Source organism: Lysinibacillus sp. FSL K6-0232 (genome assembly GCF_038008325.1).
GTDB lineage: Bacteria > Bacillota > Bacilli > Bacillales_A > Planococcaceae > Lysinibacillus.
The window spans coordinates 762,226-877,568 of record NZ_JBBOYW010000001.1; the positions used below are offsets into that span (position 1 = coordinate 762,226).

At 37.4% G+C, this 115,343-nt stretch carries 102 protein-coding genes, 4 pseudogenes and 1 other annotated feature (2 of these 107 only partly in view); of the genes and pseudogenes, 81 read left to right on the plus strand and 25 right to left on the minus strand.

What is annotated here, in order from left to right:
• The 11 genes from uvrB to MHB42_RS03565 form a co-directional block, all read left to right on the plus strand.
• On the plus strand, window positions 1-1,332 hold the 3' portion of the coding sequence (gene uvrB, locus MHB42_RS03515) for an excinuclease ABC subunit UvrB (RefSeq protein ID WP_340804409.1). It extends 648 nt beyond the left edge of the window; only the last 1,332 of its 1,980 coding nucleotides appear in the window; its start codon lies off the left edge, out of view; it ends in the stop codon at window positions 1,330-1,332.
• A 7-nt stretch (window positions 1,333-1,339) separates the two neighbouring features.
• Entirely contained in the window at window positions 1,340-4,204 is a 2,865-nt protein-coding gene (uvrA, locus tag MHB42_RS03520; RefSeq protein WP_340804411.1) for an excinuclease ABC subunit UvrA, read from the plus strand.
• A 131-nt stretch (window positions 4,205-4,335) separates the two neighbouring features.
• Window positions 4,336-5,526: a DUF4097 family beta strand repeat-containing protein gene (locus tag MHB42_RS03525; protein ID WP_340804412.1), complete on the plus strand. Its 1,191-nt coding sequence runs from the start codon at window positions 4,336-4,338 to the stop codon at window positions 5,524-5,526.
• 204 nt (window positions 5,527-5,730) lie between these two features.
• On the plus strand, window positions 5,731-6,417 hold the full coding sequence (gene ftsE / locus MHB42_RS03530) for a cell division ATP-binding protein FtsE (RefSeq protein ID WP_340804413.1): 687 nt from the start codon (window positions 5,731-5,733) through the stop codon (window positions 6,415-6,417).
• On the plus strand, window positions 6,407-7,291 hold the full coding sequence (gene ftsX / locus MHB42_RS03535) for a permease-like cell division protein FtsX (RefSeq protein ID WP_340804414.1): 885 nt from the start codon (window positions 6,407-6,409) through the stop codon (window positions 7,289-7,291). Before ftsE ends, ftsX begins: the two co-directional genes overlap by 11 nt.
• 65 nt (window positions 7,292-7,356) lie before the next feature.
• Complete coding sequence (locus MHB42_RS03540) at window positions 7,357-8,685, plus strand: murein hydrolase activator EnvC family protein (RefSeq protein WP_340804415.1); 1,329 nt, start codon at window positions 7,357-7,359, stop codon at window positions 8,683-8,685.
• Window positions 8,686-8,829: 144 nt separating this feature from the next.
• Window positions 8,830-9,450, plus strand: coding sequence for a hypothetical protein (locus MHB42_RS03545; protein ID WP_340804416.1), 621 nt, complete (start codon window positions 8,830-8,832; stop codon window positions 9,448-9,450).
• Window positions 9,447-10,034 (plus strand): peroxiredoxin family protein, encoded by a 588-nt coding sequence (locus MHB42_RS03550; RefSeq protein ID WP_340804417.1) that lies wholly within the window; start codon window positions 9,447-9,449, stop codon window positions 10,032-10,034. Before MHB42_RS03545 ends, MHB42_RS03550 begins: the two co-directional genes overlap by 4 nt.
• 212 nt (window positions 10,035-10,246) lie before the next feature.
• Complete coding sequence (locus tag MHB42_RS03555) at window positions 10,247-11,689, plus strand: S41 family peptidase (protein WP_340804418.1); 1,443 nt, start codon at window positions 10,247-10,249, stop codon at window positions 11,687-11,689.
• 98 nt (window positions 11,690-11,787) lie between these two features.
• Complete coding sequence (locus MHB42_RS03560) at window positions 11,788-12,969, plus strand: PDZ domain-containing protein (RefSeq protein ID WP_340804420.1); 1,182 nt, start codon at window positions 11,788-11,790, stop codon at window positions 12,967-12,969.
• Window positions 12,969-13,190 carry a CsbA family protein gene (locus MHB42_RS03565; protein ID WP_340804421.1) on the plus strand — a complete coding sequence of 74 codons (222 nt, stop codon included), beginning with the start codon at window positions 12,969-12,971 and terminating at the stop codon, window positions 13,188-13,190. Before MHB42_RS03560 ends, MHB42_RS03565 begins: the two co-directional genes overlap by 1 nt.
• Before the next feature lie 37 nt (window positions 13,191-13,227).
• Here MHB42_RS03565 and MHB42_RS03570 read toward each other — a convergent pair whose 3' ends face one another.
• Window positions 13,228-13,554, minus strand: coding sequence for an AzlD domain-containing protein (locus MHB42_RS03570; RefSeq protein ID WP_340804422.1), 327 nt, complete (start codon window positions 13,552-13,554; stop codon window positions 13,228-13,230).
• On the minus strand, window positions 13,551-14,282 hold the full coding sequence (locus MHB42_RS03575; protein ID WP_340804423.1) for an AzlC family ABC transporter permease: 732 nt from the start codon (window positions 14,280-14,282) through the stop codon (window positions 13,551-13,553). The genes MHB42_RS03570 and MHB42_RS03575 overlap by 4 nt, the downstream gene beginning before the upstream one ends.
• 124 nt (window positions 14,283-14,406) lie before the next feature.
• On the opposite strand from MHB42_RS03575, the gene MHB42_RS03580 reads away from it, so the two are divergent.
• From MHB42_RS03580 to MHB42_RS03615, 8 genes and pseudogenes are all read left to right on the plus strand, one after another.
• Complete coding sequence (locus MHB42_RS03580; protein ID WP_340804424.1) at window positions 14,407-14,958, plus strand: helix-turn-helix domain-containing protein; 552 nt, start codon at window positions 14,407-14,409, stop codon at window positions 14,956-14,958.
• A gap of 11 nt (window positions 14,959-14,969) precedes the next feature.
• On the plus strand, window positions 14,970-15,608 hold the full coding sequence (locus MHB42_RS03585) for a TVP38/TMEM64 family protein (protein WP_340804426.1): 639 nt from the start codon (window positions 14,970-14,972) through the stop codon (window positions 15,606-15,608).
• A gap of 161 nt (window positions 15,609-15,769) precedes the next feature.
• Window positions 15,770-19,279, plus strand: a complete 3,510-nt coding sequence (gene addB, locus MHB42_RS03590) for a helicase-exonuclease AddAB subunit AddB (RefSeq protein WP_340804428.1) — start codon at window positions 15,770-15,772, stop codon at window positions 19,277-19,279.
• Window position 19,280: 1 nt separating this feature from the next.
• Window positions 19,281-20,642, plus strand: a pseudogene (locus MHB42_RS03595) (UvrD-helicase domain-containing protein); the annotation flags it as partial.
• 594 nt (window positions 20,643-21,236) lie between these two features.
• Window positions 21,237-22,981: pseudogene (gene ltrA / locus MHB42_RS03600) on the plus strand (group II intron reverse transcriptase/maturase).
• A gap of 111 nt (window positions 22,982-23,092) precedes the next feature.
• Window positions 23,093-25,450 (plus strand): annotated as a pseudogene (gene addA, locus MHB42_RS03605) (helicase-exonuclease AddAB subunit AddA); the annotation flags it as partial.
• 85 nt (window positions 25,451-25,535) lie between these two features.
• A complete protein-coding gene (locus MHB42_RS03610) occupies window positions 25,536-26,702 on the plus strand; it encodes a DUF418 domain-containing protein (protein ID WP_340804430.1) in 1,167 nt (388 codons plus the stop codon).
• A gap of 125 nt (window positions 26,703-26,827) precedes the next feature.
• Window positions 26,828-27,730 carry a fumarylacetoacetate hydrolase family protein gene (locus tag MHB42_RS03615; RefSeq protein WP_340804432.1) on the plus strand — a complete coding sequence of 301 codons (903 nt, stop codon included), beginning with the start codon at window positions 26,828-26,830 and terminating at the stop codon, window positions 27,728-27,730.
• A gap of 92 nt (window positions 27,731-27,822) precedes the next feature.
• Here the strand turns inward: MHB42_RS03615 and MHB42_RS03620 are convergent.
• A protein-coding gene (locus tag MHB42_RS03620) for an IS630 family transposase (RefSeq protein ID WP_340808510.1) occupies window positions 27,823-28,886 on the minus strand; the annotation gives its coding sequence in 2 pieces (ribosomal slippage) (window positions 27,823-28,362 and window positions 28,365-28,886; 1,062 coding nt in all).
• Between the two features lie 247 nt (window positions 28,887-29,133).
• Between MHB42_RS03620 and MHB42_RS03625 the strand changes: the two genes are divergently transcribed.
• Both MHB42_RS03625 and MHB42_RS03630 read left to right on the plus strand, forming a co-directional pair.
• Entirely contained in the window at window positions 29,134-29,499 is a 366-nt protein-coding gene (locus tag MHB42_RS03625; RefSeq protein ID WP_340804433.1) for a YisL family protein, read from the plus strand.
• A gap of 187 nt (window positions 29,500-29,686) precedes the next feature.
• Window positions 29,687-31,156 (plus strand): alpha-amylase family glycosyl hydrolase, encoded by a 1,470-nt coding sequence (locus tag MHB42_RS03630; RefSeq protein WP_340804435.1) that lies wholly within the window; start codon window positions 29,687-29,689, stop codon window positions 31,154-31,156.
• 45 nt (window positions 31,157-31,201) lie between these two features.
• On the opposite strand, the gene MHB42_RS03635 is transcribed toward MHB42_RS03630, so the two are convergent.
• Together MHB42_RS03635 and MHB42_RS03640 are read right to left on the minus strand one after the other, a co-directional pair.
• Window positions 31,202-32,059: a DegV family protein gene (locus MHB42_RS03635; RefSeq protein WP_340804436.1), complete on the minus strand. Its 858-nt coding sequence runs from the start codon at window positions 32,057-32,059 to the stop codon at window positions 31,202-31,204.
• Between the two features lie 49 nt (window positions 32,060-32,108).
• Window positions 32,109-32,918 carry a Cof-type HAD-IIB family hydrolase gene (locus tag MHB42_RS03640; protein ID WP_340804437.1) on the minus strand — a complete coding sequence of 270 codons (810 nt, stop codon included), beginning with the start codon at window positions 32,916-32,918 and terminating at the stop codon, window positions 32,109-32,111.
• 121 nt (window positions 32,919-33,039) lie between these two features.
• Between MHB42_RS03640 and MHB42_RS03645 the strand changes: the two genes are divergently transcribed.
• Both MHB42_RS03645 and MHB42_RS03650 read left to right on the plus strand, forming a co-directional pair.
• Window positions 33,040-33,804 carry a prolyl oligopeptidase family serine peptidase gene (locus MHB42_RS03645; RefSeq protein WP_340804438.1) on the plus strand — a complete coding sequence of 255 codons (765 nt, stop codon included), beginning with the start codon at window positions 33,040-33,042 and terminating at the stop codon, window positions 33,802-33,804.
• A gap of 53 nt (window positions 33,805-33,857) precedes the next feature.
• Window positions 33,858-34,166, plus strand: coding sequence for a metal-sulfur cluster assembly factor (locus MHB42_RS03650; RefSeq protein WP_340808522.1), 309 nt, complete (start codon window positions 33,858-33,860; stop codon window positions 34,164-34,166).
• A gap of 53 nt (window positions 34,167-34,219) precedes the next feature.
• Here the strand turns inward: MHB42_RS03650 and MHB42_RS03655 are convergent, their stop codons facing one another.
• A complete protein-coding gene (locus MHB42_RS03655) occupies window positions 34,220-34,915 on the minus strand; it encodes a Crp/Fnr family transcriptional regulator (RefSeq protein ID WP_340804440.1) in 696 nt (231 codons plus the stop codon).
• 259 nt (window positions 34,916-35,174) lie between these two features.
• On the opposite strand from MHB42_RS03655, the gene MHB42_RS03660 reads away from it, so the two are divergent.
• Window positions 35,175-37,301, plus strand: coding sequence for an ATP-dependent Clp protease ATP-binding subunit (locus MHB42_RS03660; protein ID WP_340804441.1), 2,127 nt, complete (start codon window positions 35,175-35,177; stop codon window positions 37,299-37,301).
• Between the two features lie 49 nt (window positions 37,302-37,350).
• On the opposite strand, the gene MHB42_RS03665 is transcribed toward MHB42_RS03660, so the two are convergent.
• Complete coding sequence (locus MHB42_RS03665; RefSeq protein ID WP_340804442.1) at window positions 37,351-37,545, minus strand: YjzD family protein; 195 nt, start codon at window positions 37,543-37,545, stop codon at window positions 37,351-37,353.
• 330 nt (window positions 37,546-37,875) lie between these two features.
• On the opposite strand from MHB42_RS03665, the gene MHB42_RS03670 reads away from it, so the two are divergent.
• The 3 genes from MHB42_RS03670 (at window position 37,876) to MHB42_RS03680 (ending at window position 40,417) form a co-directional block, all read left to right on the plus strand.
• Window positions 37,876-38,814 carry a beta-ketoacyl-ACP synthase III gene (locus tag MHB42_RS03670; RefSeq protein WP_340804443.1) on the plus strand — a complete coding sequence of 313 codons (939 nt, stop codon included), beginning with the start codon at window positions 37,876-37,878 and terminating at the stop codon, window positions 38,812-38,814.
• Window positions 38,815-38,844: 30 nt separating this feature from the next.
• A complete protein-coding gene (gene fabF, locus MHB42_RS03675; RefSeq protein ID WP_340804444.1) occupies window positions 38,845-40,086 on the plus strand; it encodes a beta-ketoacyl-ACP synthase II in 1,242 nt (413 codons plus the stop codon).
• 109 nt (window positions 40,087-40,195) lie between these two features.
• Window positions 40,196-40,417, plus strand: coding sequence for a hypothetical protein (locus MHB42_RS03680; RefSeq protein ID WP_340804445.1), 222 nt, complete (start codon window positions 40,196-40,198; stop codon window positions 40,415-40,417).
• Between the two features lies 1 nt (window position 40,418).
• On the opposite strand, the gene trpS is transcribed toward MHB42_RS03680, so the two are convergent.
• The gene (trpS, locus tag MHB42_RS03685) at window positions 40,419-41,408 is read right to left on the minus strand and encodes a tryptophan--tRNA ligase (RefSeq protein ID WP_340804446.1); all 990 of its coding nucleotides are present in this window, start codon (window positions 41,406-41,408) and stop codon (window positions 40,419-40,421) included.
• A gap of 63 nt (window positions 41,409-41,471) precedes the next feature.
• Window positions 41,472-41,688 (minus strand) — a binding site (T-box leader).
• 474 nt (window positions 41,689-42,162) lie between these two features.
• Here trpS and spxA point away from each other — a divergent pair.
• Both spxA and mecA read left to right on the plus strand, forming a co-directional pair.
• Entirely contained in the window at window positions 42,163-42,558 is a 396-nt protein-coding gene (gene spxA, locus MHB42_RS03690; RefSeq protein ID WP_340808523.1) for a transcriptional regulator SpxA, read from the plus strand.
• 437 nt (window positions 42,559-42,995) lie between these two features.
• The gene (gene mecA, locus MHB42_RS03695) at window positions 42,996-43,664 is read left to right on the plus strand and encodes an adaptor protein MecA (protein WP_053993675.1); all 669 of its coding nucleotides are present in this window, start codon (window positions 42,996-42,998) and stop codon (window positions 43,662-43,664) included.
• A gap of 102 nt (window positions 43,665-43,766) precedes the next feature.
• On the opposite strand, the gene MHB42_RS03700 is transcribed toward mecA, so the two are convergent.
• A protein-coding gene (locus MHB42_RS03700) for an IS3 family transposase (protein WP_402896426.1) occupies window positions 43,767-45,100 on the minus strand; the annotation gives its coding sequence in 2 pieces (ribosomal slippage) (window positions 43,767-44,713 and window positions 44,713-45,100; 1,335 coding nt in all).
• Between the two features lie 283 nt (window positions 45,101-45,383).
• Here MHB42_RS03700 and MHB42_RS03705 point away from each other — a divergent pair.
• Window positions 45,384-46,505: a competence protein CoiA gene (locus MHB42_RS03705; protein WP_340804450.1), complete on the plus strand. Its 1,122-nt coding sequence runs from the start codon at window positions 45,384-45,386 to the stop codon at window positions 46,503-46,505.
• Between the two features lie 51 nt (window positions 46,506-46,556).
• The gene (gene pepF, locus MHB42_RS03710; protein ID WP_340804452.1) at window positions 46,557-48,374 is read left to right on the plus strand and encodes an oligoendopeptidase F; all 1,818 of its coding nucleotides are present in this window, start codon (window positions 46,557-46,559) and stop codon (window positions 48,372-48,374) included.
• Window positions 48,375-48,787: 413 nt separating this feature from the next.
• Here the strand turns inward: pepF and MHB42_RS03715 are convergent, their stop codons facing one another.
• The 4 genes from MHB42_RS03715 to MHB42_RS03730 form a co-directional block, all read right to left on the minus strand.
• Window positions 48,788-49,597, minus strand: coding sequence for a DsbA family protein (locus MHB42_RS03715; RefSeq protein WP_340804453.1), 810 nt, complete (start codon window positions 49,595-49,597; stop codon window positions 48,788-48,790).
• Window positions 49,590-49,997 (minus strand): globin domain-containing protein, encoded by a 408-nt coding sequence (locus MHB42_RS03720; RefSeq protein ID WP_340804454.1) that lies wholly within the window; start codon window positions 49,995-49,997, stop codon window positions 49,590-49,592. Before MHB42_RS03720 ends, MHB42_RS03715 begins: the two co-directional genes overlap by 8 nt.
• Window positions 49,998-50,206: 209 nt before the next feature.
• Complete coding sequence (locus MHB42_RS03725; protein ID WP_340804455.1) at window positions 50,207-51,001, minus strand: lytic transglycosylase domain-containing protein; 795 nt, start codon at window positions 50,999-51,001, stop codon at window positions 50,207-50,209.
• A gap of 38 nt (window positions 51,002-51,039) precedes the next feature.
• Complete coding sequence (locus tag MHB42_RS03730; protein WP_340804456.1) at window positions 51,040-51,630, minus strand: CYTH domain-containing protein; 591 nt, start codon at window positions 51,628-51,630, stop codon at window positions 51,040-51,042.
• Window positions 51,631-51,757: 127 nt separating this feature from the next.
• Here MHB42_RS03730 and MHB42_RS03735 point away from each other — a divergent pair, with 127 nt between their 5' ends.
• The 6 genes from MHB42_RS03735 (at window position 51,758) to MHB42_RS03760 (ending at window position 56,793) form a co-directional block, all read left to right on the plus strand.
• Window positions 51,758-52,141: a UPF0738 family protein gene (locus MHB42_RS03735; RefSeq protein WP_340804457.1), complete on the plus strand. Its 384-nt coding sequence runs from the start codon at window positions 51,758-51,760 to the stop codon at window positions 52,139-52,141.
• 53 nt (window positions 52,142-52,194) lie between these two features.
• Window positions 52,195-52,866, plus strand: a complete 672-nt coding sequence (locus MHB42_RS03740; RefSeq protein WP_340804458.1) for a GTP pyrophosphokinase — start codon at window positions 52,195-52,197, stop codon at window positions 52,864-52,866.
• On the plus strand, window positions 52,863-53,657 hold the full coding sequence (locus MHB42_RS03745) for an NAD kinase (protein WP_340804460.1): 795 nt from the start codon (window positions 52,863-52,865) through the stop codon (window positions 53,655-53,657). Before MHB42_RS03740 ends, MHB42_RS03745 begins: the two co-directional genes overlap by 4 nt.
• Window positions 53,632-54,570, plus strand: a complete 939-nt coding sequence (locus MHB42_RS03750) for an RluA family pseudouridine synthase (protein WP_340804461.1) — start codon at window positions 53,632-53,634, stop codon at window positions 54,568-54,570. Before MHB42_RS03745 ends, MHB42_RS03750 begins: the two co-directional genes overlap by 26 nt.
• 397 nt (window positions 54,571-54,967) lie before the next feature.
• Complete coding sequence (gene mgtE, locus MHB42_RS03755; RefSeq protein WP_340804463.1) at window positions 54,968-56,344, plus strand: magnesium transporter; 1,377 nt, start codon at window positions 54,968-54,970, stop codon at window positions 56,342-56,344.
• A 53-nt stretch (window positions 56,345-56,397) separates the two neighbouring features.
• Window positions 56,398-56,793, plus strand: coding sequence for a hypothetical protein (locus MHB42_RS03760; RefSeq protein ID WP_340804464.1), 396 nt, complete (start codon window positions 56,398-56,400; stop codon window positions 56,791-56,793).
• A gap of 62 nt (window positions 56,794-56,855) precedes the next feature.
• Here the strand turns inward: MHB42_RS03760 and MHB42_RS03765 are convergent, their stop codons facing one another.
• Entirely contained in the window at window positions 56,856-57,380 is a 525-nt protein-coding gene (locus MHB42_RS03765) for a CotY/CotZ family spore coat protein (protein WP_053993687.1), read from the minus strand.
• Between the two features lie 134 nt (window positions 57,381-57,514).
• Between MHB42_RS03765 and MHB42_RS03770 the strand changes: the two genes are divergently transcribed.
• From MHB42_RS03770 to MHB42_RS03795, 6 genes are all read left to right on the plus strand, one after another.
• On the plus strand, window positions 57,515-57,919 hold the full coding sequence (locus tag MHB42_RS03770; protein WP_340804465.1) for a YhcN/YlaJ family sporulation lipoprotein: 405 nt from the start codon (window positions 57,515-57,517) through the stop codon (window positions 57,917-57,919).
• Window positions 57,920-58,375, plus strand: a complete 456-nt coding sequence (spoVAC, locus tag MHB42_RS03775; protein ID WP_340804466.1) for a stage V sporulation protein AC — start codon at window positions 57,920-57,922, stop codon at window positions 58,373-58,375. It abuts the gene before it with no gap.
• Window positions 58,369-59,364 (plus strand): stage V sporulation protein AD, encoded by a 996-nt coding sequence (locus tag MHB42_RS03780; RefSeq protein WP_340804467.1) that lies wholly within the window; start codon window positions 58,369-58,371, stop codon window positions 59,362-59,364. Before spoVAC ends, MHB42_RS03780 begins: the two co-directional genes overlap by 7 nt.
• A 16-nt stretch (window positions 59,365-59,380) precedes the next feature.
• Complete coding sequence (spoVAE, locus tag MHB42_RS03785) at window positions 59,381-59,740, plus strand: stage V sporulation protein AE (RefSeq protein ID WP_340808524.1); 360 nt, start codon at window positions 59,381-59,383, stop codon at window positions 59,738-59,740.
• Between the two features lie 65 nt (window positions 59,741-59,805).
• The gene (locus MHB42_RS03790; RefSeq protein ID WP_340804468.1) at window positions 59,806-59,967 is read left to right on the plus strand and encodes a YjcZ family sporulation protein; all 162 of its coding nucleotides are present in this window, start codon (window positions 59,806-59,808) and stop codon (window positions 59,965-59,967) included.
• Between the two features lie 111 nt (window positions 59,968-60,078).
• Window positions 60,079-60,327 (plus strand): stage VI sporulation protein F, encoded by a 249-nt coding sequence (locus MHB42_RS03795; RefSeq protein WP_340804469.1) that lies wholly within the window; start codon window positions 60,079-60,081, stop codon window positions 60,325-60,327.
• Window positions 60,328-60,425: 98 nt separating this feature from the next.
• On the opposite strand, the gene MHB42_RS03800 is transcribed toward MHB42_RS03795, so the two are convergent.
• From MHB42_RS03800 to MHB42_RS03810, 3 genes are all read right to left on the minus strand, one after another.
• On the minus strand, window positions 60,426-60,854 hold the full coding sequence (locus MHB42_RS03800) for a GNAT family N-acetyltransferase (protein ID WP_340804470.1): 429 nt from the start codon (window positions 60,852-60,854) through the stop codon (window positions 60,426-60,428).
• Window positions 60,855-60,858: 4 nt separating this feature from the next.
• Window positions 60,859-61,374 carry a YjcG family protein gene (locus MHB42_RS03805; protein WP_340804472.1) on the minus strand — a complete coding sequence of 172 codons (516 nt, stop codon included), beginning with the start codon at window positions 61,372-61,374 and terminating at the stop codon, window positions 60,859-60,861.
• Window positions 61,375-61,457: 83 nt separating this feature from the next.
• Window positions 61,458-62,177, minus strand: a complete 720-nt coding sequence (locus MHB42_RS03810; RefSeq protein WP_340804474.1) for an alpha/beta hydrolase — start codon at window positions 62,175-62,177, stop codon at window positions 61,458-61,460.
• Window positions 62,178-62,288: 111 nt separating this feature from the next.
• On the opposite strand from MHB42_RS03810, the gene MHB42_RS03815 reads away from it, so the two are divergent.
• Together MHB42_RS03815 and MHB42_RS03820 are read left to right on the plus strand one after the other, a co-directional pair.
• Window positions 62,289-62,870: a phosphatidylglycerophosphatase A family protein gene (locus MHB42_RS03815; RefSeq protein ID WP_340804475.1), complete on the plus strand. Its 582-nt coding sequence runs from the start codon at window positions 62,289-62,291 to the stop codon at window positions 62,868-62,870.
• A gap of 258 nt (window positions 62,871-63,128) precedes the next feature.
• Window positions 63,129-63,746 (plus strand): thermonuclease family protein, encoded by a 618-nt coding sequence (locus MHB42_RS03820; protein WP_340804477.1) that lies wholly within the window; start codon window positions 63,129-63,131, stop codon window positions 63,744-63,746.
• Window positions 63,747-63,792: 46 nt separating this feature from the next.
• Here the strand turns inward: MHB42_RS03820 and MHB42_RS03825 are convergent, their stop codons facing one another.
• Complete coding sequence (locus tag MHB42_RS03825; protein ID WP_340804478.1) at window positions 63,793-64,668, minus strand: glycine betaine ABC transporter substrate-binding protein; 876 nt, start codon at window positions 64,666-64,668, stop codon at window positions 63,793-63,795.
• 164 nt (window positions 64,669-64,832) lie between these two features.
• On the opposite strand from MHB42_RS03825, the gene MHB42_RS03830 reads away from it, so the two are divergent.
• From MHB42_RS03830 to MHB42_RS03850, 5 genes are all read left to right on the plus strand, one after another.
• The gene (locus tag MHB42_RS03830; protein WP_340804479.1) at window positions 64,833-65,405 is read left to right on the plus strand and encodes a manganese efflux pump; all 573 of its coding nucleotides are present in this window, start codon (window positions 64,833-64,835) and stop codon (window positions 65,403-65,405) included.
• A gap of 256 nt (window positions 65,406-65,661) precedes the next feature.
• On the plus strand, window positions 65,662-66,189 hold the full coding sequence (locus MHB42_RS03835; protein ID WP_340804480.1) for a YceI family protein: 528 nt from the start codon (window positions 65,662-65,664) through the stop codon (window positions 66,187-66,189).
• A 338-nt stretch (window positions 66,190-66,527) separates the two neighbouring features.
• Window positions 66,528-67,469, plus strand: coding sequence for an NAD-dependent epimerase/dehydratase family protein (locus MHB42_RS03840; RefSeq protein WP_340804481.1), 942 nt, complete (start codon window positions 66,528-66,530; stop codon window positions 67,467-67,469).
• 100 nt (window positions 67,470-67,569) lie between these two features.
• Window positions 67,570-68,847 (plus strand): AAA family ATPase, encoded by a 1,278-nt coding sequence (locus tag MHB42_RS03845; RefSeq protein ID WP_340804483.1) that lies wholly within the window; start codon window positions 67,570-67,572, stop codon window positions 68,845-68,847.
• Complete coding sequence (locus MHB42_RS03850) at window positions 68,844-69,419, plus strand: RloB family protein (protein WP_340804484.1); 576 nt, start codon at window positions 68,844-68,846, stop codon at window positions 69,417-69,419. The genes MHB42_RS03845 and MHB42_RS03850 overlap by 4 nt, the downstream gene beginning before the upstream one ends.
• Before the next feature lie 281 nt (window positions 69,420-69,700).
• Here MHB42_RS03850 and yhfH read toward each other — a convergent pair whose 3' ends face one another.
• Entirely contained in the window at window positions 69,701-69,826 is a 126-nt protein-coding gene (gene yhfH, locus MHB42_RS03855; protein ID WP_340804485.1) for a protein YhfH, read from the minus strand.
• 329 nt (window positions 69,827-70,155) lie between these two features.
• Here yhfH and MHB42_RS03860 point away from each other — a divergent pair, with 329 nt between their 5' ends.
• Window positions 70,156-72,237 carry a catalase gene (locus tag MHB42_RS03860; protein WP_340808525.1) on the plus strand — a complete coding sequence of 694 codons (2,082 nt, stop codon included), beginning with the start codon at window positions 70,156-70,158 and terminating at the stop codon, window positions 72,235-72,237.
• 127 nt (window positions 72,238-72,364) lie between these two features.
• Here the strand turns inward: MHB42_RS03860 and MHB42_RS03865 are convergent, their stop codons facing one another.
• A complete protein-coding gene (locus MHB42_RS03865) occupies window positions 72,365-72,520 on the minus strand; it encodes a hypothetical protein (RefSeq protein WP_340804486.1) in 156 nt (51 codons plus the stop codon).
• Window positions 72,521-72,680: 160 nt separating this feature from the next.
• On the opposite strand from MHB42_RS03865, the gene MHB42_RS03870 reads away from it, so the two are divergent.
• The 7 genes from MHB42_RS03870 to MHB42_RS03900 all read left to right on the plus strand — a co-directional run bounded on the left by MHB42_RS03870 (window position 72,681) and on the right by MHB42_RS03900 (window position 84,433).
• Window positions 72,681-74,069 (plus strand): aldehyde dehydrogenase, encoded by a 1,389-nt coding sequence (locus MHB42_RS03870; RefSeq protein ID WP_340804487.1) that lies wholly within the window; start codon window positions 72,681-72,683, stop codon window positions 74,067-74,069.
• A gap of 274 nt (window positions 74,070-74,343) precedes the next feature.
• The gene (locus tag MHB42_RS03875; RefSeq protein WP_340804488.1) at window positions 74,344-75,810 is read left to right on the plus strand and encodes a UDP-N-acetylmuramoyl-L-alanyl-D-glutamate--2,6-diaminopimelate ligase; all 1,467 of its coding nucleotides are present in this window, start codon (window positions 74,344-74,346) and stop codon (window positions 75,808-75,810) included.
• Window positions 75,811-75,945: 135 nt separating this feature from the next.
• A complete protein-coding gene (locus MHB42_RS03880; protein ID WP_340804489.1) occupies window positions 75,946-77,523 on the plus strand; it encodes a peptide chain release factor 3 in 1,578 nt (525 codons plus the stop codon).
• A 225-nt stretch (window positions 77,524-77,748) separates the two neighbouring features.
• Complete coding sequence (locus MHB42_RS03885; RefSeq protein ID WP_340804490.1) at window positions 77,749-80,799, plus strand: efflux RND transporter permease subunit; 3,051 nt, start codon at window positions 77,749-77,751, stop codon at window positions 80,797-80,799.
• A gap of 22 nt (window positions 80,800-80,821) precedes the next feature.
• On the plus strand, window positions 80,822-81,907 hold the full coding sequence (locus tag MHB42_RS03890) for an SDR family oxidoreductase (protein WP_340804492.1): 1,086 nt from the start codon (window positions 80,822-80,824) through the stop codon (window positions 81,905-81,907).
• Between the two features lie 300 nt (window positions 81,908-82,207).
• The gene (locus tag MHB42_RS03895) at window positions 82,208-82,966 is read left to right on the plus strand and encodes a TerC family protein (protein ID WP_340804493.1); all 759 of its coding nucleotides are present in this window, start codon (window positions 82,208-82,210) and stop codon (window positions 82,964-82,966) included.
• Window positions 82,967-83,077: 111 nt separating this feature from the next.
• On the plus strand, window positions 83,078-84,433 hold the full coding sequence (locus tag MHB42_RS03900) for a TrkH family potassium uptake protein (protein ID WP_340804494.1): 1,356 nt from the start codon (window positions 83,078-83,080) through the stop codon (window positions 84,431-84,433).
• Between the two features lie 664 nt (window positions 84,434-85,097).
• On the opposite strand, the gene MHB42_RS03905 is transcribed toward MHB42_RS03900, so the two are convergent.
• Window positions 85,098-86,864, minus strand: a complete 1,767-nt coding sequence (locus MHB42_RS03905) for a B12-binding domain-containing radical SAM protein (RefSeq protein WP_340804495.1) — start codon at window positions 86,862-86,864, stop codon at window positions 85,098-85,100.
• A 259-nt stretch (window positions 86,865-87,123) separates the two neighbouring features.
• Between MHB42_RS03905 and MHB42_RS03910 the strand changes: the two genes are divergently transcribed.
• Window positions 87,124-88,542, plus strand: a complete 1,419-nt coding sequence (locus MHB42_RS03910; RefSeq protein WP_340804496.1) for an ATP-binding protein — start codon at window positions 87,124-87,126, stop codon at window positions 88,540-88,542.
• Window positions 88,543-88,663: 121 nt separating this feature from the next.
• Entirely contained in the window at window positions 88,664-89,110 is a 447-nt protein-coding gene (locus MHB42_RS03915) for a MarR family winged helix-turn-helix transcriptional regulator (RefSeq protein WP_340804497.1), read from the plus strand.
• 220 nt (window positions 89,111-89,330) lie between these two features.
• Here MHB42_RS03915 and MHB42_RS03920 read toward each other — a convergent pair whose 3' ends face one another.
• The 3 genes from MHB42_RS03920 to MHB42_RS03930 all read right to left on the minus strand — a co-directional run bounded on the left by MHB42_RS03920 (window position 89,331) and on the right by MHB42_RS03930 (window position 90,995).
• A complete protein-coding gene (locus tag MHB42_RS03920; protein WP_340804498.1) occupies window positions 89,331-90,044 on the minus strand; it encodes a hypothetical protein in 714 nt (237 codons plus the stop codon).
• Between the two features lie 60 nt (window positions 90,045-90,104).
• Window positions 90,105-90,722, minus strand: a complete 618-nt coding sequence (locus tag MHB42_RS03925; RefSeq protein ID WP_340804500.1) for a CPBP family intramembrane glutamic endopeptidase — start codon at window positions 90,720-90,722, stop codon at window positions 90,105-90,107.
• Window positions 90,723-90,806: 84 nt separating this feature from the next.
• Window positions 90,807-90,995: a YkvS family protein gene (locus MHB42_RS03930; RefSeq protein WP_053993713.1), complete on the minus strand. Its 189-nt coding sequence runs from the start codon at window positions 90,993-90,995 to the stop codon at window positions 90,807-90,809.
• 114 nt (window positions 90,996-91,109) lie between these two features.
• Here MHB42_RS03930 and MHB42_RS03935 point away from each other — a divergent pair, with 114 nt between their 5' ends.
• From MHB42_RS03935 to MHB42_RS03970, 8 genes are all read left to right on the plus strand, one after another.
• Window positions 91,110-91,298: a hypothetical protein gene (locus MHB42_RS03935; protein WP_340804501.1), complete on the plus strand. Its 189-nt coding sequence runs from the start codon at window positions 91,110-91,112 to the stop codon at window positions 91,296-91,298.
• Window positions 91,299-91,390: 92 nt separating this feature from the next.
• Window positions 91,391-91,567 (plus strand): aspartyl-phosphate phosphatase Spo0E family protein, encoded by a 177-nt coding sequence (locus tag MHB42_RS03940; protein ID WP_340804502.1) that lies wholly within the window; start codon window positions 91,391-91,393, stop codon window positions 91,565-91,567.
• A gap of 276 nt (window positions 91,568-91,843) precedes the next feature.
• Window positions 91,844-92,710, plus strand: coding sequence for an NAD(P)-dependent oxidoreductase (locus tag MHB42_RS03945; RefSeq protein WP_340804504.1), 867 nt, complete (start codon window positions 91,844-91,846; stop codon window positions 92,708-92,710).
• Window positions 92,711-93,149: 439 nt separating this feature from the next.
• Window positions 93,150-94,472 carry an MFS transporter gene (locus MHB42_RS03950; protein ID WP_340804505.1) on the plus strand — a complete coding sequence of 441 codons (1,323 nt, stop codon included), beginning with the start codon at window positions 93,150-93,152 and terminating at the stop codon, window positions 94,470-94,472.
• A 65-nt stretch (window positions 94,473-94,537) separates the two neighbouring features.
• A complete protein-coding gene (locus MHB42_RS03955) occupies window positions 94,538-95,440 on the plus strand; it encodes a chemotaxis protein (protein ID WP_340804506.1) in 903 nt (300 codons plus the stop codon).
• Window positions 95,441-95,606: 166 nt separating this feature from the next.
• Window positions 95,607-97,154 (plus strand): Ppx/GppA family phosphatase, encoded by a 1,548-nt coding sequence (locus tag MHB42_RS03960; protein ID WP_340804507.1) that lies wholly within the window; start codon window positions 95,607-95,609, stop codon window positions 97,152-97,154.
• Entirely contained in the window at window positions 97,151-99,304 is a 2,154-nt protein-coding gene (locus MHB42_RS03965) for an RNA degradosome polyphosphate kinase (protein WP_340804508.1), read from the plus strand. Before MHB42_RS03960 ends, MHB42_RS03965 begins: the two co-directional genes overlap by 4 nt.
• A gap of 30 nt (window positions 99,305-99,334) precedes the next feature.
• Entirely contained in the window at window positions 99,335-101,344 is a 2,010-nt protein-coding gene (locus tag MHB42_RS03970; RefSeq protein WP_340804509.1) for a putative bifunctional diguanylate cyclase/phosphodiesterase, read from the plus strand.
• A gap of 45 nt (window positions 101,345-101,389) precedes the next feature.
• Here the strand turns inward: MHB42_RS03970 and MHB42_RS03975 are convergent, their stop codons facing one another.
• Window positions 101,390-102,001, minus strand: coding sequence for a TetR/AcrR family transcriptional regulator (locus MHB42_RS03975; protein WP_340804510.1), 612 nt, complete (start codon window positions 101,999-102,001; stop codon window positions 101,390-101,392).
• A 243-nt stretch (window positions 102,002-102,244) separates the two neighbouring features.
• Between MHB42_RS03975 and MHB42_RS03980 the strand changes: the two genes are divergently transcribed.
• From MHB42_RS03980 to MHB42_RS04040, 13 genes and pseudogenes are all read left to right on the plus strand, one after another.
• Window positions 102,245-103,138, plus strand: a complete 894-nt coding sequence (locus tag MHB42_RS03980) for an NAD(P)-dependent oxidoreductase (RefSeq protein WP_340804511.1) — start codon at window positions 102,245-102,247, stop codon at window positions 103,136-103,138.
• A gap of 15 nt (window positions 103,139-103,153) precedes the next feature.
• Window positions 103,154-104,674 (plus strand): CoA-acylating methylmalonate-semialdehyde dehydrogenase, encoded by a 1,521-nt coding sequence (locus MHB42_RS03985; protein ID WP_340808526.1) that lies wholly within the window; start codon window positions 103,154-103,156, stop codon window positions 104,672-104,674.
• Window positions 104,675-104,808: 134 nt separating this feature from the next.
• A pseudogene (locus MHB42_RS03990) lies at window positions 104,809-106,124 on the plus strand (GntP family permease).
• 12 nt (window positions 106,125-106,136) lie between these two features.
• Complete coding sequence (locus MHB42_RS03995) at window positions 106,137-106,898, plus strand: 3-hydroxybutyrate dehydrogenase (RefSeq protein WP_340804512.1); 762 nt, start codon at window positions 106,137-106,139, stop codon at window positions 106,896-106,898.
• A gap of 17 nt (window positions 106,899-106,915) precedes the next feature.
• Entirely contained in the window at window positions 106,916-108,100 is a 1,185-nt protein-coding gene (locus MHB42_RS04000) for an iron-containing alcohol dehydrogenase (protein WP_340804513.1), read from the plus strand.
• A gap of 137 nt (window positions 108,101-108,237) precedes the next feature.
• Entirely contained in the window at window positions 108,238-109,005 is a 768-nt protein-coding gene (gene fadH / locus MHB42_RS04005) for a 2,4-dienoyl-CoA reductase (protein ID WP_340804514.1), read from the plus strand.
• A 62-nt stretch (window positions 109,006-109,067) separates the two neighbouring features.
• Complete coding sequence (locus MHB42_RS04010; RefSeq protein ID WP_340804515.1) at window positions 109,068-109,307, plus strand: short-chain dehydrogenase; 240 nt, start codon at window positions 109,068-109,070, stop codon at window positions 109,305-109,307.
• A gap of 219 nt (window positions 109,308-109,526) precedes the next feature.
• On the plus strand, window positions 109,527-109,967 hold the full coding sequence (gene cbpB, locus MHB42_RS04015) for a cyclic-di-AMP-binding protein CbpB (RefSeq protein WP_340804516.1): 441 nt from the start codon (window positions 109,527-109,529) through the stop codon (window positions 109,965-109,967).
• Between the two features lie 68 nt (window positions 109,968-110,035).
• Window positions 110,036-110,923 carry a LysR family transcriptional regulator gene (locus tag MHB42_RS04020; protein WP_340808527.1) on the plus strand — a complete coding sequence of 296 codons (888 nt, stop codon included), beginning with the start codon at window positions 110,036-110,038 and terminating at the stop codon, window positions 110,921-110,923.
• Between the two features lie 350 nt (window positions 110,924-111,273).
• The gene (locus MHB42_RS04025) at window positions 111,274-111,429 is read left to right on the plus strand and encodes a hypothetical protein (RefSeq protein WP_340804517.1); all 156 of its coding nucleotides are present in this window, start codon (window positions 111,274-111,276) and stop codon (window positions 111,427-111,429) included.
• Window positions 111,430-111,768: 339 nt separating this feature from the next.
• A complete protein-coding gene (locus MHB42_RS04030) occupies window positions 111,769-114,120 on the plus strand; it encodes a DUF7408 domain-containing protein (protein WP_340804518.1) in 2,352 nt (783 codons plus the stop codon).
• On the plus strand, window positions 114,120-115,055 hold the full coding sequence (locus MHB42_RS04035; protein WP_340804519.1) for an ABC transporter ATP-binding protein: 936 nt from the start codon (window positions 114,120-114,122) through the stop codon (window positions 115,053-115,055). Before MHB42_RS04030 ends, MHB42_RS04035 begins: the two co-directional genes overlap by 1 nt.
• A protein-coding gene (locus MHB42_RS04040) for an ABC transporter permease (RefSeq protein WP_340804520.1) crosses the window boundary here: on the plus strand, window positions 115,052-115,343 show its 5' end (the start). It continues 554 nt past the right edge of the window; 292 of the gene's 846 nt are visible here — the first part of the coding sequence; its start codon is at window positions 115,052-115,054; its stop codon lies beyond the right edge, outside the window. The genes MHB42_RS04035 and MHB42_RS04040 overlap by 4 nt, the downstream gene beginning before the upstream one ends.

A 115,343-nucleotide genomic window follows, 5' to 3' on the forward strand; every position in this document is an offset into this window, starting at 1 on the left:
GGAGATGAAATTGATCGTATTCGTGAGGTAGATGCCTTAACAGGAGAAATTTTATCAGATCGAGATCATGTGGCAATTTTCCCAGCATCCCACTTCGTAACGCGAGAGGAAAAAATGCGAAAAGCGATTGAAAACATTGAAAAAGAGCTAGAGGAACGTTTGGCACTATTGCGGGCTGAAGATAAATTGCTAGAGGCACAGCGTTTAGAGCAGCGTACACGTTATGATTTAGAGATGATGCGTGAAATGGGCTTTTGCTCAGGTATTGAGAACTATTCTCGTCATTTAACATTGCGTGAAGCAGGTGCAACACCCTATACATTGTTAGATTATTTCCCTGATGATTTTTTACTTGTTGTGGATGAAAGCCATGTAACACTTCCTCAAGTACGAGGCATGTACAACGGTGACCAAGCACGTAAAGGTGTTTTAGTAGAGCATGGCTTCCGTCTGCCATCAGCGCTTGATAATCGACCATTGCGCTTTGAGGAGTATGAAAGTCGTGTGCATCAGGCTATTTATGTTTCTGCAACACCTGGTCCATATGAGCTAGAGCATACACCAGAAATGGTGGAGCAAATTATTCGTCCTACTGGATTGTTGGACCCATTAATCGATGTGCGTCCTATCGAAGGGCAAATAGATGATTTAATTGATGAGATTCATGAGCGAATTGCACGTAATGAACGTGTGCTTGTGACAACATTAACAAAGAAAATGTCAGAGGATTTAACAGCCTACTTAAAGGAAATGGGCTTAAAGGTTGAGTATTTACATTCAGAGATTAAAACACTTGAACGGATAGAGATTATTCGTGAGCTGCGTAAAGGAACATATGATGTATTAATCGGTATTAATTTATTGCGTGAGGGGCTTGATATTCCTGAAGTATCCCTTGTAGCGATTTTAGATGCGGATAAAGAAGGATTTTTACGCTCGGAGCGCTCATTAATTCAAACAATTGGACGTGCAGCGCGTAATGCAAATGGTCATGTGATTATGTATGCAGACAATGTAACAGATTCAATGAAAAAAGCAATTGATGAAACAAAACGTCGTCGTACATTGCAGATGGCTTATAACGAGGAGCATGGCATTACGCCTCAAACAATTATCAAGAAAATTCCAGATGTTATTCGTGCAACACAGGTAGCAGAGGAAGAGGAATCCTACGTCACAAAGGCTACGAAGGGCAAAAAGCTGACAAAGGCAGAAAGAGAACAGCTCTTGGCTTCCCTGGAAGTCGAAATGAAGGAGGCAGCAAAAGCGCTTGATTTCGAGCGTGCGGCCGAGCTGCGAGATACAATATTTGAATTGAAGGTAGAAGGGTGAATGACTTGTGAAAAATACTGAAATCATCGTGCAAGGTGCACGTGCTCATAATTTAAAAAATATCGATGTTACAATTCCACGTGACCAATTAGTTGTGTTAACAGGTTTATCAGGCTCAGGAAAATCTTCTTTAGCATTTGATACGATTTATGCGGAGGGGCAACGGCGCTATGTCGAGTCCCTTTCCGCCTATGCTCGTCAATTTCTAGGACAAATGGATAAGCCAGATGTCGATGCAATTGAGGGATTATCGCCTGCTATTTCGATTGACCAAAAAACAACGAGCCGTAACCCGCGCTCTACTGTAGGGACTGTAACAGAAATCTATGACTATTTGCGTTTACTTTATGCACGTATTGGCAAACCGATTTGCCCAAATCATGGGATCGAAATTACTTCTCAAACAATTGAGCAAATGGTAGATCGCTTATTATTCTATCCAGAAAGAACAAAAATGCAGCTACTTGCGCCAATGGTATCTGGGCGTAAAGGAGCACATGTAAAGCTGCTGGAGGATTTAAAAAAGCAGGGCTTTGTTCGTGTGCGTATAGATGGTGAATTACGTGATTTAGACGATGAAATTGAGCTGGATAAAAATAAAAAACATTCCATTGGGGTAGTGGTAGACCGTGTTGTGATGAAAGAAGGGATTGCTGCACGTTTAAGCGATTCATTAGAAACGGCATTACGTTTGGCAGATGGGCGTGTTCTTGTCGATGTGATGGAGCATGAGGAGCTGCTCTTTAGTGAACACCATGCTTGTCCATTATGTGGCTTTTCTATTGGAGAGCTAGAGCCACGTATGTTTTCATTTAATAGTCCATTTGGTGCTTGTCCGAGCTGTGATGGCTTAGGCTCCACACAAGAGGTCGATTTGGAGTTAGTAGTACCTGATTGGAATCGATCATTATTAGAGCATGCAATTGCACCATGGGAACCAACAAGCTCGCAATATTATCCACAGCTATTAAAGGCTGTATGTGACCACTATGATATTCCAATGGACGTGCCTGTAAAAGATATACCAAAGGACAAGATGGATAAAATTTTATATGGCTCTGGGAAAGACAAAATACACTTCCATTATGAAAATGAGTTTGGCAATGTCCGAGATCAGATGATTGAATTTGAAGGTGTTGTGCGTAATGTGGAGCGTCGTTTTAAAGAAACAACATCAGACTATGTACGTGAGCAAATGGAAAAGTATATGGCACAGCAAGCCTGCCCTTCTTGTAAAGGCTACCGTTTAAAGCCTGAAACATTAGCTGTAAAAATAGCGGGTAAGCATATTGGTGAGGTTACACAATATTCCATTCAGGAAGCCGATCAATTTTTCAAAGAACTAGATTTAACAGAAAAGGATATGCAAATTGCTCGACTTGTTTTACGTGAAATTGAAGAGCGCTTAGGCTTCCTTGTGAATGTTGGATTAGATTATTTAACATTAAGCCGAGCAGCGGGAACATTATCAGGCGGTGAGGCACAACGTATTCGCTTGGCGACACAAATTGGCTCTCGTTTAACAGGCGTGCTTTATATTTTAGATGAGCCTTCCATTGGCTTACATCAACGTGATAATGATCGTTTAATTCATACATTACAAAGCATGCGGGATATTGGCAATACACTTATTGTTGTAGAGCATGATGAGGATACAATGCTTGCAGCTGATTATTTGATTGATGTAGGGCCTGGTGCTGGTGTGCATGGTGGGCAAATTGTTGCTGCGGGTACACCACAGGAGGTAATGGATAATGAAAAATCGTTAACAGGACAATATTTAAGCGGTAAGAAATTTATTCCATTACCAGTTGAAAGACGCCAGCCAGATGGTCGTAAGCTTGCTATTAAAGGCGCAAAGGAAAACAATTTACGCAATGTGAAGGTAGATATTCCGCTCGGCCTATTTGTAGCAGTGACAGGTGTTTCTGGCTCAGGAAAATCGACATTAATTAATGAAATTTTATATAAATCATTGGCACAGAAGCTAAATCGTTCCAAGGTAAAGCCAGGGGAGCATAAAGAAGTAACAGGGATGGAGGAGCTTGAAAAGGTCATTGATATTGACCAATCACCAATCGGTCGTACACCACGCTCAAATCCAGCTACCTATACAGGGGTTTTTGATGATATTCGCGATGTTTTTGCTGCGACGAATGAAGCAAAGGTACGTGGCTATAAAAAGGGTCGCTTTAGCTTTAATGTCAAAGGCGGTCGCTGTGAGGCATGCCGTGGTGATGGCATTATTAAAATTGAAATGCACTTCCTGCCAGATGTTTATGTACCATGTGAAGTATGTCATGGCAAACGTTATAATCGCGAAACACTTGAAGTGAAATATAAAGATAAAAGCATTGCCGATATTTTAGATATGACCATTGAAAATGCAGTAGTGTTCTTTGAAAATATTCCAAAGATTCAACGCAAGCTGCAAACGATTGTGGATGTGGGCTTAGGCTATATGAAATTAGGTCAGCCTGCTACAACATTATCAGGCGGTGAGGCACAGCGTGTAAAATTAGCCTCTGAATTACACCGTCGCTCTACAGGTAAGTCCTTCTATATTTTAGATGAGCCAACAACAGGCTTACATGCAGATGACATTGCACGTTTACTTGTTGTGCTACAGCGTCTTGTTGAAAATGGTGACTCCGTATTAGTCATTGAGCATAATTTGGATGTCATTAAAACAGCTGATTATTTAATCGACTTAGGTCCAGAGGGCGGCGATAAAGGTGGCACTATTGTTGCTACAGGAACGCCTGAGGAAGTAGCAGAGGTGACTGGCTCATACACAGGCAAATATTTAAAGCCAATTTTAGAACGTGACCGTATGCGTATGGAAGCTGTACTTGCGAAAGCTTCACAATAAAAAATGATCAAAAAAAGTGATAGGACCGCTCAAAGTAAGATGAAAAGCCCAATTGATTTAATTTTGCAGTGAAACTTTTCACATAATGAATCGTATAAATAGTATAACGAACTGAGGGAGGCTATTTATTTATGCAAAATGAACGTCAACGAATTTTAGAGCTTGTAGAAAAAGGTACGATTTCGGCACAAGAGGCGCTTACATTATTAGAAGCATTAGAGCAATCAGGCAAGTCTACTCAAAATGTTATAAATGATGTGTCACAGGAAACACAAACATCTTCAACTGATAAAGGGTCAATATTTGAGGAAGAATTAAAAAAAGATAGCAATAAGAAAAAAGATGATTTCACAAAATATTTCCAAGAGGAAATGCAAGATTTTCGTAAAGATTTAACGCAAATTGGTTCCCTATTTATGGATATGATGAATACAGCTGTTAAAAAGGTAAAAGAGTTTGACGTGTCTTCACCATTCGGCGATAAAGTTGAATTTACGCATACAGAAGAAGTGGCTGCAGCACATGTCGATAATATTACGGCTGAATTACCGAATGGCAACTTTTCATTAGAAGCTAGTGAAGGAGATACGATTCAAGTCATTTGTAAGGTGAAAGCACCACAAATCAATGATAGTGAAGAGGAAACACGCCATCACTTTTTAGAGCAATTTGTTGTGAGAGAAGATGAGCGTACACTACGTATTTTAAGTCAATTAAAGCTTGTACAAGTAAATGTCAAAGTGCTTATACCCAAGGAACAGCTTGAAAAATTATCAGTTCGTCTAATGAATGGCAGTGTGTCATTGCAAGATACAACACTAAAAGAATTAAAAGTAAAAACATTGAATGGTGCGATTAAAGGAACAAAATTAAACTTTGCCAAGGCTGAAGTAGATTCTTCCAATGGCTCCATTGAATTAACGAATGTACGAGGAAAAGATTTAGAGGCTGAAACATTAAATGGACGTGTTTATTTAGACGGTGCATTAGATGAGGTAGAGGCTAAATCGGTGAATGGACATGTTGTTGTGACAACTTGCTCAACAAATTCCTCAAAAATTAAGGCACAAACGGTGGCAGGAGCCGTTGAATTATATGTACCACGAACTATATCATTAAGCGGTAAAGTGGTAACGAACTTTGGGAAAGTAGATGTTGGCATTCAAGATGTGTCAAAAATGGAATCAACAGATCAATTTTTATCAAAAGTTATTCGCTTTGATAAAGAGGTTGAAAATGCTAATCGTTTATTTATTGAGGGTGAATCAAAAACAGGTGCTGTTTTAGTTCGCTATACAACAACAGAAGAACAACAAATGTAATGATTGTACAGGAATCGACTTTCTAGAAAGTTGGTTCCTGTTTTCATTTTGTCGAACTTTCATGATCATTATGACAATGAAAGATCGAATTAGAAGGAACTACCACAGATTGAAATGAAACTGTAATAGAAAAACAGAAATTGAGTGCTATAATAGTAAAAGAAATACCTCTTACATAAATTAAGAGTTTTAGGTGGTTTAATTATGATAGAAATGAAGAATGTGACAAAGAAGTACACAAACGGTGTTATTGCGACAAATGGTATTTCTGTCAATATAAAGCAGGGCGAATTTGTCTATGTTGTAGGGCCGAGTGGTGCTGGTAAATCTACATTTATTAAATTAATGTATCGTGAAGAAAAGGCAACGTCAGGACAAATTTTGGTCAATGGGATAGATTTAGCAACCTTAAAAAATAAAAAGGTTCCTTTTTTGCGCCGTCAACTTGGCGTTGTTTTCCAAGATTTCAAATTGTTACCTCGTTTAAATGTTTATGAAAATGTCGCATTTGCACTTGAGGTAATAGAGGAAAAGCCAGAGGAAATACGTCGCCGAGTGATGGAAGTTTTAGAGCTTGTTGGGTTAAAGCATAAAGCGAGGATGTTTCCAAATGAACTTTCAGGTGGAGAGCAGCAGCGCGTATCGATTGCTCGCTCGATTGTGAATGTTCCAAAGGTTGTTATTGCAGATGAACCAACTGGGAACCTTGATCCTGAAACATCATGGGAAATTATGAATTTATTTGAGGAAATTAATGCACGAGGAACAACGATTGTCATGGCAACACATAATCGTGAAATTGTGAATACAATTCGTCGCCGTGTTATCGCTATTGAGGGCGGTTTAATCGTCCGTGACGAACACGGAGGTGACTACGGCTATGACCTTTAATACTGTAAAACGGCATTTCCGTGAAAGTGTTAAGTCACTTGGCCGAAATAGTTGGATGACCCTTGCATCTGTGAGTGCAGTAACCGTTACACTTATACTAGTAGGCGTCTTTGCGCTTATTATGATGAACTTAAATAAAGTAGCGACGGATTTAGAAAATGATGTTGAAATTAAAGTGTTAATTGATGAAACGGCAGATGAGGCAGCAGAAAAAGCGCTTATCGAAAAGTTTAAAACATGGGCAAGTATATCAGAGGTAACCTATTCAACAAAAGAAGATGAGCTAAATAAGCTTGTAAAAGATTTTGGTGATGATTTTAAGCTATTTGAGCAAAGCAATCCTTTACGTAATGTTATTTATATAAAGGCTGCTGATCCTCAGCAAACAGCAAAGGTTGCGAAAGAGATTCAAAAGCATGACTATATTTATGACGTTATGTATGGTGAAGGCAAGGTTGAAAAGCTTTTTAATGTTTTAAATATTAGTCGTAATGTAGGAATTGTATTAATTTTAGGGCTATTATTTACTGCGATTTTCTTAATTTCAAATACGATTCGTATTACGATTATTGCTCGTCGTGATGAAATTGAAATTATGAAGCTTGTAGGCGCAACGAATTCATTCGTGCGTATTCCATTCTTACTGGAAGGAATGTGGCTCGGAATTTTAGGTTCTATTATTCCGATTGCGGTTGTCGCAACCCTTTACCACAATATATATAAAATTATTGCACCTCGTTTGCAGGGTGAGCTTGTCCAATTACTTGATTTCTCGCCACTTGTGTATCAGGTAAGCGGTCTTCTGTTACTTATTGGCGTGCTAATCGGTATTTGGGGAAGCTTTATGTCAGTACGTAAGTTTTTAAAGATTTAATTTAGGCGTTAGTCACAACGGATATTTGTGAAGAAATGAAGAATAGTTGAAAGGGAGTTCGATCGGTGAAAAGTAAGGCGAAGAACATATGGAAAACATTTGCAGCGACATCTGCTCTATTTCTTTTTATCCAGACTCCATCAGCGTATGCAACAAGTTTGTCGGATTTAAAGGAAGAAAAAAACCAAATTGAAACAAAGAAAAATGAATTAAATTCATCTATTAGCAATAAGTCGAATGCAATTTCTGCTAATCAGGAAAAGCAACAAAAAATCTTAGACCAAATTCAAGCATTAAATGCTGAAATCGACAAAACAAATAGCAATATTAAAAATGTAGAAGCTGAAATTCATACAACAAATGAAGAAATTAAAAAATTAAAAGCATCCATTCAAGAGCTTTTACGTAAAATTGAAGAGCGTGATTTACTGTTAGAAGAGCGTGCTCGTGCCCTTCAAGCAGGCGGCTCCGTTAGCTATTTAGACGTATTATTAGGCTCTAATAGCTTCGTAGACTTTATTGATCGATTTTCCGCAGTTAATGCATTACTAGAAGCGGATCGTCAAATTATTCAAGATCAAAAAGACGATAAGCAGCAATTAGAGGAGCAAAAGCAGAGTGTGGAAGAAAAGCGTCAAAAATTAGAAGGTCAAAAAGCTGAGCTTGAACGTTTAAAAGCATCATTAAATGGTCAAAAGGCTGAGAAAAACAGCTTGGTTGAGCAATTAGAAAAAGAACAAGAAAAGCTGAAATCTGAAAAGGTATTACTTGAAAAAGAATATTCTGAAGCATTAGAAGTTAGTCAAGAATTACAAAATCAAATTGTTGCTGAGCAAAAGCGTTTAGCTGAAATTGCTCGTCAACAGGAAGAAAAACGTAAAGCAGCCGCGGCAGCCGCTGCCGCAGCGGCTGCTAGAAATGCTAGCAGTGGTTCAAGCAGTTCATCCGGTTCATCTAATGTGATTGTAAATGCACCTCAATCAAACGGCACTTGGATTAAGCCAACAAATGGTCGTTTAACATCACCTTATGGTTGGCGTAATATTGGTGCAGGCCCTGAATTCCATTATGGTGTAGACCTTGCCAATGCAGCAGGAACACCGATTTGGGCAGCAGCAGATGGTGTCGTTTCTTATGCAGCACCACTTAGCTCTTATGGCAATGTTGTTATTTTAACGCATTCCATCGATGGACAAATTTATACAACAGTATATGCACATCTAAGTTCATTTAATGTAGGTGTGGGACAAGAGGTAACACAAGGTCAGCAAATTGCAGCGATGGGTAGCACAGGTCGCTCTACTGGCCCTCACTTACACTTTGAGGTGCATATTGGCCCATGGAGAGGTCAAGCTGCTGGTAGTGTAAACCCACTAAAATATATTCCATTGTAAAATGAAAAAGCTATACATTAGCGCGCTAATGTATAGCTTTTTTGTGTGGATTCTGACTATTTTTTGAACACAGTGTGAAATCCTCATATGCTAAACTATATCTATGCTATGCTGTAGCTATCTTTTAAGAGAGGATTTGTTGGTGTGATTAATACAGAATGGTATACGGTTCGAGCACTAACATTACCAGCAACAGCAATCGCTTTGCTTTGCGCCTTTGTACTTGTATGGCTTATATTGCGTTTACAGTTTTCTAAGAAAATGTCTGAACAATATGCTGATGCCATTTTTACGTTTATTCTTGTATGGAAATTTAGCTTACTTGTAACCGATTTCAAAGCAGTCATTGCCCAACCTATTTCTTTATTATATTTTAATGGAGGAACAATAGGCATTTTTCTTGGTGTTTTAGCAGCATCATGGCAAGTATGGCGCAAGCGAGATAAGGCGTTTGAGATAAAAGCATATAGCTGGTCAATAATATTGACACAGTCCATTTATCAATGGTTAGTGATTTTATTGAATGATAATCCTGTGAAAAGTGAAGTAATTACATTAACAGTGCTAAGCTTATTAACTCTCTTCATATTATGGAAATTAACAGCATTGAAGCAGGCACTATTGCTGTATACAGTCGGCTTTATCATTGTTGCCCTTTTTCAACCATTAGGGGTGTGGCAAACGGCTGTCGGCGTTAACCTGTTATTACTTTGTCTTGGAATTGCTATTCAATATAAGCAGCACGATGTGGGAGGGAAAGCATGAAAAAAAATATTGGGCTATTAATTGTTGTGCTTTTAGTAGTTGCGATGGTTGGTACATATGTTAAACAGCAAATTGATGAGGAGCGTGCTATTGATAAGTCTGCTCTTGGGAAGGATATGGAGGAGCGCAACATCGGCTTGGCAAATGGCGACACACCGCCAGATTTTACATTAACAAGCTTGGATGGAAAAGATATAACATTAAGTGATCTTCGTGGGAAAAAGGTTGTATTAAATTTTTGGGCAACTTGGTGTCCACCATGTAAAGCCGAAATGCCACATATGCAAAGCTTTTATGATGAATTTGCTGAAGAAAAAAATGTTGAAATTATAGCGGTTAATTTAACATCAGAGGAGCGTGATGTGACAGCTGATGCCAAGGTAGATACGGTGATGACGTTTAGAGATAGCTTTGAACTAACATTCCCAATTTTATTAGACCCTGATAATTTAGTAGGCTCTGATTATCAAATTATTACTATTCCAACAACATATTTTATTGATACGAACGGCTATATTCAACGTGCTATTAAAGGACCGATGGATGTTGATATGCTAAAAGATTATGTCGATGCACTCGATTAATTCATAACAATCTGCTCGCTTTCTCTATTAGAAGCGAGCAGATTTTTTATTAAAAGGCAGGATACCCGCGAATCAGGGACGAATACTCGCAAACCGAGAGTAGATACCCGCGAAGCCAGAACAAATACCCGCACAGCTAAAATAATCCTCATACAATTTTGTATGTTTGAAAAAATAGAGTCATACAGTAAAAGAGATGGAGGAGGGAAGGTTTGCGCAAAATAACAGCTGGAGTCGGAGTGCTGATTAGTAGTTTAGTGGTAGGCAGTGGTATTTATTTTGATTGGTTTACGCTTGGCGATAAAGAAGAGCCTGTTACGGAGGTTGATACTATTGATGAAGCGATGACATTAATCGAAGAAAAATCTGTATACAGCACAAAGAAGGATGTTCTAGTAGAAGGGGCACTTCGTGGGATGGCTGATGCCATTAAGGACCCTTATAGCACCTACTACTCGAAAGAAGAGGCTGAGCAGCATCGGCAAATGCTAGCTGAGGAGAGGGTAGGCATTGGTATTGAGTTAACAGAAAATAAAGGGAAATTTATTGTTGTGTCCCCTGTGCGTTCATCGCCAGCAGAGAAGGCAGGCATGCGCTCGCTTGATGAAATTGTACAAGTTGATAGTGTGCGTGTGGATGGCAAAACAATGAGTGAATTAATGCATTTAATTCAAGGTGAGAAGGGCACAAAGGTAACGATTGTCGTTTATAGACCAAGCGAGGATAAGCATATTAAAATGACGATGGAACGTGCTGCTATCTCTAATAAAACCGTATCAAGTGAGGTTGTAAAAGTAGAGGATACAGCGCTTGGCTATGTGGAAATCTCACTTTTTGGTGAAAAGACGGCAAATGAATGGGTTGCTGAAACAAGTAAATTACTGCGCAAAGATGTTGAGGGAATTATTATCGATGTGCGTGATAATCCAGGTGGGTATTTACATAGCGTTGCAGCGCTACTAAGCACAGTCTTAGAAAATGGCAAGGTATTTGCATATATGCAAAATGCAGAGGGTGCTATGGAACCTTTGAAAACACAAACAAAAGGCTTTGATGAAAAATATTTAGAAACAATGAATAAAATTCCAATTGTTGTGTTACAAAATCAGGGCAGTGCGTCAGCTAGTGAAGTATTAAGTGGTGCTTTAAAGGGCTGGGGGCGCGCTTCACTTGTTGGTGTTAAAAGCTTTGGTAAAGGAACAGTGCAGGAATCTTGGTCACTTTCGAATGGGGGCGAGCTAAAATTATCAACAAATAAATGGCTCACACCAAAGCGAGAGTGGATTCATGGGCAGGGAATTGAGGCAAGCTTAGTGATTGAACAAAATGAATTATTTGCTTTCCAGCTACATCCATTAACAGGAAAATTTAAAGTAGGTGATATGAGTGAGGAAATTGCCTATTCACAAAATGCCTTGCAAAAGCTTGGCTATCAAATTGATCGTTTAGATGGGTATATGGATGATACAACGGCTGAGGCTGTGACCCTATATCGCAAGCAGAAAAAATTAGAACAGGCAGAAGATGAGTTTTCTATGGATACAACTTTTTTTAATAGTTTAAATGAAACATTAAAAAATTATAAGGCAGACCGTCAAAATGACCAACAATTCCAAATGGCTACTAGTTTTTTATTGCATACAATTGAGCAATAACAACAAAAATGCCTTTCTATCAGTTTGTACTACGCAAGACTGTAGTCGTTTGATACAATAAATTTATAGCATTTAAGATAGAAACGGCGGGTGTTCGTATGGTTAGTGATATATTCATAGAAATTGTAACAGCGATTGGCCGCTTTTTACTCAACCCATTATTATATATAGCCACTATATTTGCTATTTTATTAGGGTATCGTCGTGTCAAACAGGAGCGTAAATATTTTCATAGACGGATTATTTGGGGCTGGACGGAGTTAATTGGGCAATGGAAAGAAGGCTGGCTGTATGCACTGATTATTTCCATCATTAGTATTGCAGCAGGGCTAACTGTGCCGAAAGTATTTTTAATAGTGTTAATCGTTATCTCGGTGGTTGCACTTATCTTGTATTGTGTAAATGCACTATCGCCTATTTTGACAATAGGCATTGCAACAGCTATAGTATGGGCAATGTTCTACTACAATTTTACATTTTCTTGGTGGAAGATTTCCTTAGAGGGCATCGATGTAATGGAAGGAGCCATTGTAGCGATTACTATTCTTGCAGGCTTAAGTGTGATTGCGGAAGGGCTTCTTATTCGACGAGCAGCACTAAAGGTTGCCACACCCTGCGTTGAAAAAACAAAAAGAGGTATGCAGGCAATTGTCTATCGCACAAGAAATGTATGGGTGTTGCCAATTCTCTTTGTCATGCCAGGTGATAGGATTGTGGCAGCATTGCCATATTGGCCACAATTTACAATTGGTGAGAACAGCTTTGCTCTTGTGTTATTTCCTCTTGTTATCGGGTTTTCAAAGCTTATCAGAAAAAATTTACCAGCTTTAGTATTACCTAAAATTGGACGTTCGGTATTATTGCTAGGGCAGTTAATTTTAATTGGTGGATTGGCGGCTTACTTTGAGCCATTGATTGCCTTGGTTACATTGGCACTTGGAGCGATTATTCGTATTAGTATCTCCATGTATTATGCATGGCAGGATAAGACGGATCATTATGCGGTAGCACCAAGTACAAAGGGGGCAGTAATTGCAGCGGTTCTTCCTGATTCACCAGCTGAAAAAATGGGCTTGCTTGCTGGGGAATGTATACGCAAAGTAAATGGAGTAGCTATTTTTACAGAAAATGAGTTGTATGAAGCATTGCAATTAAATGCAGCACATTGTCGTTTAGAAGTGTTAGATCGTAACAATGAAATTCGTTTAACACAGCATGTTATTTATAGTAATGACCATTATCGTATTGGATTATTATTAGCTGAGCCGAGGGATGTATAATGGACGTTTTTGGGAAAATGATGCTAGCACTCTTTATTCCTGCATTGCTTGTGTTATTGTTTACAAGAATTACGTATAACCGCTATATTGCATTAGTATTAGCCATTGCGCTAATCGCAGCTTCAGTCTATGCAGGTTATACATCCCCACCCATTATTTTTGTTATAGATGCCTTCTCATTAACAGTTGGTTTTTGGCTAGCCAGTAAAATGAGGAAATAAAAAGGTCAGTCCTATCTTCGTGATGGGACTGACCTTTTTACATAAAGAATCGCACTACTGCCATAATTATAACGCCTGCGACAACTGTAATGGATAAGCTTTTGGTAACAAGGGCAATAATTAGGGTAGGCACAAATGTTACAAAAATAGGCCAATCAAGTGTTACGACTTTGCCGCTTTCGGTATCCAATAAGTTTTCGATAACAAGAGCGCTTAAAATACACACAGGAATAAAGCTAAGCCATTTAAGAACAACGTCTGGCAGTGTAACACTACGTACAAATATAAATGGAATGACACGCGGTAGCCATGTAACAACTGCACAGCCAATAATAAGCCATACCATATAAGAGGTTGTTGTCATTTATCCGTCACCACCCCAATTGTTGCAACAATGACTGTTGCTAATAGTACCGCTACATGGGAAGGAACGATATAGGAGAGACCGTACATAATGAGTGCCATATAGCCAATTAACTTAATATAGTGCATAATTTTGCTTTGTCCGATACTGCTCAATTGTAAAACTAACAGTGCAATAAACATCGCAATTAACGCAAAGTCCAATCCCCATTTTTCAGGATTTGCTACCCATTGCCCTAAAAAAGCACCTGCAAGGCAGGACAAAATCCAAAAAATATAGGCTGTTACATTCAAGCCATCCATCCATTTGCCATATAATTTACCTGTTTGCATTTGTTTTGTCACAGCTACCCCAAAGGTTTCGTCTGTTAATAATGTTCCGAACCCAACATTTCTTAGCATAGAATAGCGTGTAAAATGAGGTGCTAATGTTAAACTCATTAATAAATGGCGTAAATTAACGACAAAAATGGTTACAATAATAGCAGAAGCAGGGCTGCTTGTTAAAAGCAATGCACAAAAGATAAATTGCGCAGACCCTGCATAAACGAGAATCGTTAGCAGTGCAATTTCAAGCACGGATAGCCCTGAAGCGGAACCTACAACACCAAATGCAAGTCCTATACTAATATAACCGAGCAAAGTAGGAATACAATCCTTAACACCTTGTAAAAAGCTATCGTTAAGGGAGCTTGCCGTATCGTGGTGCGGCTCTGTTGTACTTGTCATAAAATAGGTCATCCTTTCTTAAAAAATCAATGTATACTATTGATAGAATAGTTTGATAGTTAGATGTGTTTATTAAAGTATACATTTGTCTGATAAAATAAACAATAGAGATTGGTGAATAACAATGGAACAAATGAGTCGAAACTTAGCCTTCCAATTAAAAAGAATTCGACAGCAGCGTCATGTCAGCTTAGATGATGTAGCAAAGGCAACAGGTGTTAGTAAGGCACAGCTTGCTCAAATTGAAAAGGGTGAGGCAAATCCCACTGTATCAACGATTTGGAAAATTGCCGCGGGTATGCGTATTTCTTTTTCTTCTTTACTACAGCCACCAACAGCTCATTACACACGTTATAGTAGCAAGGATGCACCACATGTGGATGAGGATGAGGGGCGTTATCGTGTATATTCGATTATCCCCTATAGTCCTGAGAGGGGCTGGGAATTTTATAAGGTTGAAATGGAACCTGGAGCAGTAAGCAGGAGTGAAGCTCATACAGAAGGGGTAGAGGAAACTGTAATCGTTATTAAAGGACAAGCTATGATTTCTGCTGGAGATATGCATGAATTACTGGATGAAGGGGATACACTAGTATTCTCAGGGCATCAACCTCATGAGTATCGAAATACAGCAGAAGGGCTAACTATTTTACATTTAATTTTACAGTATAAATAGAGGTGTCAATAGTGAGTGAATGGTTTACTGTAGAAAATATAGAACAAATTGCGGCACAGTATCGAACACTAGGTCCAATTATTGGTTTATTGCTACCGTTTCTAGAAGCATTTTTACCATTTCTACCATTAGTGGTGTTTGTTGTTGCCAATGCAAGTGCATTTGGATTATGGATAGGGTTTTTATTATCTTGGTTAGGCTCTGTAGCAGGGTCCTATGTGGTATTTTTGCTTGTCCGTCGTTTTGGGAAGCATCCAAAGTTGCGATTTTTAACAGGCGGTAAAAAGGTACAGAAGCTTATTCAATGGGTGGATATGAATGGTCTTAGCCCTCTGTTCGTTCTGCTATGTTTTCCTTTTACACCATCTGTTATTGTTAATATTGTCGCAGGACTGTCCCATATTCATAAAAAGTTTTACTTAATCGTTTTATTAGCTGGAAAGTTTGTCATGATTTTAGGAATGAGTGTACTTGGCTATGATTTAAAATCATTACTAACAAGTCCTGTAAGATTGGTAATTGCAGCTGTTGCGATTGTGATTTTATGGTGGGTAGGCAAGTTGATGGAGAAGCGTTTGAATGCTCGTGTTGAACGAGATTTGCGACAAGCGCGAAATTTGCCAAAAAAACAAGATAAACATGCAAGTTAATAGTTGATGTACAGGTCTCTTTTTCGCGAAGAGGCCACTTTTATTTAATAAAGCTTGCTAGATAGTATTTCATAGCTTTTTTCGATAAAATTTAAGATAGCTATTCAAAAGTAATCAAGCCGCTCAATAATGTAATCAACAATCAAAAGGGGGAAAAGCTCATGACATTGCGTATTGTTTCGGGGCGTTCGGGAACAGGGAAATCAGCTTTTATTTATAAGGAAATTGTCGAGCAATTAAAGACAGACCCATTAGGTCATCCTATTTTTATAATCGTTCCTGACCAAATGTCCTATTCTACAGAATATGAACTAACAAATAAGCATGACGTACAAGGCTTAATTCGGGCACAGGTCATGACATTTAAACGCTTAGCATGGCTTGTGTTACAGGAAACAGGCGGGATTGCTCGTAAAGAGGTAAATGGCTATGGCTATCGCATGCTAATTCGTAAATTATTAGAGGAACAACAAAGCGAATTCTCCTTATTCCGACAAGCTGCTGGTAAGCGTGGCTTTACAGAGGAAATTGAAACACTACTAAAAGAATTTAGCCGATATAGTGTCAATAGCGCTGTTTTAGAGGAAGTAACAGCATCTTTAAAGGTGATTGATGCGCCTCATACATTACAGGCTAAAACAAATGATTTACATGTTGTTTTGCAGGCATTAGAGGAGCGACTTGGAACAACCTATGTGGATAGTGAAGGCTATTATCCAATTTTAACAGAGCAATTAAAATATGCTGATACAATGAAGCAGGCAACGATTTATATTGATGGTTTTACTGCCTTTACTGTGCGGGAGCTAGAGCTTGTGCGTGAATTATTAAAGGTGACAAAGCAAGTAACAGTTGTGCTGCCATTTGATCATATAGATGAGGCATTTGATGAGCAAGCCTTATTTCATGAGGCGGCATTAACCAATCAACGGCTTCATGATATTGCCAAGGAGGAGGGCATTGAAGTTGATGCGCCTATCCATTTTCATCATACAAGACGATTTTATTCCAATGATTTACAGCATATAGAGGCAAGATTTGCTGATATAGTGCCACAAACAAAAAAAACCTCAGGAGATGTACAGGTATTTGAGGCATCTAATCGTCGAGCAGAGGTGCATGCCATTGCCCGGGAAATAACAAAGCTAACAAGAGAAGATGGCTATCGTTATCAAGATATTGTATTACTATATCGCCAAGCAGAGTTATATGATCCATTGATTACCAGTATTTTTCAGCAATATGAAATTCCTATTTTTACAAATACAAAAAAGACGATGTTGCATCATCCATTAATTGAGCTAAGTCGTTCTGCATTGGAGGTTATAACATCTAATTGGAAATATGAGCCTGTTTTTCGAAGTGTCAAAACAGATTTATTTTTCCCATTACATGCGGAACTAACAGTATGGCGTGAACGTGCTGATCGTTTAGAAAATTATTGCTTAGCACAGGGCATTTATGGAGAACGTTGGTTTGAGGAGCCGCGTTGGTTTTATAAAAAATATCGTGGCTTAGAGTTTCATTCGCGTGTACAAACGGATGAGGAACGAGCAATGCAGATAGAAATCGAGGCGATTCGCGATGAAATCCGTCAACCATTAAAAAATCTACAAAATCAACTTGAACAAGTACAAACAGGTCGAGCAATAGCAACAGCATTATTTGAATTTATGGAGGCATTACAAGTTTATGATAAGCTTCAAGCCTTGAAGGGTCGTGAGCTTGAACGAGGCGATGCATTAGCAGCAAGTGAGCATGAGCAGGCATGGCAGGAATGGGTAGCTGTGCTGGATCAATTTGTTTATATGTTTGGTGAGCAGGAGATGTCTGTACAGGAAGCCGCTAAAATTTTAGATGAAGGCTTCGATACATTAGAATTTTCAAGAATTCCGCCTACACTAGATGAAGTGATGGTGGCAACTGTGGATTTAGCCCGATTATCCAATATAAAAATAGCTTTTGTTGTAGGCATGAATGATGGTGTATATCCAACTCGAATGGAGTATGAGGGCTTATTATCAGATACAGAGCGTGAATGGTTTAGTCAAATTGGCTATGAGCTTGCGCCGACATCTACAAATCGCTTATTGCAGGAAAATTTCCTATTTTATCGTGCTGTGACAACACCATCCGATAAGCTTTATATGACATACCCTACAGCAGATGAAGAAGGCAAGGCATTGTTAGCCTCCATCTATATAAAAAAAATAATTGGCAACGCTAGCACACCTGGATTATTAAGTGATGTTGCTGTGGAACGTGTTGTTATGGACCCAATTGAATTATTGGCTGGTGATGTTTTACCATATTTACGTCATCCACGTACAGCCTTAGCGCATTTAATGGTGCAGCTGCGTCAGGCTGAGCATAGTCGTGAACTAGCACCAGAATGGCTAGCATTGCAAAAATTTTATAAGCAAGACCCATATTGGGCACTAATTTTTGAACGTGTACGTTATCCAATTACACATAAAAATAAGGCGGAGCCGCTAGAAGCTTATATTACACAGGAGCTATATGGGCAAAAGCTCACATCGAGTGTTTCACGTATTGAAAAATATTTTAGATGTCCATTCTCTCATTTCACAACATATGGGCTGCGCTTAGAGGAACGTGCTGAATATCGTTTAGAAACCTTTGCAATAGGCGATCTATTCCATGAGGCTTTAAAGTGGATTACAGAGGAAACACATCGTCAGCAGCTATCATGGATACGCTTAACAAAGCAGCAAATTCAACAATTAGCACGTCAAGCTGTAGAGCAAATTGTGCCTGTATTTTCGCATCAAATTTTACTATCGAGTGCGCGTTATCGTTATATTCAACGCAAGCTGATTCGTATTGTGGAACGAACAATGACAGCACTCACACAGCATGCCAATGTTTCGCATTTTAAGCCGATTGCCATTGAGGCATCATTCGGACCAGGACAAAATGAGCAGCTACCACCGCTTGAAATTGATTTATCTGGTGGTAAGAAAATGTTTATGCGAGGACGTATTGATCGAGTGGATAGTGCAACAATTGATAATCGCTCGTATTTACGTATCGTTGATTATAAATCATCCGCTCGTGATTTGGACTTAAATGAAGTTTATTATGGATTATCTCTACAAGTGTTAACATATCTAGATGTGGCAATGGAAAATAGCTCCTATTGGCTATCAGATGATACAGAGCCAGCTGGTGTGTTATATGTCCATGTCCACAATCCGATGCTAAAGCTTGATAAAGATTTAACAGATAGCGAAATAGAGGAAGATCGTTTAAAGCAATATAAAATGAAAGGTCTGCTTTCTGAAAATGCTGAGGCTATTTTATCAATGGATGAACAGCTAGAGGAAAAGAGCGGACATTCTAAAATTATTCCTGTTTATATGAAAAAAGATGGGACACCCTCTGCGTCACAATCACGTATCGTTGCTGTTAATGATATGAAAAATCTACAGCACTTTGTACGACGCAAGCATCAGGAAGCGGGGAATGGTATTTTAGCTGGCGATACAGACATTAGCCCATATAAATTAAAAACAAAAACAGCCTGTGATTATTGTCAATTTGCCGCGGTTTGTCAGTTTGATCCAACTGATGGAAAGCAAAGCTACCGCCAGTTAGTACAGGCAAACCCGAATGAAATTGTTGATAAAATTCGGAAGGAGATGGAGTAATATGGGACAAACAATTCCTGTAAAGCCAGCAGATGTTACATGGACGGATGATCAATGGAAGGCGATTTATGCCAGCGGTCAGGATACGCTTGTATCGGCTGCAGCAGGGTCTGGGAAAACAGCGGTACTGATTAATCGAATGATTGAAAAAGTAATTGCTACCGAAAATCCGATTAATGTAGATGAGCTGCTTGTTGTAACCTTTACGAATGCATCGGCTGCTGAAATGCGTCATCGGATGGCAGAGGCATTGGAAAAGGCCATCGAAAAAAATCCGACCTCTCAGCATTTACGACGCCAGCTTAGCCTTGTCAATAAAGCACAGATTTCAACATTGCATTCCTTCTGTTTAGCCATTGTGAAGCAATATGCTTATTTGCTTGATATTGATCCAGGCTTTCGGATTGCCAATGAAGCTGAAATTGCTTTATTAAGAGATGATACGTTAGCAGAGGTGCTAGAAGCAGCGTATGATGTTGAGGATGAGGCACAAGTGCAAGCCGTTTATCGCCTTGTTGATAGCTTTACCTCAGATCGTGATGACCAAGCGATTGAAACGCTGATTAGTAAGCTTTATGATACTTCTCGTGTCCATGCAGAGCCGCAAAAATGGCTACGGAGCTTGCCACAAGCCTATGATTTAGCTGAGGATATTACAATTGATGATTTAGCGCTATCGCAATACGTTAAATTGACTGTTCGCCATAGTTTAGAGGAAGCCTTTGTTCTTATTTCAGAAATGCGCGAGCTTACATTGCAGCCAGCCGGGCCAGCACCATATGCAGAAACGGCTGAAATTGATTTTGCTATGATTCAAGAAGGGATTCGCATTAGTCAGGATGGTACATGGCAGGAGCTATTTGATTACTTTGCAACGGTAAAATGGTCTACATTAAAGCGAGTATCCAAGGATGCTTTAGTTGATGCAGAGCTACAGGAGCTTGCCAAGAAAAAGCGAGATGCTGCTAAAAAAATTATCAACAATATTAAAGAAACCTATTTTGTTCGCACACCAGCACGCTTGCTTGAGGAAATAAGGTTAATGGCTCCAACAATTACAACCTTGGTAGAATTAACAACTGCTTTTAGCGAGCAATTCAGGCTGGCAAAGCTAGAGCGGGGTATTATCGACTTTTCAGATTTAGAGCATTATGCACTGCAAATTTTAACAGTGGAGGTTGACGGTAAGCTACAGCCCTCTCCAGTAGCATTAGATATGCAAAAGCGCTTTAAAGAAGTGCTTGTAGACGAATATCAGGACGTGAATTTATTACAGGAAACAATTTTACAGCTTGTAAAAACAGGTGACGAGCAGGATGGCAATCTGTTTATGGTTGGCGATGTGAAACAGAGCATTGTGCGCCCATAAGGGTATTGTATACTTCACCATTTGGCGGTGAATAAACTACAGAAACGGTTTATATATCAGCCGACTTATCTTGGCGGGAAACCAAAGAGGGAGTGTAGCATGTCGGTTAAAGTCATAAGTTAGCCTAAACGGAAAGGCTACGACTGAATGGCGAGATATAAAAAATTCATATGAGGAAGAAGGCTAAACTGCTTGAAGAACAGTCCGAGTGGGGTCATGTTGGAACCATCTAGGAAACCGTTTGAAACCTAGAATCTATTCTGTTCAGCGTATTAAATGCTTGCGGCTGAACATGGACGAGCGCTATATATTGAGGCGTAGTCTAGTTTCTGATTGACGAAAGAATAGACACACTTCAAGAGTGAAGAAAAGGATGAACGTTCCTTCCGACAATGAATTGAGCCTGTATACAATATACTAAATGGGGATTACCTAAGTTGGAATGCCATTAGGCTATGTACAAAGGTACTGAATATCCAATATGGTAACGGAGCTCTCGTAGTAGTCTGAGATAGGGAAAGCCTATTACATGGCGAAGGGGAGCAGCTTATAACGTATAAAACAATAAAGAAAGGAGCGAAATGCTCTATGCAAAGTTCAGAAATTGTCTTATACAATCTATCGAAACAAGCAATGAAGGACGGTTTTCAAATTGACCGTCTGTACAGACATTTATACAACGAAGATTTTTATATAAAAGCCTATACAAAGATATATAAAAATAAAGGTAGTGCAACAAAAGGTATCGACGAAGAAACAGCAGATGGATTTGGTGAAGAAAAGATTCAAGCAATTATTGAATCATTAAAAGATGAAAGCTATCAACCAAAGTCTGTACGTCGCATTCATATCCCAAAAAAGAATGGTGATACAAGACCACTTGGTATCCCTACATTTACAGACCGTTTAGTACAAGAGGTTTGTCGTATGCTTTTAGAAGCAATCTATGAGCCAAATTTTTCAAATCATTCACATGGTTTTAGACCGAGAAGAAGTTGTCATACAGCATTAGTTGAAATTAAGAAAACCTTTACGGGTGTAAACTGGTTCATTGAAGGTGACATAAAAGGATTTTTCGATAACATTAATCATCAAGTGCTCATCAATATTTTGCGTAAACGAATCAAAGATGAAAAGTTTATTCGTCTTATGTGGAAATTCCTAAAAGCAGGATTCGTTGAAGATTGGCGATTTCAGAAAACGTACAGTGGAACTCCACAGGGCGGAATTATCAGTCCATTACTCGCAAATATTTATTTAAATGAATTTGATGAATATGTCGAAAATGAATTAAAACCTTCATTTGACTTAGGAGAACCAAAAAAGCGCAAACGAAATACAGAATACCGAAAATATGATATGCGTAACCAACGTTTGCATAAAAAGATTAATGCGACAGAAGATGAAAATTTACGACAACAGATGATTGAAGAATATAAGGCGAATAAAAAAATATTGCTTGATATACCGTACTATGAACCAAATACCGATACGTATAAAGCAATGAAATATGTGCGTTATGCAGATGATTTTATTGTTGGTGTAAATGGTAGTAAAGAGGATTGTGACCGCTTAAAACAAGCAATGAAAGACTTCTTGAAAGACTGTTTACAACTCGAATTATCAGAAGAAAAAACACTCATTACACATAATACAAAGTTTGCAAGATTTTTAAGCTACGATATTTCGATTAGCCATGATTTAAGTATGGCGAAAGACAAAAACGGTGTAGTAAAACGTAAATATAAAGGATATGTACAATTACGCATTCCTAAAGGAACGATTGAAAAAGTAATTGTGAAAAATAAAATGGTCAAAGATATTGATGCGAAACAATGGGATATGTTGCATCGACCTAGATTAGTTGGACTTTCTGCTTTAGAAATCATCGAAACATATAATGCAGAACTGCGTGGCTTGTATAATTATTATGCGCTAGCAGAAAATGTAAGTGAAAAAATGTGGCAATTGCGCTATGTGATGGAATATAGCTGTCTGAAAACACTTGCGAATAAATACAAATCCACAGTTTCAAAAATGAAGGTTAAGTTTAGGCAAGGCAAGTACTGGGGAGTGAAGTATGAAACAAAGCAAGGGGAAAGAATAGCCTATTTCTATAAAGATGGTTTTGAAAAGAAGAAAGAAATCTTCCAATCAGAAATAGACCAACTACCAAATTTATATGTATATCAAGACAGAAATGATTTAGAAAAACGACTTAGTGCAAAACAATGCGAATTATATGGAGACAGTCAGGCTCGATACTCGCTAAACAAAGAAAAACACTAGTCGTATGTGATAAATGTCATAAAGAAATTCATAAACAAAGATAGATTTGTTATAAGTGGAGAGCCGTATACTCTGAGAGGAGTACGTACGGTTCGGGGAGGGGTTCTCGGAAACCTACTACAGCAATGTAGCAAGGCGCTGGGTTCCTACTCTACTATCGATTCCGTTTAGCTGAACCAAAGCTTTTTATGCGAAAATATAGTGAATTTGTGGACATGCCTACAGAAACGGGGATGCGTATCGACTTAAACGCAAATTTCCGAAGTCGTAAAGAGGTGCTCAATGCTACAAATTATATTTTTGCACAAATAATGAGTGAGCGTGTTGGCGAAATTTTATACGATGATAATGCATCATTAAAGCCAGCAGCACCTTATGATCATCAGGAAATTCCTGTTGAGCTTGCAGTGCTACATCCTCCACAGGAGGAGGATGCAGAAGAGGCTGAGGAAATTACAAATGAGGCTACTGAGCTAGAGGAGCTTAAAAAGTCACAGTATGAGGCACGCTTTATTATTAAGCGTATCCAGCAAATGATGGCAGAGGGTACAACTGTTTATGATACAAAAACAAAGACAGAGCGGCCGTTGAAATATAGTGATATTGTCATTTTAATGCGCTCAATGACATGGTCGACTGATTTAGTGGAGGAATTTAAGCTGGCAGGTATCCCGTTATATGCGGAGTCCTCCAAAGGTTATTTTGATGCACTTGAAGTAATGATTATGTTAAATGTGCTAAAGATTGTTGACAATCCCTATCAAGATATTCCATTAGCTTCTGTTTTGCGTGCGCCTTTTGTTGGCTTAACAGAAAATGAGCTAGCTAAAATTCGTTTAGCTGACCCTAAAGTGCCTTTTTATGATGCATTACGACAGTTTATTCGCAGTGAGGGGCATGGTGTACAGACTATTACGTTTGAGAAACTACAACGTTTTATGTTAGCTTTTGAGAATTGGCGAGATTTAGCACGCCGTGGCTCATTATCAGATTTAATTTGGAAGATTTATTTAGATACCCATTATTATGAAATGGTTGGCGCGATGCCAAATGGCAAGCAGCGGCAGGCGAATTTACGTATCTTACATGATCGTGCATTAATGTACGAGCAAACGGCCTTTCGAGGATTATTCCGCTTTTTACGCTTTATTGACCGAATGCGTACACGTGGAGATGATTTAGGGACAGCCAAATCCATTGGTGAAAAGGATGATGTTGTACGACTTGTAACCATTCACTCTTCAAAAGGATTGGAATATCCAGTAGTCTTTGTAGCAGGAATGGGACGTCCATTTAATAAGATGGATTTTCATCAGCCGTATTTATTTGACCAAGATTTTGGCTTAGCTGTAAAGGCGATTGATCCAGACAATCGGATTATGTATACATCACTGCCTTTTTTAGCATTAAAGGAGAAAAAGGAGCTTGAAATGCGCGCAGAGGAAATGCGTGTTTTATATGTAGCGATGACACGTGCCAAGGAACGGCTCATTTTAGTAGGTTCCGTGAAAAATTGGGATAAAACACGTGATCGCTGGCAGGAGGCACAAAGCTTGCCACTAGATGCACCGCTACAGGAATATTTGCGTGCTAGAGCTAATAGTTATTTGGATTGGATTGGACCAGCCGTGGCAAGGCATGCGGATTTTGCCTCAGTCGCTACATCCTCATATAAGGCATTGGAGAATCATTCACATTGGTCGGTACAAGCGATTGATACAAGCCAGTATTCATATGAAATAGAGGTATTAGAGGATGAGGTAGAGCAGCTGCTGGCAATGCCAGAAGATCAGGCATTATTATCTGAAATAACGACACGCTTCCAAGCACAATATGCCTATCAAAAATCAACAAGAAAACGCTCAAAAACATCTGTTAGTGAAATTAAACGCTTAGAAAATTTACAGCGTCAGGAAGAGCCTGAATTTTACTTTGCAGCACCTGCTAAGCAGACTACGACTTCCATTGCACCACGACCATCATTTTTACAGGAGCAGCAGCTAACTGGTGCTGAGATAGGGACGGCTGTCCATACAGTTATGCAGCACGTTCCGCAGCATGGCTTCCATCATCTTGAGGACGTGAAAAGCTTTGTGGCGGATTTAGTGGCAAAACAGCTTTTAACAGAAGCTGAGGGAGCAATTGTTCCAATAGCAAAGGTTTTTCATTTCTTTACTACGGATATTGGGCAACGCTTTCAGCAGGCAAAGCAAATACGGAGGGAGATGCCGTTTACAATTAGTCGAGTCGACGAAGATGGCGATGCGCAAATTGTGCAGGGGATTATTGATTGCTTATTTGAGGATCAGTATGGTCATTGGGTGTTACTCGATTATAAAACGGACCGTATTCAACCGCATTTTGCTAAGGAGCCTGCACTCTCAAAAGAAATGCTAGAGCGTTATGCGGTGCAGCTTCGTGTTTATAGCGAGGCAATTGAAGCAATTTTGCATATAACAGTAAGTGATAAAATATTATATTTATTTGATAATGGACAAACCGTACAGGCATAAAAAGATGTAGGGAGGATACAAGCAGAGCGCTCTAGCTATTGGCTCTGCTTGTGTCATTGTTTAGATGACAGAGGAGGTTTATTTTGTGGAGTTAAAACCAACAATGTTGCAGGAACGAATTGCAGCATTAGATATTTTACGAGGTGTTAGCTTGGTAGGTATTTTACTCGTAAATATGTTTGCTTTTTATTTACCGATGCCCCATATTGATTTGGCATCGTGGTTTACTGCACCATCTGATATTGTTTGGCAGCAAAACTTAGATATTTATGTGCAAGGTAGTTTTTATCCATTATTTGCAATGCTATTTGGGTATGGACTTGCAATGCAATGGCAAAAGGCACAGAGCCGCGCACAAAACTTTTATACACTAGGGCTTCGAAGGCTTGCCATATTATTTGCTTTTGGTGTTATCCATGCTGTGCTCATTTGGTGGGGCGATATTTTAATGATGTATGCCTTTTGTGGTGTTTTTTTAGTGCTTTTACTACGATTACGTCCTATTTGGTTAATATCCATTGCTTTTATCATTAATGGTCTTATGCAAGCTGTGATGCTGTTTGCTCTAGGCTTTCTGACTGTTAATGGAGAGGTGGATAATTATTTAAATATTGTAGCTGTCGAAAATGCTATTACGGCTTATGGTACAGGCAGTTGGGGAGATGCCTTGCTGCAGCGCTTAACAGATTTATCTGTTCAAGCAGGAATAGGAATGTGGTTTATGGCATTGTTCACCATCTTACCATATATGCTAGTTGGTGCAGCTGCCTCAAAGTGGCAGCTTGTAGAACGAGCAAAAGAACAAAAATGGCTATGGCTAACACTCGCAATAGCTGGTTTGGCTATTGGAATTGCTGTTAAAAGCTTACCGATTATGTTTACACGTACGTATTTATTTGATTATTTGAAGGTGTACATAGGTGGTCCAGTGCTTTCAGTGGGCTATGCGGCTGTGATTGTCTTGCTATGCTTAGCGCCAGTTGTACCAAAGCTGCTTCGGCCTTTTGCAAATATTGGACGTATGTCGTTAACAATGTATATTATGCAATCTATTATTGGCACTTGCCTATTCTATCAATTTGGCTTTGGCTGGTATGGGAAGGTTAGCGTTGCTACAGGTGTATTAATTGCCACTGGGATTATTATCGTGCAAATGATTATAGCTGAAATTTGGTTATCGAAATGGAAGCAAGGACCGTTAGAGGCACTATGGCGTAAATTAATCTATAGACAAAAAGTGAAAATGCATTAATATATGTTATTTCCTATGCATAATCTATGAAGAATATAGCAACTTATAAAATTATTGTCGCAAAAATAAAGCAATTTCTATCATATTGTTGTATTATGTAGAAAAAAGAAGGAGCTCTTAAAATCATGAAAATTTTATCATTCAAATTAGGTGGACATGTAAGCTTTGGACCAAAAGTAAAAAAAGAAGAAGCGGTATGGGATGTACTGGCTATTCAAAATGAACTTCAAGTTCTCCCTTCTTTTTCAAGTTCAATTGTAGATGGCGTAGCTTTAGGCTTTGATTTCGTTGAACAGATTCGTAAATTAGTAGAGGCAGCTGAAAAATCAGATCGCGCTGATAGTTTCAAGCATGAATTCACAGAGATTGAATGGCTTTCACCAATTCCACGTACACCGAAAAATATTATGTGTGTTGGTAAAAACTACAATGAGCATGCAAAGGAAATGGGTGCAGAGGCAGCACCAACGGAGTTAATGGTATTTACAAAATCACCAACTGCTATTGCAGCAGATGAGCAAACATTATCAATTCATGCTGAGCTTTCCTCAAAAATGGATTATGAGGGTGAGCTTGCAGTTGTTATTGGTAAGCGTGGTAAAAATATTCCAAAAAACTTAGCCTATGATTATGTATTTGGCTATACAATTGCTAATGATATAACAGCTCGTGACCTACAGGAAAAGCATCAACAATTTTTCCTAGGAAAAAGCCTAGATGGCACATGCCCTCTTGGACCATATCTTGTGACGAAGGATGAGATTCCAAATCCACAAGATTTAACAGTTGTAACAAAGGTGAATGACGAAGTACGTCAAAATGGCTCTACAAAGGATATGATATTCTCTGTTGAAACATTAGTATCGATTTTATCTCAACATGTGACATTAGAGCCAGGCGATGTTATTTTAACAGGTACGCCAGCAGGAGTAGGTAAAGGCATGAACCCGCCTCAATTCTTAAAGGCTGGGGATACAGTAAAAGTATCTATCCAAGGCATTGGTACATTAGTCAATCATTTTGAATAGAAGCATAAATCCGCGTGAGTACAATACTCCGCGGATTTTTATATGGACAACTTTATATGAGAATTTTAATATATATATACGGTGAAAGAAAATTAGAGTTTCAAGCACAGCCTATTCACCGTATTTTCAGGTGTTTGATTAATCATTTGGATAAAGCCTTGGACAGCACGTTGAATCTTTCCGACATTTGAGTAAAAGACATTGTGGATCACCGTTGTCTTCATCCATTTCCACAGTCCTTCGATTAAATTTAAATTGGGACTGTACGGCGGAAGGAACAGAAATTCAAAGAAATCTTGATACTTTTCTAAAAATGGTTGAATCAATTTCGCATGGTGTATGCGCGCATTGTCTAATACCATCACGATGCGTTCATTCGGATAACGAGCGATGACTTTTTCTAAAAAACTTAGGAATTCAACAGCGGTATATTGTTCTTCTTGCACGCAAAATACATCGCCCGTTTCGTAATCCAATGTACCAATTAGCTTAACCCCTTGATGTCGGCCATATGTTGGAATGATTTTTTGTTGACCTTTAAGAAACCACGTGTTGGAAATCGCTTGGTAATCACGGATCATTGACTCGTCTTCAAATAAAATACGATCAATTTGACCATGAATTAGTTTTTTTTCGCCTGTTCAAATTTTTCAAGGAAAACTGCTTGTTTGAGGGGGTCTGCTTTTTCCAATGTATACGTTGGTTTCGTATAACTTAAACCAAGACGGTACAATAAATCACGTGTCCCACGTACAGAAAAAGACACACCAAATGTTCGCTCAATCCAATCGCGAAGAAGAGGCGCTGTCCAGTTCATTTCAACGGGAAAACCAGCATCTTTAGGCGTTTGGTTGACAATTGTCGCGACGACTCGTGCTTCTTGTTCAGCCGTTAAATGACGCTTTCGACCAGGTTGTTTTTTACGTCCAAGTCCAGCGATCCCTTTTTCACAATAAGCTTTGCGATAATTGAACAGCGTCGCTAAAGAAAGACCTGTATAGTCGACAATTTTTTCATACGATTCGCCGGAAAGTAACATATAAATCACTTGGTAGCGAACGAACATTTTATGATTGTTTTCTTCTTTCATGACAAGCTTTAATTCTTCTAAAGCAGCAGGAATTTGTTCTTCAGGAATTAGGACAATTTTACGCATCATTTTTCTCCGTTTCATATCTATTAAGAATAGTATACAGGAAAACGAAGAAAAAGAGTGTAAGTCTAAAAGTTAATCACCTTATATATAGTAATATTAAAATTGACTGATTATGAGCGAAGCAAGTAAAAAAGGAAGTGTTGGTCTATTTGTTCGTCTATTTTGTGAACGCTATTGTAACATTTGAAACCCTTTCCACCGCATGGTAGGATAGAGTTTGATAGAAAAAGAATGAGGTGGGACAAACATGAGCTTTTTAACAAGCCAAACACATTTGCATATTACTACGTGGGTAGTGGCGATTGTTATCTTTTTAATTGCAGCGCTTATGGGCAAGCAATCAAAAGGCTTACATATGGCATTACGTCTATTCTACGTATTAATTATCATCACAGGTGCAGCATTATTTTTCAAATATCAGGCGGCTGACCCAATGCTGTATGGTCTGAAATTTTTATTTGGTATTTTAGTAATTGGTATGATGGAAATGGTATTAGTGCGTCAAAAGAAAAATAAACCAACAGGGATTTTTTGGATTTTATTTGCAGTATTCTTATTTATTACACTGTTCCTAGGTTTTAAATTACCAATGAACTTTAATTTCCTAGCATAATAATTAGTAAAAGTCGTGAGTTGCTTACTTCACGGCTTTTATTTTGGTTAAAAAGAGCAATATTTAGACTGACACCTTTTTGCCGTAATTCATTTTGCAATTGTGGAAAATCTTTTGAAATGATAGCGACGTGCCAGTGTTATTTGGTAAAATGACGATGGATTGGTTTGAAAGAGAGGGAATAATAGTGAAATTCAAGAAGTGGATAAGTGCAACAGCTGCATCACTTTTATTAGCAACTTCATTCATAAGTCTAGCACCAGTAGCCTATGCGGATGAAGCAGCAACAAAATCGATTGCGGAAGAAAGTATCTTTGATTTACTCGTTGACCGTTTCTTTAATGGTTCAGGCTCAAACGATTTTGATACAAATACGAAAGACCCTGAAGAATTTGCAGGCGGCGATTTTACAGGCTTACAAGATAAATTGAATTTTATCGGTGAAATGGGCTATACCATTGTTTCAATTGGCCCTATTTTTTCAACAGAAAAATATGATGGTTCATTGCCAACAAGCTATACAACACTTGAACGTCATTTTGGGACATCAGAGGAATTCCAAAGTGTTGTAGAGGCTTACAAAGCAAAAAATATGTCTATGATGGTAGATTTTCCGCTTAATAATGTTAGTCCAAATCATGAATGGGTAAAGGATGCAACAAAGGCTGACTGGATTGCTTCGACTAATAATGGACAAGTACAGTGGGATTTAACGAATAAAGATGTGCAAGATGCACTTATACAAGCAGCAACTGAATTTGTGTCTTCATATAATATTGGTGGTATACGTTTAACTAATATTGCTGAGGCTGACACAGCGTTTATTAATGCAATGATAGCAGCTTTGAAAGAAACAAAATCATCCCTTTATGTCATTAGTAATGAAGAAAGTGATGCGAATTTTGATGCAGCTTTCTCACAAGCAACGGCAGATATTTATCGTAATATCTTTAAAAATGTTGATATGGATTCATCGAAGCTAATGGAGCCATTTACAGGGGATAAGCCTGTCCAAATTATGATTGATTCATTGGACACACACCGTTTTACATTTGATTCTGCAAATGAAAATATGTTTCCGCCTACACGTTTAAAAATGGCAATGGGAGCTTTATTTATGTTGCCGGGGATTCCTGTTGTGCAATATGGTACTGAAATTGCTATGAATGGGGAAACAAAGCCCGATACACACCAGCTCTATAACTTTAAAACAGATACGGAGTTGATTGATTATATTAAAAATGTTCAATCATTACGCAATCAATCGGCTACTTTACGTAAAGGCGATTTTGAGGTTATTACAAATGAAGATGGTCTGCTTGTTTTTACACGTACATCAGATGAAGAGCAATGGGTTATTATGGTCAACAATACAGGTGCAACACAGCGCGTTGATTTAACACCTGAACAACTTGGCGAAGGTAAAATGTTAAACGGGATTTTACACGAGGAAAAGGTTCGTTTAAATGAAAAAGAGGTATATCCTGTTATTTTAGACAGAGAAATGGTCGAGATTTATCAGGTTCGTAATGATAGTGGCTTTAATATTCCGTATATGATTGCACTTGGCTTAGTATGGGTAATCTTTATTGGCTTTATCGTTATTATTATTAAGCGAGGAAAAGTACGTCGTCAAGCGACAGATACACATGCATAAAAAAGGCATGTTAGGTATAAGAATGATGCCTAACATGCTTTTTCATTAGCCTTGATAGTCTTTATTTGTAAAGAAGATGGCAATCGTGCCTGGCCCTACATGTGAACCGATAACAGAACCAATCATTGTAACTTGAATAGCCTTAGGTGAAAAACGTTCCTGAATAGCTGCTTTTACTTCATTAGCAAAGGCTATATCATCACTATGGCTAATGCCAATAATTTTATCCGTAAAGCTGCCACCACGCTCTTGCATAATATCTAACATACGTGCAAGTGCTTTTTTTCGGCCACGTGATTTCTCAATTGGTACAAGCTTGCCATCCTCTACATTTAGAATAGGTTTAATGCTAAGCAGTCCGCCTAAAAATGCACTTGCCTTTGATAAACGGCCACCCTTTGCTAGGTAGTCTAAATCTTCTACTGTAAATAAATGCTCTATCTGAGGGGCAAGTGCAGTAATTTTTGCCTCCATCTCCTCTAAGGTAGCTCCTGCGTTGCGTAGATGAACAGCCTCTTCCACCACAAGACCATGTCCTAGGGAAGCACATTTAGAGTCGATAATCGTTAGCTTTAATGACGGATATTCCTCCAGCAATTGCTTGCGAATCATTTGAGCGGTGCTATAGGTGCCTGAGAGTTCTGATGAAAAGGCGATATAGATTCCTTCTTCATTGTTTTTAGCAAGGCTTTCAAAGTGCTGTAAAAAAAGCTCTGGTGATACTTGTGATGTCTTTGGATGTGCACCATGCCGTATAGCATCATAAATTTCTTTTGAATCGATGGAAAGAACATCTTCATATTCTTGGTTGTTCAATTGCACTCGTAAAGGGAATAGCACAACATCATTTTCCTCATAGTAGGACTTTGGTAAATCACAGCCACTATCTGTAAATATTTTCATTTCTTGTCCCCCTCGTTTTCAACATCTTTAACTTGAACTTACTACTTCACTATGATAATTTCAAGCGCTCCATGAGTATTTTTGCAATACCATCATCATTATTTGTTGAAGTGATTTCATTTGCAATATTTTTAAGACTTGAAATACCATTGCCCATTGCCACACCAAGTCCAGCATATTCAATCATTTCTAAATCATTATCTTCATCACCAAATGCGATAATGCGCTCACGTGGAATGCCTAAATCCTTTGCCACATGTGCAATACCTACCGCTTTATTTAAGCCACGACGTACGATTTCAATAATATGCAGCGGTGCACCCCAGCGACGGTGTTCAATCACCTCTGCATGGACAGCTTGTAAATGATCACGGATAATCGCTGAATTGGCTTCATTTGCTTGAATGAGCAAGCTTGTTGGATTTTCTTGAAGGTGTGTATATAAATCGCCAAGTGTAATTTTAGGATTTCCCATATTAAAAATATTTAAGATACGATCATTTTCTGTGTGTACATAAATATCATCTTTTACCTCAGCGATAATGTTTTCATATTCATAATGATGAATGGAATCTACAACATCATGTACAACACTTAAGTCAATCGGTGTGTGCATATGCTGCCAAGATATATTTTTGGGATGATGAACATAAGCACCATTAAAATTGACAATAGGTGTTGAGAGCCCAAGCTCGTGATAGTAAATATCACTTGCGCGATATGGGCGACCTGTTGCAATCATTACTTGATGCCCTTTTTCCTTTGCCTGCAATAATGTTTTTTTCGTTTGCGCTGAAATTTGTTGCTGGTCTGTTAATAATGTACCATCTAGGTCTAATACGATTAAATGCGGTTTCATAGCTTGTTGCCCCTTTCCTATAGTTTGAATAGTATCGTTTTGCGGTGCATTCGTCAAAATTTTGTCACGTAGAAAAAAGTTTGTTACCATAAAGATGAGATAAAAGTTGGGAGTGACAAAAATGTTTGTAGAAAAAGAAGTGTGGGGCAATATTCCTTTATTGCATATACATACAGAGCATATGAATGAAGAAACCCCAGTAGTTATTTTTTTACATGGCTTTATGAGTGCAAAAGAACATAATCTACACTATGCGTATCAATTAGTGCATAAAGGGGTGCGTGTCCTATTACCAGATGCAAAATTTCACGGTGACCGCAGCGAAGGCCTAACAGAAATACAAATGAATTTAAAGTTTTGGGAGATTGTTTTAAATTCTATTCATGAAGTGGAGCAATTATATAATGACTTACAGCAAAAAAATTTATTGGCAAGTCATCAAATTGGTATTGCTGGTACTTCAATGGGGGGAATTGTCACTTCAGGCTGCCTTAAATTATATGATTGGATTCAAACGGCTGCAATATGCATGGGTGCACCTAGCTTTATAAAATTAGGGGAGTATCAATTGCAGCAATTTACGAAAAATGGTGTGAATTGGCCAATGTCAGAGGAGGAAGTGCAAAAAACAAATGAGCTGCTGGCAGTATATGATGTTAGCTTAACACCCGAAAAATTTGCGGGGCGTCCTGTATTGTTTTGGCATGGAAAGCTAGATAAAACTGTACCTTTTGATGAAACGTATAAATTTTATGAAACATTACGGGAATACTATAAAGCACACCCTGATGATTTAAAGTTTTTGGTAAGTAATAAAGCAGGACATGCTGTTTCGCGAGATGGTATGCTAGCAGTAACAGAATGGCTTGCACAGCATTTGGCATAAGAGGATGCATCTGCTATGATAAGGTTAACACTATGATGGAAGGAGAAATAATGATGGATCAAGATATGAAGGATAGCATGTTAGGTGCATTAGAAAATGTAATTGACCCTGAGCTTGGAATTGATATTGTCAACTTAGGTTTAGTATATGATGTAGATTTAGACGAGGAGGGGGTAGCAACTGTTACAATGACATTAACATCAATGGGCTGCCCGCTTGGACCCGTTATTGTCGATCAAGTCAATACAGCATTAGGTGAGCTACCAGAAGTAAAAAGCACAAATGTCAATATTGTCTGGAATCCGCCTTGGTCAAAAGACAAAATGTCACGCTATGCCAAAATGGCATTAGGTGTGCGCTAATACACAAAAAATCCCTGCTTACATTGATAAGCAGGGATTTTACATGTAACGAATTAATCAATACGGCATATTTGTAATGGACAATTTTCACAAGCAATTTCATTTTTTAAAAATTGTAAATTATGGATTGTAATAAAGCCTTTATCAAAAGTAATAATATCGTGTTTTTTTAAATCATTTAGCATACGGTTAATCATTTCACGGCTTGTCGCACATAAATTGGCAATCTCCGTATTGGTTAGTTGAAAATCAATAAAAATTGAACCATTTTCTAAAGGCTTACCATACGTATTGGAAAAGCGGATAAGCGTTGAAAATAAAGCACCTTTTTTCCCATTTAGTAATAAATCACGTAAGCGGCTCTGATGTTTTAAATTTTCTGTTTGTAGCCATTTCATATACGCGACCATTAAAGTAGGTTGTTCCTCTAGCAGATGCTCCAGTGATTGGCGGCTTAGTACATACAATGTAGAAGGTTCTAAAACCTTTGCAGTCATGGAATTATAAACAAGATTACAAAATAATGACCCTTCACCAATAATGCTATCAGGACCACAAATACGAACAGTTAATTCCTTACCACTTTCGGTTTCCTGACTAATCGAAATAGTACCTGTTTTAATGTAATAGATTTCTTGCGCTCGCTCACCCTCTAGAAAAATTTTGCTTCCTTTATTGATCTTAATAAAAACACCATGCTTTTGAAAAAGACTTTTAATGTTTTCAAACATATTATCCATTAACACCATATCTCCAACACATCGCTTTCTTTTTGTAATAAATGGCTATTATTACAAAAGGATAGTGGATTTCGATATTAAAACATAGAAACATACTATTATTATAACGTAAATTTCCATTTTCAAGTGTAAAAATTTTTGAGCGATTTCTTTGCGAATACGGCTTATCTGATGTAAAATAAAGTTAGTCAAAAAAGGTCAAACTTTTTAAAAGAATAGCAATGGGTATAGAAGGTATGTAAAACATAATGAAGAAGGAGTGCTAGCTATGCAATTTCAGCAAACAGATAATCAAAAACCGTTAGAGCAATTTGGACGAAATTTAATTGAAGAAATTAAAAACGGCAAAATGGACCCTGTTATTGGGCGTGATGAGGAAATTCGTAATGTTATTCGTATTTTAACGCGCAAAACGAAAAATAATCCTGTTTTAATTGGTGAGCCGGGTGTTGGGAAAACAGCGATCGTCGAGGGTTTAGCACAGCGTATCGTGAAGGGCGATGTGCCAGAAGGCTTGAAAGAATGTGTGCTATATGAGCTAGATATGAGTGCATTAATTGCGGGTGCAAGTTATCGTGGCCAATTTGAAGAGCGCCTAAAGGGTGTTTTAAAGGAAGTAAAGGAATCAGAGGGGCGCATTATTTTATTTATTGATGAAATCCATACAATTGTAGGGGCTGGGAAAACAGATGGTGCGATGGATGCGGGGAATATGCTAAAGCCAATGCTAGCACGTGGTGAGCTACATTGTATTGGTGCGACAACATTGGATGAATATCGTATGTATATTGAAAAAGACCCTGCATTAGAGCGACGCTTCCAGCAGGTGCTTGTACGTGAGCCATCTATCGAGGATACAGTGTCAATTTTACGTGGCTTAAAGGAGCGCTTTGAACTGCATCATGCTGTTCGTATTCATGATAGAGCAATTGTAGCTGCGGCAGAGCTATCGAATCGTTATATTACCGAACGGTTTTTACCAGATAAAGCGATTGATTTAATCGATGAAGCCTGTGCCATGATTCGTACAGAAATTGACTCGATGCCACAGGAATTAGATGCAGTAACGCGTCGTATTATGCAGCTTGAAATTGAAGAGCAAGCATTGCGCAAGGAAAAAGATGAGGCAAGTAAAAAACGTCTTGAACAACTGCGTGAGGAATTAACAATGTTAAAAGAGTCCTCTGAGGGCATGCGACAACAATGGGAAGCAGAGAAAGAAATGCTGCATGATATTCAGAAAAAACGCGAAACATTGGATAAATATCGTCGCGATTTAGATGAAGCGGAAGGAAAATATGACTTAAATAAGGCTGCTGAATTACGACATGGTAAAATTCCAACATTGGAAAAAGAAATTCAAACATTGGAGCAGCAATTAGAGAAGGGTGCAGAATCACGTATTTTACGTGAAGAAGTAACAGCTGATGAAATTGCTGCAATCGTTTCACGTTGGACAGGCATTCCTGTGACAAAATTAGTGGAGGGTGAGCGTGAAAAGCTATTGCGTTTAAAAGATACACTGCATGAGCGTGTAGTTGGGCAAGACACAGCCGTTCAATTAGTAACAGAGGCTGTATGGCGCGCACGAGCAGGCATTAAAGACCCGCATCGTCCAATTGGTAGCTTTTTATTCCTAGGTCCAACTGGTGTTGGTAAAACAGAGCTAGCAAAAGCACTTGCTGCACAATTATTTGATTCAGAGGATCATTTTATTCGCATTGATATGAGTGAGTATATGGAAAAACATAGTGTATCTCGTCTTGTCGGTGCACCTCCCGGCTATATTGGCTATGAAGAAGGTGGGCAATTAACAGAGGCTGTGCGTCGCAATCCTTATGCTGTTGTCTTACTAGATGAAATCGAAAAGGCACATCCAGATGTAGCCAATATTTTATTGCAAATTTTAGATGATGGGCGCATTACGGATAGCCAAGGGCGTATGGTGAACTTTACTAATACTGTTGTGATTTTAACATCTAATATTGGCTCTAATTATTTAATGGAGGCAAAAGAGGGTGATGCAACAGTTGAAGATTTAGTAATGGCTGCACTGCGCCAGCATTTTAAACCAGAGCTATTAAATCGTATGGATGATATTATCTTGTTCCATGCCTTATCTGACCAGCATTTTACAGCCATTGCTTGGAAATACGTTGAACAATTAATTCAACGTGTGGCAGAGCAGGACATTACATTGGCTGTTGATCAAGCTGTCATTGACTGGGTTGTAGAGCAAGGAGCGGATGCTCAATTTGGTGCAAGACCATTAAAACGCTTTGTACAGCGACATATTGAAACTGCTGTGGCAAAAGAGCTGCTACGTGGTGAGGTGTTGCCAGGAGAAACATTGCATATAGCCCTACATGATGGGAAAGTAGTGGTGGAAAAATAACAGAAAAAACCTGTTTCGCATAACGCGGAACAGGTTTTTTCTAGCTGAATTAATGATGGTCAGCAGCTTCTGGTGTAGGCTCGTTTGGAATAATTGCTCCAATAACAAAGATAAGAATGGAGAATACAACAGAAACGATTGCGCCTGTTTGAAAATCAAATGGTACACCAAGTACAGAGCTGACTACATAGTTTAACATGGAAACCAGTAGGAATGACCATATGAACGTTACGATATATTGCATTAATTTCACCTCAAACGAACTTTTTTCAATTATAAAGTTTAACTCATATTCATTATCATATCATAACATAAATCGAAAAAAAATGAACCTTTTATGAATTTGTCACAATTATGAGGCGTTGCTCAAAATAGGAGGACTTTGCTCAAAATAGGAGGACTTTGCTCAAAAGTAGGGGAATATCGCTTAATATATAGTAAGGTTTCCTTTACAGTTACAAAAATTTTACTAAAACATAATAATCATAAATCATCTTGCACCCTTGCTTTACTATGCGTTATAATTATGACCAGTTACTAATAATTGATAGTAAGAAAGCTGAGGGGTTGCTAGATGAACGCTGGTATAATAGGAATTGGTAAATACGTTCCTGAGAAGGTCGTAACAAATTTTGATTTAGAAAAAATAATGGACACTTCGGATGAATGGATTCGCACACGAACTGGCATTGAAGAGCGTCATTTTGCGGCGGATAATCAGGAAACTTCAGACTTAGCAGTAGCGGCTGCAAAAGAAGCTATTGCAAAAGCGGGCATTACACCAGAAGAAATTGGTTTAATACTTGTAGCAACTGTAACGCAGGATCAAACTTTTCCAAGTATAGCATGTATGGTGCAGGAGCAAATCGGAGCAGTAAATGCTGCAGCGATGGATCAAGCAGCAGCATGTGCAGGATTTATGTATAGCTTAGTGACAGCAAAACAATTTGTGGAAGCAAATGCTTATAAATATGTCTTAGTAGTAGGTGTTGAAAAATTATCCAAAGTTATCGATTGGAATGACCGTAATACGGCTGTATTATTCGGTGATGGCGCAAGTGCAGCAATTGTTGGGCCTGTATCTGAAGGCAGAGGTATTTTATCTTTTGAGCTTGGTGCAGATGGAACAGGCGGTAAAAACCTTTATTTAACACAACAAGATACAATTGCGATGAATGGGCGTGAAGTATTTAAGTTTGCTGTACGTCAAATGGGAGAATCTGCTGTAAATGTTTTAGAAAAAGCAGGCTTATCAAAAGAAGATGTTGATTTTTTAGTGCCGCATCAGGCAAACATACGTATTATGGAGTCCGCTCGTGAGCGTTTGGAGCTACCACCAGAAAAAATGTCAAAAACGATTCATAAATACGGTAATACTTCAGCAGCTTCTATTGGTATTTCCTTGGTAGATGAGCTTGAAGCAGGTAAAATTAAAGAGGATGATTTATTAGTCCTTGTTGGTTTTGGTGGCGGCTTAACATGGGGGGCCGTTGCCATGAGATGGGGAAAATAATAACGAAAAATGCTTGAGGGGAGTAAGACAATGAGTAAACGACGAGTAGTAATAACAGGAATTGGCGCAGTGACACCACTAGGAAATAATATTGACGAAACATGGGCTAACATTAAAGCTGGGAAATCTGGCGTTGGTGAGCTCACACGTTTAAATAAAGACCTTTTCGCAGCGAAAATTGCGGCAGAAGTAAAGGATTTTAATATTGAGCAATATGTTGATCGTAAAGAAGCACGTAAAATGGATCGCTTTACACAATACGCACTAGCCGCTTCGATTATGGCAATGGAGGATGCACAGCTAACGATTGATGAGGAGCTAGCACCACGTGCAGGCGTTTGGATTGGCTCTGGTATCGGTGGTATGGAAACCTATGAACAGCAGTTTTTAACATTCCAAGAGCGCGGTGCAAGACGTGTTAGCCCATTCTTTATTCCAATGATGATTCCTGATATGGCTTCAGGTCAAGTGTCGATTCATTTTGGCGCAAAGGGCATTAATTCATGCTCTGTAACGGCATGTGCTTCAGGCACAAACTCAATTGGCGATGCCTTTAAAGTAATTGAACGTGGCGATGCAGATGTCATGATTTCAGGTGGAGCTGAATCACCAATCGTAACAATGGCTGTAGCAGGCTTCTGTGCCAATACAGCTTTATCCTTAAATCAAGACCCACAAACGGCATGCCGTCCATTTGATAAAAACCGCGATGGCTTTATTATTGGGGAAGGTGCAGGCATTGTTATTTTAGAGGAATATGAACATGCTAAAGCTCGTGGTGCTAAAATTTATGCGGAAGTGTTAGGCTATGGTGCAACTGGAGATGCCCACCATATTACGGCTCCAGCTCCAGAGGGTGAGGGTGCAGCACGTGCGATGCTACAAGCCTTAACAGATGGCGATGTAGAGCCAGCACAAATTGACTATATCAATGCGCATGGTACAAGTACACCGTACAATGATTTATTTGAAACACAAGCAGTTAAAACAGTGTTTGGTGAACATGCCTATAAGCTTGCAATGAGCTCTACAAAATCAATGACAGGTCATTTACTAGGAGCAGCGGGTGGCATAGAAGCGATTTTCACAGCCCTTGCATTAAAAGAAGGTATATTACCACCAACAATTAATCTAACAGAGCCAGATCCTGATTGTGATTTAGATTATGTACCAAATGAAGCACGCACAGCGGAGATTCAATACGCAATGAGTAATTCACTAGGCTTTGGTGGCCATAATGCTAGCCTTTTATTTAAAAAATATGAAGCATAAGTAGAATATCTACATTAAAAAACGTCAGCTAATTTTCATGGCTGACGTCTTTTTTTATAGTTTTGTGAATACATGATAAGTAAGAAGAAATAGAAAGGATGCCGCTACTTTGTTTCGTCTTTTTATATTTTTAGTAAGCTATGGCTTAATGATCCTCTCACTAGGAAATCTGATACTGTATTTGAATTACCGTACCCTTGGCTATTCTTGGAAAGTTGTATTTAAATTTATGCTTCAAACAACAGAGTTTTATATGGCAATCGGCGCCTGTATTATATTATGTGCTGTTGTTTTGGATATTGGTTTTGATCGCTCAGCAGACAAGCTATAATTTAGCGACGTGCGCGACCAAGACCCATACCTTCCTCCATACGCTTTAATGTGGCGCTAGCAATAGCATTTGCTTTTTCAGCACCCTCATCTAAGATAATATCTAGTTCAGAGGATTCTACTAAATTGTAGAATTTCTCTTGGATAGGCGCTAGATGCTCAATAACCGCTGCTGCTACGCCCTGCTTAAAGCCGCCATAGCCAATGCCTTCATATTTTTTCACAAGGTCTTCAATTGCAACTCCTGAAATGGCTGATTCAATTGTTAATAAGTTCGATACACCTGGTTTATTATCCACATCAAATGCCACAATACCATCAGAATCTGTAACCGCTGATTTAATCTTTTTCTCGATGTCCTTTGCTGTATCTAATAATTTAATGGTTGCTTTTGTATTTGGATCAGATTTGCTCATTTTTTTCGTTGGCTCTTGTAAAGATTTAATGCGAGCACCCGCTTTTGGCAATTGAATTTCTGGAATTGTAAAAACATCGCCATAACGTTTATTAAAGCGCTCTGCAAGGTCGCGTGTTAGCTCAATATGCTGTTTTTGATCATCACCAACAGGAACGATATTGGTATTGTACAGTAAAATATCCGCTGCCATTAATGGTGGATATGTTAACAGGGCAGCAGATACGCTCTCCTTGCCATGTGATTTATCTTTAAATTGCGTCATACGTTCAAGCTCACCGATAGATGCAACACATTGTAGCATCCAGCTTGCTTGTGCATGTGCTGGAACCTCTGATTGAATAAATAGTGTTGATTTTTGAGGGTCAATACCCGTAGCAATATATGTAGCCGCTAGCTTTCGAATATTGTCACGCAATTCCTTTGGCTCCTGTGCAACTGTGATCGCATGCTGATCAACGATACAATAAATAGCATTGCCTTCATCCTGTAGTGCAGGGAATTGTTTAAAGGCTCCTAAGTAGTTCCCTAAAGTAACGATCCCTGTTGGCTGTACGCCCGAAAAAATAGTTGTCATAAAAATTTCCTCCTTATCGATTCCATAAAAAAACATCATGCGTCCTTATTAGATTTTTTCTAATAAAGGGACGAATGATGTTTGTATCCGCGGTACCACCCAGCTTGCCTCAATTGGCCACTTTGCTTCGTAACGTGAAGGAACGAGCTTTGCTAATAGTGTGATACGTTCACAAAGCTAACTCGGAAGTCCATTCCATATACCTCCACGATCTGTTTGCAGCAACCACAGACTCTCTAAACGTTTTAGTATATGTACTACTCTTCGTCAGCGTTTTTTCTCAATGTAATGTATAATTGCAAAAAATTATATTATAAAGATTAAATTATGTAAAGTCAGACTTTTGGCGGTGTTTTTTTTCGAGAAAAAATTATATGCTTTTTTTGTTGCGTAAATTTGTTAAAATGACAATTATTTTTAGTAAAATTACGAGTTGCTGTACACGTCGAATTGACAGTATTCTCGTTTATTTTTTGTAAATGAGAACAAAAGAGTACGTTTAACAGATGTTTAAAATGTGTTGGAAGTGGGAATATTAGTATTAGTCATCATATACGTCACAAAAGATAGATAGATGAAAATATATGAATAGACAGAATATTTAGTTATATAATTCGTCTTTTTTTTACTGGAACTATATTCAAATACAGCAGAGTGCTGTATAATGTTATTGTGTATCTTACATTACATTAATTCTAATTTAACACGCTAGTTTATAGATAATGATTACAAGATGAAAGGATGTGTCAGAATGATCGTAACGCTATTTACATCACCAAGTTGTACTTCTTGTCGTAAAGCAAAAGCATGGTTAGAAGAACATGATATTCCATATACAGAACGAAATATATTTTCTGAACCACTAAGCATTAGTGAAATAAAAAAAATTTTACGGATGACAGAAGATGGAACTGATGAAATTATTTCTACTCGCTCAAAAATTTTTCAAAAATTAAACGTGGATGTTGAAAGCTTACCATTACAACGTTTATATGAATTAATTCAGGAATACCCTGGATTATTACGTCGACCAATTATTTTGGATGAAAAGCGTCTGCAAGTTGGCTATAACGAAGATGAAATTCGTCGCTTCTTACCTCGTAAAGTTCGTGCATATCAATTACAAGAAGCTCAGCGCATGGTGAATTAATCGTATCGATTTTGAATAATATAGGTAGTAGATGTTACAAATGTAAAATACATATTGTGACATCTATTTTTTTATGGTTTACTTTAGGTAAATCCTTCTCTATAAAGTATAATAATTAATAGGAAAGAGTCATATATTTCCGTAAAAGTATGTTAAACTTGATTTAAGTTAAATAGTTTACTACAATTTCAATAATTCAAATAACTTCTGTGAAACGGTGTATATCCTTTTCATTTTATGACAAAACAGCATACAATAGAGATAGGGATAACTGTAAATAAAAAATTTTATATTTACAGCTCCTCAAGTAATTTTATTGTAGTGTGGTCAAAGGTTGAAAAACAATTGTGGTATGAAGGTTAAAATTAATGAATAAAAGCATACTAATGAAACAAAGCTGTTTTTCGACATATGACAGTGAAGGGAGATGAGGTCTAGTGGACATCGAACGTGTAAATGAAAATACACTCAAGCTCTTTATTACGTACAATGATATAGAGGATCGCGGCTATAGCCGTGAAGAGATTTGGTACAATCGAGCAAAGGGTGAGCAACTTTTTTGGGATATGATTGATGAAGTAAACACGGAGGATTATTTTGATGTAGAAGGTCCGATTTGGATTCATATCAATGCATCTGAAGTGGGCTTGGAAATCATTGTCACACGTGCACATATTTTAAAAGACGGTGAAACATTAGATGGTCATTCGAATTTTGATGAACACAAAGATATGTTTGCGCCATTTGATGAGGTTGGAGAGGATTTGCTTAGCCAGCTAACTCAATTTGGCGATATGGATGAGTCAGAGTTGTTTATGGATACAGATATTTATGTTTATAAATTTAAAGATATTGATGAGTTAATCCCTGTTGCCAAACGAATGACAGACGAATTAGTGGATTCCTCATTATTCAAATATGAAAATTGGTACTATTTAGTTGTTGATTTCGGCAATGCAGATGAGGAATTAAATCGTCATGATCGAAATGCAGTGATTAAGGAATTTTTAACACCATCCAATTTTACGATTCATCGTTTAGAGGAATATGGTGAAAAAATCATGGAATTTAATTGCTTTGAAACAGTTCGAAAATATTTTGCTTAAGCATAGGAGTTTCTGATTCTTTCAAGCATTTAGGTTGTAGTGAACTCAAGTTACCCTTGAGATTTAAAGTGTACCCTTTGTAAAGGACATTTTGAAAAAAAGCTAGGCTACCTTTTGAAGCTGTTGTCTGTATTTTGCAGGCGGCAGCTTTTTCAAGTTCCATTGCCCTCGATAATGGTTGTAATACATCATATAACTTTTCACTTCTCGTTTTACTTCTTCTAATGTTTCGCACGCTTTCAGATTGGTTTCATCTTTAAAATGACCGAAGAATGATTCTTGAGGGGCGTTATCCCAACAGTTTCCTCGACGTGACATCGATTGCCCTAGTCCCATTTCCTTCACAAGTTTCTGGAAGTTTGGATTCGTATAATGGAATCCTTGATCTGAATGAATAAATACATCTTTCGTTAAATGGTGGTGATTTCGCTTCAATTTACGAAGAGTATTGAGCGCAATATCCATACTTAAAGAAGCAGATACTTCATACGCTAAAATTTCGTTTGTTTCAGCGTCCTTAATCGTTGATAAATAAGCACGTTTGCCGTTTCCATACGTCAAATACGTGATATCTGTTAATAATACTTTTCCTGCTACACCTTGTTTAAAGTTACGCTGTAATTCATTTGGACATGTACGATGTTCTTTTGTTGCTTTGGCCATTCTACGTGCCGGATTCGCTTTTCGAATTGGGCATATCATCTCAAATTTCTTCATAATGCGGCGAATACGTTTTAAGTTATATGTAATTCCATATTGATTTTCTAACGTCATTTTAATCTGACGTGCACCTTTTCTACGTCCTCGGAAATGATACGCTTTTAAGATGATTTCTTTGGTTGCTTCATCTGCTAATTCATCTGCTGCACGTTTTTGCATTGATTTCTCTGTGAAATAATGATAGTAACCTGAACGTGATACGCCCATGATTCCACATAGATAGCTTACTAAACGTTTTAATTTATATTTTTGAATCGTTTTACTGATTAATTCAAACTTTAGTTCCGTTGCGATTGTTATTTCTTCTTTAACATCTGCCTTTCGAGTAAATCGAGCTTTTTTAAAAGTTCATTCTCCGCTTGTAATAATTGATTTTTCGCTTCTAATCGTGCAATTTTTTCTTCTAAACTTAATTCCCGTTCTGATGGACGACCTGAATTCGTTTTACGCGTATCTTGTAGACCAGCTACTCCAGTTGTACGATAAGCTGCACGCCAACGCTTTCCCGCTGAACTAATGCGCTTCAAACCAATCAGTTCAACATCTAAACCAGCCTCTTCAAAAATCGTTCTTGGAAGTTTCCCTTTTTCATTTTCTGCAATAAAATGGCGTTTAAATTCCTCGGTATAAGTAATCGCTTTATCACTAATAGCCTGGACATTAGGATTACAGTTTAGTTGTTCTTGCTCTTTTTTAGTAAATAATCTTTTCGTCATTTATTCCGCTCCGACATCTTTTTTCTCATTATAAACAAAAGTACCCTATAGGATAGACTTTTTTCAAAGTGTCTATCTTATAGGGTACAGTTTAATTTACTACAGCCTTTTTTTATTCTTGGTTTGGCAAATTCTTTTTGTATCGAAAACGAAGCGTCAGGTACAATTACGCTGGGCGTAATGGATGGTAATAGCCGTATTTTTAAAATTTCAAGAAAAAACCTCCTTTTATTTGTTTATACGTCTACCCTCAATTATAGTTGGCTAAAAAGGAGCTGGTACGATGCTAATTGCCTATACAGATCAGCAGCAGCTATTTCTCCCATATCACTATACAAGAGAAGCCTTACAGCGCTATAGGCGACAAGTAAAATTTTTTTGTCCACAATGTTTAGAGCCTGTTCAGCTTAAAATTGGTCACTATAATATTCCTCATTTTGCCCATCTTACAAAAAATCACTGCGACCAACTTTTTGCAGAGGGAGAATCTAAGCTGCATTTACAAGGAAAAATTCAATTATTTGAATGGTTACAGCAGCTTGGGCATACAGTGGAGCTGGAGCCCTTTTTAAAAAAGCTTTCCCAACGTCCAGATTTGCTTATTACAGTTGAGGGCAATCGCTTTGCAGTGGAATTTCAATGCAGTGCAATCTCTCATGAAAAATGGCAGCAGCGCACAACTGGCTATAATAAGCACCATATTAAGGCAATCTGGCTTTTCCAAACACCTTCAGAAAAACAGACAATAAATGGCATTCATAAACTTAAAATTTCCCCACTACTGCAAAAAGCATTGCAGCCAACTCAAGAAGGCTTACCGTACTTAATCACCTATAATGCACAAACCGCAAAATTTATCTATTGGACGAATCTTCTCCATGTGCAAGGGCATACTTTTATAGGCAAAGTACAGGAGCTACCTATAGCTAAGCAACGTTTTCCATTTTATGAACCTACATGCATTACACAACAAGAGTTTCAACAGTATTGGCGGCTTTATAAAGATGCTTGCAGGCAATTTGCATATGGGCGACTACTGCATAGCAGAAAAGGTGTGCAAGACCCTTTTTTACGTCCTTGCTATGAGCTGCATCTTTCTCCAAGTAACCTTCCTTTATGGATTGGCATACCTGTAAAAGAGGGAGCTGCTATTCCTTTATTTATCAGTGAATGGCAAATAATGCTGCTGTCTTTTAGTCAGCAATTATGCGTAGAGCCCTGTGCATTAACAAAAAATCAAATTGCCCATTTTTTAGCTAAGCATCAGCTTGAGGTGTCAGAGCGAGCTATAAAGGCTATTCAGCAGTACGGTCTATTATTAAAACATATTGGTCATAAAGAAGATTTATCGGATATTTGTGAGCAAGTTTATGCACATTTATTTGCAATTGCCACAATATACTGAGAAAATATGAGAGTAAAAGGAAAAAAGCACATATAAAGGGGGCTAGCATCTATGGCTAGTAGCAGTAATCGAGTTTTACTAAGAAATGAAGTACCAGAGGCATTAACATGGCGCTTAGAGGATATTTTTGCAACAGATGCACTTTGGGAAGAAGAATTTAAAGAGGTTGCAGAGCTTGCTAAAAAGGCATCTAACTATGCAGGGACTTTAAATAATGGGGCAGAGGCATTATTAGCCGTTTTACAATATCGTGACCATATTTACGAACGTGCAATGAAGCTTTACACATATGCACATATGCGTTGTGATCAAGATACAACAAATAGCTTTTATCAAGATATGAATAGCCGTATTCAAACATTGGCAACAGGCATTTCAGCTAGCCTATCATTTTTAACGCCTGAGATTTTAGCTTTAAGTGAAGAAACAATTGCAGGCTATTTAGCAGAAAATCAAGACCTGCAATTATATAAGCAATCATTAAAAGAAATTACAATGGCACGCCCACATGTATTACCAGCGGAGCAAGAGGCACTATTAGCGCAAATGGCAGAGGTTACTGGTACAGCTTCCAATACCTTTAGCATGTTAAATAATGCTGATATGGAATTTCCGTATGTAAAAAACGAAGAGGACGAAGAGGTACAGCTAACACACGGCAATTATATTAAATTTTTAGAGAGCAAAGATCGTGCTGTTCGTGAAGGTGCATTTAAAGCCATGTATGAAACATATGGTAAATTTAAAAATACTTTCTCAGCAACACTTACGGGCAATGTGAAGAAGCATAATGTTAGTGCACGGATTCGTCATTATGATTCAGCACGTCATGCAGCAATGTCTAATAACTTTATTCCCGAAAATGTTTATGACCAATTAGTGGAAACCATTCATAAGCATTTACCAGCTATGCAGCGCTATATTTCATTGCGTAAAAAGCTATTAGGTGTTGACGAATTGCATATGTGGGATTTATTTGTGCCACTTGTAAAAGAAGTGGAAATGAAGGTCACATATGATGAAGCCAAAGATATTTTAGTAAAGGCTTTAGCACCATTAGGCGAGGAGTATCAGAGCATTGTCCAAAACGGGCTAGATAATCGTTGGGTTGATGTGCTAGAGAATAAAGGAAAACGCAGTGGAGCCTATTCATCAGGCACGTATGGCACAAATCCGTATATTTTAATGAACTGGCAAGATAATGTGAATAATTTATTTACACTGGCACATGAATTTGGGCATAGTGTTCATAGTTATTATTCACGAAACAATCAGCCATTTGTTTATGGAGATTATTCCATCTTTGTGGCTGAGGTGGCATCCACATGTAATGAAGAACTATTAAATGATTACTTGTTACAAACAATTGATGATCCACAGCAAAAAATTTATTTATTAAATCATTGGCTAGATGGCTTTAGAAGCACGGTGTTTAGACAAACAATGTTTGCAGAGTTTGAGCATCTAATTCATCAAATGGATAACAATGGTGAAGCTTTAACAGCAGACCGTTTAACGGAGGCTTATTATGAATTAAATAAAAAATACTTTGGTGATGATATTGTAGTGGATGAGGAAATCGGCTTAGAATGGGCACGTATTCCACATTTCTATTACAATTACTATGTTTATCAATATGCAACAGGCAAATCAGCGGCAACCGCATTAAGTAAACAAATTTTAGAAGAGGGTACACCAGCTGTAGAACGTTATATTAATAACTTCTTAAAGGCGGGCTGCTCGGATTTCCCAATTGAAGTATTAAAGGCTGCAGGCGTTGATATGAACGTTGCCAAGCCAATTGATGATGCATGTAAAGTCTTTGAAGAGCGTTTAAATGAATTAGAAAAATTATTGTTGAATAATTAATAGAGCGAGGCTATAGGGAATTTCCTATAGCTTTTTTAATAATTATTTAGATAATTTTGAAAAATTAATAATGATTTTTTTAGATTTTTAGCTGGATTAAAAGTATCAATCTTGGAAAAATACTGTTTGAAATCGCTTTCTATTTGACAAATTTGTGAATCTAGTATAGGTTTCATTGCTATATATATTATTCCGTGATAAAGTAATTCTTGTGAAATAAATCACAAAACAAACATACACCCCTTTGTTTGAACGTGAACATTTCTCCCATCCCCTTTGTGAAAAAGAAGCGTCTCTATCGATCGAGGATAGAGGCGCTTCTTCGTTTTTATCCAAGAAAAAAGCATCCTGTAACAATAAAAAAAGCTCAGTGCAATACCTTGCACGTGAGCTTATTGTTATCTCATAAACTATTATTTAAGACGCCATAATGTAGCGTGGGTTGTCTGGATTCGTTCAATTTTTTGCTGCAGCATACGTTTCTTTAGTTCACGCTCCGCTGCTTGCTCTGTTAATGAATAAATAAAGGCAATTTCATTTGTAGAAAGTGTATGGAATTTAGAAAATAAGTCCTCAATCGTTGGTAATGGCTGACGTACAAGCTGCTCACTCAACATTTCTTGTAAAATATGTTCGTAAATTTCATAGGCATAGCTGCCACTAACTTTTAGTCCCTCATCTTCAATACATTCATTGAAAAATACAATGCTTGGCACTTCATCAACTTCCATTTCACGCTTAATATATAAATCACATTGAAAGGCTCGTGCTGCTTCCTTTGAGCCAAAGTCCACCGTAAACTCGTTCATATCAAGCTGGACATCCTCGGCAATTTTTAAGAGTGTTGCATAGGAGTTGACATCTTGATAGTTGAGTAAGACATATTCTTGTAGCTTTGATAAATAGCGTGCGCCTGCACGTTTTCCTTGTAATTCGGCTGCTTTAATCGCAATGGATGGTAAAACAGGATGGTTAATATCAAGCTCTAATCCTGAGATACAACCTTTGACACGCTTGCTTAGGCAGTTTAAAGAAGTAAGCTCTGTGCTTAACACAAAGCGCCATGTAAAGTAATGATTGTACTCAAGCTGAAGTTTGCGAAGAGTAGCCTGCATACTAAAAGCTTCAGGACATAATGGGTCTATGAAAATATACAATTCAATTGGCTTATTAGCAGTAGAAATCGTTGGCGTTGGTTCCTGTAGCATTTGAATATTATTCACGTAACAATTCCCCCTCATCGTCATTTGGCGTATTAACCATGTGATGAGCTGTTAATACTAAACGTTGGTAATAAGTTTCGCGGAACTTTCCTTCTAAGCCCACCTCATCCATTGCCTCTGACATACATTCTAGCCAAGCTTGCGCACGATCTGGTGTAATTGGAAAATTCATATGACGTGCACGCATCATTGGATGCCCATGTTCTTCAGTAAAAAGATTGGGTCCACCTAAATATTGTGTTTGAAATTGAATTTGTTTACGAATTGTTTCTGTTAAATCTTTTGGAAAGATTGGAATAAGATCAGGATGCTGAGCAACTCTTTTATAGAAAGCATGAATAAGTTCTGACAGTTTTTCAGCTCCCAGCTCCTCATAAGGAACAGTGTATTTTCGACTCATAAGTTATATGCTCCTTTTATTCTTTATAGCGTAAAGTATTAGCTTGTATACTTTATCATCACTAAAATGTGAATTTCTTGTGACTACCTTCATTCTATCAACGTCTTTTCGTTTACACAAACAAAGCGCTCTTACGAATTGTTGTTCGCTACAAACGCACAAATTTCACCACAGAGGGTGAAATTTGCGGAAAAACCATAATAATGTGCCTACACGGTGAAGTAATTCATTACTTTTTTGACATAATTCTGCGTTTCTTTAAAAGGTGGAATGCCTCCATATTTTGTCACACGCGAAGCACCTGCATTATAGGCAGCTAATGCTAGCGTAGGGTCGTTGTTAAATTTATCGAGCATTTGACGTAAATAGTTAGCACCAGCCATAATATTTTGCTCTGGATCAAAGGTATTTGTTACACCTAAATATTGCGCTGTTTTCGGCATTAATTGCATTAAGCCCTGTGCACCTGCACGACTTACAACTGTTGGATTAAAATTAGATTCCTGCTTGATAACAGCTGCAATTAACTTAGCAGGTACATTATAAGTAGCCGCAGCTTTTTCAATAATCGCTGCATACTGATTGGCTCCTGCCAATGCATTTGCATAGGCTGTTGAGCCAATGACACGATCAGATACATAGGAATCAAGCTTTGTATCTGTCTTGCTAGTTGTAGCAGGATTAGCTAATGCTTGCTTAACGGACTCAGGTATAAATACAGCATTAGACCCTTTGTAAAGCAGTGACTCCAATGTGCTTTGATCTGATGAAGCAGCAAGTTGCCCTAGCTGATTGGCAAAATCAGTATAGTTAGTTGAACCTGTCGCCAGTAAGCTCGATAATTTTGCATTGCTAGCTGTCGATGCATCTCCTAGTATTTCCTGAATCATGTCAGAAAAGATTGTATTATTGCTTGTTAAACTGTTTGTGGATGAACTTGTAGTAGCTCCTAGTGTTTGAAGTGCTTGAATTTCAAGTAAAGATTTTAATGATTGGATATCCAAGGAGTCAGTCACCTTCCTTTTTTACGATTAGAGCGATATTATAACGATTTTTGTGTTTGTAGCGCCTTCATAAAGCGGGCAATTTTTTTAGCGGTAGCTTGCTTTTGAATGCCATATAGTTGTAAAAATTCCTCGAAAATTGCCTTTCCTTTTATTGCATCATTTGTTTCATATTCTACCTCATAATCATCGCACTGCAAATAGTAAGAATGATCAAAAACAAGAAGTCCCTCTTTATAAGGAATTTCGACACGGTCTGTTGTTAGGGAGCCGAAGACATCTAATTGCTCTAATGGAACATTGTGAAGCGCTAGTCGTTTTGCTACTTCCTGTGCGTAGAAGCCCTTGCCATTGAGCATTTTTTGCGCCTGTTCTGCTGTTAATTCATCCGTTGTTTCAAGATGGGCATGCTCTGCATTTTTTTCCTTAAGGGTGCATTCATAATAGTGACTGATTTGTCGAATACGCAGCCCACTTTGTAGATTCTTTAGTGTTTGAGTAGGTGTATCAAAATAATGATTTATTTGACGATGGATAGTATTTGTGTTGATATGGAAAGCTTGTAACAGTTGCTCATATTGCTGTTTTGTTAGGAGATTTTTAAACTCGATTTCAATTTCTTGTGTCATATATATTCACCGCTTTTATTTTTTATTTTTCATTCATTGTTTTGCTTGATTTAATATTTACACACTGCAACTATTTACCCTGTGTGCTAAAATAAGAGGGAGAGTACAACGAAAAGGGGAACCGCATGTGCGTAAAATTTATACAATAGAAACATCGAATTTTGAACAAGATCAACTTCATTTTAGTTTAAACGACAATGAAGGAAATTTACAGTTAAAACCTGCTGGACAGCTTATTGCAGATTCAGATGATTTTGCATTTATTTATTTACTAGATGCAGGTGAAGGCTATCATTACTTGCGTTTTCCACCAAGTAGTTGGGAAAATCTTGTACATATTTTACAAAAAAAAGAAAACCCAATATTGCGACTAGGGGAAGAACGTATTGAGCTGACAAATTTCTACGAAGAATTGGAAATGCTCGTGTATAATATTGAGGGAAATTTCAATTATGGGGCAGAATTTGTCCAAGCAGTGGAACAACATTTTAGAGCAATTCTTGCTGAATAGAAAGACATAACGAACAGACGGTGTTCGATATCGAATGTCGGGAGGTTTTTGCGATGGGACAGTGGGAAATCTTTTTAAGTCCTTATAAACAGGCAGTAGATGAATTAAAAGTAAAGCTAAAGGGGATGCGTTCGCAGTTTGGGATTATCAATACCAATTCGCCAGTTGAGTTTGTCACAGGACGTGTTAAGCCCTTAGCAAGTATATACGATAAAACATTAGAAAAGGGACTAGCCTTTGAGCCATCTAAACAGCTTGGTGATGAGCTTGGTGATATTGCTGGGCTTCGTATTATGTGCCAATTTGTTGATGATATTGCGACTGTTACAGAGCTTATTCGTCAACGCAATGATATGCGCGTTGTGGAGGAACGGGATTATATTACGCATAATAAACCAAGCGGCTATCGCTCCTACCATATGATTGTTGAATATCCTGTTGAAACGATTCAAGGGAAAAAGGTAGTGCTAGCTGAAATTCAAATACGAACACTTGCGATGAATTTCTGGGCATCGATTGAGCATTCTTTAAACTATAAATATAAAGGCATGTTTCCAGAGGAAATTAAAAATCGTTTACAAAGTGCGGCAGAAGCAGCATTTCGTTTGGATGAAGAAATGTCATCGATTCGCAGTGAAATTCAAGAGGCGCAGGCTTATTTTAGCGAGTATAAAGAAGCATCGAATCCTAGTTTACTATCAGAGAAGGAGCGTGACACACAATGAAATTTTCGATTCAATCACGTAGAGATGCGCAATCCAATGAACTAACAGAGCTAGCTAAAACCTATTTACAGGATTTCGGTCTAACGTATGATGAGGAAACACCAGAAATTGTTGTTTCAATAGGTGGAGACGGAACACTTTTACATGCCTTTCATCGCTATTTGCATCTATTAGACCAAGTGGCGTTTGTCGGTATCCATACAGGGCATTTAGGCTTTTATGCGGATTGGAAACCATCTGAATTAGAAAAGCTAGTGCTGTCCATTGCAAAAAAGGACTTTAATGTTGTGGAGTATCCATTATTAGAGGTGAAGGTAGAGCATCATAACGCTGCCTCCAATACGTATCTCGCCTTAAATGAAGCTACTGTCAAATCACCTGATGTTACACTTGTAATGGATGTTGAGTTAAATGGCAACCAATTTGAGCGTTTCCGAGGAGATGGTCTTTGCGTGTCAACGCCTTCTGGTAGTACAGCCTATAATAAAGCGCTTGGTGGAGCCATTATCCATCCAACATTAGCAGCGCTCCAAGTAACTGAAATTGCATCGATTAATAATCGTGTGTTTCGAACAGTTGGCTCACCATTAATTTTACCAGCACACCATCATTGTGTATTGCGCCCAGTAAATGACCAAAACTTTAATATGACTGTTGACCATTTGCAAATTACACAGGGTGATGTCAAGGCGATTGCTTTTAATGTTGCAAATGAAAAAGTACGTTTTGCGCGCTTCCGTCCATTCCCATTCTGGGAGCGTGTGCATGAATCATTTGTTGCAAATGAATAAAATGAAGGATACAAGATTTACATTGCGGTTTATCGTCCAAAAGGATGGTCAGCTATTAAGAGAGGCATTGCAAGAATGGCGTATTTCTAAACGTGCGTTAACAGCTATTAAATTTGAGGGCGGCCTATTAACCGTTAATGGTGTGGAGCGCAATGTTAGATATATTCTTCAGCTGGGCGATTGTGTGGAAGTAACTTTTCCACCAGAGGAAAAAAGTGAGGGGCTAACGATTGAGCATGGTCATTTAAACATTGTTTATGAGGATGAAGCTATTTTAGTGATTGATAAGCCAGCCCATCAAAATACGATTCCCTCACGAGAGCATCCAACTGGTAGCATTGCCAATATTGTTTGCGGCCATTTTCAGCAGCAAGGCTTAGCATCCACCGCTCATATTGTCACAAGGCTGGATCGTGATACATCAGGCTTACTTTGTATTGCAAAGCATGCACATATTCATCATTTAACAGGGCTTGCACAGCGTAATAGGGAAATTTCAAGGCAATATGAAGCAATTGTGCATGGGCATATCGAGCAGGATAGCCAATCCATTATAGCACCCATAGGTCGTAAAATAACGAGCATTATTGAGCGAGAGGTATGTGAGGATGGGCAATATGCACATACAGATGTTACTGTATTAAAACGCTTTGTTCTTGCTTCTGAACCAATGACATATGTACGCCTTCAATTGCATACAGGACGTACACATCAAATTCGTGTACATATGTCCTATCTTGGGCATCCACTTGTTGGTGATGATCTTTATGGAGGAAGCCGTGATTATATTGACCGTCAAGCTCTACATTGTGTATCCTTCCAGATGGCGCACCCATTAACAAATCAGCCATTGCAGCTTACAAGTATGCTTAATCAAGATATGCTTACATTGCTAAAGGAATCCTCTATTTAAAGTTATCTTCATCATAAAGGAGATGTTCGCGCAAACGGGCATCTCCTTATCATTTTTCAAGCAGCTATGTTCTTAATAACTTTAAATAAGTGAGAAATACAAATATTTTTAAGGTGAAAAGCCCGTTTATTTTAATTATGTGGTAATAGTTGTATTCGAATTTATTCAATGATAAGTTAACGACCTATTAACAAAGAAATAATGAAGATAATGTATAGTAAAATAGAGGATTTATGTTATTTTTCAATGATAGTTGGCTAGAAAATTAAATTGTAGAAACTGATTATAATAAAATAAAAAGGGTTTGCAGAAAAAGTATAATCACTCTATTATATAGAAGGTGGATTTACGGCATTGCCCGTAATAATGATTAAAAGCTCGGAAGGAGGGGACAAGCATGATAGAGGAAAGAAATGAAAAGGATGATGTGCAATTTGACGAGGCACATTTACGAGAAATGCTCGAAGCACATAATATTGACGCATTCCGTGATGAGTTTTTAGAGCTTCATCCATATGATCAGGCAACGTTTTATGAAAAGGTGGAACCTGATATAAGGAAGATCATCTATTCGTTCTTGTCTCCGACAGAAATGGCTGATATTTTTGAGGCAATCGATATTGAAGATGATGAGTATAAAGCATACCTTGCTGAAATGGACCCATCCTATGGTGCAGAGATGCTTTCTCATATGTATGCAGATGATGCAGCAGATGTTTTAAATGAATTAGATTTAGCACAGCGAGAAAGCTATTTGGAAATGATGGATGAGGAAACAGCAGATGAAATTAATGAGCTGTTAAGCTATAGCGAGTATACAGCTGGTTCCATTATGACCACGGAATATGTAGCTATTCCAGAAAATTCAACTGTGCGTTCAGCAATGACGATTTTACGAAAAGAAGCACCAGATGCAGAAACAATTTATTATATTTTTGTGGTGGATGAAAATCATCGTTTAACAGGCGTTGTTTCACTACGAGATTTAATTATTGCAGATGAGGATACGCTTATTCGTTCCATTATGAATGAACGTGTTGTTATGGTACATGTGGATGATGACCAAGAAGAAGTTGCACAAATTATGAAAGATTATAATTTCTTAGCAACACCTGTTATTGATCATCAGGGCGAATTGCTTGGTATTATTACAGTCGATGATATCATTGACGTTATTGATGAAGAGGCTTCGGAGGATTACTCTAAATTAGCCGGTATCTCCGATATGGATAAATTTGATGTCACACCATTACAAGCAGCTAAGAAGCGTTTACCTTGGCTTGTCGTGTTATTATTTTTAGGTATGCTGACAGCTAATTTAATGGGACAATTTGAGGATACCTTAGATAAGGTGGCACTGCTTGCCGTATTTATCCCATTGATTTCAGGAACATCAGGGAATAGCGGCACACAAGCATTAGCCGTGGCAATACGAGGAATTGCAACAGGGGATGTTGAAGAGCATAGTAAATTTAAGCTGCTTTTTCGTGAAGCGGGCACAGGTTTAATGTCAGGCGTTGTCTGTGGATTAATTGTGATCGGCATCGTTTATTTTTGGAAGCATGAACTTGTTTTAGGTATGCTAGTAGGGGCAGCGCTCTGTGGCTCGATTTTAGTGGCAACATTAGCAGGATCATTTATTCCACTATTAATGCATCGACTAAAAATTGACCCAGCCGTTGCATCAGGTCCTTTTATTACAACATTAAATGATATTACAAGTATTTTAATTTACTTAGGGCTAGCAACAGTTTTCCTAAGTCAAATAGGCTAAGAACCAAATGACTTGCTTTCGCATATTGTATGGAAAAAAGGGAAGTGAGTAATGTGAGTCGAGAGCCACGCTTGTTTATAAAATCACCATCGTACTTCTTAAATATTTCAAAGATGTTGCATGAGCTTGATTTGGATGAAAGTACGTCTGTCTATGTAAAGGATCATGTATATGATAACCCGGCGGCGAATGAAGAGCGAGCAGAGGATATACAAATTGATCCGTACTTGCTAAAGCAGCTTCAATTTTTAGAAAAGCCGTTTCGTCAAAAAGCCTATCAACCATTGTTAGTTTGCTTGAAGGATGGAAGAAAATTAACGGGTACTGCCTCAGATGTCCAAAAGGATTCTTTAATGTTGACATCATTAGAATTAAAAACACAGGAAATCATTTATTTTGAAGATATACAACAAATACTTTGGCGTGGAAAGAAATTGCCAACATTGTAAAAAAAGTGTACAGCAGAGGATGCTGTACACTTTTTTATGTGTGTGTGTCAAAGGTGAAAAAATTAGTCACAAATCCCTAAGTCAACATCAGCGATACATTGTACAGCGCAGAAGCAAGATAAATCTACAGTGATACAGCTATCTGTTGAGTTCCAGTCATCTACTTTGCAGATTTTTTTCATGTTTACGCAACAACCGTCACGGCTTAATAAGTCTACTGTACTTTCGCTAGAGTCAAATGTACATAATGGCTCTAAAACACGTAAAGTTGCACAGCACTCATCAAACATATCTTCTACACGGAAGAAGACAGATGTACAAATACAAGGATCTGCTGTTGGAGAATTAAAGAAAGCTTTAAATGGAGTACCATCTTTTGTAATTAACATAAATACACGTGTATCTGCATGAGAGCGAGCGGGACTTACAATTCCGCCTAGTGGCTCTAAGAAACAGTTAGCTGTACATGGGGAACACTCATCTCGCACCGCTTGATTTTGAATATCTAAAATAGCGCGAACTACGTCACAAACGCAGCCTGCTGATTGGATTGGTCCAATAGGATTTGTTGGCTTACCACAACCCATATTGTCACCTCCTTTCCTTGTTACTACTTCTACAATATGTACTTTTGAAATTTGGACTCGGGCTTTCGTATATGTTCTTCGTATGAATAGTTTTTTTTATTGTGGTGAAACTGTAAAGAAAAGGAGGGTAAAACTTGAGGCTACTAGGAAAAACATTACCTCTCTTAGTCGTTTTAATGCTGTTAAATGGTTGTGCTGAAAAAGAAAAATTTATTGTCTATGGTTCACCACAAAATGAGGAAGAAGTCGAAGCCCTTATTAAAGAAGAAGACTTTGTGGATCGTACAACGGTTATCCAGTATGACGATAGTATGCTTGTTGCAGTGCAAATTAAACCATGGGATAAGTGGAGAAAGGCTAAGCTGGAGAAAAAATTACAAAAGAAATTTGAAAAGCAATATCCAAACAAGGACGTCTTTGTGTCAGCAGATTATAAAATTTTTTATGAGGCCAACAAAATAAAAAAGGATCAAATTGAAGATAATAAGCTGAACGATAAAATTAAAAAACTAATAAAGCTTGCAAAGGAGGAAACATAAATGGAAAAAGAGCAATATCAGCAGTTGGAGCAATATGTTACACCAAAGCCACCTTATTTAAAAAATATCGCAAAGGCATTTTTCGTTGGTGGCTTTATTTGTGCAATTGGACAAGCTGTATCCCTTTTTTATATGATTTTCTTCAATTTTACAGAAGCAACAGCGGGCAACCCAACTGTAGCAACGATGGTATTCTTTGCCATGCTTTTAACAGGACTTGGACTATATAAAAGAATTGGTCAATTTGCTGGTGCAGGCTCAGCGGTGCCAGTAACAGGCTTTGGTAATGCTGTTATTTCTGCAGCAATTGAACATCGATCAGAAGGCTTAGTATTAGGCGTTGGTAGTAATTTATTTAAGCTAGCAGGATCTGTTGTGTTATTTGGTGTTGTGTCAGCTTTTTTTGTTGCGCTTATTAAATATATTCTTGTGACGATGGGAGTGGTTTCATGGTAATTGTTTTTCAATCGAAGCCATCCCTGTTAGCAGGTGGGGTTGTAGCAGGTCCATTGGAGAATCGTAGTATTTTTAGTCAGTATTTTGATGCTCTCTATGATGATGAACGTTGGCAAATGAAAACAAACGAGCAAGGGCATCGTAAAATGATTGAAGAGGCTTGTGAGTTTGCGATGAAAAAAATGGATATCCAACGTAGCGATGTTAATTATCTTATGGGTGGCGATCTAGTCAATCAAATGACACCAACTAATTTTGCTGCTAGAGATTTAGCAATTCCCTTTATCGGTTTATTTTCTGCATGTGCAACCTCTGTATCCTCCGTTATTATTGCATGCTTACTAACAGAGCTAGGTGCAGCTAATTTTTCACTCGCTGGTGCATCCAGCCAACATAACTCGATTGAGCGCCAATTCCGCTATCCGATTAACTATGGTGCACAAAAGCCCCAAACAGCACAATGGACAGTAACTGCTGCTGGCTATGCGTTAATTGGCAAACATCATGAGGAATACCCTACTATAGAAGCGGCAACAGTTGGTAAGTCCATTGATTATGGCATGGATGATCCATTCCATATGGGGGCAGCAATGGCTCCAGCTGCCTTTCAAACCATTCAAGATCATTTACAACAGCGCAATCAAAAAATTTATCATTATGATTTAATTTTAACGGGTGACTTAGGGCAGCTAGGCTTAAAGCTGTTAAAAGGGATGTTCGTTGAAAATGGTGTAAAAAATGAGGAGCTAACATTTTTACGTGATGCAGGTGCTGAATTTTATGGACAAGATGAAGCATTTCAATCTGGGGCAAGTGGAGCAGGCTGTTCGGCAGCTGTTTTTTTTAGTTATGTTCTACAGCAAATGCGAGCAGGTAGCTATAAGCGTGTATTACTTGTGGCGACAGGTGCATTACTATCACCATTATCGTATCAACAAGGGGAAACCATACCATGTACGGCACATGCAATTGAAATTACAATGAAATGAGGCAAAAACTATGGTGATGACATTTGTATTTGCATTTATCGTTGGAGGCATTATTTGCGTTATAGGGCAATTATTAATGGATGTAGGAAATTTAACGCCAGCGCATACATTAAGTACATTAGTGGTACTAGGCGCTATACTGGATGGCATGGGCTTATATGAGCCGCTTATTGACTTCGCTGGAGCAGGTGCTACAGTGCCCATTACTTCCTTTGGCAATTCTTTAACACACGGGGCTGTGGCAGAGGCAGAGAAGCATGGGCTTGTCGGCGTGCTAACAGGCATGTTTGAAGTAACAAGCTCAGGCATCAGTGCAGCCATTGTCTTTGGCTTTATTGGTGCATTAATATTTAAACCTAAAGGCAATATTGACTAGACGAATACCCCTCCCATTGCTATGACCAAAACATATTATAGGTTGTAGAAGGGAGGGGTGCTTTTATGGGATATCAAGGCTGGTGCTCACAACCGTATGGAAATAATGTTGGTGGGTGGAACAATAGCTATTGTGGTGGAGATAACAACTATGGCTATGGCTCAACATTTGTTTTAATTGTTGTCCTATTTATCCTTTTAATTATTGTTGGCGCTACTTATATCTAATTGAATCATCACAATAACGGCTTTAGCTTTAATTTTAAAAGCTAAAGCCTCCACCATTTGCAAAATATTTTGGGCAGGATGTATTGAAGTTTAGACGATAGGAGGGAAAACATGCATCGCTCGCTTTTTAATTCAATTGAGCAAAAAACAGGTGTATCGATGGATGAAATTTTCGCATTAGCGAATGCGATTCAACATGCGGATTTTACAAGTGAAAAACACGTAAGAAAAATTGTACGACGTGTAGCGAAAGTTTCTAATAGATCAATTACGCAAGAATTAGAAGATAAACTAGTACAATCTATTATTCAGGATGGTGCATCACTAGATTTTGATAAAATTACTAGAATGATGAAGTAGCATATGGCATATTTAAAGGGAAAAGCCGCTTGTTGCGAGGCAAGCTCTAGAAAAAAGGTGTTACGATATGCAGTGTGCATTGTCGTAACACCCTTTGATTATATTTTTTTCTCCATAGCGCGATGTGGGATACCCGCATCCATAAATTCAGGAGATGTTACTACATAGCCGAGCTTTTCATAAAATGGGATGGCATAGCTTTCTGCATGAAGCTTTAATGTTTTGATCTGCATTGAAATAGCGTAGCTCTCCATTTCCTTCATCATTAAAGCGCCAAGCTTTTTACCGCGTTGGTCTTGTAAAATACAGACACGTTCAATTTTTGCTACAGTATTGTCAATACTGCGTAAACGTGCTGCTCCAATAGGCTTATCATCCTCATACATAATAAAATGCGTTGCAGCCGCATCCTCTGCATCATATTCTAAATGAAGCGGAACTCCTTGCTCTTCAACGAAGACCTTTTTGCGAATGGCAAATGCATCATCATGCTCTTGCTTTGTTTTCACAATTTTAACCTTATACAATAGATTACTCAGCTCCAGATAAACGGAATGTTTCGTATGTTGTCCATGAGCCATCTTCTAATTGATATAAAAGATGAATACGGTCAATAATATCTTTTTCATCAACGCCTGTCATACGTAATTGACCGAAAATGTCATCATGCTCAGAGTCTGACATTTTTTGAGCAATTGTAATATGTGGAACAAAGACATGCTTCATTTCCCCATATGGGATTTTTTTCTGAAGTTCGCGTTGGAATGCTGCTAATTGTTCAGTTGGCTCAATGCGGAAGTAAATCGCATTTGTTGTAGGGAAAAACGAACTTATGCGTGATGCATGAATATTTAAAGGTGCATGCTTAGCAGCAAGTTCATCCAATTGCTTGACGATCGTCTGAATTTCCTCTTCAGATGCCTCAAAGCTGTCCTTTAACGTCATATGCGGAGTAATTTTCGCATAATGAGGGTCATATCGTTTGCGATACGTGTTCGCTAAATCTTGCAATTTTTTTGATGGAAATGCCACAATACCGTACTTCATAGTCCATTACCTCCCGAAAATAAACAATTTTTCTATTTAAGTATAACAGAAATTTCGCCTTTCGTAATTTGAATGCGTTAATATTAATTGAAATTTTCAATTAATGCGCGTCGAAGGTCTGGTTTCCAATATTTCCATGTATGATTGCCATCAAACTCATCATAAAATATAGAAAACCCTTTCTTTATCATAAGGTCATGTAGCTGACGATTTGGTGTTAAAAAGTCTTTGACCGTTTTATCCATTGTAACAACCTGATTTTCTTCTTTTCCTACGATATGGTAAATTGAAATAGCTCCTGGGTCTTTAAAGTTTTCAACGGCTTGTAAAACCTCTTCATCCACATATGGTGATTGTAAAATAACCTTGCCAAAGATGCTTGGGTATTTCAATGCAGCCATTAAGGAAGCAGTGGCAGCCATTGAGTCGCCGATAACGCCACGGCTCATTCCCATTTGATACGTGGCAAACTCATTATCTAAATAGGGCACAAGCTCATGTGCTAAAAAGCGCAAATAGGCTTCATGTTGTTCACCGCTTGGCAAATATTTATGACGTCGATCTTTAATATCTTTGTAAGGTACAAAGGCGATAATTAAATTTTCAATTTCATAATCATCAATTAATTCATCAGCAAGTTTTGTAATGCCACCAAGCTGAAAATAGTCTTTTCCATCTGATGCAATTAAAATATTGTATTTATATAATGGAGAATAATTTGCAGGAACATAAATATAGAGTTGTAATTCTTCCTGTAATGCTGCACTATAAAATGTTAAATCCTGTACTGTTCCCTTATCCAATGATGACACTCCTTCTTATGTTTGTGACAAAATTGTACCATATTACGAAAGTAAAGGTATAATAGGTTGGGCTAGCACTAACTAGCAATAAAAAAGAAATGAGGGTTAGATATGCATAATAAAAGTATACGTGTACACTCTGATGAAGTAGCAAAGGCAGCGCAGGCCGCGTTAAATCGCAGAGGTGTAACGATAGAGGATATCGCTAAAATTGTTTATGAGATGCAAAAATCCTATAATGAGGGCCTAACATTGGAGCATTGTATTCATTCAGTTGAACGTGTATTACGTAAACGAGAAGTACAACATGCTTTATTAGTAGGAATAGAGCTAGATGAACTAGCGGAGAAAAAATTATTATCCTCACCATTGCAGCAAATTGTTGAATCCGATGAAGGTTTATTCGGTATAGATGAAACAATTGCACTAGGTTCTGTTTTTACATATGGCAGCATTGCAGTAACAACTTTTGGTCATTTAGATAAGCAAAAAATAGGGATTATTAAAAAGCTTGATACAGAGCCTGGACATCATGTAAATACATTTTTAGATGATTTAGTTGCTAGTATTGCAGCTTCAGCAGCTTCCCGTATCGCTCATCGCATGCGTGACCTAGAAGAAGAAGGCGGAACATTTGCAGATATTGAACCAGAGGAACTTGGTCCAAAGCCAAAATCACATAATGAAATTTAATAAATAACAGAGCCTTCTCGGAAAATTTGAGAAGGCTCTTATACTGTTACCAAAAATTATGATAATAGAGCTGACAAGATGGTGTGGCAACGGTCAATCTGTACGAACCATTAGGTAGCCGTTTCAACAACATAGCTTGAATGTAGTAGCCTGATATTTTACAATAGAAACAGCGTGAAACTTTTTGTCTTTTAGGATAAAGAGTGGAGCAGCTTATATAAATGGACAAAGATAACAGGTTGTTAAGGGGCTTACTATATGAAAATGCAAGATATAAAAACATTAATAACAAGCGGTACGATTATTCTTGCTGTAGCTTTGTATATGATATTTGGCAAATCTCCTGCTGAAGAAGATACAAAAACGGCTACAGAACAACAAGGCATAATCAGTATTGAACAAGTAGAGGAAAAAACAGGGAATAAGCGTTTTGATGTAGCATATATAAAAGCTTATGATGGGGATACCCTTCAGGTGACAGTTGATGATAATAAGCAAAAGATTCGACTGTTAATGGTGGATACGCCAGAAATGAATTATAACAAAGGTGAAGCCCAGCCGTATGCTGAACAAGCGAAGAACTATACAATGGATTTATTGGAAAATGCTAAAAAGATTGAAGCAGTCTATGATGTTGGGCCAGAAGCAGATAATTATGATCGTTTGCTTGCCTATGTTTTTGTAGATGATGTCCTATTGCAGGAAGCCTTATTGCAGGAGGGGCTTGCTGCTGTACGCTTTATTCATAAGCCAAATAATACATTTGAAGAAGAGTTTCGAGAGATTCAGCAAGCAGCACAGGCTGCAAAATTAAATATTTGGTCACATGAGAATTACTTCCAAAAAGATGGCTTCCATCCAGAGGTAATGAACTAAACAAAAAATCCATTTACTCGTCGTAAAGTAAATGGATTTTTCTATGTTATGCTTGAGCATCTTTTGTCCAGTCGGCTACCTTGTCTGGATTGTTGTCAATCCATTTCTTCGCAGCATCTGTGGCACTCATTCCTTCCATAATATCAAACATCACACTTTCTATATCTTCAGCAGTCCAGTGGAAATTTTGAAGGACACTGTATGCTTCAGGATCATCCTCTTGTAAGCCATTGCGTGCAAATGTACCAATATACTCCTCAACACCATATAAGCCCTTTGGATCATCTAAATATTTTAAATCATAGGCATTAAAAATCCAGTGGGGTGACCAACCTGTAATAACGATTTCTTCGTTATTAGCGATGGCTTGGCTAAGTGCAGCCGTCATTGCACCAGCAGAAGACGTTAAAACATGCCAGTCTTTTAGATTTGGATATTCTTGATAAGCATTTTCTGTTGTAGCCATCATATTAGCTCCTGGCTCAATGCCTGTAATCGTTTGATTGGCTTGATTTGTTAAATCTTCGATAGAGTCTACATCCATATAGCTTGGCACAACTAAGCCAATTTTTGCACCTGTTAAATTTTCTCCTAGATTATCAATTTTATCGTTATATTTCTCTACCTGTGGAGCATGTGTTTGTGGTAACCAAGCAGATACCATGCCATCGACCTCTCCATTCGCGAGTGCTTCCCACATAATTCCATTATCTAATGGTGTAAGTGTAACACGATAGCCTAAATCCTCTAAAACCTGCCCTACTACATGGGTAGAGGCAACCTCTGTATCCCATTCTACATATGCTAAATTAATTTCTTTGTTAGCATTATTCTCAGTTTCTGTATTAGTTGAACCACATGCAGCTAAAACGAACAAACAAAAAACAGCTAACCCTATTCCCCATAATCGACAAGATCTCATAAAAATCCCCCTTAAGAACCATAACATTATTTTTTCTGTATGAAAATTACAAGTAACAACTTAATTTTATAAATAAGTTGTTACTTTTGTCAATAAGCCCATAAAATTTTATGGATATGACATATGATAGGTGAAAATAGGGACTTAATGGGAGGGGATCTAGTGTGCATTGGATTACGATTATTCTCATAGGCATTGCCGCAAATTTAGATAATTTAGGAATTAGCCTAGCCTACGGAATAAAGCAAGTAAAAATCCCTATTTTATCGAATGCGGTCATTGCTCTGATAGCGATGCTTGTTACATATGTTGCTGTGACAGCTGGTAGCACAGTTGTGTTATATATTTCGCCGTATATAGCCAATTTATTAGGGAGTTTATTATTATGTGTGATCGGTGTGTGGACATTACTATCGAATAGCTTTTCGAACCAACGAATAGCAGGTAATCCTGAATTATTTGATGGGGATAAAAATTTAGTGATTTCGATTCGAGAGGCAATGGCACTTGGCTTTGTTTTATCTGCGAATTGCTTAGCAGGGGGAATTGCGATTGGTGCGAATGGCATTTCTGCCCTATGGATGGTTATGTCGATTGGTGTTTTTTCATTTATTACTATTGGGGTAGGCAGTCGTTTTGGTTCCTTACTAGCCAAAACATTTATCGGTAGCTATTCCACCGTGATTGCAGGATGGCTGCTAATTATTATTGGTATTTTTGAGGTTTTTGCTAAATAGCATATTATAGACTATGACTTTATCTATCTGCTTTACAAAAAATTTATATTTAATTACTTGACGTAATGAAATTATTAATATATAGTAGGTTACATAAAGTAATTGATTGCTTTTTATAACTGAAAAACGGAAGCAAATTAAGTAACTATAGTGTTTACCTTAAAAAAATCGGGGTAACATAAGTAATGTAGTTACTTCATATTTTAAAATATATCTCGGAATCGAGATAAAATCAACCTAACTGGAGGAATTTATAATGGCAAAATGGAACATCGATTTAGGACACTCAGCAATTAACTTTCAGGTAAAGCATATGATGGTATCAAAAGTAAAAGGTGTATTTGACACATACTCAGCAAATATTGAAGCTGCAGACCTTGCAGATTTAACAACAGCTAACATTAGCTTTACAATTGATCCAGCAAGCATTAATACACGCAGCGAAGATCGTGATAATCACTTAAAATCGGCTGATTTCTTTGATACGGAGCAGTACCCAACAATTACATTCCAATCAACAAATATTGCCAAAAAATCAGGCGATTCATACGCAGTAACAGGTGATTTAACAATTAAAGGTGTTACTAAATCTGTAACATTCGATACAGAATTTAATGGCAAAGGTACAAATCCATGGGGGCAAGAAGTTTATGGATTTGAAGCAGAAGCAACAATTAATCGTGAAGATTTCGGCTTAACATGGAATGCAGCATTAGAAACAGGTGGCGTTCTTGTTGGCAAAGACATTAAAATTTCTGTTGAACTAGAAGTAAATCCAGCTTAATCATTATAAAAACTTCCATACGAATAGCTTATATAAATGAACAGAAGTATGCTTACAGTTCTATGCAAGCATGCTTCTTTTTTACATAATAAGATTAAGAAAAGAGCTTTACGATGCCACATACAAAATGTAAAGTGGAAAGCTAGTCCCTGCTGTGTATAAAAATTTTATGAATAGTCTTATGTTTGAACAACAGGAAACATACTTTTTCATTGTCAGCAGAAAGAGGAGAGATTTCTTTATATGATCAACGATTTTGTAATAATATGCCAAAGTTTCTTGCATATTTTTTGTGATAATTGCATATAAATCATCATATTGTTTTTGGGGGCGATAGGATGAATGTGTTGGTGACAGGTGGTTATGGTTTTATTGGTAGTGCGGTAGGCAGACGTTTTTTTGAAGAAGGTGCAACCGTTTATATTATCGACAATTTAAGTACGGGTCATTTACGAAATGTAGATTTTGAACATAAATCATACCTGTTAAATATTGAGGATGAGGTTTGTGAGCATCTTTTTAAAGAGGTAGGCTTCGATATTGTTATCCATTGTGCAGCACAAACAAGTATTCAGCAATCCATACAGGAGCCAGTAAAGGATATTTTAACAAATATCGTGGGGCTTAGCCAAATGCTCTTTTTATCATCAAAATATAAGGTAAAGCATTTTGTTTTTGCCTCCTCAGCAGCAGTCTATGGAGATAGCCATTACCCGCCATTAGAGGAATCGGATGTTTGCGAGCCGATTTCTATGTACGGCTTAAATAAAAGCATTGGCGAAACCTATTGTGAAAAATGGCAAAAGGATTATCAGCTACCAATTTTAATTTACCGCTTTGCAAATGTTTTTGGGCCAAGACAAAAAATGCACGGTGAAGCTGCAGTAATTCCAAGCATGCTAAAAAGTAGTATGGAGGGAAAACCATTTACGATTTTTGGCACTGGTGAACAAACGCGTGATTTTATTTATGTAGATGATATTGCAGACGCAATTTATGCTGGTGTCAGCGCACGCTTGCAAGGGATTTACAATGTATCTACAAATGAAGCATGGTCGATTCATCAAGTCATCTTATTATTGCAGCATCTCAACCACCCACTTGAAATTCAATATGCGCCAGCACGACAAGGTGATGTTGAACATTCTTTTTTAAATCATGATAAGCTGACAAAAGCGATTGGTTGGAAGCCTAAAGTTTCACTCGCTGAGGGAATTGAACGGACATTGCAGGCACTACAGCATGAAAAATTAACAGAAATTCAACAAAATAGCGGCTAAATGATTGGAGGGCTATCTACTTTAAGATGCCCTCTTCTTTATGTCTATAGTATAATAATTCATTAAAGAATTGGTTGTAGAATTGAACGGAGGGCTCTATATGCTTGTAGATTTTAGCGTGAAAAATTGTTTAAGTTATAAAGATGAAACATTATTTTCGATGGTGGCAGGAAGTCGACTTCGTAAATGGAAAGATACACATACCATGCAGTTTGATTCACTTCGTCTTGTGAAAAGCGCCTTTATTTTTGGACCAAATGGCAGTGGAAAATCCAATCTTTTTACCGCCATTAAAGTATTACGTTCCCTATTGTTTAACTTTGAAAGCTTAAATAATGTCAAGCAATTACGTCTGCCTTATCAACCATTTAAATTAGGAAAGCAGCAGGACAAACCAACAGAGTTTATGATTTCTATTTTTTTAGATGGAATATTATATGATTATGAAGTACAGTATAATGCTACTCAAGTTCTTTTTGAGCGTTTAACTAAAACAGCAGGCACAATGAAAGAGGAACTATTTGCTAGACAATGGGATGGCATAGAATATAAATATGAAACATTGCATGCGACAGCACAGGAATTAACAAAATATACACGTAATAATACAGCCTTTTTATCTGTTTTACATGTTTTCAATGATCCAGATGCAATCAAAATATTCGACTGGTTTTTACATAAAATTTTGTTCTTAGATGAAGCGAATCGGTTATCAAGCCATCCTCTTATTCGTAAACTTGAAGAGGAGCCTTTTAAAAAGGAAGTAATGAAGCTTCTTAAAATTGCAGATTTTTCAATTCAAGATGTTACAGCTAGACGTGTGGAGCGCAGAGAAAAAAATACCATTGGCTATGAATTTGACACTTCTGAGGTGATTCAAGAAGTAGATATCGACCTGCATTATTTAGCATTTGATGAAGCGGGTGCACCGATAGGCACGGATACGATTAATTGGACAATGGATTCAAAGGGCACAGTGCGCATGCTGCATTTAGCATGTGTCATGGTAGATGCGTATAATAAAGGAAAGACCATTTTTATCGATGAATTTGATACAGCTTTTCATGTATCAATTTGTGAGTTTTTAATGACGATTATGAATAGTAAGCGCAATTTAAGCAATCAATTTGTTGTAACAAGCCATGAAATCGAGTTGCTAGATCAGCCACTGCGCTCAGACCAAATTTGGTTTGTCAATAAAAGCTTTAAAAATGAATCTGAATTATATTCTTTATTTGATTTTGCAGATTTGCAAAAGAAGCGTGGAGATGTGACATATGCAAAGCGTTATTTAAAAGGAGAATTTGGCGCAACACCTGTGATTAATGAATATTTATCAGAACAATATTTAAAGGAAGCGGAGGTATCGAAGCAGTGAGAGTACGTCAACAAGGGAACCGAACACTGCGTAAAACGATTTTAATTTATTGTGAGGGTGAAACGGAGCGCATTTATTTTGAGCAAATGCGTATTTTGAAACGATCAAAAATGGTAAGCGTCAAAATTAAAAATGTGAAACGTTCTGCCATTAAGCTTGCTCAGCATGCATATCGAGATTCTAGCTATCAATATTTTGATGAGGTTTGGATTGTTTTTGATAAGGATGATTTAACAGAAAAGCAGTTGGAGGAAGTGAATACCTTTTGCGAAGAAAAAAATATCCATATTGCTTATACAAATGAGGCATTTGAATTATGGCTGCTGCTACATTTTGAGGAAGTTGATAGTACAGAAAAATACCCAAGAACTGTGTTAAACGATAAAATGGAGCAACATCTTGGCGTCAAGCGTTATTTCCGTCATAAAGCCGATGAATCCATTATTGCTCCTATCGCATTGCGTCATGAGGTAGCCATTAAAAACTGTGCTAATATGATGGCACTAAGGCAAACAGAGAGCCGTGATAATCCGTACTGTAACGTACATGAAATGATAAAATACATATTTTAACGAATGATAACTTACCATATCGTCAAATGATCGAGGATTCGTTGAAAGTAAATTTGCAGATGAGTCATATTGCAGCGGAATTGGTACGAGGCATTTAGTGGTGGAGGTCAATCTCTGCTTTACACGGGCAAACCATATGCCATTACTGTTTTGATGGTAATATTGCTCATACTCGAGCTGAAAAATAAAAAATTTAGCTATGTCTTGTGGCTAATCATCTAATACATATATGAATAGTACAAGAAAAGCCATCAGCATTGTTTCGCTGATGGCTTTGTTGATTATAAAGTGTTGCAGTTTTCACAGTGATGGCTGTAGCATTCACTTTGCTCTTCCATTTTTTCTCCACACTCTACACAAGTTTTCTCTGGTAAATTTCTGAAAAATTCCATAACGTTTTCTAACATATCTATTTCCTCCTCAACAGGTAACTGTTATATATAATTTATTTGATAATCGTATTGTATTATAACAGTTAGTGAACGTCAATAGAATAATCAGAAAATTTCGTATTATTTTTGTCGATTTTATGACAGTGAATAATTCTATATTTAGCAAACCTATCCATGAAAGGGTACAAGCGTTTATTTTTAGGGGACGGAGGCAGTTGGTAAAAAGGACACAAATATAGACACGACATATGGTGGGCTGTCAAGATATAGCCATTTTATGTCGAAATATAGGCATGTTTATAGCTGAAAAACATATAGTGTATATGGAGCCAATAGAGTATAAGATGAAAGGGGATTGCGTGGATAACTCAAAGTCAAATCAACACAAACATGTAAAGGATAATGCAAAGGATCAGCAATTAGAGGCATTTCGTGTTGACAATGATGATACAAGGATGACAACGAATCAAGGGTTAAGAGTGTCCAATGACGAGGACTCACTGAAGGCAGGTGTTCGGGGTCCTACCATTATGGAGGATTTTCATTTTAGGGAAAAAATGACTCATTTTGACCATGAACGAATTCCAGAGCGAGTTGTACATGCAAGAGGCTTTGCTGCGCACGGGGAATTTGAATTATATGAATCAATGAAGGAGTATACAAAGGCAGGCTTTTTGCAGGACCCGAAAAAGAAAACCCCTGTATTTGTAAGATTTTCGACAGTTGTTGGTAGCTTAGGCTCAATGGATACAGCGAGAGATGTCCGTGGATTTGCGACAAAATTTTATACAGATGAAGGAAATTATGATTTAGTGGGAAATAATATTCCTGTCTTTTTTATTCAGGATGCGATGAAGTTTCCAGATTTAATTCATGCAGTAAAGCCTGAACCACATAATGAAATGCCACAAGCAGCTTCTGCCCATGATACATTTTGGGATTTTGTAGCGAATAATCAGGAAATTGCCCATATGGTGATGTGGGTAATGTCTGACCGAGCTATTCCACGAAGCTTTCGTATGATGGAAGGCTTTGGTGTACACACATTCCGTTTTGTTAATGATAAAGGAAGATCAAGGTTTGTGAAATTTCATTGGAAGCCCGTACTTGGTGTGCATTCACTTGTTTGGGATGAGGCACAAATCATTGCAGGAAAAGATCCTGATTTTCAACGTCGAGATTTATGGGAATCCATTGAAATCGGTGATTATCCAGAATACGAGCTTGGTATTCAAATACTGGAACCAGAGGATGAATTTAAGTTTGATTTTGACATTTTAGATGCTACAAAGCTTTGGCCAGAGGAGCTAATACCCGTAAAGATAATTGGTAAAATGACTTTAAACCGCAATGTCGATAATGTTTTTGCTGAAACAGAGCAAGTTGCTTTTCATCCGGGAAATGTTGTCCCGGGTATTGATTTTACTAATGATCCACTATTACAGGGTCGCCTTTTCTCCTATTTAGATACACAGTTAATTCGTTTAGGAGGACCGAATTTTACAGAAATTCCGATTAATCGCCCTATCTGCCCTGTCCATAATAATCAACGTAATGGCTTTAATCGACAGGCAATTAATGTAGGGAAGGTCAGCTATCATAAAAATTCACTAGCCAATAATACGCCTGCCACTTCAACGGCAAAAGAGGGAGGCTATGTTCATTACGAGGAAAAGGTTGAAGGTCGCATTACTAGAGCGCGCAGTAAATCCTTTGATGATCATTTCTCACAGGCGCGGTTATTTTGGAATAGTATGTCCCAGCCTGAAAAGCAGCATATTATTGATGCCTTTAGCTTTGAGGTCGGAAAAGTGAAAAGTAAATCCGTTCGTCAGCAAGTAGTGGATATGTTTGCTCATGTCGATAAAGCACTAGCTACAACGGTAGCAGACAATGTTGGTGTGAATCGTCCTAGTGGAGAGCAGTCCAAGGTAACAGCCTCATCGCCTGCACTGAGTCAAGCCAATACAGTAAAATTACCTTATACGCTGAAAGTAGGTGTTTTAATTGGGGATGGCTTTGATGCAAACGAGGTTGGAGAGGTATTAAAACATTTAACAAGGCAGGGCGTGCGCTACAGCATTGTTGCTGATCGACTAGGCGTAATCACAAGCAATAGCGGTGTTCAATTAACAGCAAACGAAACATTTATCACGACAGATGCAGTATTATTTGATGCACTCTATATTGTTGGTGTAAGAGCAAATAATCAAGCTAAATTTAATACACATATTGTCAATTATATTAATGAAGCATATCGACACTATAAGCCGCTTGGATTCGCTACAACAGGCACAGCCTTTTTTAATATGTCGAATGCAAATATTGGTCCCGGTATTATTTTAGCAACAGGCAACAAAGACTTTGCCAAAAAATTTGTAGCTGCCATTGCTCAACAACGATTTTGGCAACGAAATATTTATTAAATAGTTTGATGAAAGCAGAATACTTGCGAGTAGAGTGAACACCCGCGGAGCTAGAAAAGCACCTATAAATCATTAATAAAAGGCACATTATAGGGGCATGAACTGCATCCTATAATGTGCCTTTTTATTAGTTGGCTTCAGGTTCTTCGTTCTGCTCCACAGGCGTTGTAGAGAGATATAAGAAAGCCTCGTCTTGCAAAAGCAATAATTTTTCTTCACAAATCCCGTGTGCCAATGGTCCAGAAAAAATAGACTCCCACCAAGTTCCAGTTGTTGTTGTCATTCATCTACGCCCCCGTTTCGATTTTAAATATGTAGTTGTAGACCCTCAACATAAAGAAAGAGGATTTTTGCCTATCAATGTTGTATCGTATAGACAATGATAGTTTGTTTCAAAATGACAAAACTATGTATGCCAATTTCAAAAAAGGGGTGCTTGATGAATGAATTTTACGTCACAAGATGTAGAAAATATGATTATGGAACAGCGTCAATTTTATTTTTCTCGTGCAACAAAAAGTGCAAAATTCCGCAAAGAGCAACTAATAAAATTAAAAAAAGCCATCCTAAAATATGAACAGGATATTGTCAATGCATTATATTTAGACCTTCGTAAAAGTGAATTTGAGGCTTATGCTACAGAAATTGGAATCGTTTTAGACAGTATTTCATATATGGTTAAGCATGTAGAGGAATGGATGGAACCAGAAGCTGTTAAAACACCGATTCAATATCAAATGGGAAAAAGCTTTATTGTGCGTGAGCCATACGGTGTAACATTAATTATTGGACCATTTAATTATCCATTTCAGCTTGTTATGGAGCCGCTAGTAGGGGCTATTGTGGGAGGTAATACAGCGATTGTCAAACCATCAGAGGCATCTGTACATACAGCTGCGATTGTAAAAAAAATAATTGAAGAAACCTTCCATCCTTCCTATGTACGTGTTGTGGAGGGAGAAAAAGAAGAGGTAACAGCTCTTATTCATGCGCCCTTCGACTATATCTTTTTTACGGGCAGTGTAGCGGTTGGAAAAGTGGTTGCAAAGGCAGCTGCAGAGCGCTTAACACCAATTGCGCTAGAGCTAGGTGGAAAAAGCCCAGCTATTGTCGATCAAACAGCTAATCTAGAAGTAGCGGCAAAGCGTATTGTATGGGGGAAATTTACCAACACAGGTCAAACTTGCGTAGCACCAGATTATGTATTGGTGCATAAGGATGTTTATGAGCCTTTTATGAAACTTGTAAAAGAAACGATACGTTCATTTTATGGGAAAAATCCATTGAAAAGCTCTGACTATGGTCGTATTGTCAACCTTAAACAATTTGATCGCTTACAGCAGATTATTATGGAGGAACGCGATGCGATTACATTTGGTGGACGAGTAGATCGCGATGATTTATATATTGAGCCAACAATTATTGAATATGTGAAATGGTCAAGTCCATCTATGCAGGAGGAACTTTTTGGACCTATTTTGCCTGTGATGATTTATCAGGATTTACCGCTTGTTATTCATCAAATTCGACAATTGCCAAAGCCATTAGCAGCGTATTTCTTCTCAGAGCATGAAAAGGCCATTCAATATTTCCTAGAGGAACTTCCATTTGGCGGTGGGTGTATTAATGATACAGTGACACATGTCGGAAACTTACATTTACCATTTGGCGGTGTTGGTCCTTCAGGCGTGAAAGCATACCATGGTAAAGCCAGCTTTGAAAACTTTACGCACCCTAAATCTATTTTAAAGAAATCCTCTAAGCTAGAAACGAATGTTCTTTTCCCTCCATATAAACAAAAGGTGAAGATTATACGTTCAATTATGAAATAACAAATGAGGCTATATGATGTTCCTCTTTCAGAGCTCTATACAAACATGTCGAAAAATGACGATTATTCATTATTAGTAAAAATTTTAAGAAAAACGTATTTTTTTATGACAATGAAAGCGTTTTTGTTGAAAAAATGCATGAGAGACATTTTATTTATCAAGAAATAAGTAGTAAAATAAGTTCAATAGAACGTGGGGGTTTTTTATTGTCATATTTTGTCGAATAGGCAAAAATAATGATATGAGTGTAGAGATTGATTGGAGGACTATGAAAATGTATGCAGAGGAATTGTTAAGTGCATTACCTTTGAAAAAAATAATTGGCGAGCTGCCAAGTCAAGTTAGTGATATTGTAATAGATTCAAGAAGTGTACAGCCAAATAGTATGTTTGTTTGTATTAAAGGCTATACGGTTGATGGGCATGATTATGCACAAAAGGCTATAGATAGCGGTGCAACAATTGTTGTAACAGAACGTAAATTACCCTTAAGTGAAAATATTGCACAGGTTATTGTGAAAGATACGGATCGTGCGGTAGGTTTATTAGCTGCCAAGTTCTTTGATTATCCTTCAAAGGATATAACAATGATTGGAGTTACAGGCACAAATGGTAAAACATCTGTCACAGGCATTATTCAAAACATTATGCAAGGCATGGGTGAAAAATCTGCATTAACGGGTACAATTGGCTTTAACTTAAATGGAATTTTATATGAATCTGCCAATACAACGAGCGATGCGCTATCAACACAGCAAATGATTTTTCGTGCAAAAATGGAAGGCTGTCGTTTAATGACGATGGAAGTTTCCTCACATGGACTAGCGCTTGGACGCTTAGCAGGGGTGGATTATGATATTGCTATTTTTACAAATCTCACGCACGACCATCTTGATTTCCATGGCACGATGGAGGAATATGGGCATGCAAAAGGTTTATTATTCTCCCAGCTTGGGCAAGATTTAGAAAAAAATAAATTTGTTGTACTAAATGCGGATGATCCTTGGTCAGAGCGCTATGCTGCAATGACACCATTTCCAGTTTGGACATATGGCTTAAAAAATGAAACAGCGGATTTCCGAGCTATTAACTGTGAATATCATGATTATATGACAATCTTTGATGTCGAGATGCCAGAGGGAATTTATCGTGTAAAAATGCATTTACTTGGTGAATTTAATATTTATAATGTATTAGCAGCAATGGTGGCATTCTATGGTCGCGGTTATTCCATGGAAACCATTATTGAACAAATTGAGCAATTACCGCCTGTTAAAGGGCGTATGGAAAAAGTATGCTCTGATTTGCCTGTGCAAATTTTTATTGATTATGCACATACACCAGATGCTATTGAAAAAGCCATCGAAGCAGCACAACCTTATAAAAAGGGCAAGCTGATTTTCTTAGTTGGAACGGGTGGCAATCGTGATAAATCGAAACGACCTGCTATGGCTGAAAAAGCGTCCGCAGCAGACTATGTTATTTTAACAACAGACGACCCTCGCTATGAGGACTATGACAGCATTACAAGTGACCTTGCGAAAGGCATGCAGCATAGCAATTATGCCTGCATTGGAGATCGTGCAGAGGCAGTACGTCATGCAATTGAAATTGCAGAGCCAGATGATATTATTATTTTTGCGGGTAAAGGGCATGAGGATTATCAAATTATCGAAAACACAAAATATCCGCATAGTGATGCAGAAATTGCACTAGAAGCAGGTCGTTTAAAATTTGTTTGATGGAAGAGAAGATTTTAGGAAAGCCTTTTAGTCGCCACTAAAAGGCTTTCTTTTTGGAGATTTTATGTAAAAAGGTTGTACGAAAGGCAGGACTTCTTTTATTATTAGGAAGTATGAAAAAAGGAGAATGACGAGATGAATGCTAATTTAGAAAAAGAGATATTATCACGTCGTACATTTGCCATTATCAGTCACCCTGATGCTGGGAAAACGACGATTACAGAAAAATTACTATTGTTCGGTGGCGCAATTCGTGATGCAGGGACGGTAAAAGGGAAAAAAACAGGCAAGTTTGCAACATCAGACTGGATGGAAATCGAAAAGCAACGTGGGATTTCTGTTACGTCATCCGTTATGCAATTTGATTATAATGGGTCACGCGTTAATATTTTAGATACACCTGGTCACCAAGATTTCTCAGAGGACACATATCGTACGTTAATGGCTGTTGATAGTGCTGTGATGGTAGTGGATGCTGCAAAAGGGATTGAGGCACAAACATTAAAGCTATTTAAAGTTTGTAAAATGCGTGGTATTCCGATTTTTACATTTATTAATAAATTAGATCGTCAAGGAAAAGAGCCGCTTGAGCTGATTGAAGAGCTTGAAGAGGTACTTGGTATCCAAGCATACCCAATGAACTGGCCAATTGGGATGGGGAAAGAGTTTCTTGGTATTTATGATCGTTATAATAAACGTATTGAGCAATTCCGAACAGATGAAGGGGAACGATTTTTACCAATTGATGACAATGGAGAGCTTGCTGTAGAGCATCCAATGAAGGTGACTTCTTATTACTCACAGGCAATGGATGATATTCTATTATTAGATGAAGCTGGTAATGAATACTCAGAGGAAAAAATTCGTCGAGGAGAGTTAACACCTGTATTCTTTGGCTCAGCATTAACAAACTTTGGTGTGCAAACATTCCTTGAAACATATTTACAGTTTGCACCAACACCACAGCCACGAATTACAGAGGATGAGCAGTTTATTGACCCTGTGGAACATGAGGAGTTTTCAGGCTTTATTTTCAAAATTCAAGCGAATATGAACCCTGCCCATCGTGATCGTATTGCCTTTGTGCGTATTGTTTCTGGTAAATTTGAGCGTGGTATGAATATGACACTTTCTCGCACAGGCAAATCCTTTAAAGTAACACAGTCTACACAGTTTCTTGCAGATGACCGTGAAACAGTGGATGAAGCGGTTGCTGGCGATATTATTGGCTTATATGATACAGGGACATATCAAATTGGTGACACAGTTGTAGGCGGTAAGAAAACATTCCAGTTTGAAAAGTTACCACAGTTTACACCAGAGCTATTTGTGCGTGTAACAGCGAAAAATGTGATGAAGTCAAAGCAATTCCATAAAGGGATTTTGCAATTAGTGCAAGAGGGTGCTATCCAATATTATAAAACATTGCATACAGAGGAAGTTATGCTTGGTGCAGTGGGGCAATTACAATTTGAAGTATTTGAGCATCGTATGAAAAATGAATACAATGTGGAAGTAAAAATGGAGCCAATCGGTTCAAAAATTGCACGTTGGATTGAAAATGAAGAGGATGTTAAAGAATCGATGTCTTCAAGCCGTTCAATGCTAGTGAAAGACCGCTTTGACAACCTTGTGTTCCTATTTGAAAATGAATTTGCAATGCGCTGGTTTGCTGACAAAAACGAAAATATCAAACTTTATAGCCTTCTATAATATGAAGATGAAATTAATTGAGCGCTCCGCCTTCTATAGTAAAGAAGCTAGCTAAATATAAATATTTAAACACGAATCGACAATTTTGCGATTCGTGTTTTTTTACAAGGAAAATTAAGGTTGTATGTAGAATTTAAACAGAGAGCTATTAGATAACCTGTTGATAAAATAATCTCCTTTTCGGCTATCATAGAAAGGAAGAGATAGAAAAGGAGCCTGTTTGCTATGAACATTAGTAATTTTTCCATTAAAAGACCCGTCTTTACAATAGTGACAATGCTTTTTGTTATTTTATTAGGCGGTGTATCATTATTAAAAATCCCTATAACACTTATTCCAGAGCTAAATCCTCCAATAGGAGTGGTTGTCACCTCCTATCCAGGAGCAAGTCCAGCTGAAGTTAATGAGAAGATTACCAAGCCCTTAGAGGCAACACTTGCCACCTTACCCGGTATTAAAAAGCTACAATCAACCTCACAAGAAGGAACCAATTTAATTGTCCTTGAGTTTAATTGGTCTACTAATATGGAAGATGTCCAACTTGATATTTTACAGCGCATTGATATGACACCGCTCCCAACTGATGCAGGCAAACCAAGCTTTTTAAAATTTGACCCATCTCAATTCCCGATTATTCAGCTATCACTTCGTGCAGAGAATAATGAGGTTGATGTGCGCCTATTAGTAGAGGAATTAGAGAAGGAGCTGCAACGAACAGAGGGTGTTGCTAGTGTTAATGTTTCTGGCAAGCTAATAGAGGAAGTACAAATTACATTAGATGAAGCAAAGCTTGTTGAAAAGGGCTTAACACAGACAGATATTATTCAAATCGTCCAATCAAATAATGTTTCGCTTCCTGGCGAGCCTGTTTTAACGGATGACGAGAAAATGCTAACAACGCGTATTGTTAGTACATTATCATCACCTGAAAGTATTGCACAGCTTATTGTGTCTGTGAACCCTTTAAATGGTGAACCATTAACGATTGGTGATGTTGCCACAGTAGAAAGAACAGAGCAGCAAGCGCTAACAACAACACGAGCTAATGACCATCCAGCCGTATTAATGTCTGTTTTGCAGGAATCAGGTGCAAATACAGCAGAGGTTTCAAAGGAATTCCAGCAAGCATTAGATGAGCTATTAGCCAAAGAACAGTACAAGGGCATTACAGCGGATATATTAGTTGACCAAGGTAGCTATGTAGATGTAGCTATTCAAAATATTGGCTCCTCCTTATTGCTAGGTGGATTATTTGCAATGCTTATTTTATTTGTTTTTTTACGAAATATAAAAAGTCCAATTATTATAGGGATTGCTATTCCCTACTCAGTTATTGTCACATTTGTGTTAATGTTTTTTGCTGATTTCACCTTAAATATTATGACATTAGGCGCTTTAGCATTAGGCATTGGGATGCTTGTGGATAATGCCATTGTTGTTATTGAAAATATTGAACGACATTTAGGACAGGGGAAAGACCCTATTACTGCTGCAAAGGAAGGAACAAGGGAAGTAGCTCTTGCCATAACAGCGTCAACATTCACAACAATAGTAGTATTTATTCCTGTGATGTTTATTGAAGGCTTGATTGGGCAAATTTTTACGGAATTTGCATTAACGATTTCCTTTAGTCTTTTCGCATCATTAGTAGTGGCGCTAACGGTAGTGCCGATGCTAGCAGGTCGTCTACTAAAAGCAACAACTACGAATATTTATCAAAAACGTAGTGATTCACGCTTTTATCAACGCTATAAAGCCTCGGTTATATGGGTGCTACAGCATCGTCTGCTTGTTATTTTTGTGACCATCATTTGCTTTGGTGGCGCATTATTTGGACTAACAAGAATCGGTACAGAGTTTTTGCCGCCAACAGATGAGGGCTTTACATCGATCAACGTTAATCTTGAAAAGGGTGTTGCTGTTTCAGAAACAGAGAAGGTTGTTGAGAAAATAGAGAAGCGTTTAAAGCAGGAAAAGGATGTGGATGTCTATGTTAGCTTAATTGGTGGTACACAGCAATCACAGGCACGCAATCAAACAAGTGCTAATCAAGCAGAATTATATGTCAAGCTTATTCCATTAGCACAACGAGAGCGTTCAATTTTTGAGTTTGTAGAGGAAGTGGAGCAAGATTTACAAGAAGAGTTAGGGCAGCAAGCTGATATTACATTTAGTGTATCAACGGCTACTGGCTCATCACCAAATACATTAACATTCCGCTTAACAGACTCTGATGAGCAAAGGCTACAGCTTGCCGTTCATGAAGTACAGCAGGAGCTACAGAATATTCCTGAAATAACAAATATCTCTACGGATTTAGATAACACTGTACAAGAAATTCAAATTGAGGTGAATCGAGAAAAGGCAAAAGATTATGGATTTGTACCAGCACAAATTGCTCAAGCTGTTAATCAAATGACAAAGGGGCAATTAACATCCCAGCTTATTGCGGAAGATGGTGCTGTATTACCTGTCTATACGGGCTTTGGACAAGCATTTAATCATAGTGTTGATGCATTAAAGGCGATGCAGCTACGATCACCAGCAGGATTATTTGTAAAATTAGCAGATATTGCAACCATTTCTATCGAGGAGGGTCCTGTTTCTATTCGTCGTTCAGATCAGGCAGCAGCGGTAGCGTTTTTTGTGGATTATGAAACAAAGGAATCATTGGGTGGTATTTCTGCAAAGGTAGATAAGGCATTAGCACAAGCTGATTTATCACCAACTACGCAAATTGTTTTTAGCGGAGATCGTGAGCTTTATGATAGTGCAATAGATGATATGCTGCTGGCAGTTGCTTTAGCAATTATCCTTGTTTATATTGTCATGGCTGCTCAATTTGAGTCGTTCAAGTATCCATTCGTTATTATGTTTACAGTACCATTAATGACTATTGGTGTAGCAGTAGCGCTGTTTACAACACATACATTAATCGGTGTAACCTCTGTTATCGGTATATTAGTGCTTGTGGGAATTGTTGTGAATAATGGCATTGTGCTTGTTGATTATATTAATCAGCAAAAGGCAAGGGGAATGACAGCTTATGACGCTATTTTACTTGCAACACAGGATCGAATGCGTCCAATTTTAATGACTGCATTAACAACTATTTTAGGGTTATTGCCACTAGCATTTGGTCTTGGTGAAGGAACAGAGATGAATCAGCCAATGGGCATTGCAGTAATTGGAGGGCTTGTGACCTCAACATTATTAACGCTGTATATTGTACCAGTTGTCTATAGTTTAGTGGATAAAGAAACAAGGAAGATGTGATGGATTTAAGGGAGGATGGGAGATGAAGCTTCACTTTTTTACAGGCTTTCCGGGATTTATAGCTAAGCAATTAATTCGAGCATTATTTCGAGAAAAACAGGCACAAGCAGTGATTGCCATTGTATTAGCAGGAGAAACCTTGAAGGCAAATCAGGAAAAAAGAAAATTATTAGAGGAGTTTCCTGACTGCTCCATTCGTATTGTAGAAGGGGATATTACATTACCCAATCTTGGACTAGACGATCAGATGATCGAGGAAATTGTCCCTAAAATTGAGGTGCTATGGCATTTAGCTGCTATTTACGATTTAGCTGTGCCACGCGATATTGCTTGGAAGGTAAATGTGCATGGAACAACAATGGTTAATGATTTTGCACGTAGCCTTCCTAACTTAAGACGCTATATGTATTTTAGCACAGCCTATGTAGCTGGTATGCGTGAAGGGATATTGCGTGAAAATGAGCTGATTCGACCGCTCGCCTTTAAAAATTACTATGAGGAAACCAAATATGAGGCTGAGCTTCGAGTCGAAGATTTAAAATCAGAAGTTCCACTAACCATTATTAGACCTGGTATTGTGCGAGGGCATTCAGCAACAGGGGAAACGACAAAATTTGATGGACCTTATTTCTTTTTGAATTTAGTGGACCGTTTAAAGGGGCTGCCTTTTATTCCGTATATTGGTCAATCAACAGTGACCATCAATGTAGTGCCAGTTGATTATATTTTAAATGCCTCTATATTTCTAATGAATGAAGAGGATGCAAAGGGAAAAACATTTCATTTAACAGACCCTAATCCGCATCCTGTACAGGAAGTGTACCGTACAATGGTGAAATTAATAACAAACAATTATCCAAGGGGACGCTTACCATTTTCATTGGCAAGGCTATCCTTACAAGTGCCATTTATTCGGAAAAAACTAGGGGTTGAACAAGAAACATTAGATTATCTAACATGGAACGCGGTATTTGATACTTCAGAAGCACAACGTATTTTACAAAAAGGCGGTATTACATGTCCTGATTTTATCCAGACAATGCCAAGGATGATTGAATTTTATTTAGCACATAAGGAAGATAAAACGTATCAAATTCAAATTAAATAATAGATATTTTTGTCAGTTATAAATGATAGTGCTATAATATTTAGCGAGGATACCTTACACATTTTGTTAAAGGGAAGTAGCTAACAGGTAACAATGGTTTACCTGATGTTATATTCGTTCAAATCGAATATGATGGTGAATTGCTCTATACGTAAAATGACTGACGTGTAGATTGGTGCATAAATGTAGTACCTATTTACTTAGCGAAACCTTTGCCTGAAAAAAGGCAGAGGTTTTTTTCGATTATTTTTACATTAGAATGGTCATTTTAAGGGTAGAGAGCTTAGAGGAGGCATTAATATGGAAGCAATTTTATTACAGTATGGCTGGGTGCTTATTGTACTTGTTGTATTAGAGGGATTACTTGCTGCAGATAATGCGGTTGTTATGGCTGTAATGGTGAAGCATTTACCACAAGAACAACAAAAAAAGGCACTATTTTATGGACTTTTTGGCGCGTTAATCTTTCGGTTCTCAGCTCTTTTTGTTATTACAGTATTGGTCAACTATTGGCAAATCCAGGCGGTCGGTGCAGCATATTTACTATTTATGTCTGCTAAAAATATTTATGATTTGCGTAAACATAGGGATGATGTTGAAGAAGACACAGATGATAAGCCAGCGAAAAAAGGCTCAGGCTTCTGGTTAACGGTGCTTAAGGTAGAAGCGGCTGATATTGCCTTTGCCATTGACTCCATGCTGGCAGCAGTTGCGATTGCGGTAACGTTGCCGCATTTGGGGGAATTTGATATTGGTGGCATCAATGGTGGGCAGTTTATAGTGATGCTGCTTGGTGGATTTATCGGTGTGATTATGATGCGATTTGCAGCACAATGGTTTGTTAAAATATTAAATGATTATCCTTCACTTGAAACAGCAGCATTTTTAATTGTAGGCTGGGTAGGTGTAAAGCTCGTTGTTTTAACATTAGCACATGAAAAAGTAGGCATATTGCCGCAAGAATTCCCACATTCGACTCCATGGGAATTAACATTCTGGATTGTGTTAATAGCGATAGCGTTTATCGGCTATTTAGTGGGTGTTCGCCGTAAAAAATAAAGAATATTGATTTTGAGGGATAGCGACAACTATTCCTCTTTCTTTTTGTAACAATTTTTTCTATACTATTATCTATCCAGTTGGGCAACCTAGATGGGAGGAGTTGTTACAGTGCCTTGGAAAAAATCATCTAATAGACTTGTCACACCGTTTCAGGTACTTGTTTCTTATTATTTTATAGCAATAGCGATTTCCTTCCTGTTACTACGACTTCCAGGCGTTCATCAAGAAGGGGTAAAGGTTTCCTTTTTAGATAGCTTATTTACTGCAGTTAGTGCAGTTAGCGTGACAGGATTAACAACGATTAATGTATCACAAACCTATACAACCTTTGGGCTTATGATGATTCTTGTGATTTTACAGCTAGGGGCTATTGGAATTATGTCATTAGGAACATTTGTATGGCTATTAGTAGGGAAAAAAATTGGCATGCGTGAACGCCAATTAATTATGATTGACCATAATCAATACAATTTATCAGGCGTTGTGAAATTGATTCGAGAAATTGTTAAAATTTTAATTGGTATTGAAGTAACAGGAGCCTTTATTTTAACGCTCCATTTTACCAATTATTTTGATACATTTGAAGAAGCCTTTTTACATGGCGTATTTGCCTCGATTTCGGCTACAACTAATGGTGGCTTTGATATTACAGGCATGAGCCTATTGCCGTTTCATGATGATTATTTTGTTCAAATGGTGACAATGATACTAATTGTGCTAGGGGCTATTGGATTCCCTGTATTAATTGAGTTAAAAACATTTTTGCTTAAACGACATATGAATTTTCGTTTTAGCTTATTTACAAAAATCACTACAACAACATATGCAATTTTATTTGTTGTAGGAGCACTTGTCATTTTATTGCTTGAGTCATTCCACTCTTTTAAGGAAATGTCTTGGCATGAGGCTCTTTTTTCAGCAATGTTTCATTCTGTATCAACAAGATCAGCTGGTTTAACAACATATGATGTGACGACATTTAGTGAAGCAACAGATATATTTATGAGCTTTTTAATGTTTATCGGCTCTTCACCAAGCTCAGTAGGTGGAGGGATTCGTACAACTACTTTTGCAATAGCAATTTTATTTTTAATTACTTATGCAAGGGGTAAAGAGGATATCCAAATATTTGGACGAGAAATTCATTTAATTGATGTTTTCCGTTCATTTGTTGTTATTTTATTAGCTTTTTTTATGGTGTTAACAGCCACTATTATTTTGCTCATTACAGAGCCTCAGGCGTCCTTAATTCAAATTATTTTTGAAATTACATCAGCGTTTGGTACGTGTGGGATGTCATTAGGCATTACATCTGATTTATCTATCATCGGTAAAGTTATTATTATGATGTTAATGTTTATTGGTCGAGTTGGTTTAATTTCCTTCCTTTATACGCTTGGTGGTGGTGGAAGGGGCAAAAAATCAAGCTTCCATTATCCAAAGGAACGTGTGATTATTGGATAAATTATCACTATTTAGCATGAAGTATGCAAATAAAAATCAGGCACTTAACTAAGTACCTGATTTTTATTTTTATGACTTTCTTCTATTATATAGTGTAAAAAAATAATAGAAGATGTCGAATTTTGTAGGTAAAGAAAGATTGACGCCTTCTTATTTGCTCCCTATACTAACAATTACTAGAGATTTTAAAATGGATAAGCCGTCCCTGTCATATTGAGAATAGGTTGAAGTTGTATACAGAGAAAGTGAGTATAGTGAAACACGATGGTATACAAAGCTTTATGGCATAAAAATATGCTAGAGTTAAAAACCCTGCATAGAGCATAGAGGCTAAAATCTAGCCTGTGGAAAGTTCACTATGGATATTTAATATAAGTTGCAAGAAAATATTAAAATAGAGCAGTGGACATAAAAAATTCAAAAAATTTTAAATTTAACTTTCCCGAATATAAATAGATCGAATGGGTATTACTTACAGATTTAATTTACCTCTATTTAAGGATTTTGACCTAATTTTTGTCGAAAAAGCTTGTGAACACTATACTGATTTCTAATAGCTCTAACATTTATTAGAAATAACGTAAATCTACTAATAGATAGTAAAAATCCACCTTGCTTTTCTATAAAAGCGAGGCAGATTTTTTACATTCTCAGATTTCTTATATTACTTTACTGTCATTTCAGCATATTGTTCTGTAAAATGGATTGTAGCAAAGTAAGGAGCTTGACCATGACGGAAATAAGTTAAAAGATAGCCGTTTTTTTGTACGATTTTGCCATTTAGGAAATGTTGGTAATCAAGTGCATATGGAATCACTAATGTATGTTTAAACAACTCTTTTTCAGTTAACTTAAAGCTTGCAAACTCTTCACCAGCAATCGCAGGATTTTCACGTAGTGCATGATAAATAGCTTTCTGCTGTTGTGCTGTCGGTCGCTCTTTCCACCATAGCTTGCGCGGTTGGAATTGCTGAGCCATCAAATAGTCTAGCTGCATTAGACTTTTAATAATATCTAAATTTGCATCATCCACTGTTTCTAAAAACATCAATAATCGGCGGAATAAATCTTCTAGCTGATGGCCAATACGTGACCAACCTTTTGTTTCCCAGTATGTGCCAAAGCTTTGGAAGAAATCAAATGGTGTGGCGAAAACCTCTGTTACTAAATATTCAATCGTATTATCCATACGATGATCATTCCAATATTTTTCAAGAACATCCTCTGCATGTTTAATGCGTACAATATCGTCAAATGTTAGAACGTTATTGGAGAAAATTTCATAAGGGGCAATATCCACATAAGTATAACCGAACTTTTCAGCCTCTACTCGAAGACCTGTCCCACGTAAAAGCTTTAAAAAACCAAGCTGTAGCTCCTCTGGACGCATAGCAAAAACATCATTAAAAGTTTGACGGAAGCTTGTATAATCTTCCTCAGGTAAGCCAGCAATTAAATCTAAATGCTGATCAATTTTGCCACCTTCTTTAACCATTGTCACTGTACGTTTTAATTTTTCAAAGTTTTGACGTCGTTTCACAAGTGTATTGGTTAAATCATTGGTTGACTGGACACCAATTTCAAAACGGAACAAGCCTTTTGGTGCATTATCATTTAAAAATTGGATAACCTCTGGACGCATAATATCTGCTGTAATTTCAAACTGGAAGACAACACCAGGCTTATGCTCATCAATTAAAAACTGGAACATTTCCATCGCATAGCTGCGACTAATGTTAAAGGTACGGTCTACAAATTTAATTGTACGAGCTCCGTGATCCATTAGAAAGCGAATATCATCCTTTATTTTTTCACGGTTAAAGTAGCGCACACCAACCTCGATTGAAGATAAACAAAACTGACAGCTAAATGGACAGCCACGACTTGTTTCAATGTACTGAATTCGTTTACTTAGATGTGGTAAATCTTCCTCAAAACGAAACGGACTTGGTAATTCACGTAAATCAATTTTTGGTGGCTGCGCGTGAATTTTTACTTTATCATCTACTAAATAGCAAATCCCGGGAACATCCTCCAACAATATTTCACCATGTAAATAACGTAATAGTTGTTTAAATGAAGTTTCCCCTTCACCCATAACAATAAAGTCTACTTCTGGAATCCGACGTAGCCAATGATGAGAATCGTAAGAAACCTCAGGTCCTCCAAGCAAAATTTTAATATTTGGACAGACAGTTTTTAACATCTTAATAACATGAATTGTTTCTTCGATATTCCATATATAACAGCTAAATCCAACAATATCAGGTTTTTTTTGGAACAAATCTGATACAATATTAAATGCAGGGTCTTTAATTGTATACTCTGTTATAATTGGATTAAATTCTGGTAGCGCGGCGCCCTTTAAATAGCGCAATGCTAAATTTGTGTGTATATATTTGGCGTTTAAAGTCGTTAAAATAGTATTCATAGAACAATCTTCCTTTCAATATCTAATTGTAACAGTCAAGTATCTGACATACAATATAATTCTTTTTACCTATTTATTTTGTGAACGGTTCGTGAAATAATTTAAAATACTTAAATTTACTAAATTTTGTAATAATAGAATCGTACTGTCATAAAGTATAGTAAAGGCTCAAAATTCGATTTAGAGGTTTTTTACTCTTTTGAAAGGTTCGGTGAGAAAGTTGAAGCAAAATGATATTAATCAATGTTTTGGAAATCTTATGAAAAGTACTTCGTCACCAACACTTATACTCAATAAAGCAGGGAAAATTTTGAACGTAAATGAGGCTGCTATCCAACTTTTTAATCTTAATTTAACGTATATTGGCTATTTAGCTATGGACGAGCCATCTAATTTAAAATGGGCAAAATTTGTTAAACAACTACAATGTGATTTACGGTCAGAAGAAATCTTTAATATTCGAACAACTGGAAATGAGTTCGAAATGCTATCATTTAAGTGTTTTTATGATCCACATACAGAGGAAATTGTAGCACAAATTTCAACATTAACGGATGATATTGCTCATCAATTATACGTTAGTCAGGTACATGAGAAATCCCAATCTTTTAATGCTTATGATTACTTACCATATGCAGTAATTGTAAGTGATGCTAGTGGCATTATACTTGGGCTTAATAAATATGCAGAAATGTTTCTAAAAGTGGAAAGTTCACAGCTTCTCCATAAAGCACATCAACATATATTTGATTCATTTACATTAAAAAAAGGGCAGATTACCACATATCTTTCAAAGCTAATGGGTGACAAGCATGCAAGTATTCATGTAGTGGATGAAACACAGGTTAGCAGCACATGCTATTATGAAATTTCAAGTATTTTTGATGAATATAATAATATTATTGTGACAGTGATTAACGATGAAACAGAGAAAAAGCAATTGCAGCATAAAGTTGAGCATCAACAAGCGTTAAATGTTGTTGGGCAGATGGCTGCAAGCATTGCGCATGAGATTCGAAATCCCTTGACATCACTAAAAGGGTTTACTGAATTATTGAAGTTAAACGCTGACGATGAATCACGTATGTATCTCTCTGTCATTGATAGTGAGCTCCAACGAATGGAACAAATTTTATCTGAGCTATTAGTATTGTCCAAGCCAACAACGATGAAGATGGAATTATTAGAGCTGGATCATCTTGTGAAACAGGTCGTTGAATTTATGCTGCCTGATGCAATGATGAAAGATATTATGATTCAGTATATTTCTACCTCTCAACAAGTGTATATTGGTGGCAATGAAAGTCGATTAAAGCAAGTGTTTATGAATTTGATTAAAAATGCAATGGAGTCTATGCATAGTGGTGGTACGATTACTGTTGAAATGATAACAAATGATTGTTCAATTGCTGAACTAATGATTAAAGATGAAGGTGTCGGTATGGATAGTGCAACATTACAAAATCTATTCCAGCCTTTTTATACAACAAAATCAAAAGGGACAGGGCTAGGCCTTGCTTTTGTAAAAAAGGTGATTGAAGAGCATGATGGTATAATAGCTGTTAATAGTGAGTTACAGAAAGGAACAAGTTTCCATTTACAATTCCCAATTTACACATTTAATCAAATGGATACGTTAGAAGTGCCCGCGAAAAACTCTGCTTATTTAGTAACATAATAAGAGTAAAAATGCTTATTTAATAAACAATAAATATGCTATATGAGAGATTGCTTTTGACAATGCTTTTCTAATATCGCTATAATGTCAAGTAGAAGAGTGAATTGAAAGGGAAAAGGATATGACGTCAGAAGATTTAAAGCAATCTTTAAAATTATATATTGTATTATCGCGTGCGCTTAAGGCTGTTAATGAAAAAACACATCAATTATTTCAAGAAAATGGTCTAAACCCAACTGAATTTGCTGTTTTAGAGCTGCTTTATCATAAAGGAAGACAGCCATTACAGCAAATAGGCAATAAAATTTTGCTTGCCAGTGGGTCTATTACGTATGTCATTGATAAGCTTGAAAAGAGAGGCTATTTATTGCGTGTTTCATGCCCGTCAGATCGTCGTGTTACATATGCTGAAATTACTGAAGAGGGTGAAGCTTTTATGAGAGAGCTTTTCCCAAAACATGAAAAGCATTTACATGAATTGATGAGTGTATTATCTCCCGAAGAGCAAGAGCAAGCCATTATACTATTAAAGAAAATTGGCCTTTCTATTAAAGATTTGTCTTATTAACTTGCAATAAGTCCAAAATGATTATTCCGATGTATGAGAAGAGAGGAATAGTTATTTTGATGTTTGCTTCCGTATGTTTGAAGATAGAAGCACCTTACCTATTGAGTATTATCAAAAGTTGTCTTATTAAATTAAGACAGCTTTTTTGTATGGAAATAAAAAAGAAGGGGCGCCTCAACATAACTGTTCAGACGCCACCTTACTTTAAGTGTATGCATTATTATTTTTTAGAAATAGTTGCTGCCATGTTTAACATAGCATCTGTTAAATCTTGTTCATCATTATCATGGATTGTTAGCTTTGTAATCAGACCATCCTTTTCAAACACAACGCCAATTACTTTTTCTGTATCAAAGTCAACAACATAACCTTCAATATTTTGTACATCCTTGAATGCTGCTAATTCATCAGCAGATAATGCTACTGTTTCGCCTACAGCATTCATATAATCTTGCATAGTTGTTTTAACATCTGCAAAGCTTGCTTGTGAAGCATCGATTGCCTCGATACGCATAAATACTTCGTCATCATCATTTGATACCAGCATATCTTTACCTGGCTCTTCTTGTGTTAATGTAAACCCTGGAAGCTGTTGTAGCTTATAGCCTTGATCAGCACTTTTAGACTCAGATGCTGTTTCAGTTTTATTTTCACCTTTTTGCACATAGTTAACATCTTGCTGAGGCTGCTCAGCAGTGCCATCTGTTTCTGTATCATCAGATGTCGGTGTATCATCACTAGCGTCTGTTTCCTCTGATTGATCAGGTGCTTCGTTATCAGGTGTTTCATTATCGGATGGTTGTTGCTCGGCGCCAGTATTAGAAGGTTCATTTTGTTCGGCATCTGTATCTCCTGTTTTTTCAGAGGTGTTACAGCCTACAACTAATACAGCGGTTAGTAATAATGCAAGGATAGAAAATAATTTTTTTTGCATAAAAAACCCTCCCTTTCTAAATTAAACGTTTGTAAAGATAAAATGTTTCCAACTTTAATGTTATGATGTTAAAGGTAACACCAAAAATAATAGTAGTACAAAAACGACATGGGCTACAATAACAAGGGGCATGCTTTTACGCCATTCATATAAAAAGCCCCAAAGAAGACTTGCGACAAGCGCAGCAATGACACCAAGCATAAAGCCGCTAATAGCAATTGATATAGCGCATAGTACAGCAGTAACAATAACAGCAAAAACTGGGCGCATAAAGCGTTTTAACTGCTGTTGAACATAGCCACGCCAAAATAGTTCTTCACCAATGGAAACGATAAAAACAAGTAAAGCATAGTGCCAAATATTTTGCGGTCCATAGGTTGCTAAAAATTTTTGAACAGACTGTACTAAATTATCGTTAATATACGGTGCGAGCCAGTAACCAAAGCGAGTAATTCCATATGTGATTGTGCCGTACCCAATACCGAAAAGTAAAAATTGCCATGTTGGTAGTTGGTCTTCAATAGTACCTGCTAAAATAGCGATGGCAATACATACGAGTAGCGTAAATGCATACATGTACCAAAATACAGCCTGATTAGCAAAAGTAAAGGCAAGCATACTATAAACGAATAATAAAGAAAGGAGAAGCATGATTGTTTGTTTCGAATTTATTGACATATTCGACCTCCATGCTTTAATTTTATCAAAAAAAAAGCCCCATATCATCTATAAAGACAAATAGGGACTATTCAGACTTTTGATTTAAGCTTCATTTGTATATAAAATTTTATAACGTTTATGATTGACGACTGTTTTTTCTTCAATTTCAAGGGAATTGAAATTCTCCATATATGTTAAATTAACAATTACAGAATTTTCATTGACCTTTTCAACAATACCTTGAAGACCATTTTTAAACTCGATAATATTTCCAACTTCAGCTATTTTCACAGACAGTCAGCTCCTTCATCGACTAATAATATACAGTTTGCATGAAAAATGTGTAAACGTAAAGCTTTTTTTCAATAATTCAGGTTAATGACACAAAAGAAAGGAATAAAATAAATGGAAAAATACGAAAATATGCTTAAGCAATTACAAAATGGGGAAAGGGAAAGTATTGAAATTGAAAAGGAAGAATTTTACGATTTTCGGGAAATTCTGGTGAAACATCCTTTATTTAAACATTTCAGAGGTGAGGCCAAACAGAACGGACGAATTATTTATACGTATAGTGAAATACCTAGAAGTTGATTTGTCGAATATTGTCGGAAGTTAATGCTGTAAGAAATGAAATATAAATGTATAATAATGGTATGATTATTTGTATGTGGAGGGTTGTATGAATGGTCAATCTACTCTTGAAACAAATGGAACAAACACGTGAGATGATGATTCGCTCAGGTGTAGAAAATGGGTTACAAAATGCAAAAACCATTCAACTGAGTCGTAGGTTAGATCAGTTAATGAATACTTATTATAGAGAGACCGCATTTGAGGAAGAAAAAGAGCAGGATGATTAACAAGATTGTTCCGATATTCAGGATATAAACATTTAAAAATAAATGTTTAAAATGTGCTCCGTTGGGGAATAACTTATTATGAACACAGCAACATTCTCATTTCCCCCTTTAGAGCAGTGATCCCCCAATCACTCGCTCTCTTTTTTTTGCCTTATTCGGTATATATGTGACAAATCTCGATTTTAGTACAAGCCGTAAGAATAGTTTGAATTTTTTTGCGGATTCACCTAAACTGAAGAAATACAGAACAATATGTGGACAAAGGAGCATATACATATGAGTAAACAGCGTATTGCATTTATTGGCGCAGGCGTTATGGGTGCTAGTATTATTAAGCATTTATTAAACAATGGGCATGAGGTAACCGTATATACACGAACAAAGGACAAAGCGGAGCCGCTAATAGCTTTAGGAGCATCATGGGCAAGCACGCCCGCTGAGGCATTTCAGCAGAATGACATAGCCTTTACAATGGTTGGCTATCCTTCAGATGTAGAAGCAGTGTATTTTGGGGAAAACGGTCTATTTCAAACAGCACAGTCTGGCAATATTGTCGTTGATATGACGACTTCAGAGCCATCCTTAGCGAAGAAAATTTTTGAACATGCACAAAAGCTGGGAGTAGAGGCTTTAGATGCACCTGTTTCTGGTGGAGATATTGGAGCTCAAAATGGGACATTATCAATTATGATTGGTGGCAATCAAGCTACATACAACAAGCTGCTACCTATTATGCAGCATTTTGGACAAAATATTGTTTATCAAGGTGAGGCTGGAGCAGGGCAACATGCCAAAATGTGTAATCAAATTGCGATTGCTTCTGGGATGATAGGTGTTTGTGAATCATTAGCTTATGGATTAAAGGCGGGGCTAGATTTATCTACCGTTTTACAATCAATATCATCGGGAGCAGCGGGTTCTTGGTCATTAAGCAATTTAGCACCACGTATGATAAAAGGCGACTTTGCGCCGGGTTTTTATATTAAACATTTTGTCAAGGATATGAAAATTGCTTTAGATGAATCCGAAAAAATGGGTATTTCTTTACCGGGTCTTGCATTAGCCTATGAGATGTACGACAAGCTTGTCGAAGAGGGCTACGCAGATAATGGCACACAAGCATTGTTCAAATATTATCAATAATAGGTGTACTGATTAACTAGTGCAGACTTTTATTATCAAAAAATAGCACATGATGCACTTCACAAGAAGGAATTTTTGATAGTAGAGATGCCTGAAGGGGTTAACGGCTGATTGAACACCGCTGGAATACACGTGATCATGCCTCACCGTATCAACAAGGCTCCTTTTGTTACTGACACAATATGCCTAAAGTATCCTTATTTTTACAGAAGATACTTTAGGCTTTTTGTTATTGACGCTAAATGGGTAAAAAATGTTAACTGCTCTGTTACCAGCCATAGAGCGGAAATAATGATGAATGGTTTGCCTAATTACTTTTTAGTGATGTAGAAGCGGCTTTACTGTTATATTGTAAATAATATTAATTTTCTTTTAAAAAAAATATTTTTTATTACAGAGAAAAATTATTTGATTATTATAGAGAATAGAGGAGGGTTTTATGAAGAAGAGCGCAGCAATAGAAGGGCAGCATCGAAGTCAGTTAGCGATTTATTTATCATTGCCAATACTGTCATGGGCATTTTATGATTTTGCTAATACAATATTTTCTTCAAATATAAATACAGTATTTTTCCCATTTTATATGGATGAAGTTTTAGGAACGAATGAAGTGATGCAGCAAGTAGCAAGCACCTTTATTTCTTATGCCAATGCTATTGCAAGCTTTTTATTAGTCGTTTTCTCACCGCTTTTTGGTGTATGGATTGATAATACAGGCTATAAAAAGAAATTTATTGTATGGTTTGCATCTATTTCTATCCTGTTTACATTTATGATGGGGGTTTTTGCTAACTGGCATACAACAATCCATTATTCGGGTGTACCGCTAAGCTTATTTTTAGTTGTTGTTAGCTTCGTGATTGCTAAATTTTTCTTTAACTCAAGTCTTGTATTTTATGATTCTATGATGGGCGATTTAGGTACAAAAGAGGAAATGCCACTCATCTCAGGCTATGGGGTGGCAGTTGGCTATCTTGGTACAATCTTTGGCTTACTTGTCTATTTATATGTAGGAGATAGCGGTTTTCATCGAGCCTTTATTCCAACTGCTATTTTATATTTGTTATTTTCATTGCCATTATTTTTTATTAACAAAGATATGCCAATTCCAAAATCAAAGCGAAAGCCAATTAAGTTTTTTGATGGCTACAAAGAAATTATTCAAACCTTTAAGGATATGAAGCAATATAAAGCAATTTTTACCTTTATGATTGCCTACTTCTTTTTAAATGATGCCATTGCGACAACGATTGCGATGATGGCAGTCTATGCGACAACGATTGTTGGCTTTAGCTCTGGTCAATTTATTATTCTTTATTTAGTATCGACGATTTCCACTATTATTGGCTCCTTTGCCTTTGGTCATATTACGAAAAAAATAGGGGCTAAGCGTGCTATTACGATTGTGGCAGTTATTATGATTGGTGCTTTAGTGCTTGCTACTCTCGCAACGGCACAATGGATGTTTTGGATTGCAGGTAGTCTATTCGGTGTATCTCTTGGGTCGATGTGGGTAACATCACGAACATATATTATTGAGTTATCACCAACAGAAAAACGCGGGCAATTTTTTGGCTTATTTGCTTTTTCGGGCAAAGTATCATCCATTATCGGTCCAGCCGTCTATGGAACTGTTACATTATGGCTAAAGGAGTATGGCACACTTGCCAGCCGTGTTGCATTATCGACACTAATTGTAATGACCGTGATTGGGCTATTAATACATCTAAAAGTTAATGATAAAAATGGAAATCGCAAGTAGGAGAAATGTATTGCCTATGATACAATTGAATTATAAATAGAAGTAGAGAAAGGAGCGGGATTGCATTGGAACATAAAGGTATATTATTAGAAAGTGGCACAAATGAGCTGGAAATCGTTGAATTTGAAGTGGCAAATAATAAATTCGGCATCAATGTTATTAAAGTAAAAGAAATTATTCAACCGATACCAGTGACATTTATTCCACACGCGCACCCGCATGTAGAAGGAATTATTCAATTACGAGGTGAGGTATTGCCAGTTGTGGATATGCTGCGAGTATTAGGTATTCAAGGCATAGAACGTAATCCACAGCAAAAATACATTGTTGCAGAATTTAATAAACAACGTGTCGTTTTCCATGTAGATAATGTAACACAAATTCATCGTATTTCTTGGAATCAGATTGAGAAACCTTCTGATATGTATCAAGGAGGAACATCACAGGTAATCGGCGTTATTAAGCAAAATGAGCAGATGATCTTACTGTTGGATTTTGAAAGAATTATGGTGGATATTAATCCTGAATCAGGTATTAGTGTGGAATCTGTGAAGAAGCTTGGGAAACGTGAGCGTAGTGAAAAGCGAATTTTAATTGCAGAAGATTCACCATTATTACGCAAATTATTATTCGATACAATGAATGAGGCAGGCTATAACAACGTTGAATTCTTTGAAAATGGCCGCGATGCATATGAATATTTAGAAGGAATTGTTAAAAATGGCGGTGATATAGGAGAACATATTCAATTAGTTGTAACGGATATTGAAATGCCGCAAATGGATGGTCATCATCTAACGCGAAAAATTAAAGAGCATCCTGATTTACAAAAACTACCTGTTATTATTTTCTCAAGTTTAATTACGGATGATCTTCGTCATAAGGGTGATCAAGTAGGAGCAGAGGATCAAATTAGTAAGCCAGAAATTGCAGAGCTTATTTTACGTATAGATCAGCTTATTCTGTAATATATGTGCCTTATCTGATACTTCACAATTTTAATAATGGGTATCCTGCGAGTATATGAATAAATGAAAGAAAAGTCGGATGCCTTAACGGTTCCGACTTTTTTTGTATAGCATGATTAATGATGAACAAAATAACATACAAGATACACTTGAAGGAAGTGATGATTTGAATGAACTAAAAACAGCCATTATTGATATCGGCTCAAACACCATTCGACTAGTATTATATCAGTACAATTATGAAGAGGGACTTCAGGAGCTAGGAAATATTAAAACAGTAGCTCGCTTACGTACATATTTGCAACCCTCAGGCGAGATGTCGGAAGATGGCATTCAAGTGTTATCGGAAACCTTATTAACATTTAAAGCAATGCTTGAGGAATTTGAAATAGCAGATGTTAAAGCGGCTGCAACTGCTGCGATTCGTCAAGCTACAAATCGCGATCAAATTATTGCCCAAATGAAGGAGCAAACAGGTATTCAAATAGAGCTTTTATCCGAAGAGGAGGAGGCTTATTTTGGCTATATTGCGGTTGCCTATTCAATGGGGACAAAATCTGCTGTCACAATTGATATTGGTGGTGGTAGTACCGAAATTACACTGTTTGAAAATAAAGAGCTTCAACAATCTCATAGTTTTCCATTTGGGACTGTGTCACTAAAACAGCGCTTTGTAAAGGGCGATATTATTAATAGCAGTGAAAAAAAGGAATTAATTTCCTTCGTAAAAGAGCAGTTTCAAACACTTCCGTGGATACAGAATGTTGGTTTACCGATTATCGCGATTGGCGGAAGTGCACGGAATATTGCACAAATCCATCAGCAAAAGCATGATTATCCTATCGCAAGTGTTCATGGCTACGATATGGCAAAGGAAGATTTAGATGACTTAAGTTCATTTTTAGGGCAATTAAGCTTCCAGGAGTTAAATCAGCTTGATGGGCTTTCATCTGACCGTGCAGATATTATTGTACCTGCATTAGAAGTATTTAGAGTGTTGATGGAGGTTGTTGATAGTCCATCATTCCAGCTCACTAAAAAAGGCTTGCGAGAGGGATTGATTATTCAACGCATTTTACAAACAGATGCAAACGCTTTTGATAAATATAATGTGTTTGAAGGCAATGTCAGAAGATTAGCACGTCAGTATGGTCGTACAGAAATGGAAGTTGATTTTTTAATGCATTTAGCAGACCAGCTGTATCGAGAATGTTGTCATTTAGGATATTTACAATATAATGCAGAAGATTTGCAGTTATTAGTGAAAGCAGCGAAGGTATTTAATATAGGTGAGTATATTGAATTAAGCTCTTCAAGTCAGCATACATTTTATTTGATTGCCAATCAAGCTATTGATGGATTAAACCATCAAGAAAGAGTGATACTGGCACTGCTAGCTTCCTACAAAAATAAAGATTATTTCCAGCGATTTGCGACTCCATTTGCAGAATGGATGAGTCAGGAGGAATATCGTAAAATACGAAGTTTTGGAGGGCTATTAAAGTTTGTCTATGCTTTAAATGTTTCAAAGCGAAATGTTGTCCATGCGATTGAAATGCAAACAGAGGAAGATTATGCGCAGCTCAATATTTATATAAAAAATAATGCAGCTGCTGAAAAATACCAAGCAAATCGACATAAAAAACATTTAGAACGAGCATTAAAAATCCCATTAAAAATCAATTTTATTGAAGAAGGGTGGAATAACATATGACAACTGAAGTAACAAGTAATGAATTGCATGAGGAAGAGTTTTCAGAGCGTAGTAAATTGTTGGAGGAAATTGCAAAGCCACAGTATTATAATAATCGTGAATTAAGCTGGCTTGCTTTTAATGAGCGTGTATTAGAGGAGGCAGAGGATGAAGCTAATCCTCTGCTAGAGCGTTTAAAGTTTTTAGCTATTTTTAGCTCAAATTTAGATGAATTTTTTATGGTGCGTGTGGCAGGGCTACAGGATCAGGTACGTGCTGGCTTCCATAAGCCAGAAAATAAATCTGGTTTAACACCAAAGGAGCAATTAGCAAAGATTGCAGAGCGCACACAGGCTTTAGTACGCCGACAAACGGAAGTGTATCGACATTTAATCTATGACTTACTACCACAACATAATGTACATATTGCAGATATGAAAGATTTGAATAGTGAACAAAAAGCATATATTAATGAAATGTTTACAGAAACTATTTTCCCAGTTTTAACGCCTGTCGCAGTAGATGCTTATCGTCCATTTCCAATATTGCTTGGGAAAACATTGAATTTACTTGTATTGCTAGAGCAGGATGAGGAAGACCTTGAAAGTCGTGAGAGAGTGGCGATTGTACAAGTGCCATCCGTATTAGATCGATATATTAAAGTGCCGTCTGAGGAAGGAAAAACAGTCGTTGTTTTATTAGAAGATGTTATTGTTGCACATATTGAAAAGTTGTTTTATGGGTATAGTGTGAAATCTGCTCAGGCTTTTCGATTAACAAGAAATGCAGATTTAACTATTCATGAAGAGGGAGCTAGAGACCTTTTAGTTGAAATTGAAAAAGAGCTGAAAAAGCGTAAATGGGGTGTAGGCAGTCGTCTGGAAGTTCGTGTAGGGGAAATGAATGACGAAGTGCTTCAATATTTGTTAGAAGAGTTTGAAATTGAAGAAACAGATGTTTTCCATATTGATGGACCGTTAGATTTAACATTTATGTTCTCCTTTGTTAAAGGCATATCAGTAGGTCGTGAGCATTTAGAGTATGAAAGCTTTTTCCCACAGCCACCTTTAGATTTACAGTCAGATGAAAATATATTTGAAAAAGCTTTACAGCAAGATATATTTTTCCATCATCCATACGAATCATTTGCACCGATAGTTGATTTTATTTCAGAGGCAGCTGTCAATCCAGATGTGCTTGCCATTAAACAAACATTATATCGAGTGAGCGGCAATTCGCCGATTATTCAAGCATTAAAGCTTGCTGCTGAAAATGGCAAGCAAGTAACAGTATTAGTGGAGCTAAAAGCACGTTTTGATGAAGAAAATAATGTGCATTGGGCTAAACAATTAGAGCAAGCAGGCTGTCTCGTCATTTATGGTATGAATAATTTAAAAACACATTCGAAAATAACGCTTGTCGTTAGTCGTCAGCATGGCAAAATTGAGCGCTTTGTGCATCTAGGAACAGGAAATTATAATGATGCCACTGCAAAAATTTATACGGATATGGGCATCATAACGACAGATAAAGAATTCGGTGTTGATGCGACAAACTTCTTTAACTACTTAAGTGGCTATACAGAAAAACCTACATTTAATCATTTAGTCGTGGCTCCTTTTGATATTCGTGATGAATTTATACGATTAATGGATGAGGAAATTGCTTGTCATAAAAAATATGGTAATGGCTTTATTCGTGCAAAAATGAATTCACTAACAGATAAAGATTTAATGATGAAGCTATATGAGGCATCCATTGCAGGTGTGAAGGTAGAGCTTATTATAAGAGGTACTTGCTGCTTAAGACCGGGTATTCCTGGCATTAGTGAAAATATTACAGTAACAAGTATTGTTGGTCGTTTCCTTGAACATTCCCGTATCTATTGGTTCCATCATAATGGAGAAAATAAAATTTACTTATCTTCAGCAGATATGATGACACGTAATATGGTTAAACGTGTAGAAATTTTATTCCCTGTATATGCAAATGATATAAAAACTCGTATCATTGATATTATGAATACACAATTACGAGATACGGCAAAAGCACGTATTCAAGACTCTAATGGTAAATATCATTATAAAGAGTTTAATCGTGGGGAAGACCCAATCAATAGTCAGGAGATTTTCTTACAGGAAGCATTAAAGCCTACGTTAGATGAAGAATAGAGCAAACACGCTCCTTAGGTGAGGGATAAAATGAAAAACTATAGAGAGAGTGTAGCGCCATTTGCAGATTATCAACAACTTATGCAGCTTAATCCATTCGATGCTATTGTATGTTTAAGGAAAGTTGATATGAACGTATTTGAGGTCGTTGAATTTAATGATAAGCTACCATTATTTATGGAGCTGCAAGACGTTACAGCAACGGCTGCAGAGCATTTCTTTACAAGGAAATGCTGGCTACAATTGTTAAAAATTTTAAATGAAGACCTCAATCAACAACCTATTCTGCAATTAGGTACTGATCTTCAAGAGAAAAAATTTGCGATTCATGTACAGCCATTTGCTATATCGATGATTGCGATTATTTTTCGTGAAGTACAATATCATGTACAACCATATTTACAATTTGTGGAACAATATATTGATCCAGTGCTAACAACAGACTTACAAGGCCGAATTATTCATCAAAATGTTGCAGCTACCTCTCTCTTATCAGGAGAGCAGCACAACCTAATAGGGCAAGATATTTTTTCATTATTAGAAAGAAAATATATCAATGAATTTAAGCCATTATTTGCTAAAACAATTACAGGCTCAACACTTGGCATGCCTGAATGTTTATTTAAAGAACAATTACTAAGTCAGAGGCCCTTCTATTTAAGAACGCATCCTGCATACTTTAATGGTGAGGTAATTGGTGTCCATTTATTTATAAAAGATGCTAGCTCGTATATCATCAATGACCGTGAAATATTTTACCATTTAGCACTAACGGATGAACTAACAGGTATTTGGAATCGGAAAGCCCTTAAGGAACATTGGCTGCAGCATTTGCAGGATAAAGCACAGAAGCAAAAGCAAGCGGCGCTTATTTTAGTGGATATTGATCGCTTTAAAAAATTTAATGAATCCCTTGGCGAAAGTCAAGGTGATGAGCTAATGCGGATGTTTTGTCACAGGCTACAGGAGCTTTGCTATGCACAATGCTTACTCTATCGCTATAATAGTGACGAGTTTATTTTTGTGCTAAAGGATGTAAGTATTCAAAAAATTGAGTGTACAGCTAATGCTATTTTAGAGGCTTTAAAGCAGCCATTTTTGATAGATGGGCAGGAATATTTTATTAGCGTGTCAATTGGTATTGCACTTAGCCCAGCAGATGGTAAAGATTTAGAAACATTGATACGAAAAGCAGATAAAGCTTTATTTGCGGTGAAAGAGCATGGACGTTCACATTATCGCTATTACCGTGAAGATATGACTGCTATTTTTCCAAATGAAGCTTTGATGGAGGCACATTTACGACGTGCCATTGAATTTAATGAATTAAGCTTGCATTTACAGCCACAAATGGATTTATCAAGCAATAGTATTAATAGCTTTGAGGCATTGCTGCGATGGAATAATCGCAAGTTTGGCTTTGTATCACCTGCACAGTTTATTCCTATAGCAGAAGCATCAGGTTTAATTATTGATATTGGTGATTGGATTATTGATGAGGTTTGTCGCTATCAACGAGAGTGGCAAATGAAGGGCTACCGTCCTGTACGTATCGCTGTAAATATTTCACCAAAACAGTTTAAAAAAGAAAACTTTGCACGAAAAATTAAAGCAACGCTACAGAAATATAATGTAGCACCTGAATTATTAGAGGTAGAAATTACAGAAAGCTCTATGACAAATGTACATGAAACATTTTCTATTTTAACAGAGCTTAAACAGCTTGGGGTATATGTATCAGTGGATGATTTTGGAACAGGCTATTCCTCATTAAGCTATTTAAAGCGTTATCCAATCGATATTATTAAAATTGACCAATCCTTTATTGCGGATATTGCAAAAGATGATAAAAATGAGGCGATTATTAAAGCCATTATTTCCATGTCCCATAATTTAGGTTTAGAGGTTGTTGCTGAAGGAATCGAGGAGCTAACACAAGTCGACTTTTTGAAGCGCCACCATTGTCAAAAGGGACAAGGCTATTTATATAATAAGCCTTTACCAGTTGAAGCCATTGAACAACAATATTTTGTAAGCTAAATACGAAGTAGCACTTTTATCGCAAAATGGATAAAGTGCTACTTTTTATTTATTATTTTTAAGACCATTTAATACCACCGTTGTAAACTGTGCCATTTCCGTAGCAAGATCAAAGTCATCATTATGAATTAACCAATCATACACATTGGCGCGCATACAACGCTGAATAATCGCTTGTATACGAGCAGTAGGTAAATCCTGTCTAAATTCTTCTTGCTGAACTCCCTCCTCAATATATGCATTGATTAGTTGAAAAATCTTTCGTTGTGGATTGATTAAATAGTGATCTGGTTCGACTTGGTTTGTCATTGCAGCCGTATAAATTGTACGTAATAAATCTTTTCCCACATCATTTGTTAAATAATTCATTTGTGCTTGATACAGTAATAAAATTTTTTGACTTGCTGGTAATGCGCGATCAATATTTTTTTCTACAGTGCTATAAAAACTATCGAGTTCTACAAACTTTTCTAAAATAACATCATACTTCGATGGGAAATGCGTGTAGAATGTGCCCTTTGACACATTACAGGCTTTTGTAATCTGTTCAATTGAAACATGCTCAAATCCGTATTTATTAAATAAATCTAACGATGTTTTTAATAATTTTTCACGTGTTGCTAAGGCTTTTTTTTGTCTATTTGTGAGTGCTGTCATTACTCTATAAGACCTCCTAATGAAATATTTTAGAATAATTTAAAATAAAAATATTCAGAAAATATAAAATTTTAAATTGACGAAATGCTTTTCTTTTGATTATTATTTAATTGACCGAGGTCAATGACCGTGGTCGCTGAAATTGCTTTATATAATTTATGTTACGACAAAAAGCTAGCACTGACTAGTATAGCGTATTATTTGGCGATGTTATTGAATTTTTAAGAACAGGGGGAGGTCTACATGACAGAAAAGTTAGGCTTTATCGGTTTAGGCAATATGGGATTACCGATGACGATTAATTTATTAAAAGCGGGCTATAAAGTGTATGGCTTTGATACAAATGCAAAGGCATTGGCACAATTCGTAGAGGCAGGGGGCATTGGGCTTGAAACCTCAAAGGATGTTGCGGAGCAATGTGATGTTATTATGACCAGCTTGCCAACTCCTAAAGTTGTCGAATTGGTATATCAATCAGAGCAAGGTATTTTACGATATGCAAAAAAGGGTGCTTTACTGATTGATTTTAGTACCGTTAACCCTGAATTGAATGATGTCTTACATAAAGAGGCTAAAGTATTAGGCTTGCGCTATTTAGGAGCGCCTGTAAGTGGAGGCGTTATTGGAGCTGTTAATGCAACGTTAACAATTATGGTCGGTGGCGATACGGAAGATTATGAAAGCGCTTCAACAATTCTAAAAGTAATGGGACAAAATATCTATCATTTAGGCACATCATCGAGTGTAGGAACTCGCATTAAATTACTTAATAATCTAATGATTGGTTTTTATACAGAGGCTGTCGCTGAAACAATTGTTCTTGGTGAAAAAATGGGTATTCATGCTGACACATTGTATGAAGTTTTAAGTAATAGTTATGGTCAAAGCCGTATCTATGAACGGAATTATGCAGAATATATGAAAAATGATAATTACGAACCAGGTTTTTCTACAAACTTATTATTAAAGGATTTAAAGCTAGCGAAGGAAATGGCTGATAAAGCAGGTGTATCTTTGCGAATTGGTGAAAAGTTAGTAGACCTTTACAGTGAAATTGCGGAGCAAGGGTATGGAGAAAATGATATGTCTGCGGCTTATTTAAGTCTAAAAAATAATAATCAAATAAAACAAGTGTAAGAGGAGGAAATAATGATGACAACAGCACAAGAAGTGAAAACATTAACACATTTTATTGGTGGACAGCTAGTAGAAGGAACAAGTGGACGTTTTGGTTCAGTATTCAACCCAAGCACAGGAGATGTGATTGCTAAAGTTCCTTTGGCAACAGCACAAGAAACGCGTGACGCTATTGAAAAAGCACAAGCCGCATTCCCACAATGGCGCGATACATCAGTAGCAAAGCGCGCTAATATTTTGTTAAAATTCCGTAACTTAGTAACTGAAAATATGGATGAATTACTGCAAATTATTTGTACAGAAAGTGGTAAAACGGTTGAGGATGCTAAAGGTGAAATTACACGAGGGCTTGAGTCCGTTGATTTAGCTATTGGTGCACCACATTTAGTAAAGGGAGAATACTCAGTAAATGTTGGAGGTCAAATTAACGCTTATTCAGCTAAATATCCATTAGGCGTAGTAGCAGCTATTTCTCCATTTAACTTCCCAATTATGGTCCCTCTTGCACAAACAAGTATGGCAGTTGCTGTAGGGAATGCTGTTGTGTTGAAAGCTTCTGAGCGTGTACCAATGACAGCTCTTTATATTAGTGAATTATGGAAGAAAGCAGGCTTACCAGATGGTATTTGGACAGTTGTAAATGGTGATAAAGATGCTGTAAATGAGCTGTTAGAAAACCCAACTGTGCAAGCGGTTTCATTTGTAGGATCAACACCAGTTGCTAAATATATTTATGAAACAGCTTCTAAATATGGCAAGCGTGTAACGGCATTTGGTGGAGGAAAAAACAATATGGTTGTTATGCCAGATGCAGATTTAGAGCAGGTAGCGAATGCCTTTATTGGTGCAGCATATGGTGCAGCGTCTCAACGCTGTATGGCCATCTCAACAATTATGCCTGTTGGAAAGGACACAGCAGATCGCTTAGTAGAGATTTTGAAAGAGAAAATTTCAAGTTTAAAGGTAGGTCCATATACAAATGCTGATTCAGATTTCGGTCCTGTTATTTCACAGCAATCGAAAGAGGTGACGATAGCAGCTATCAATCGTGGAGAGGCTGAGGGAGCATCCATTGTCTGTGATGGGCGTGAATTGGATATTGTGAAAGAATCTAAAGGCTTCTATGTAGGTCCTACATTATTAGATAATGTCAAGCCAGGTATGGAGATTTATGAGCAAGAAGTATTTGGTCCTGCTCGTAATGTTGTACGCGTAGATTCATTGGAAGAAGCGATTCAGTTAATCAATGAACATGAATTAGGGAATGGTGTGACGATCTATACAAATGATGGATTAGCTGCTCGCAAATTTACAACAGAAATTGATGTAGGGATGGTAGGTGTTAATGTACCGATTCCAATTCCAGTGGGCTACCATAATTTTGCTGGCTTTAAAGATTCTCGTTTTGGTGAGGGGCATATGTTTGGACCAGATCAAGCGCGATTCTTTACAAAAACAAAGACAATTTCAGAGCGTTGGATAGCAAGCAATGCATCCACAACATCAACATTTGCATTTCCAAGTAATAATGACTAATTCAACTTTTTTGTAAAAATGTAACATCATTAAATCCTATTTAAAAAAATATATGTAAGAGTAAAGGTGCTGCCAGGAAAGAAATAAGCTTTCCTGCTAGTCCTTTTTGAAAGAATTCGATGGGTGGGATGTAAATGATAGAGTATATTGGTCTTTTTGGTAGTTTAGCATTATTAGTTTATTTAACAATGAGAGGCGTTAATTTACTTATTTCAGCACCATTAACTGCGTTGATAGCAGCGATCACAAATGGCCTTGCCTTTTTTCCTCAAACAGCTAAAGAGGAGCAAGCCAATTTCTTAACAAGTTATATGGATGGCTTCACTGGATTTGTTGGGTCATGGTATTTAATGTTTATGGCAGGTGCTATTTTTGGTAAAGTTATGGAAGATACAGGTGCAGCAGATAGTGTATCTAAATGGATCGTTGAGAAAGTTGGTGTGAAATATGCTGCATATGCAGTTGTGTTAGCAGCAGCGGTACTCACATATGGAGGAGTTTCTGTTTTTATTGTTGCTTTTTCCGTATACCCAATGGCAATCAGCTTATTTAAACAAGCGAATTTTCCACGACGTTTTATTCCAGCAGCACTTGGTCTAGGTTCTGTAACTTTTACGATGACATCTGCTGGATCGCCTGAAATTCAAAACTGGATTCCAATACCATATTTAGGTACAACACCATATGCTGGCTGGCAGGTTAGTATTATTGTAGCTATTTTTATGGGGGTTGGTGGTGCATTATGGTTAAATTGGATGATCAAGCGTGCTGTTAAAAGCGGAGAAGTATTTATTGAACGCTCAACAGACCCAGTAGTTGATGAAACACGTAAATTGCCAAGTCCAATTCTTAGTCTTCTTCCATTATTAGTTGTACTGGGTATTTCCTTTGCTTTCCATGATTCTTTAGGAACATCTGCTTTAATTGTGGCATTAACAAGTGGGTGTATTGTCGCTTATTTAATAAGTTATAAATATTCAAAGTCAATTGGAACAACGTTAGCAGCAGGGGCGATGGGAGCTATTGTGGCGATTACTAATACAGCGGCTGTTGTAGGCTTTGGCGGAGTAGTAAAAGCAACGCCATCCTTTGTAGCAACAGTAGATGTGATGACAAATATTCCTGGAAGCCCATTAATTGGCGGTGCTTTAGCAATTGCAGTTATTGCAGGTTTAACAGGTTCAGCATCTGGTGGCCAAACGATTGCGATGCCATTACTTGCTCCACATTATATTGAGATGGGTGTAGATACGGAAGCGTTACATCGAACAATTGCTATCGCATCAGGATCACTGGATTCATTGCCGCATGGGGCTATGTAGTGACAACCATTAATTCGGTTTGTAATGAGAAGCATAAGGATGCATATCTACCGTTTGGGGCTTTGACAGTTATTATCCCAATTATAGGTACAATATTAGCTATCGTATTATTCTCGCTAGGCATGTAGGAGGAATATTATATGAAAGGAAAAACGGTTTTCATTACAGGAGCAGCTCGTGGTATTGGTCTTTCAATAGCACAAATATTTGCTGAACAGGGTGCGAATGTAGTCATTACAGATAAAGATGATCAGCTTTTAAAAGAGGTGGTTGCACAAAATCCTACTTTAACAGCCTATTTATGCGATGTAACAGAAGAAGATGCTATACGTGAGGCGATTGATTGTACAATTGAAAAATTTGCAACCTTAGATATTTTAATTAACAATGCAGGCTTTCAACATATTTCTCCTATTGAGGATTTTAAGACAGAGATTTTTAAGACAATGCAACAAGTAATGGTCGTTGCACCATTTATCGCTATGAAATACGCGTTACCTCATATGAAAAAGAACCAATACGGTCGTATTATTAATATGGCATCCATCAATGGCATTATAGGATTTGCTGGTAAGGCTGGCTACAATGCAGCGAAGCATGGTGTTATTGGCTTAACTAAGGTAGCTGCACTTGAAACGGCAAATGATGGAATCACTGTGAATGCTATTTGTCCAGGGTATGTTGATACGGATTTAGTTCGTAATCAGTTTAGAGATTTAGCTAAAACAAGAGGGATTCAAATAGAGGAAGTGCTTGAACAGGTATTATATCCTCTTGTACCGCAAAAACGATTGCTTGATATTTCTGAAGTCACAGGGCTTGCCTTATATTTAGCAAGCGATGGAGCGAAGGGGTTAACAGGGCAGGCTATTATTTTAGATGGTGGCTATACAGCTCAATAGTTTAAGGAGGGAGCATTATGATTCAAACGAAAACAATTTTTACGGTTCATTCACCAGGAACCATTGTTTACGGAAGAGATTCATTTAAAGAGGTAGGGGTGTATGCCAAAAAGCTAGGAACAAAGGCGCTAATTATTAGTGATCCAATTATGAACAGCCTAGGCTTTGTAGAGCAGTGTACGACACAATTAAAAATGCAAGGATTGGAAGCGGTTTCGTATTTAGGGGTGACGACTGAGCCTGATGATACATATGTAGCGGAGGGACTTGAGCTATTGCAAGCAGAGGGCTGCGATATTATTGTATCTGTTGGTGGAGGTAGCTGTATTGACACAGCAAAGGCGATTGCTGTTGTCGCTACAAATGGCGGCTATATAGGGGATTATATGAAAATGGCAAAGGTTGCAGAGCAGACACCAATTCCACATATCGCTATCCCTACAACGGCAGGTACAGGCTCTGAAGCAACAGATGCAACAGTTATTACGAATACAAAGACAGATGTGAAAATGATGATTAAGCAGCCAGCCTTTATGCCAATAGTGGCAATTGTTGATCCTGTCTTAACGGTCACATCACCTCCTGCGATTACAGCAGCAACAGGAATTGACGCATTAAGTCATGCCATTGAAAGCTATTTGTCACGTTTAGCACATCCATATTCCGATGTACTTGCATTATCTGCAATGGATTTAATCGTCAATAATATTGTAAAGGTCTATGAGCAGGGTGATGATATTGATGCGAGGGAAGCAATGTCATTAGGCTCTATGCAGGCAGGCTTATCCTTTTCCAATGCTTCTGTCGCATTAGTGCATGGCATGTCACGTCCTATTGGTGCACTGTTCCATGTTCCACATGGTATATCCAATGCAATGCTGCTACCTGTTGTTTTAGAATACTCAAAAGGGGCTTGCATTGATCGACTGGCAGATTTAGGGCAATTTTTCTATAAGGCAAAAGAACCTTTATCACAGGAGGAGCTTGCACATTTAGCGATTATGTCTATTAAGGAAATGTGTAAACATATGAAAATCGGAAATTTACAGCAATGGGGGATAGACAAGCGAGCCTATTATGAGGCTATACCGAAAATGGCAGATGATGCACTTGCCAGTGGTAGCCCTGCCAATAATCCAAGAATTCCAACAAAAGAAGAGTTAATGGAGCTTTATAAAATTGCTTATACGTATATATTTTAAGAGGCTAGAATATCACTAGCCTCTTTTTATATGGAAAAATAATAGAGGGAATTTGCAGAATTAATATGACATATTCGAGCATATATAGTAAAATTACAGTGAATAGCCATTCATTTTTAAACAAAGGGGGAAATGGTATGTTGCAGGGGAAAACCATTATTATTACAGGTGGATCAAGCGGTATGGGGCTTTATATGGCAAAACAGTTTGTGGCTGAAGGTGCAAATGTGGTAATTACAGGACGTAATGAGGAACGCTTAGCTGAAGCTAAAAAGTTTATTGCCGAGGCTGGATCATCGATTGAAACATTTCAAATGGATGTGCGAGTGCCAGAGCACGCAGAGGCAATGGTAGCATTTGCTGTTGAAAAATTTGGACAAGTGGATGGGCTTGTGAATAATGCTGCTGGTAATTTTATCGTGCGTGCAGAGGATTTAACACCAAATGGCTGGAAGGCTGTAGTAGATATTGTACTAAATGGTACATTCTTCTGTTCCTCTGCAATTGGTAAGTATTGGATTGAACAGCAAATAAAAGGGTCTATTGTAAATATGGTAGCCACATATGCTTGGAATGCGGGGGCGGGTGTTATTCATTCAGCCGCGGCAAAAGCTGGGGTATTATCCTTAACAAGGACATTGGCTGTGGAGTGGGGGAAACAGTATGGAATTCGCGTTAATGCTATTGCACCAGGCCCAATTGAACGTACAGGTGGAGCAGATAAGCTTTGGGAGTCAGAGGCGGCTGCTACTCGTACATTGGAATCAGTGCCATTAGGTCGTATTGGTACACCAGAAGAAATAGCAAATTTAGCAACATTTATCATGTCTGATAAGGCAAGCTATATGAATGGAGAATGTGTCACACTGGATGGTGGACAGTGGCTAAACCAGTATCCATTCTAAAATAATTGCATAATGCAGAGCTGGGTTGACGCATACTAAGGGAAAAGAAAGGAGTTTTGCCGATGGATATGTGGTTAATACCAGCTCTTATTGCAATTGTTATTATTGCTGCAATTTCGTTTGTATCGACATTAAAAATTGCAAAAATGACGTCTAAACGAAAATCAGAAAATGATACACCTATTTCAGAAACAGTTGAAGAATATGCAACAATGTTAAATCCAATTGTATGGGTGTATGCGATTTTTTTACTTTTTTTAGGGATTATGATTTTTTATTATTGGAGTAAGGCTGGCTATTAGATAGTGATAAACAATCCTCATTTCAGTGGTGAAATAATTGTAAAAAAATGGAACATCACTGAATGAGGATATATGTAGTTTTTGTTGAAGCTGCTCAAATAATTCATTGTTCCTGAAAAACTCTTCTCGTCCTGACCATGGTCATAGATAGAAAAACTATGATATGATGAAGGAGAAGGACTGTTCTGCATAGTGAGGACAGAAAAGGAGAAGAAGTTCATGATTTCAACTAACAGCAAAGACTTATTAGCAATGCCAATTAGTGATTTTATCATTTCCTCTGAAAAAGTCGCGCATGTACAAAGCGGAAATAGCGCTGAACATGCACTCCTTGTACTAACACGTACAGGGTATTCGTCCATACCTGTCCTAGATTTGAAATATCGACTTCAAGGTTTACTTAGCATAAAAATGATAACAGAAGCAATTCTTGGACTTGAACATATTGAGTATGAGAAGTTACCAGATATTAAAGTTGACACTATTATGGAAAAAGAAATCGCTGTCATAAAGTTAACGGACACATTCCAGCGTGCTTTAGATTTAGTGATTAACCACGCCTTTTTATGTGTAGTGGACGAAGATGGAACATTTGCAGGGATATTAACAAGACGTGTTATTTTAAAACAGTTGAAAAAGCATATCTATCAAAAAGAGTAATAGTTTAAGAGGGCGCTCAGATGTCAATCATGAGGCTCTCTTTGCTTGTATTGGAGGTTTATAATTTGATGGCAACAGAGGCAGAGATTTTAAAAATTCTTGCTGAGGAACGCAATATGCGGAAAGCGGCAGAGCGTCTATTTTTATCCCAACCAGCCCTTTCGCAACGCCTACAAACGATTGAAAAGGACTGGGGTGCACAGCTTTTTATTCGTTCACAAAAAGGCTTAACTGCTACACCTGCTGGCGAACAGGTTATTGCATATGCAAAGGAAATACTAGCGAAAAAAGAGGAAATTTACGAAACGATTCAAGCCTTAACAACGAGGGTCAATGGAACATTAAAAATTGCTTGTGCATCTATTGTTGGTCAGAACTGGCTACCTAAAATATTGAAGGATTTTGTTATGAAATATCCTGATGCCAAAATATCGCTTATGACTGGTTGGAGCTCTGAAATTGTTAGGGCTCTTTATGATGGTGAGGCACATGTGGGTATTGTACGTGGGCAGGTTGACTGGAAGGGAGAAAAAATACACCTTTTTAGGGATACACTTTATTTAGTAGATAAGGAATTGAATACAATTGAAGATGTACTAACAACAGAACGTCCCTTTATTCAATATAAAAGCGATTCCAATTATTATCAGGAAATCCAGCAATGGTGGCAGCAGCATTTTGCTTCAAATCCACGAAAGCAAATATTAGTGGATCAAATCGAAATTTGTAAACAAATGGCTTTAAATGGAACTGGCTATGCTATACTGCCTTCTATCACATTAAATGACGATGACCATATTCATAAAATTCCATTAACAAACAATGAAAAGGAATTTGGCATTACGCGAGATACTTGGCTAATTGGCTATGAGTCATCCTTTGAATTAAGACAGGTTGAAGCATTTGTTGAAGTAGTACAAGATCACGCGCGTTGTTTATTTGACTACACAAAATAAAATAGGCTGCCCAAAAAGTTGATGGACATCAATTTTTCGGGCAGTCTTGTTTATGATGCTGCAAAATTTTTCATTACTGCTGAAAGAAAATTGTATCATAATAACCAAGAGAATGTTCTACATAATAAGCTGTTAAAGAAACTTTTGGTCATGTAGAGATTGTTATTATGACATTGTATTTGAGTGAAGTAGCAAAGGGTATGGTTGATTTGGAGGAAGCTAAAAAAAGAGGAAAGGAGTAATTTGAAACGGAGAAAGTATATAGCTTATTAGAAAAGGTGTATGGAGAAATGCAGGAAGTAAAAGCGAAGTGCAAGAATTAAAAGGAAAAGTTGATAATATCGAAAAAAATGAATAGTCATTTCACAGGGATTGGCAAGAAATTTGAAGAGGTTGATGAATTGCGAAATCACGCTAATAAAGAGATGAGAGAAAGATTGGATTATGTTACATTAAAAATTGCAGAAAATGAGAAAGATATTATGTTTATACGCTACAATGAATAGATTATTGTAGAGGTATGCTGACAGCGCAAAGATGGGCGTGCTTTGCAGAGAAAACACTGTTTAAAAGGCATTCATCTCTTGCTTGACATGTCAGGTAGCAAAGCATTCGAAATGAAGGGCTTGAATAGGAAGTAAATTCCTTTCAAGCCTTTTGTTTTTAGGCGAACTATAGTCGAGGTCTATTGCTTAATTCTTAAGAGTTTATGAATATTCATGAAGATAGCGTAAGAAATGGAACAAAACACAATAGAAATCGTATAATTATGTAACCATCTATTTACATAAAGAGGAGTTGAGCATTTGAAAAAGATAAACATAACGGCACTGACCTTATTCATAATGATGATCATTAGCTTGATTATGCCTTTAACAGAGGTACATGCGGCTGCAACATTAGAGGTGAAGGCAACAGCCGGTATATCGGGGAAAGCTAAACATCAAACAGCACTGCCATTACAGGTGACGATCAAAAATAATGGCGAGGATTTTTCGGGAGATATGGCTATTAATGCTGCTTATTCATATGAGATTGCATCAGCATATGTTGTGCCGATTGATTTAGCAGCAGGTGAGGAAAAAACATTTACATTCTACTTAGATGGCACTAACTATGGTTATAACAGTGGCGATTTATTGGCCTTTTATCGTGGTGGCATTGAAAAGGGTGAAAAGGTGGAATATAAAGGGACTAAACAGTTACAAACAAATACTTTAGACCCTACCTCCATATTCATTTATACATTAACAGATAAAAGTGATCGTCTATCGGGGTATTTACAGTTAACATCATTTGCCCCACAGAATGATTTGGAAGTATTTCATCTTAATCAACTAGAAAATTATACGTTTCCAGAGAACGCACAAGGGCTAGCGATGGCAAATATTATAGTCGTTGATGAAGTAGCAATTGCTGATTTAACGCAAAAGCAGCAGGAGGCTTTACTAGGCTGGGTGCAGGATGGTGGTACGTTGCTATTAGGTGGAGCTGAACAGGTGAATGCAACAGCAGGTATTTTCCAACAATATTTACCACTTTCTTTATCACCAGAAATGACAACTGTTACTGCTGAAACATTAACAAAATTAACAGGTGGCGGTACTTTTACACAGCCAGCTTCAATGTATACAGCAACAAATAATGAAGGCAGTACACCAGTATTAACAGATAATGATACGATTTTAGCATCAAAGACAAAAGTCGGCAGTGGGGAAATTGTGCAAACAGCCTTTTCTTTAGGTGATCAACCGCTGGCATCTATGGATGGCTATACCGCATTAATCGCCAAAGTGGTGAATCTTCAAAGCATTTCTCAGCAAGGAGCGATGATGCAGGGGCAGCCTCCGCTTGAGCGCATGTCCTATGAGCTACGTGATGTCAATGAATTATTCCCATCCTTTGAAGTATCTGTGAGCTATATGCTAATTGTTATTATTCTTTATATTTTAATTATCGGGCCAGTTCTTTATATTGTGCTGAAAAAAATGGACAAGCGTGAGCATGCATGGTGGATTATTCCATCATTATCCATTGTTATATCAATTGCTCTCTTTATTATTGGTGCGAAAGATCGGATTGTTCAGCCACAGGTTCAACAAACAGCCTTTTACAAGGTCAATGAGGATAGCAGTGTGAATGGTTATTATTTAGCCTCTATTTTAACAAATCGTAGTGGGAATTTTGTTGTGCAAGCAGATCAACAAACAACTGCGGTTGCCACAAGAAAATCTATTGATATGACAGGCAATATGAGCAGTTTACAAGATCACTCATATATAAAAGAGCATGCCAATGGTTCAACATTAACATTGCGTGATTTAAGCTATTGGTCTGTTCAATCATTTGGCGGAAAAACATCCGCACAAAATATTGGCAAAATGGATATTGATATTACGTTAAAAAATAACAAGCTAACAGGTACAGTTAAAAATAACTTCCCGTTTACCTTAAAGGATGTCACATTAATTTCTGGTACAAAAGAAGTTAATCTAGGGGATATTCAAGCAAATGATACATTACAGGTGAACAAGGAATTTAAAACAACGATTTTGCAAAGCCCAGCTACATTTAATAATTATAATTATAGCTATCCAAGGAAAAAGGATGAGGTTGATCCGCTGCGTATTGAGCGAATGAAATCATTAGCAGTATCTCTTGTAGCAAATGATAAACAGCCAGCGCTTATAGCTTGGGCAGATCAGACGATTACAGGGGTTGAGCTGGAAACAAGTGCAAACATGTCACCAATTACAATGCTAATTCAACCATTTAAAGGAAATAATGAACTGTCAGGACCATTTACAATGAAGCGTAATAACTTTACGTATACCGTAAATTCATTATCAACAAGTGGCTATGCTGATCAAATAGATGGAGAGTTAAACCAATGGCATTTATCAGAGGGAGCGCATGAAGTAACGATTACGATGCCAGAGCAATTTATGGCTAGTGTGGAAACATTGAATGAGCTAACAATTGCAAATAAGGATGTGCAATATATGCAGCTATCACTGTGGAATAATGAAACAAATGCCTATGAGCCATTAGTCGATACTAAGCAAGTGCTGACAGAGCAAATCTCAACGTATTTTAATGCAGAGGGCGAGCTACGAATTGAAGTGCAATATAGACAAAATCCAGCTGGAGGACCAACAAAATTACCAGATATAGAGCTGAAAGGAGTGGCAAAATAATGATTGAAATTCATGATTTAACAAAGCGATATGGCTCCTTTACAGCACTGGATCACTTAAATTTATCGTTAGAGGAGGGCGTTGTATTTGGCTTTGTTGGAGCAAATGGAGCAGGTAAATCGACAACCTTTTCCATTTTAGCAACATTGCTATCGCCGACTTCTGGTGATGCGCTAATCAATGGCAAGAGCGTTGTCAAGGAACCGAAGGAAGTACGTAAGCAAATTGGTTATATGCCTGATTTCTTTGGTGTATATGATCAACTGAAGGTTGATGAATATTTAGATTTTTATGGCGCAAGCTACAGCATTTCTTTAGCTGAACGTCAAATACTAATCCCACAGCTATTAGAGCTTGTAAATTTAACGAATAAACGCTATGAATATGTGGACTTATTATCGCGTGGGATGAAACAGCGTCTATGTTTAGCGCGAGCACTTATCCACGATCCGAAGGTATTGATATTGGATGAGCCAGCGTCAGGGTTAGACCCACGTGCTCGTGTGGAAATGCGAGATATTTTACGCAATTTAAAGTCTATGGGAAAAACGATTCTTATTTCATCACATATTTTACCTGAGCTTGCAGAGATGTGTGATGAGATTGGTGTTATTGATAATGGAACATTAATTGCACATGGTAATGTAGCAGCCATTCAAGCACAGCTACAGGGTGAAAAGCGAATTGTCATCAAAGTGGTGGATCGCCTTGCGGATGTGCGTGCATTTCTAGAGGAGGACCCAGCGATCTCGTCTATTGATGTAATGGATAGCCGTCTAGAAATTGCTTTTAATTATCGTGGTACAGATGCGGAGCAGGTAGCATTATTGAAAAAGGCAATACTGTTGGATTTACCGATCTATGCATTAAGTGAGGAAGAGAAAGATTTAGAGGATGTCTTTATGGCGATTACGAAGGGAGCGGACAGTCAATGATGGGAAAATTGTATAATCCAGTGCTCGTCAAGGAATTGAAGTTACGCTTCCGTTCTTTTAAAAGCTTTTCAGGCTTAATGTTTTACTTAGCTGTTATTTGCTTATTTGTGGCAGGTTTTTTATTGCTAACAACTGAGTTTACTGGTAGAGGATTTTTTAGACCAGAAATGAGCTTTATCATGTTTACGATTTTAACAATTTTGCAAATGGCACTAGTGCTTTTTATTACACCTAGTTTAACAGCAGGAGCAATTAGTAGTGAACGTGAAAAGCAAACATTGAATATTT

Bases quoted from the DNA above. Each gene is read 5' to 3' on its own strand.
- MHB42_RS03525 (WP_340804412.1), top strand. From the start codon at position 4,336: ATGCAAAATGAACGTCAACGAATTTTAGAGCTTGTAGAAAAAGGTACG.
- ftsE (WP_340804413.1), top strand. From the start codon at position 5,731: ATGATAGAAATGAAGAATGTGACAAAGAAGTACACAAACGGTGTTATT.
- ftsX (WP_340804414.1), top strand. From the start codon at position 6,407: ATGACCTTTAATACTGTAAAACGGCATTTCCGTGAAAGTGTTAAGTCA.
- MHB42_RS03550 (WP_340804417.1), top strand. From the start codon at position 9,447: ATGAAAAAAAATATTGGGCTATTAATTGTTGTGCTTTTAGTAGTTGCG.
- MHB42_RS03560 (WP_340804420.1), top strand. From the start codon at position 11,788: ATGGTTAGTGATATATTCATAGAAATTGTAACAGCGATTGGCCGCTTT.
- MHB42_RS03565 (WP_340804421.1), top strand. From the start codon at position 12,969: ATGGACGTTTTTGGGAAAATGATGCTAGCACTCTTTATTCCTGCATTG.
- MHB42_RS03570 (WP_340804422.1), bottom strand. From the start codon at position 13,554: ATGACAACAACCTCTTATATGGTATGGCTTATTATTGGCTGTGCAGTT.
- MHB42_RS03575 (WP_340804423.1), bottom strand. From the start codon at position 14,282: ATGACAAGTACAACAGAGCCGCACCACGATACGGCAAGCTCCCTTAAC.
- MHB42_RS03580 (WP_340804424.1), top strand. From the start codon at position 14,407: ATGGAACAAATGAGTCGAAACTTAGCCTTCCAATTAAAAAGAATTCGA.
- addB (WP_340804428.1), top strand. From the start codon at position 15,770: ATGACATTGCGTATTGTTTCGGGGCGTTCGGGAACAGGGAAATCAGCT.
- MHB42_RS03615 (WP_340804432.1), top strand. From the start codon at position 26,828: ATGAAAATTTTATCATTCAAATTAGGTGGACATGTAAGCTTTGGACCA.
- MHB42_RS03625 (WP_340804433.1), top strand. From the start codon at position 29,134: ATGAGCTTTTTAACAAGCCAAACACATTTGCATATTACTACGTGGGTA.
- MHB42_RS03635 (WP_340804436.1), bottom strand. From the start codon at position 32,059: ATGAAAATATTTACAGATAGTGGCTGTGATTTACCAAAGTCCTACTAT.
- MHB42_RS03640 (WP_340804437.1), bottom strand. From the start codon at position 32,918: ATGAAACCGCATTTAATCGTATTAGACCTAGATGGTACATTATTAACA.
- MHB42_RS03645 (WP_340804438.1), top strand. From the start codon at position 33,040: ATGTTTGTAGAAAAAGAAGTGTGGGGCAATATTCCTTTATTGCATATA.
- MHB42_RS03650 (WP_340808522.1), top strand. From the start codon at position 33,858: ATGGATCAAGATATGAAGGATAGCATGTTAGGTGCATTAGAAAATGTA.
- MHB42_RS03655 (WP_340804440.1), bottom strand. From the start codon at position 34,915: ATGGTGTTAATGGATAATATGTTTGAAAACATTAAAAGTCTTTTTCAA.
- MHB42_RS03660 (WP_340804441.1), top strand. From the start codon at position 35,175: ATGCAATTTCAGCAAACAGATAATCAAAAACCGTTAGAGCAATTTGGA.
- MHB42_RS03665 (WP_340804442.1), bottom strand. From the start codon at position 37,545: ATGCAATATATCGTAACGTTCATATGGTCATTCCTACTGGTTTCCATG.
- MHB42_RS03670 (WP_340804443.1), top strand. From the start codon at position 37,876: ATGAACGCTGGTATAATAGGAATTGGTAAATACGTTCCTGAGAAGGTC.
- fabF (WP_340804444.1), top strand. From the start codon at position 38,845: ATGAGTAAACGACGAGTAGTAATAACAGGAATTGGCGCAGTGACACCA.
- trpS (WP_340804446.1), bottom strand. From the start codon at position 41,408: ATGACAACTATTTTTTCGGGCGTACAGCCAACAGGGATCGTTACTTTA.
- MHB42_RS03705 (WP_340804450.1), top strand. From the start codon at position 45,384: ATGCTAATTGCCTATACAGATCAGCAGCAGCTATTTCTCCCATATCAC.
- pepF (WP_340804452.1), top strand. From the start codon at position 46,557: ATGGCTAGTAGCAGTAATCGAGTTTTACTAAGAAATGAAGTACCAGAG.
- MHB42_RS03720 (WP_340804454.1), bottom strand. From the start codon at position 49,997: ATGAGTCGAAAATACACTGTTCCTTATGAGGAGCTGGGAGCTGAAAAA.
- MHB42_RS03730 (WP_340804456.1), bottom strand. From the start codon at position 51,630: ATGACACAAGAAATTGAAATCGAGTTTAAAAATCTCCTAACAAAACAG.
- MHB42_RS03740 (WP_340804458.1), top strand. From the start codon at position 52,195: ATGGGACAGTGGGAAATCTTTTTAAGTCCTTATAAACAGGCAGTAGAT.
- MHB42_RS03745 (WP_340804460.1), top strand. From the start codon at position 52,863: ATGAAATTTTCGATTCAATCACGTAGAGATGCGCAATCCAATGAACTA.
- MHB42_RS03750 (WP_340804461.1), top strand. From the start codon at position 53,632: ATGAATCATTTGTTGCAAATGAATAAAATGAAGGATACAAGATTTACA.
- mgtE (WP_340804463.1), top strand. From the start codon at position 54,968: ATGATAGAGGAAAGAAATGAAAAGGATGATGTGCAATTTGACGAGGCA.
- MHB42_RS03765 (WP_053993687.1), bottom strand. From the start codon at position 57,380: ATGGGTTGTGGTAAGCCAACAAATCCTATTGGACCAATCCAATCAGCA.
- spoVAC (WP_340804466.1), top strand. From the start codon at position 57,920: ATGGAAAAAGAGCAATATCAGCAGTTGGAGCAATATGTTACACCAAAG.
- MHB42_RS03780 (WP_340804467.1), top strand. From the start codon at position 58,369: ATGGTAATTGTTTTTCAATCGAAGCCATCCCTGTTAGCAGGTGGGGTT.
- spoVAE (WP_340808524.1), top strand. From the start codon at position 59,381: ATGACATTTGTATTTGCATTTATCGTTGGAGGCATTATTTGCGTTATA.
- MHB42_RS03790 (WP_340804468.1), top strand. From the start codon at position 59,806: ATGGGATATCAAGGCTGGTGCTCACAACCGTATGGAAATAATGTTGGT.
- MHB42_RS03795 (WP_340804469.1), top strand. From the start codon at position 60,079: ATGCATCGCTCGCTTTTTAATTCAATTGAGCAAAAAACAGGTGTATCG.
- MHB42_RS03805 (WP_340804472.1), bottom strand. From the start codon at position 61,374: ATGAAGTACGGTATTGTGGCATTTCCATCAAAAAAATTGCAAGATTTA.
- MHB42_RS03815 (WP_340804475.1), top strand. From the start codon at position 62,289: ATGCATAATAAAAGTATACGTGTACACTCTGATGAAGTAGCAAAGGCA.
- MHB42_RS03820 (WP_340804477.1), top strand. From the start codon at position 63,129: ATGAAAATGCAAGATATAAAAACATTAATAACAAGCGGTACGATTATT.
- MHB42_RS03825 (WP_340804478.1), bottom strand. From the start codon at position 64,668: ATGAGATCTTGTCGATTATGGGGAATAGGGTTAGCTGTTTTTTGTTTG.
- MHB42_RS03835 (WP_340804480.1), top strand. From the start codon at position 65,662: ATGGCAAAATGGAACATCGATTTAGGACACTCAGCAATTAACTTTCAG.
- MHB42_RS03840 (WP_340804481.1), top strand. From the start codon at position 66,528: ATGAATGTGTTGGTGACAGGTGGTTATGGTTTTATTGGTAGTGCGGTA.
- MHB42_RS03845 (WP_340804483.1), top strand. From the start codon at position 67,570: ATGCTTGTAGATTTTAGCGTGAAAAATTGTTTAAGTTATAAAGATGAA.
- yhfH (WP_340804485.1), bottom strand. From the start codon at position 69,826: ATGTTAGAAAACGTTATGGAATTTTTCAGAAATTTACCAGAGAAAACT.
- MHB42_RS03860 (WP_340808525.1), top strand. From the start codon at position 70,156: ATGAAAGGGGATTGCGTGGATAACTCAAAGTCAAATCAACACAAACAT.
- MHB42_RS03865 (WP_340804486.1), bottom strand. From the start codon at position 72,520: ATGACAACAACAACTGGAACTTGGTGGGAGTCTATTTTTTCTGGACCA.
- MHB42_RS03870 (WP_340804487.1), top strand. From the start codon at position 72,681: ATGAATTTTACGTCACAAGATGTAGAAAATATGATTATGGAACAGCGT.
- MHB42_RS03875 (WP_340804488.1), top strand. From the start codon at position 74,344: ATGTATGCAGAGGAATTGTTAAGTGCATTACCTTTGAAAAAAATAATT.
- MHB42_RS03880 (WP_340804489.1), top strand. From the start codon at position 75,946: ATGAATGCTAATTTAGAAAAAGAGATATTATCACGTCGTACATTTGCC.
- MHB42_RS03885 (WP_340804490.1), top strand. From the start codon at position 77,749: ATGAACATTAGTAATTTTTCCATTAAAAGACCCGTCTTTACAATAGTG.
- MHB42_RS03890 (WP_340804492.1), top strand. From the start codon at position 80,822: ATGAAGCTTCACTTTTTTACAGGCTTTCCGGGATTTATAGCTAAGCAA.
- MHB42_RS03895 (WP_340804493.1), top strand. From the start codon at position 82,208: ATGGAAGCAATTTTATTACAGTATGGCTGGGTGCTTATTGTACTTGTT.
- MHB42_RS03905 (WP_340804495.1), bottom strand. From the start codon at position 86,864: ATGAATACTATTTTAACGACTTTAAACGCCAAATATATACACACAAAT.
- MHB42_RS03910 (WP_340804496.1), top strand. From the start codon at position 87,124: ATGAAAAGTACTTCGTCACCAACACTTATACTCAATAAAGCAGGGAAA.
- MHB42_RS03915 (WP_340804497.1), top strand. From the start codon at position 88,664: ATGACGTCAGAAGATTTAAAGCAATCTTTAAAATTATATATTGTATTA.
- MHB42_RS03920 (WP_340804498.1), bottom strand. From the start codon at position 90,044: ATGCAAAAAAAATTATTTTCTATCCTTGCATTATTACTAACCGCTGTA.
- MHB42_RS03925 (WP_340804500.1), bottom strand. From the start codon at position 90,722: ATGTCAATAAATTCGAAACAAACAATCATGCTTCTCCTTTCTTTATTA.
- MHB42_RS03935 (WP_340804501.1), top strand. From the start codon at position 91,110: ATGGAAAAATACGAAAATATGCTTAAGCAATTACAAAATGGGGAAAGG.
- MHB42_RS03940 (WP_340804502.1), top strand. From the start codon at position 91,391: ATGGTCAATCTACTCTTGAAACAAATGGAACAAACACGTGAGATGATG.
- MHB42_RS03945 (WP_340804504.1), top strand. From the start codon at position 91,844: ATGAGTAAACAGCGTATTGCATTTATTGGCGCAGGCGTTATGGGTGCT.
- MHB42_RS03950 (WP_340804505.1), top strand. From the start codon at position 93,150: ATGAAGAAGAGCGCAGCAATAGAAGGGCAGCATCGAAGTCAGTTAGCG.
- MHB42_RS03965 (WP_340804508.1), top strand. From the start codon at position 97,151: ATGACAACTGAAGTAACAAGTAATGAATTGCATGAGGAAGAGTTTTCA.
- MHB42_RS03970 (WP_340804509.1), top strand. From the start codon at position 99,335: ATGAAAAACTATAGAGAGAGTGTAGCGCCATTTGCAGATTATCAACAA.
- MHB42_RS03975 (WP_340804510.1), bottom strand. From the start codon at position 102,001: ATGACAGCACTCACAAATAGACAAAAAAAAGCCTTAGCAACACGTGAA.
- MHB42_RS03980 (WP_340804511.1), top strand. From the start codon at position 102,245: ATGACAGAAAAGTTAGGCTTTATCGGTTTAGGCAATATGGGATTACCG.
- MHB42_RS03985 (WP_340808526.1), top strand. From the start codon at position 103,154: ATGACAACAGCACAAGAAGTGAAAACATTAACACATTTTATTGGTGGA.
- MHB42_RS03995 (WP_340804512.1), top strand. From the start codon at position 106,137: ATGAAAGGAAAAACGGTTTTCATTACAGGAGCAGCTCGTGGTATTGGT.
- MHB42_RS04000 (WP_340804513.1), top strand. From the start codon at position 106,916: ATGATTCAAACGAAAACAATTTTTACGGTTCATTCACCAGGAACCATT.
- fadH (WP_340804514.1), top strand. From the start codon at position 108,238: ATGTTGCAGGGGAAAACCATTATTATTACAGGTGGATCAAGCGGTATG.
- MHB42_RS04010 (WP_340804515.1), top strand. From the start codon at position 109,068: ATGGATATGTGGTTAATACCAGCTCTTATTGCAATTGTTATTATTGCT.
- cbpB (WP_340804516.1), top strand. From the start codon at position 109,527: ATGATTTCAACTAACAGCAAAGACTTATTAGCAATGCCAATTAGTGAT.
- MHB42_RS04020 (WP_340808527.1), top strand. From the start codon at position 110,036: ATGGCAACAGAGGCAGAGATTTTAAAAATTCTTGCTGAGGAACGCAAT.
- MHB42_RS04025 (WP_340804517.1), top strand. From the start codon at position 111,274: ATGAATAGTCATTTCACAGGGATTGGCAAGAAATTTGAAGAGGTTGAT.
- MHB42_RS04030 (WP_340804518.1), top strand. From the start codon at position 111,769: ATGATGATCATTAGCTTGATTATGCCTTTAACAGAGGTACATGCGGCT.
- MHB42_RS04035 (WP_340804519.1), top strand. From the start codon at position 114,120: ATGATTGAAATTCATGATTTAACAAAGCGATATGGCTCCTTTACAGCA.